This is a genomic window from Priestia sp. TRM10 (genome assembly GCF_057808375.1).
Window position 1 is genome coordinate 1 of record NZ_JBJZOT010000007.1, and the last position, 114,913, is coordinate 114,913.

Genomic DNA, 114,913 nt, shown 5'->3' on the forward strand with positions numbered 1-114,913 from the left:
GCGCTAGCTTCGGTGGAGGCGCTGGTGGGATACTGCCCCCGCTGTATTGAAATTCTAACCCGCTGCCCTTATCGGGCAGGGAGACAGTGTCAGGTGGACAGTTTGACTGGGGCGGTCGCCTCCTAAAAGGTAACGGAGGCGCCCAAAGGTTCCCTCAGAATGGTTGGAAATCATTCGTAGAGTGTAAAGGCACAAGGGAGCTTGACTGCGAGACCTACAAGTCGAGCAGGGACGAAAGTCGGGCTTAGTGATCCGGTGGTTCCGCATGGAAGGGCCATCGCTCAACGGATAAAAGCTACCCCGGGGATAACAGGCTTATCTCCCCCAAGAGTCCACATCGACGGGGAGGTTTGGCACCTCGATGTCGGCTCATCGCATCCTGGGGCTGTAGTCGGTCCCAAGGGTTGGGCTGTTCGCCCATTAAAGCGGTACGCGAGCTGGGTTCAGAACGTCGTGAGACAGTTCGGTCCCTATCCGTCGTGGGCGTAGGAAGTTTGAGAGGAGCTGTCCTTAGTACGAGAGGACCGGGATGGACGCACCGCTGGTGTACCAGTTGTCTTGCCAAAGGCATCGCTGGGTAGCTACGTGCGGACGGGATAAGTGCTGAAAGCATCTAAGCATGAAGCCCCCCTCAAGATGAGACTTCCCATTCTTCGGAAGTAAGATCCCTGAGAGACGATCAGGTAGATAGGTTAGAGGTGGAAGCATGGCGACATGTGGAGCTGACTAATACTAATCGATCGAGGACTTAACCTAAGAATTGATCATAATCGGATATGTTTTTCCTTGCCTTGTTATTTAGTTTTGAGTGAGCAATTTTTTTAAAAAAACACTTGATTTGTTCTAAAAAATCATGTATAATACAAGATGTTGCGTTACTTAATGATACTTGTCTGGTAACCATAGCCAAGAGGTCACACCTGTTCCCATGCCGAACACAGAAGTTAAGCTCTTGAGCGCCGATGGTAGTTGGGACTTTGTCCCTGTGAGAGTAGGACGTTGCCAGGCTAACTATATTCCACAGTAGCTCAGTGGTAGAGCTATCGGCTGTTAACCGATCGGTCGTAGGTTCGAATCCTACCTGTGGAGCCATTTGGAGAGCTGTCCGAGTGGTCGAAGGAGCACGATTGGAAATCGTGTAGGCGGCTAACGTTGTCTCAAGGGTTCGAATCCCTTGCTCTCCGCCACTACTCAACTTATGGCCCGTTGGTCAAGCGGTTAAGACACCGCCCTTTCACGGCGGTAACACGGGTTCGAATCCCGTACGGGTCACCATTACTATTATATATACATAGACTACTGTTTTTGTGGAGGATTAGCTCAGCTGGGAGAGCATCTGCCTTACAAGCAGAGGGTCGGCGGTTCGAGCCCGTCATCCTCCACCATTTAAACAATATATCGCGGGGTGGAGCAGTCTGGTAGCTCGTCGGGCTCATAACCCGAAGGTCGTAGGTTCAAATCCTGCCCCCGCAACCAAAAGGTCCCGTGGTGTAGCGGTTAACATGCCTGCCTGTCACGCAGGAGATCGCGGGTTCGATTCCCGTCGGGACCGCCATTATTTTAAAATTCAAAATTGTATACGGCTCAGTAGCTCAGTTGGTAGAGCAATGGACTGAAAATCCATGTGTCGGCGGTTCGATTCCGTCCTGAGCCACCATTTATCATGTTTGACAATGAAGATGGAGGGGTAGCGAAGTGGCTAAACGCGGCAGACTGTAAATCTGCTCCCTCTGGGTTCGGCGGTTCGAATCCGTCCCCCTCCACCATTTCTTACAGGGGCATAGTTTAAAGGTAGAACAGAGGTCTCCAAAACCTCCGGTGTGGGTTCGATTCCTACTGCCCCTGCCAAATTAAAATGGCGGTTGTGGCGAAGTGGTTAACGCACCAGATTGTGGCTCTGGCACTCGTGGGTTCGATTCCCATCAATCGCCCCATTTAGTTTACATATAAAATACATATTATGCTTTCAAGCATCATATAAATGGGCTATAGCCAAGCGGTAAGGCAACGGACTTTGACTCCGTCATGCGTTGGTTCGAATCCAGCTAGCCCAGCCAATATGCGGAAGTAGTTCAGTGGTAGAACACCACCTTGCCAAGGTGGGGGTCGCGGGTTCGAATCCCGTCTTCCGCTCCATCTACTTTAAGACGGCGGCATAGCCAAGTGGTAAGGCAGAGGTCTGCAAAACCTTTATCACCGGTTCAAATCCGGTTGCCGCCTTTTTTTGTATCTGCTATTTCTAGCAGATTTGTTTTTTTATATGCCGGTGTGGCGGAATTGGCAGACGCGCACGACTCAAAATCGTGTTCCTCTGGAGTGTCGGTTCGAACCCGACCACCGGTATCAAATACTGTAGTGAGACTAAGACTTCAACGGTTATGTTGAGGTCTTTTTTTGTTTAACATGATAAAATAAGCTTGAATTGTGTACTTTGAATGGTATCAATGATAGGAAGTAGAAAATTCACATAGAAATTAGTCAGAGTAGATTTTTGCAAAAGGAAGTCTTTGAAGCATTTTTCAAAAATCCATAATTTAAATATCATACATATAAAGGAGAAGAGTGGAAATTATAAAAGTGGTTAAAAAACACTTTTGTAAATGTTTCAAATAAGGGATTTTTCTCGTATAGTGGTGGATATGAAAGACATATCAATATGTAAATGGAGTGGAGTATTATGTCCTTTAATGGAAGGATTGTTGTTGTAACAGGAGCGGCAAATGGAATTGGGAAAGAAGTATCAAAGCAATATGCAGCAAAAGGAGCAAACGTTATAATAGCTGATTTTGATGAAGAAGCAGGAAGAGAGCATGAAAAACAAATTCGTCAAGCCGGAGGCGAAGCAACGTTTATTAAGGCAGATGTAAGAAATGAAAAGGACATTATCAACTTAATGACAGAAGCTGTTCGTACATATGGCAATATTGATATTTTAATAAATAACGCTGGCGTTACGAGATGGAAATCTCCTTATGAGTTATCTATTGAAGAATGGGATGACATAATTAATACAAATTTACGAAGCGTATTTTTATGTTCTAGAGAAGCAGCAAAGGAAATGAAGAAAAATGAAATGGGTGGCTCTATTGTGAATATGGCTTCAACACGAGCGACAATGTCAGAACCACATACAGAAGGATATGCGGCAACAAAAGGGGGGATTGTAGCCTTAACGCATGCATTAGCTATTTCCTTTAGTGAGGATAAAATTACTGTTAATGCCATTTCACCAGGATGGATTGAAACAGATGATTATGAATCACTGCGCGATATTGATCATACTCAACATCCATCGCAACGAGTAGGAAAACCAAGTGATATTGCAAAAGCTTGTTTATATCTAACACACCCTGACAATGATTTCGTAACAGGGACAAACCTTGTTGTAGACGGTGGAATGACACGAAAAATGATTTATGAACATTGAAAGCAGGAGCAATTCCTGCTTTTTTGGTAAGGAAAAGTGAGGAGCCGAGAAACATTTGGTGAGGTATTCAACCTTTTAATAGATTTCCTCTTATTCATAAACCTTCTTTAACAGATTTTCTTTGATAACTTACTTGTATCTATATTTATTATCAAAATGATAAGAGACGTTAAAGTAAAACATTTATCATTTACAATAAAGCGTATTCACTCTAACATGAAAAGTAACAAAGGGAATAAAGATGGAATCTACGTATACTCATCTCAAGCATTAATTCTTGAAACTACATAAGGAATAGGATAAGGAGGAAAATGAAGTGAAGAAAATCATTAACAATCCTGAAGATGTTGTTATGGAAATGTGCAATGGAATTGTAATGGCTCATCCAGAGCTTGAGCTTCTAAAGAAATATAAAGTGATTAAGAAAAAAGAAATGAACAACAACAAAGTGACGTTAATTAGCGGTGGTGGAAGCGGTCATGAACCATCACATGCGGGACTGGTTGGAAAAGGTATGTTAGATGCAGCGGTATTTGGAGATATGTTTGCTTCTCCTTCTCAAATTCAAGTCTATCAAGGTATTAAAGCAACAGAGGGTAAAAAAGGCACACTACTAATCATTAAGAACTATAGCGGAGATATTATGAACTTTAAGAACGGAGCTCACTTAGCTTCAGAAGACGGCATTAATGTTGAATATGTTCGTGTTGATGATGATATTGCGGTAGAAGACAGTCTATATACAGTTGGTCGCCGTGGCGTAGCTGGTGTTGTGCTTGTACATAAAATTGCTGGTGCTGCAGCCGAAGAAGGGAAAGACTTGTTAGAAGTGAAGGCCATTGCGGAAAAGGCAGTGAAAAATGTGCGTAGTATAGGAGTTGCTCTTACATCTTGTACATTACCTGCAAGTGGTTCTCCAACGTTTGAGATTGATGAGGATGAAATGGAGTATGGTGTAGGGATTCATGGAGAGCCAGGTATTAAACGAGAAAAAATTACAAGTGCTGATGAATTAGCAGAACGTATGGTGCGTGATTTACTAAAAGATTTAAACGTAGAAGGTGAAGAGATAGCAGTATTAGTAAATGGATTCGGTGGAACGCCATTGCAGGAGCTTTATCTTTTTAACAATGCAGTAGCAAGAGAGTTCTCTAATCGAAATATAAAAGTTAACCGAACTTTTGTTGGAAATTACATGACAAGCATTGATATGGCTGGTGTGTCGCTATCTATTATGAAATTAGACGATGAATTAAAAACATTGCTTTCTAATAAATCAGATGCACCAGCCTTTAAAGTAGATGGACCTGTTCAGCAAGTAGAGTATGCGAGTGTTAAGGAAGAAGAAACAGAGGGACCAGTCCATTTTGAAGTAGAGACAGAAGAAGAGTATCGTGTTGTGAAAGAAGATGTAATTTCGTTAGGAAATATGATTTATCTTGTTGATAAAATGAGTGAAGTAATTATTAAAAACGAGTTAGCTTTTTGTAAGTTAGATTCTCATGCAGGTGACGGTGATTTTGGGACAAGTGTTGCTAAAGGGTTTAGACAGTTAAAGCTTGAGTGGAAAACAATTATCAACGAAGAGTCATTAAACATAGGTAGTTTTTTAGATAGCAGTTCAATGGTTATTATGGAACATTGTGGAGGAGCTTCTGGTCCAATCTGGGGTGGTGCTTTTAGAGCGGCAGGTAAGGCTGCAGGAGAGAAACGTGAATTAACAGTGCAAGAGTTTTCTAACATGCTTCAAGCTGTTGTAGAGGGAATACAAGACATTGGAGAGCGTTCATTTGGTAGAGGAGCAGAAGTTGGCGATAAAACGCTCATAGATGCGCTTATACCATGTGCCGATGCTTGGAAAGAGTGTGCAGAGCATGGTGAGGATATGAAGACAGCCTTCCATAAAGGAGCAGAAGCGGCTGTAAACGGAGCTGAGAAGACAAAAGAAATCGTGGCTCGAATGGGACGGGCTGGTACTGTTGGCGAAAGAAGCTTAGGTCATCCTGATGCAGGAGCACATGCTTTAGGCATTATTTTTACAGAACTTGCGGAGGCACTAAAATAAATGAATAAAAATCAAGAGACGGAAGAGCATAGCTCTTCCGTCTCTTGATTTTATTCTTAATCTTCCAAAACTAAAACATCTAGCTGCTGTGCTGCTTTACAATCATATAGAGAGATAAGATCGATAAGAAGATAAGCATCATGTTCTCTGATTGCTTCTGCAACAGCCCCTAGGTCATCAAGTAGGTATAAGGTATTCTCTTTACAGCATAGCTCTTCCATATATTTGAAAAGAAGCGTATTTTCTTTGAGTGGATGTATATTAAAGCCTTTTGCTAATACTTCAACGGCGCTTTTTACAAAATTGTTCCCCAACGATTTGACCCCTTTATAAGATGATAAATGATGGTTATTCTTTTAAAAGTTTTCTTTCATTAATACTTTTTCTAATTGAAGTTGAAAAAGTTCTGTTTGGAGAGGATCTTTTAATACTTCTTCAATATTCGTTCTTTCAATAAAATTTTTCACTTCTGTATTCTTTTGAAATAGTGTTCCATATCTGTTCACTATTTCTTGAAACCATTTCTCTTTTTGTAGCCTTTTAAATTTAGTATTAATAAGCTTACTTCTGCGTGACGGGACAGAGGTTAAGACTCCTTCAAGAATACTAAACAATAGGTTAGCCATTGTTGTTCCTCCTTTTGTTTCCTCAATATCTGTACTAATAAGACGGAGATGGTAATTGGAAGTTTCACTACAATTAGGAAAAGATACGGTTTTTATTTTATAAGATGCGTCGTTTTAACTTAAACTAGAGGTTATAAAAGAAAGGGGTTTATAATGAAAGAGAACATTCGAGAATATACGTTAAAAAATGAGAAGCTAACGGTTAAGTTTATGAACTATGGTGCTTATATTACGCACATATTATTGGAAAACGGTCAAAATGTTGTGATGAACTACGCTGATATTGATAGTTATTTTGATGATAAGCACTGTTTGAATTGCTTTGTTGGTCCTATTATTGGACGAATTGCAAATGCTGAATTTACGCTCGAAGGAAAAGAATATAAGCTTGAAAAAAATGATGGAGAACATAATTTGCATAGCGGATCTGCTAACTTAGCGACGAAGTTTTGGGATGTAGATATAAGCGAAGAAAACACTCTTGCTGTTCTTACATATCGAATAAAAGACGGAGAAGGTGGATTTCCTGGTAATGTTAACGTTTCTGTCACTTATAAATTAGAAGGAGAGACGCTAGTTGTTAAAACAGAAGCAGAAACAGACAAACCCACTCTTTTTGCGCCATCCCTTCATTTTCATTTCAATCTTGAACATTTTGAAGAAGGCATTGAGAATCACCTGCTGAAAATTTCTTCGCAAAAGTTTACACAATTAACAGAGGAAGTTATACCAACAGGAACATTACTCAATGTAGAAGATACACCATTTGATTTTCGGGAGGATGTTAAGATAGGAAGCTTCATCACGAAAGATGACCCCCAGCTTCATATTGAAGGCGGATATGATCATGGATTTTTACTCCAAGACAAAGAAGTTGTGCTGAAAAATAAAAATAAGACAGTTGAACTTTATGCAACAACAACTGAGCCAGCTGTTGTAATTTATACAAACAATGGATTAACCGAAAAAGAGAAAATCAATGAAGGAAGGGCTGGCTTTAAACATGGGGCTATTTGCATTGAACTGCAGAAGTTACCTGATGCGATTCATCATGAGAATTTCCCTAGTGCTGTTCTTTATCCCGAAAAGCCATTTCAAGAGGAAAGCCGTTATACATTTCGACTAAAACAGTAAAAAGAAGCACTTTAAAGTGCTTCTTTTTAAATTTTAACGGATTCATTTTGAGCATTCCACGTTCTTTTCCATGTTTGCTGGGCAACAACAAGAACGGTTAAAGCAACGAGAATAATGGCCGAAAAGGCGATAAAACCTGTTGCATACGTATTTGTTGTGCTTTTTAAAGTACCGAGTAAGTTTGGAACAAAAAAACCTCCAATTCCGCCCGCAGCACCAACAATTCCGGTAATCATACCAATTTGCTTTTGAAAACGTTGTGGAACGAGTTGGAATACAGCGCCATTTCCCATGCCAAGACAGGCCATAGCAACGAATAAAATGGCAATCGCAAGCCCAAGCCCTGGAAGTTGTGCAACTCCAAACATACAAAGAGCAGCTCCAATATATAAACACATAAGAATACGAGCTCCACCAAATTTATCAGAAAGAAAACCACCGATTGGGCGAACGAAGCTTCCTGCGGCAACGCAAAGTGTGAGAAAGTCTCCTGCTGCAACTTTACTTAACCCATACTGATCAACGAAGAAAATGCTTAAGAAGCTTGTAAGGCCCACAAATCCACCAAATGTTACGCTATAGAGAAGACAGAAAAACCATGTATCTCGATATTTAAAAACTTTAAGATATTCTTTTAAAGGTTGTGGAGCAGGCTGTGAAGGAGCGTCTTTTGCTGTAAAGATAAAGATTAAGAATACAAGTAAAAGAGGGATAATAGCCATTCCCATTACACCGTGCCATCCATATATTTCAGCAAGGCGAGGGCCAAACAATGTAGCTAGAAGGGTTCCGCTATTTCCTGCTCCTGCAATCCCCATTGCAAGTCCTTGAAGATGTGGTGGATACCAACGACTTGCCATTGGTAAAGCAACAGAGAAGCTTGCACCTGCAACACCAAGCAAAATCCCGATTATGTACAGCTCTCCCATTGTATTTCCAAACTGCCATCCAAGCACAAGCGGAACTAGTGTTGCACACATGCCGATAATTGCTGTTTTCCTTGGGCCAATTCGGTCTGTTAACATTCCTAAAAGAATACGGAAAATAGATCCTCCCAAAATAGGAATAGCGACAATTAAGCCTTTTTCACTTGGAGAAAGTCCAAAATCATTTGTAATATAAACGCCTAATGCACCGAGCATTACCCAAATCATAAAACTAACGTCAAAGTATAAAAAAGCTGAAAATAATGATGGAGCATGACCACTTGTTCTCAATTGAGATAATTTCATTATTGTTCCTCCTTCTAGTGATAAGTTTTAGATGACCTTCAAACTTAATAAAGATGTACGAAAAGGATATCTTTTTTTATTTATACTATCTGTGAAAAAATTAATAAATTGATATGTAAGGAAATGTAACGTGAAATAGGCGTTTTTTCGTAGTGACTAGAAATATCGCTAGTTAATTTAACTAATGAGGAGAAGATTTTTTGGATAAGAAGTACAGTTGGTTGACTCGGTATTTAAAAATTTCGTACACTGACGAGTAGATAAGAAAAAGAAGGTGTTGGGCTATGTTAGAACAATTTGGCGTTTCTGAGCTTGTGTCACAAATGAAAGCGAAAAAACTTTCTCCAGTTGAAGTAACAGATTACTTTTTAAAACGAATTGAAGATTATAACGATAAAATTAATGCATTTGTAACACTAAATGAAAATGTAAGAGAAGAAGCAAAGAAAGCGGAAGAAAGATTAATGAAAGAAGAAAATGTAGGGGATTTTTACGGCATTCCAATTGCTATAAAAGATTTAACTTTAACAAATGGAATTCGTACAACGTTTGGTTCACCTGCTTTTCAAAACCATATTCCAGATCGAGATGCTGTAATTGTTGAACGATTGAAAAGGGCCGGAGCTATTGTGATTGGAAAAACAAACACGCCTGAGTTCGGTCATATTGGCACAACAGACAACCTATTATTTGGAGCAACCAAAAATCCATGGGACGTTTCTAAAACATCAGGAGGATCGAGCGGTGGCTCCGCTGCAGCTGTTGGAGCTGGGCTTGTACCAATTGCAGAAGGAAATGACGGGGGAGGATCTATTCGTATTCCAGCCAGCTTTTGCGGAGTATACGGATTCAAGCCTACATACGGAGCTATTCCAAATACAAACAGCACAGCAAATGCTTTTGGTTCAACAGCGCCATTTGCCAATCATGGTGTTTTGAGTCATTCACCATTGGATGCTGCCTTGTTTTTAGAAAATACACAAGGACCTTCCACAAGAGACCCTTTTTCGTTGCCTGTGTATAATAAAGAAATAAGTCAAAAACTTAAAGGGAATTTAAAAGGAGTTAGAATTGCTTATACCGAAAACTTTGGTCTTTATGAAGTGGACAAGGAAGTTGCTCATATTGTTGAAAATACGTTGTCAAAGTGGGAAGAGCTTGGTTGTACAGTTGAGAAAATTGATATGGATTTCGGCATGAACCTTGAGGAGTTTAGCATCTTTTTCACAAGTATGTGGTATTCATCAGCAGCTGCTGGAAGCGGGCCTCTTTTAAATGAAAATCCAGAGTGGGTGTCAGATTCCTATAAAGCGATGATTGAGGAAGGCACAAAATTAAATGCTGTGCAATATAAAAATCTTGATCCAATCCGGACCTCTATTTGGAACAAAATGCAAGACTTTTTTGGCTCGTATGATTTAATTTTATCTCCAACGCTTGCTGTTCCAGCTTTTGATTACAGATTGCTTGGCCCTGATAAAATTAACGGTAAGAAAATCAGTTCTGTTTCAGACTGGTTGTTAACGCATTTATATAATACAACAGGATTTCCAGCAGCATCACTTCCTATTGGTTTTTCCGCCTCAGGGTTACCAATTGGTCTTCAAATTGCCGGAAACCGATTTCAAGATGAGTTAGTGCTGCGTGCTTCTTATGCTTATGATGAGGAATATAGTAAACAAAAGCGATTTCCGTTTTAATTAAAAAAGGTTAGGAGAAAATCCTAACCTTTTTTAGATAAGAGCCAATAGCTCAATTTATGAATAACTTCTTGTATATTTAGCTCTTTTTGATGAAAGGCAACATATCCATCAGGGCGAAGAAGGAGGACGTCCTTATGACTCATATGGATGTTCTTTCGTAATGTTTGATCATGATCAACTAAACAGGGGAGTGAACATAATTCAGGTGCTTTTCCTAAAACAACAAAAGGATTTATTGCTTTAGGGTAATGCACGTTAAGTACTTTATGAAAGCGGTCAATAAGAACTTTATCACTTTCTTGTAAACTATCTAAGTAGAAGAGACTGATAAATGTTTGTGTTCTTAAAAGTTCGTACAGGCGCCACTCCCCTTCATGATTGTAAAAAGTGAAATCTTGTATTCTTTCTCCACTTTTTAAGCCTGTTGTCTGTAAGTATTGGCTTTGCATCTTTTTAGAGAGATGGGATTTTTTATAATGAAAACCAATGTTGCTTAGCCTTTCTAAAATTTTTGTAGCAATAAAGTCTTTCTCTATCAACTTAGGAGCAAGTGTATTTCTTAAAGATGAAAAAAACTTATTCTGGCTTGTAACGCTTTTTATGAGAAATGATGTAGATTGCAGAACGCTTTTGCCAATGGGCCTTCTTTCTTCATCATAGCTTCGCAGAAGAGATGGAGGGGAAAAGCCTCTTAATACGAAAGATAGCTTCCAAGATATATTCATAGCATCCTGAAGTCCAATGTTCATTCCTCGTCCACCTGCAGGGTTATGGATGTGAACAGCATCTCCTACAAAAAAGACATGGTCCTGTTGATAGGAAGGAACTTGCTTATGAGAGGTTCCAAAACGACTGAGCCAAACTGGATTGTGTAATGATAAAGGGGTAGAAATGAGACGATTTACGCTTTCCTTTAGCTCATCAAGTGAAAGCTCTCTTGTATGTGATTCGTTTTGCTTTAAGAAATCAGCAACAATCACTCTTGTTACATTTCTAGAGATAGGAACAATAAAAGCGATTCCTCGCTCATTCACATAAAGGTTTGCTCGTTTCTCTTCTTTCATTCCTTCTAATGTTACATCACCTAAAAAAAACGTAATTCCCTCGTTTTCTCCGCGGAAAGGAACGCCGAGAAAACGCCTTACTGAGCTGTGGGCTCCATCACAGGCAAGGACGTATCGGGCTTTCACAGATGTAGCTTCAGAGCCCTGCAGTAAACATGACACGTAATTGTAGTGTTGTTTTATGGAAATCAATTCTGTTCCTCTCGCTACCTTATAAGGAAGCTCACGTTCTAAAATTTTTTCTGTTTCAGCTTGTGGAAGAACAAAGATGTAGGGAAAAGCCGACTTTAAAGAAGAAAAGTGCACAGTAAAAGGCTCTTTGTTTCCTAAATGAATATGAGCTCCGGTTGCTTTGCATCCTTTTTCGAGAAAGGGGTCTACAATACCTAATAAATCAAATGTTTCCATCGTTCTTGCATGAATGGCAAGTGCTTTTGAAAGAGGAGAGGGTGTTTGTTTTTTTCGATGATTATTACATTTATGTTTTGCTTTGTAAGAGCGTGTGCTGCAAGAAGACCTGTTGGACCACTTCCGACAATTAAAACATCTACTTCTTTTTCCATCATTCAACCTCACTTCAAATGTCATTTGTAAAGTTTTTTAAAAAAATCTGTAAAAAACTCTTGCAATCTTAACAAAAAGTTAATATAATATTAATTGTCAGGTAGTTAAGAAACAAAATAAAGGACATGCGGGTGTAGTTTAGTGGTAAAACCTCAGCCTTCCAAGCTGATGTCGTGAGTTCGATTCTCATCACCCGCTCCAATAATACATAACCTAACCATCAATTACGTGTGCAACGCAGTGTTTCGTTTGATAATCAACGAAGCATTGCGTTTTTTATTATTTTTAAAAGAAAAGCGCTGGTTTTTAAGCGATAACCAGCGCTTTTCCTTCTCCACCGTGGATTTGATTAAACATTTGCTGAAGAGAAGAAAGTAATCGTTCTGCATTATCAAGGTCTGTTGAAGGTTTTAGATAGACGATTTGTAGAGCATTTTTTGTTGTTTCCGTAACTTTTGTTCGTACAGAATCAACATAAGGACTGCCAAAAGCACCTTGGTTATCAAGCGAAACAATACTGTTTGAAAACGTCACATTCCGTCCATTCAGCCCTTCGTAATGAGCATTTTCATCGCCAATTGTAATAAGAATATCGCCTTCTAAGGCATCGAGATCATAGAGACCTATTGGTACTTGATATTCTAAGGAGAAGAAATTATTTAAGTCTACTCCAGAATGGACAGGCTGTAGGTATGTATGTTTTTTGATACGTCTGTACAATGCCTCGATTGAAGGACGGTAGCGGCTCGGATCAGTTCCAACCGTTTTAAACACTTGGCGCCATTCTTTAATTCCATCGAAGTCTGTGACATTTTTATCTTGTAAATCAAAATGAATTGATTCTTGGAATAACTGAAGTCTTCCACGCAGCATTTGGGGTGACTCCCCAATTTCGATGTTGTTGTATTGGATAACACCTACTTTAAAACCAGGAACTTTCTCAATAAGTGTATTAGAAAGTTTGATTTCCATTGGATTCCATCTCCTTTTTCAGTTCATTTCCTTTAGTATAAAGGGTAGAAAAGAAAACTACCAAAATTAAGTCTTAAACAGAAAGGAGGATTGGGATGGATATTAATCAATTTAAAGAAGAAGTTATTGCTTATAGTAAAGAAATTGGTATCGATAAAATCGGCTTTGCGAATGCTTCGACATTTCAAACGTTAAAGAACCGGCTTGAACGTCACAGAGAGCTTGGCTATGAATCTGGATTTGAAGAGAAGGATTTAGAAAAAAGAACAAATCCAGACCTTTTATTAGAAGAAGCAAAGTCTATTATTGCAATTGCCATTGCTTATCCATCGAAAATGAAAGACGCTCCGCGCGGAACGAAGGAAGATCGTCGCGGTATTTTTTGTCGTGCTTCATGGGGGCATGATTATCATAATGTACTTCGCGATCGTCTTAATAAATTAGAAGCGTTTATTACAGAAAAAGTACCGACTGCACGGTTGAAATCAATGGTTGATACAGGAGAGCTTTCAGATCGCGCTGTTGCTGAGAGAGCGGGGATTGGCTGGAGCGGAAAGAACTGCGCTATTATTACCCCTGAATTTGGTTCCTATGTTTATCTTGGAGAGATGATTACAACTCTTCCATTTGAAACAGATCAGCCTGTTGAAGATGGCTGTGGCACGTGTAATAAATGTATTGATGTTTGTCCAACAGGTGCTCTTGTGCAAGGTGGACAGTTGAATTCAAATCGCTGTATTGCGTTCCTTACCCAAACAAAAGGATTTTTACCAGATGAATTTCGGACGAAAATTGGCAATCGCTTGTATGGGTGTGATACATGCCAGACGGTTTGTCCTGAAAATAAGGGAAAAGATTTTCATCTTCATGCTGAATTAGAACCAGATCCTGAAATTGCTAAACCAAAGTTAAAACCACTTCTTCAAATGAGCAATCGCGAATTTAAAGAGAAATATGGGCATGTTTCAGGTTCATGGAGAGGAAAGAAACCAATCCAACGTAATGCCATTATTGCACTTGCTCATTTTAAAGACGAAACAGCAGTCCCAGAGTTAATAAAGCTTTTAAAGGCAGATGTGCGTCCTGTTATTAGAGGAACGGCAGCATGGGCATTAGGGAAAATCGGAACGAATGAAGCAGTAAGTGAATTAGAAAAGGCTCTTTTAAAAGAAAAAGAGGAAGAAGTTATTGAAGAAATTAAGAAAGGGTTACGCCTTGTAAATAGTTAGCCTTTTTCCATCATAAGCTTTTAAGGGGTGATAAAGCTTATGAAAACCAAACGATATATTCTTCAGCTCTTAACAGAAGCAAGGGCGGCAAGTTATGCAAATGGAGAGATACGTAATGATTTCTGGACCCTTATTGAAGACCAATGTGAACGGAAGAAGGCTTCCCTAGAAAAAAGGGGAGCAATGATTGTTAAGTGTCAGGCAAAAGGGGCAGTTTCTTCTTATCGAGAAGAAGGAGAAGAAACGTTTGTCGAATACAAGGTTCATTTGAAGTCTTTTATTAAGCAAGGCGACTTTTTTTACATGGAAGAAAATGTGGAAAAACGCAGTGCTCAGTTTTTTAAAGATACGCTTGTAAAAGATGAAGAGCATAATCCATTTATTAAAGAAACGAAAAGCAAAGCAGACTTGAAGTTTGAAGAAGTTGATACCCGCGGAACATATAATCGTTTGCAGGCTATTCAATATGCTGAGCTTTGGTGGCAGGAGCGAAATCCGAAGTATCATACATTTGAAGTAAACTGCACAAACTATATTTCGCAATGCCTTCACGAAGGTGGAATCTCGATGAGAGGGTATCCAAACCGTTCTAAAGGCTGGTGGATGCAAAATGATTCATGGAGCTACAGCTGGTCTGTTGCTAATGCCTTTCATCGCTTGCTGAAAAGTGGAGGACTTGGCGCGAAAGAAGTAGGAAGTGCCGAACAACTTATTCCAGGTGACGTTATTTGCTATGATTTTGAAGGCGATCGGAAGTGGAATCATACAACAATTGTTGTAAACCGGGATTTAAATGGTATGCCACTTGTGAATGCTAACACGTATGACAGCAGAATGCGTTATTGGGATTATACAGACTCAACGGCTTATACGCCAAATATTAAATACGCTTTTTTTCATATTAATTCATAACCTTTAGTGGTATAATGATGGATAGATTTTTTTGTAGAGGTGACAATTGTGGGATTAAACGTTGTTTTATATCAACCAGAAATTCCGGCTAACACTGGAAACATTGCTCGTACATGCGCAGCAACAGATACAACATTACACTTAATTCGTCCATTAGGATTTTCAACAGACGATAAAATGCTAAAAAGAGCAGGACTTGATTATTGGCAGCATGTAAAAGTTGTTTATTATGATTCACTTGACGAACTATTTGAGAAAAATAAAGACGGCGATTTTTATTTTATTACAAAGTTCGGTGACCAAAACTATATGAAGTACGGGTTTGATCAACCTGACAAAGACTATTTCTTTGTATTTGGTCGTGAAACAAATGGTCTGCCAGACTATATTCAAGAAAAATATGCTGACAAATGCTTACGCTTGCCAATGAATGATAAAGTTCGAGCATTGAACTTATCAAATACGGCAGCTATTCTTGTGTATGAAGCGCTTCGTCAACAAAATTTTGCTCATTTAAAATAAAAATAACCCTAGCCTCTAGCTAGGGTTATTTTTTTAGCTTTTCTACAACGTTTTGAATAAGCTGAATAATGGCTTCAGGCTGATCAATATGAAGGCCATGCCCTGCATTTTGGATAATCCTTCTTTCACTCTTTACAGAAAGGCGGGTAAGGTCTCGCTGAAACAAATCCCATGCTGCAAAAGAGGCTTCTGTATGGTAGGAAGGTAAGCTTGCACTTGCTACAATGAGTGGGGTATCTTCTAAAGAATGGCAATTGCGAATTTGTTCTAGACTTTCTTCGAATTCTTTTAAAGAGGCTTCACTTCCTTCTGCAGAGAACTGTCCAAAATATCCTTCTTGTACTTCTTCACTAAACAAAGGAGCCATTACTCTATTTTGATCTTCATGACAAGAATCTAAGAGAATTACTGCTTCTATTTCTTTGGGATATGTATGAGAAAATAATCTCACATTTGCTCCTCCGAAAGAATGACCAATAAGAATATAGGGAGGTTGGATATTAGCTTTTTGTAGAAGAAGGCGCAGATTTTCTACGCATTGTTTGCTGTGCTGTGGACGTCCATCATACGTGCTTTCTCCAATTCCTGCACGGTCATAGAAAAAGCAATTTGCAAATTCACTTACTTTATCTTTAATAGAATCCCAATAGACTGAAGGACATCCATAACCAGATTCAAATATAAGTGTTGGCTGTTTTTCTTTTATATAAGAATGTTCATAATATAATTCAATTCCGCCAATATCTCTTTTTTGGATTTGTCTTACTTGCATTCTTTACACACTCCTATTCTGTAGTTGGTATAAATACAGTTGCTAACGTAAGTTTTGTTCGATCTTCATGAGGTGCTTTAGAAGAGAATTCTTCCATTAAAGCTTTATAACGGACGAAAAAATCTTTTTTCTCTTCTTTTGTTAAATGAAAAGGTGTAAATCCGTAGCCAAAATCTGTCGTTTTGTTTTCATTTAATAAATAATTTTGTACTTCTGTTAAAAGATGTGTATGATATGTCAAAAAGAAACGCAGATGTTCTTCATTTGAATAAGCTTGGAATTCTTCTTTAGAAATATTAACAGCACTTTTTACTGCCCCATATACTTTTTCAACAGATCCTTTAACCATTTTTTCTTCAATCACTTGAATGAGCTCTTCTTTGAGCAAAGTCTGGAGCTGTCGGTACATTGTAGCTTGTGGAACGTCTTTTAGTTTATAAATTAGCCCATAAGCTGTCATGTTTTCTTCAACAAGAGCTTGAACAATTCTCATCCTTACAGGGTGAAGCAGTAAGTCTGCTTTTTTCTTCATGAGTACTATCTCCTTTACCATTATCATTATTGATAATGGTAGTATAAAAGAAAGTAAAAGTAAAGATTTGAATAATATCTACATATGTGAATGGTTTTCATCTTTATGTAGCTTTATATAACATGAACAAAAATATTTTGCTTTTATAGTTATCTTATCTGACATAAATGGTGAATCCCTTAGTGTCTACTTTTATAATGTCATTAATTATAGTAAACAGTAAACAAAAAAAAGGAGAGATTTTATTGAAAATTAACAAAAAATTCAGAAATAAATCATTGGCTTTTGTTTTGCCTTTTATGCTTCTTGTTGGATGTGGTACAACAGCGCAAGAGAAAGGCCAAGAAGATAGCAGTGTAAAGGCATCTGCTTCAGAATCGAATGAAGAGGTAAAAGATACAAAGGCTGGAGAAAATAACGGACTTCCAAACGTTCAAATTTTAGCAACTGGGGGTACTATTGCAGGGGGAGGAGAGTCAAATACTTCTACAACAGACTATAAAGCTGGGGAAGTTGGAGTTGATGAACTTATTAAAGCCGTTCCTGAAATGAAGGAGATTGCTAATGTGGATGGTGAACAAGTTGTCAATATAGGCAGTACTGATGTAACAAATGAGATTCTTTTAAAATTAGGAAAACGGGTAAACGAGCTTCTTGCTTCAGATAATGTAGATGGAATTGTTATTACCCATGGTACAGATACATTGGAGGAAACGGCCTACTTTTTAAATCTTGTTGTAAAAAGTGACAAGCCTGTCGTTGTAGTAGGAGCAATGCGACCTGCAACAGCCATAAGTGCAGACGGACCTTTAAATTTATACAATGCTGTGAAGGTAGCTTCAAGTAAAGAAGCACAAGGAAAAGGGACAATGGTTGTTTTGAACGACCGTATTGCTTCTGCTCGCTATGTGACAAAAACAAATACTACGGCTCCAGATACGTTTAAAGCTGAAGAAATGGGCTATTTAGGTACAATTGCTGATGATGTTTACTTTAATAATACGATTACGCGTAAGCATACAACTGAAACAGACTTTGATATTTCAACAATCGAAAAGCTTCCGCAAGTTGATATTTTGTATGGGCACCAAAATGAAGGAAATTATTTATTCAAAGCAGCGGTTGATGCAGGTTCAAAAGGAATAGTTTATGCAGGTTCAGGAAATGGATCAATGTCAGAAGTAGCAGACGAATCAGCAAAGGAAGCGGAAGATGCTGGAGTAGAGGTTGTTAGATCTTCTCGCACAGGAAATGGAGTTGTAACACCTAAAGACTATATTTCTGCTAATTCCTTAAATCCTCAGAAGGCACGAATTTTACTTATGCTCTCTTTAACAAAAACGGAGAATAAAGAGAAAGTTCAAAAATACTTTAATGAATATTAATCAGTAGACTAGAGAAAGCAAAATCTTAGTTTTAAAGATTTTGCTTTCTTTTTTAATTTGGGCAACTTCCGCTGGTGATTAATCACAAAAAAAGAAAAAGACAAGGGAATGTTTTTCCTTGTCTCTCATATGTTAAAAACACGCTTCTATTTTCGTTTAACAGTCTGTTTGTCGTTATAACCTGCTGTAAAGATAGCTGATAAGAAAGCTAAGCTGACACCAATCATAATCAATGTATGCATTGTTTGACATCTCCTTTCTTAAGCCCATTATAACGAATGAAGCGCTTTCTGTGAATGTAGTTATGGACAAAATTTAGCAATTATGTATTTAAAGAGCATGTTCAAGATTTTTGGTGCATAGAGTGTATTAATCTCGTTTTCTAGCATTGACGGTAGGAGGAGGTCCTGTTAATGGATATATTAAAAAAGGTGGAACAGTATAGAGAAGAAGAACAGCGCTTAAAGTGGGAAGGTACGTTTGGTGAGTATTTAGAGATGGTAAAGGAAAACCCTTGGATTGCTCAATCAGCACATGCTCGCGTTTATAACATGATTAAAAGCGCAGGAACAGAAAAAGTGAATGGAAAGAAGAAATATAACTTTTTTAGTGAAAGTTTATTTGGTCTTGAGGATTCGCTTGAGCGTTTAGTTGAAGAATACTTTCATCCAGCGGCAAAACGTCTTGACGTAAGAAAGCGTATTTTACTTCTCATGGGACCTGTTAGTGGCGGTAAATCAACGCTTGTAACAATGCTTAAAAGAGGACTTGAGCAATATTCTTTAACAGATGAAGGTGCAGTGTATGCGATCAAAGGATGCCCGATGCACGAAGATCCGCTTCATTTAATTCCACATCACCTTCGTGACGATTTCTTCAGTGAGTATGGCATTCGTATCGAAGGAAACTTATCACCGTTAAATACAATGCGCGTTGAACAAGACTATGATGGACGCATTGAAGACGTAATTGTTGAACGTATTTTCTTCTCGGAAGATAAGCGAACAGGAATTGGAACATTCAGTCCATCAGATCCGAAATCTCAGGACATTGCAGATTTAACAGGAAGCATTGATTTTTCAACTATCGCAGAGTATGGATCTGAATCAGATCCACGTGCATACCGATTTGATGGAGAATTAAATAAAGCAAACCGAGGGATGATGGAGTTTCAGGAGATGTTAAAGTGTGATGAGAAGTTCCTTTGGCATCTTTTATCATTAACGCAAGAAGGAAACTTCAAAGCAGGGCGCTTTGCATTAATTAGCGCTGATGAACTTATTGTGGCTCATACAAATGAAACAGAGTATCGCTCATTTATTGCAAATAAGAAGAATGAAGCATTGCATTCTCGAATTATCGTTATGCCTGTTCCATATAATCTCAAGGCAACAGAAGAAGAGAAAATTTATGAAAAAATGATTAGCGAAAGTGATGTATCTGACATTCACATTGCTCCCCATACATTAAAAGTTGCTTCCATGTTTACGATTCTAACGCGCTTAAAAGAGCCGAAAAAAGGTGATATTGATCTAGTGAAGAAGATGCGCCTTTATGATGGCCAATCGGTTGAAGGCTATAATGAAGCTGATGTAGAGGAGTTAAAAGCAGAGCATGCTGATGAAGGCATGAGCGGTATTGATCCACGTTATGTTATTAACCGCATATCTTCTACAATTATTCGAAAAGAGATGTCTACAATTAATGCTCTTGATGTACTTCGTTCATTAAAAGAAGGGCTTGCACAGCATGCCTCAATCACCAATGAAGATAGAGAGCGTTACTTAAACTATATTTCACTTGCTCGTAAAGAGTATGACAACATCGCAAAAAAAGAAGTTCAAAAAGCTTTTGTCTACTCTTATGAAGAATCTGCAAAAACGTTAATGGATAACTATCTTGATAATGTTGAAGCTTACTGCAATAAAAATAAGCTTCGTGATCCGTTAACAGGAGAAGAAATGAGTCCAGATGAAAAGCTTATGCGCTCGATTGAAGAACAAATTGGAATTTCAGAAAATGCGAAAAAAGCGTTCCGTGAAGAGATTCTCATTCGTATTTCTGCCTATGCTCGCAAAGGGAAACGTTTTGACTACAATTCTCATGAACGTCTTCGTGAAGCAATTCAAAAGAAACTTTTTGCAGATTTAAAAGACGTGGTGAAAATTACAACTTCATCGAAAACTCCTGATGAGCAGCAGTTGAAGAAAATTAATGAAGTTGTCGCACGCTTAATTGATGAGCATGGATACAATTCGACGTCAGCAAATGATCTACTCCGTTACGTTGGTAGCCTTTTGAACAGGTAGTACGCTTATACCCCCACTGTTTAGCGATAAGTGGGGGTTTTCTTTTCATCGCAAAAAGGTTGTCCAAATAGAAAGATAATTATCTAAAAAGTTTGTCAATTTTAGGGTGGCTTTGCATAGTATAGAGTAATAAACACTTTAAGAGAGAGGAAGTCAGCATATTATATGCTGTTGAACTAGAAATTGTGAATATTGTGATCAATGGCTAACCAGATATTTTTCTGAGTTAGCCAAGTTTTTCTAAACATGTAAGGAGGGTACAAAATGAAAAAAGAAGATAAGCAAAGTTTTGCGATCTCACAGGAAAACTGGTCCCTCCACCGAAAAGGCTACGACGACCAAAAAAGACATCAGGAAAAGATTCAAGAAGCTATCAAAAACAATCTTCCAGACTTAATCTCAGAGGAAAACATTATTATGTCTAATGGTCGTGACGTTGTGAAAATCCCGATTCGTTCTCTTGACGAATATCGTATTCGCTATAACTACGATAAGAACAAACACGTTGGTCAAGGAAATGGCAAAAGCAAAGTCGGAGATGTAGTAGCAAGAGATGGCTCAGGTGGGCAAGGGCAAAAAGGTGCAGGAAAAGGGCAAGGAGCAGGAGATCAAGCAGGAAATGACTATTATGAAGCAGAAGTATCCATTTTAGAGCTTGAAGAGGCATTGTTTTCACAGCTTGAGCTCCCGAACTTAAAGCGTAAAGAAAATGACGAAGTTACAATTGAACATATTGAATTTAATGATATCCGTCGAACGGGTCTTATGGGCAACATTGATAAAAAAAGAACAATGCTTTCTGCTTATAAGCGAAATGCAATGACAGGAAAGCCAAAATTCCATCCGATTTATCCAGAAGACTTAAAATTCAAAACGTGGAATGAGGTTCAAAAACGAGAATCCAAAGCAGTTGTACTTGCAATGATGGATACAAGTGGTTCGATGGGAATATGGGAGAAATATATGGCCCGAAGCTTTTTCTTTTGGATGGCTCGTTTCTTACGTACAAAGTATGAAACTGTAGATATTGAATTTATTGCTCATCATACAGAAGCTAAAGTTGTTACAGAAGAAGAATTCTTCTCAAAAGGAGAAAGCGGTGGAACGATTTGTTCTAGTGCTTACCGAAAAGCTCTTGAGCTTGTAAATGGTAAATACTCGCCAGAGCGATATAACATTTATCCGTTTCATTTCTCAGATGGAGATAATTTAACATCTGATAACGCTCGCTGTGTGAAACTTGTTGAAGAGCTTATGAAAGTGTCTAACATGTTTGGGTATGGAGAAGTGAATCAATATAACCGTCATTCAACGCTTATGAGTGCTTACCGAAACATGAATGATCCAAAGTTCCGCCACTTTATTTTAAAACAAAAAGCAGACGTTTTTCATGCAATGAAAAGCTTTTTCCGAAAAGAAGAAGATGGAACGAAATACGCATAGAAGCAGGCAATTTGCCTGTTTCTTTTTTTGGGAGAAAAACATTAAGAAAAAATTGGAATTGAAATACCTGTTTAGTTTTGGTCCATGGCGTGTACATAACCTATAAATCACTTTAGTTAAGGAGTGATAAACAAGTTGATTACGAGAAAGACGCTGTGGATTAGCAGTTTAATTTCTGGATTAGGAATTACCACAGCCTTTGCACTAAGAAAAAGAAAAATGAAAAAACGTAAAACTTTGAACCGAAGAAGAACAAAGTATTTAAAAATGAATGAAGATAAGGCTTATGGTAATGAAACATATCAATACTATAGAAAACGTTTCCAGGGAGGGAAAGCACATGACTAAACAAGCAAAAAGTCAAACAGAAAAGAAAAGTGGAACTCGAAAAGGAACGACAAAACAAAGCAAATCTTCACAAGAAAAAAATGAATTAACGCTAGATTCATTGAAAGACGTTTTATCTGAGGTAGAACAAGAAGATGCGAAAGAAATTCTTCAATCTCTTATCGGAGAGTTATCAAAAGAAGATCGTCAAGAAATCCGAAGCATGTTTCAAGATGAAGAAAGTGAAGAGAGCAAGGAAAGCGACGACTCTGTACAAGAAGGGCTATCTTCTCTCGATGAGAAGCTTTCACAAGTGTTAGACAATATTGAAAAATTAAGCGATGATTTCTCTTCTTCACAACAATCAGGCGGAGAAAAAACAGAGAAAGACGGCCTTATCGACAAAATTATTACGCTTCTAAATGGGGAATCAAAAGAAAGTGGAAGTATCGATGAAGTGAAAGACCTTGTTGGTCAACTTGATAGTGAAGGAAAAGACGGATTAATTGATAAGCTTATTACACTTTTAAATGGAGAATCAAAAGAAAGCGGAGGCAGTGATGATGTAAAGAAGCTGCTGAGTCAGCTTGACGGAGGAGAGGAAATCGCAGATCAATTAAGCGATGAGCAACTTCAGTCTTTGCAAGATAAGCTTTCAGACGGAAAAGAAGAAAGTGGAGAGGACGATTCAGACGACTCAGATAATGAAGATCAAGAGACAAGCGGAATTAGCAAGGAAGATCTTCAGAAAATGCTACAAGATTCAGATTCACAAGACAGCGGCGAGCTGCTCGGTCAGCTAACAGATCAGCTTAGCGATGATCAAATTAATGCTTTAACAGAGAAATTGTCGGCTGGAGGAGATGAGGCGAAAAACCTTCTAAAGCAGCTGACATCTGGAGATGTACAGAACGTTGCTCAAGGATTAACAGGAAATCTGCTTGGCGGTAATGATAGCGATGATGGCGGTGATCCGGTTGAACAGTTAACAGCACAGCTTCAAAACTTAGGGAACGATACAAGCGAAGTGAAGACAAGCTCTGACATTAAAGGGGCAAATGATATTAAAAACGTTACATCTTCTAAAGGAAAAAAACAGTAAAAATAAAGGAGTGATGCAAAATGGCTGCCATTCAGAAAAGTACTGATGGCTCAAGTCTTGCAGAAGTGGTTGACCGTATTCTTGATAAAGGGGTAGTAATTGATGCTTATGCAAAAATTTCTCTTGTTGGAATTGAGCTTATTACAGTAGAAGCCCGAGTTGTTATTGCAAGTGTTGACACATGGTTACGATATGCTGAAGCCGTTGGTTTAATCCGGGATGATTTAATGGATGAAGGAGAATTCCAACTTCAGCAACCAAGCAATGCTAGAGAAAGAGGATAAGAAAACAAAAGCCAGGGCGGTTTTCTGCCTTGGCTACTCCATTCATTAAGGGGACCTATAAAGATGAGTATGAGAAAGATTTTAGATGAAATTCATGTATTTTTTGAGGAATATATTAATCCTCCACACAAAGTAATTTCAGTTAAACCAAATGATGAAGGATGGGAAGCTTTTGTAGAAGTGCTTGAAGAGCGAGAGTATATGAAAGCATACGCAAAAGATGAGCTCATTGGGGTCTATCATACCCAAGTAAATGAGGAAATGGAAGTCGTTTCTTTTGAACGAAGAAGTCTTAGACCACGCAGTGAAGTAATTGTTCCTGATTAGTCTTCTTCGCGTATTTGAGAAAGGAGAAGAATGATGAAAAATGGAAAAACTACAAGAACGACTCAACAACGAATTTATTCTTTATCCAGAGTTAGAAGACCTAGCAGATCGTGCTGTTGACTATTTATCCGCACGTTTTCCAGTTCATTTTACAGGACCATCTGGAGTCGGAAAAACATCGCTTGCTCTTTATGTAGCAAGCCGAATGAATCGTCCACTAACTTTTTTGCAAGGAAACTATGAAATGAGAAATGAAGATTTACTTGGCGGAATGAGCGGTTATACGAGTAATAAGACAGTAGATAATTTCGTTCGCTCTGTACGGAAACAAGAAGAGAAACTAACGGAAAATAGAGTTGATGGTCGCTTAGTAAAAGCTGTGAAAAATGGTCATACCGTTGTATACGATGAATTCACGAGATCAAAACCTGAAACAAACAATTTGTTTCTATCCGTTGTTGAAGAAGGAATTCTTCCCTTATACGGTATAAAAGGTGAAGAATCACATATTCCAGTTCATCCCGATTTCTCCATCATTTTCACGAGCAATCCTGAAGAATATGTTGGTACTTATCGAACACAGGATGCGCTTCAAGACCGAATGATTACAATTGATGTAGATACAGTAGATGAGCGAACAGAGGCTTACATTTTAAAAGACCGCACAGAAGTTAGTGATAGAGAAGCAGCTTTTATTATCACATTCATGAAAAAGATTCGTTCAAAATGTATGGAAAATGGGGAAGGTGGTCCTGGGCTGCGTTCATCTATTATGATTGGCTCTATTGCCCAAAAAGCAAAAATTGAGATTAACCCAGACAATGAACGATTTCAAAAACTGATCTTTGACATTATTGAATTTACCATTCATAGAAACTTGGGGTATAAAAGCAAAGAGCAAACTCGCAATTATCTTGTAAGAGAAATGAAAAAACTATGGGGAGGAAACTAGGATGAGTGAAGAATTAGGGAAATATCCATTTTGTATTATTAAAAAAGATAGTGTAGATGATTTAGGAAGGACTGTACTTGACGGAGAAGAACGTCAGCTTCTAGCTATCCCTTATAAAGAGTTTGCAATGGTTGTAGCGGAGGCACCTATTAAAATTTATCACCCTAAAAAAGAAAACGTGATGAACCATCAAAATACGATTTCAGCTGTTATGGAGCAAACAGATGTGATTCCAATGAGTTTTGGTAACGTATTTCAATCAGAAGAAGATATTGAGCTTTTACTCCAAAATTTATATGAAAACCTTCAAGAGCTCTTTCCACAAATCGAAGGTCGATTTGAAGTTGGGTTAAAAGTTATTGCGAAAAAAGAATGGTTGCAGGAAGAGATGAACAATCAGTCAAAAGCACAGAAGCTAAAGAAAAAAATCGAAAATAAATCAAAAGAAGCATCTTACTATGACAGAATTGAGCTTGGAGATTTTGCAAGAACCTTTATGAAAAGCAAAGGGGAAGAAGCCGCGCAAGCGATTTTCCTACCGTTAGCTGAGATTGCAGCTTCGGCTAAACAAACACAAACACTAGGAGAAAAAATGCTTCTTAATACATCATTCCTTGTTGACGCCAGGAAAGAAGAAGAATTTGATGCTAAAGTAAACGAGCTTTATGAACAGTGGGAAGATAAAGTAGAGTTTAAATATACAGGACCTTGGCCTGCTTACAACTTTATTGATATCAAACTAGAGGCAAGGAAAGTTCAATGATTCAAAAAATCGTTACAGGGCCAATTGATCTTGTTGTAAAGCTCGGAGAAAAAATTAAAGAGGAAGCAGACAGACAGCTCTACGATATTAACCACATCCAGCAACAGCTCATGAATCTGCAAATGATGCACGAAATGGAAGAGATATCAGAGCGTGATTATGAAGAAAAGGAACAGGAGCTTCTAGAACGATACGAAGTTGCAAAGCGACGTGAGCAAGAGCAATGGGAAGAGATGAAAAACTCAAAGTAAGGAGGAGACACATTGAAAACTGCGACAAGTACAAAATTAATTTACGTATATGGATTTGTTCCTTCATCTGAAGTTACAGAAGGTAATTTGGAATCCTTTGTAGGATTTGATGAGGAACATCTTATATATACTCTAGAACACCAAGGAATCACTGCTATTGCCTGTAAATTAAATGATGAGCATTATAGTGAAGACACATTAGAAAAGAAAACAGAAGACATGAAATGGCTTCATGAAAAAGCTCTGCATCACCATGAGACGCTTAAAAAGCTGAATAAAGAATATACACTTTTACCGCTTCATTTTTGCACAGTTTTCAAAAGTGAAGAAAATGTGAAAGAGAAGATGAGTTCAGTGAACAAAGAACTTTCTAAGCTTTTTAAGGAGCTTGTAGGAAAAGAAGAGTGGACGCTAAAAATATATAGCGATGAAAAACAGTTAAAGCCGTATGTTGAAGAAAATAATAAAGATATAAAAACAAAAAGTGAGGAAATTAAATCACTACCAAAAGGAAGACAGTATTTTGAACGTAAGAAGTTAGATCGTTTATTACAAGAGAAAATCAGCGAAGAGAAAAAGAGGCTTTCAAAAGAAATTCATGAAGAGCTAAGTGCTTTAACAAGTAAGTCAGGAATTAAAAAGAATTGGAATAAAAAGGTAACAGGGCGACAAGAGGAGATGAGCTGGAACAGTGTTTATCTTATTAAAGAAGGCGATGTAAAACGCTTTTTAGATGAAGTCGAAAAATTAGGAGAAAAATATACGACGTACGGATTACAGCTTGAAGCAACAGGACCATGGCCTTGCTACTATTTCGCTAAAGTAGAAGGAGAGTGATGGGAAGTGAATGAAGAAGTAACTGTTGAAGATAGACATCAGGAAGTAACATTACTTGATATTCTTGACGTTATTTTAGATAAAGGAATCGCACTCCGAGGTGAGCTCGTTATTTCGATTGCCGATATTGATCTTGTGTATTTAGATTTACGTGTCCTCGTTGTAGCCGTTGAAAAAATGATGACTTTATCAACAAATACGATTGAAGGGAGTGCAGAAGAATATGGGAGCACTTAAGCAAGACAAGGGGCGGATTGAGCTTGATCCTGAAAATGCCGAGCAAGGTTTAGCACAGCTTGTTCTTACATTAGTAGAGCTCATTAGGCAGCTTGTTGAACGACATGCGATGCGTCGTGTTGAAGGGGGGGCTTTGACAGATGAGGAAATTGAGAAGCTTGGAACAGCCCTTATGAACTTAGAAATGAAAATGGAAGAACTAAGAGAGATATTTGATCTTGATGAAGAAGATCTAAATATTAATTTAGGCCCTCTTGGTAACTTAATGTAGCAAAGGAGTGTGAACAATGGAACATTCATCAAATTCAGCTACAATTGTAGATGTATTAGAAACAATTCTAGATAAAGGAGTTGTAATCGCAGGAGACATTAAAGTTGGTTTGGCAGATGTTGAACTTTTAACAATTAAAATTAGGCTTGTAGTTGCTTCAGTTGATAAAGCGAAAGAAATGGGAATGGACTGGTGGGAAACTGATTCGTATTTTTCTTCAAAAGCAACAGAACAGCTTGAGCATCAAAATTTAAAATTAAATGAACGAATTGAGCAGTTAGAGAAAAAATTAGAAACAAAAGAAATTGAGGGTGAGAAAAAATGAGGGAAATAAAATTATACCATTGGAAAGGAAAAGAGAAAATGGTTCGCTCTTATCCTTTTCAATGGTATAAACAGGTTATTCATTTAGATGAAGAATATATCCTTTACCACGGATAACTTCAATCGTGAAATCACTATGAAGTTTTCTCCTCATTCGATAAACAAGGGCATTTAGCTCTTCTGCATGAACATCAGGGACTCCGTCCTCTAAAAGTTCACGCTCAGGCCATACCTCTTTTTTTATATCTGTTTTTAAAACAAACTCATTTAAAGAATGAGCAAGCTTATGGAAGAAAAGAAATTCCTTGTCGGAAAGTGTACATGTTTGTTTTTTATATGTGACAGTTTGTTTGATTTCATCCATTGTAAAAGGTAAAGAAGGACCATTACATTGAATCATTTCATGCGAAATAGGTTGGAAATCAAGCGTTTGATCAAGATCTAATGAAGAAAAATGTAAAACTACTGTTTCATTTGCAGCTGAAACGATATCACCATGCTTTAATGTAAAAGGTAAGTGTGGAGTTAAAGAACGACCATTTACCTTTGTTCCATGCTTGCTGTTCAAATCAACGATGGAAGCTTGTCCATTGCTATACTGAATAGCGAAATGTCTTCTTGAAACGAAAGCATTCGAAAAAGCAATATCAGGTTTTGAGTTTGCTCCAACTCTACCAAATAAAATTTCAAACTGATCTACATATATATATGCTCCTTGTGTGAAAGGTTCTCCACATTCAACGAACAATTTTGGATAAGTATCCATTGGGACGACAGGCTCCTTTTTGGTATCTGTTTTTTCAGACAATTATCATCTTATTTTCAGTTTTCTTTCATTGTCACATCATTGCTTACTCGCTATGATAACATTAGACAATGTTAGCAAGGAGGGAAAACAATGAAAAGGACTGTTAGCCTTGTTATTGTTTTACTAATTGCTTTTGTGGTCATTTACCTTGTAGAACATACAAAAGCACAATCGGGTTTTCCAAAAGAACTAAGCGTTGAAAAAATGGACGTGCAAGATGAGTTTAATGGAAAGAAAGGCACATTCATCTTACGAGACTTAGAGAATAATAAGACATTAATATATAATAAAAAAAGAGCTTCGAGTCGTCAAGCACCTATTGGAACTTTTCAAATTCCTAGTTCTTTAATTGCTCTCGAAACGAAAACAGTTAAAGATGAATATGAAGTAAAAAGATGGAATGGAAGTGATCAAGGTGTGGACGAGTGGAACAAAGATCTTACCCTTGCTTCATCATTACGTAGCTCAGCTCCTTGGTATGAAAAGGAGATTGTCCAAGATATTGGGATAGATAACATAAATAAATGGCTTCAACGCTTAAACTATGGAAATGAAAAAACAGAGCAAAATCACTTGTTCTGGGAAGATAATAGTTTACAGATATCTCCGCTTGAACAAGCTAATTTTTTAGAGTCTCTGTATCATGAAGATTTACCTTTTTCTTCATCTTCCATGAAAAAAGTGAAGAGAATAATGATTGAAAAAGAAACAGGAACATATACTCTTCATAGTGTAAAAGGTTCAAAAGGAGAGCACAAGAGTGGATGGTACATAGGGTTTGTGACTGTAAAAGGACATCCATATGTATTTGTTACAAATATCGAAGGTAGAGGTAAGAGTGATGAGAGTGCACAAGCGAAAAAAATCACGGAAAAAATCTTTAAAAAATATGATGTATTAAAAGGTGCGTCTCTTTAAATAGAGACGCATTTTTATATTTATAGGATAGGAGTTAATTTTTAATTTTTAGTTGACAGGTCGGAATTGTATGAATTAAAATAAAGACAAGAAAATAACGAGTCGGAATCAAAGCTAAACATTGAAAAAGGGAGGCAAAACATGATGAAAGAACAGTACAAAGTAATGGACGGCGCTGAGTCATTTTTTATAAAAGGAAATGAAGTTGGTATTTTAATTTCACATGGATTTATGGGAACTCCACAAAGTATGGAATATGTTGCACATCGTTTAGCAGAACAAGGCTACACGGTATATGCTGCAAGATTAAAAGGTCACGGTACACATCATTATGACCTTGAAAAATGCACGTATAAGGATTGGGTAGCAAGCATTGAAGAAGGCTATAAAAAATTGAAAGCTCAGTGTAGCAAAGTATTTATGCTTGGTCAGTCAATGGGTGGAACATTAACAGCGAACTTAGCATTAACACATAAAGATATCGACGGTATTATGCTTATTAATCCTGCTATAAATTCAATTCCTGAAATGGAGCATTTAGATCAAACCGTAAATGATCGTTTTGTTGAAGAAGGAAGACCCGATATTCATAATGAAGAAGCGGTAGAGATTACGTATACGCATGCACCGATGAAATCTATTAGGGAGCTTCTCTCATTTATGAAAGTTGTTTCATTTAAATTATCAGCTATTGAAGCACCGCTATTATGCTTAACATCACCTGAAGATCATGTTGTGCCTGCTTCAAATAGTACGTATTTGTTGAACCATGTATCTTCCCAAGATAAGAAACAGGTGATGCTCCCTAACTCTTACCATGTTGCTTCAATGGACTTTGATCAAGATACAATTGTAAAACAGTGTACTTCTTTTATTGAAAGCAACCTTCAAAAGTTTAACAATGTCATTCAACTAAGAGCAGCAAAATAAGGACCGATCAATAATGATCGGTCCTTATTTATTATTGTAGAGAGTTAGATGCGTAATAATCTTCAAATACCTTTTTTACTTTCGGTACGACAGAGTGGCTTCCTCCGTCCGCATTGCTTACCATCATTGTTACAAGAAGAGAAGGGTTGTCAACATCTGTCATCACAAACCAACCGTTTTCAGCTCCTTGTTCGCCTTGAGACTTTTTAAGTTCTGCTGTTCCTGTTTTACCTGCAAGCGTTACTCCAGGAATTTTTGCGGCACGAGCTGTTCCGTGAGTATCTTCAATAACTCCGATTAATCCTTTTCGTACTTCTTCAGTTGTTTTTTCAGACATTACATATTCTTTCCAAACTTGACTGCTTTTTTCACTTTTCAATAAAACAGGAGTTATCATATTCCCATTGTTTACAATAGACGTATAGATTGAAGCTAAATGGATTGGATTCACTTGTACTTCACCTTGTCCGTATGCTGTATTAGCTAATAAAAGATCCGATTCCATTTTGCCGTCTTTCGAAATAGTTGATTTAGCCACATCGTATCCTTTAAGCGGAAGTTTCTCTCCAAAACCGTAATTGTTCGCTCCTTCGAGGAACTTTTCAGCGCCTAACTTTACAGCTCCTTGTGCAAAGTAAATATTGTCTGATGTAACAAGGGCATCATAAAGGTTAACGTTTGGTGAGCTCCCAACACGATTTACATGAAAGCTTCCCCAGCTTTTATCTTTTTGCCATGGCCCGCTTATTGCAAGTTTTTGATCTGGAGACCATACATTGTTTTCTAGAAGCATGCCTGCTGTTAGAAGTTTAAATGTAGACCCAGGTGAAAAAGTAGCTTTAAAACGGTTTAGAAGTGGTTTATGCTCATTGTTAGAAAGGGCTTCATACTCGTCTGCACTTATCCCTAATACAAAATCAGCTGGATTATAAGAAGGAGCGCTAACAAGAGCTAAAATTTCTCCTGTTTTAGGTTGAAGAGCTACCCCAACGCCTTCTCCGTCTTTTAACTGATTATAAATAGATTCTTGCACGTTTGAGTCAATTGTTAGCTGTATGTCTTGTCCATTTTCTGCATTCTTTTTCAAGAGTTCTTTTCGTTTATTTCCCTCTTGATCTGCAATATAAATGACTGCTCCGTCCTTGGCGCGAAGCTTTGATTCATAGAGAGATTCCAAACCTGTCTTACCAATGACAGAACTTGCTGTATATCCTTCATCTTTTTTCTTTTCTAGCATTTCAGCTGTGATGTCTCCAACATATCCAATAAGATGTGCACAAGATTCTCCGCATTGGTAAACTCGTGAAGGTACATCTTGTGTGCCGACACCTTGGAGTTCTTTTGCCTTAGTAATAATTTCTTCATCTGTTGAGCTTACGGTCTTTAATGGTACAAACAAGTTTTCTTTTACCCAAGACTGATTAAGTTTTTTATCAATCTCTTCTATACTCATATTTAAAATAGCTGCAAGTTTTTCTTTTGAACCACTTGTGTTTCCAAGCTCACCTGGAATAACACCAATTTGCGTAGCTGTCCCATTGAAAGCAAGCGGTGTTCCATTTCGGTCTGTAATACTTCCACGCTCAGCTTTGATAGTAGAAACACGTACTTTTTCTTTGTCCTTCAAATCAGGAACAATAAGAGAAGGTGACCAGTTTACATACCAACTTTTATCTTTTGATTGTTCCTCTTCAACAGCTTTAATCGTTTCATTCCATTGAAGTTTGCCAGCCATTGTATCCATCTTCATTGTTACTTTAAAACGGTTATCTTTTTCTTTTTTAACACTTACTTTTAAATTCTTTGTTTCAATTCCACTATAAATATTTTGATATTTTGATACAAAGTCTTTTTCTGTAATAGAACTCTTAGACGTTTCATCAAGGTAGGTGTACATTTTCTTAAAATCTTGCTTGTTCCATGAAGTAACAAATTCTTTGACCCGTTCTTCAGCAGTTGGTTGATTTGAACAGGAGACAAGTGCTGTTATACATAAGCATAAAAAAGCGATAAAATATATTTTTTTCTTCAACGTCGTGCTCTCCCCCTTGTAGTATAAAACTATGTTATGTTTTCATCATAATGGAAAACATAGTAAAAGTAACCTAACAATTGGATGATAACAGATAAATAATATTAGTACAATTGATTGAGAAGAGACAGAGTGGAGAGAGACGTTCGATTTATTTTGGCTTATTCAACTGGAGCTTTGCTTGCTGAATTAGTTCTTTTACCATCTTGCTTCCAATTTGTCCGCCGATTTTCCCAGCATTTTCAGATGTTAATTCTCGATTTCTTCCTTTGTTTAAAGGGATATTCAATTCTTGTGCTATTTCATACTTTACATCTTCTCCGTCAGTACGATATCCCGCTTTTTTCATAACTTCTTTTTTAAATGCAATCATTTCAGGCTTTTTTTGTTTGCTCATTATACTTCCTCCTTTTTTATTTAGCGTTTGCTCTTTGCTAAAGAACTATGTAAAAAATGAAAAAAGCCCTCCTTTTTAAGTTCTAGAACTTAAAAAGGAAAGCTTTTATGAAGAGCTGTACATAGACGATAATAAATTATTAGATTTTTTTAGCATATCATTTGCTTCAGCATAGTTTTGTTGTTCTTCGAGAATTTGGGCTTTAATTGCATAGCAATGTGATAGAATATAGGAAATATTGAATTCCTTACAAAATTTCTCACAGTCATTAATATAAATAAGTGATTCACCAAGAGAATTTTGCTTGAATTTAATACGTGCCATCATTGCCAAAAGTTTAGCTTTTGATTCTTTAAAAGAATGAGAGTAAAGAATACCTTGCTGGCAATATTCTTCTGCTTCTTCTAGGTTTTGCTGTTCATATGCTGTTGCTGCTAACTCATAATAAGTATTAACAACGTGATGTTCCTGATGATGCGTCTTGGCAATCGTTAAGCTTTTCTTCAAATAGTCTTGAGATTTAGAAAGCTCGCCAACTTGGCGGTAAAGGATACCAAGATGTAAAAGACAATCACTATAGTTGGAATCTGGAGAGGATCTATCAATACGGCTTAAAGCATAAAGTGTCGATTGAATTCCTTCTTTAGGTTGTCCAAGGTGAAGCTCTGCTAATCCCTTTAACATATAGAAACGATCTTCTTGATAAAAAACAGAGCTTGTCTCCATAAGAGAGAGAGCTTCTTTAATATGAACAATTCCTCTCATAAATTGATTTGTTTTACAGTATCCATATGCTAAATTATAGAGAACTTTTAAATGCACGATTTTATCAAATTCATGATAGTGTGTTCTCAATAAAATAGACGCATATAAGGCATGGTCAATACAGCTTGAGTAGTTTTCTAACTGTCGATAACATGTTGCAAGAGAAGAGTATACCTCGATATGATAATTTAAATCAAATGGAGTAATATAAACAAGACAGTCATTAAGATAACGAACAGCTTCTTCATATTCTCCTTTATTCATCGAGATTTCAGACAACAGTTTAAGTGCTTTTCCGCGGATTGTAAAATTATTTTCGTCATGTGCTAGTGGCTCTAGAGCTTTATAAGCATTTTCATATTTTTTAGAATTGATTAGTGCAATGCACATACTTATTACGCGTTCTTTGTTGTTTGTCTCAACTTCCACTGAATCATTGCCTTCTGCTTCACCTAAAAGATAGCTTACGGAAACGCCGAGTTTTGAAGCGATATGCTCAAGTGTTTTTAAAGAGGGTTTTGTATGATTACGTTCAATTAAGCTAATCATTGAGTGACTTAAGTTTGGACCAGAAAGGTCACCTTGCGTGAAGCCGAGGCTTTTACGCTGTAGTTTTATTCGTTCTCCAACAGTTCTCATATAATCTCACACTTTCTAAAATAAGATATTGTACCTACAAATGTTTTTTAGTTGTATTTTAAGTATTTTCAATAAATTTTAATTACTATTATAAATAGATCGAGACTTATCCAATATTTGTTTTTTAATATTTGACTAAAAGGGTATTATATACATTTTTTCATTAAGCAATTGATAAGATGTTTTGAAAATTCAGATTAATATTTACTATTAGTCCTCTTATTGCATATTTCAATCATATAGTTGTATACGAATAGAAAGACAATAAAACACATTCAAATCTAAATAAATAACAAAGAGTTAAAATAGAAGAAAATGCATAAATGGCTTAACAGCGCCTTTTATTACCTTTTGTATTACATATAGATATTATTGGAGTAATTCATAAATATTAAAGTGTTAATGGTTATACTTTAGATATTAACATAAATTGTATGTTATATATAGTTTAAAATAATGTAAAACGTAAAAAAACTAGGTATATTATCACTGTAAAATAAAATATTCGAATACGAATATTTTTTAGTAGGTATATTTTTACATAAATATACATTTTCTCACTTTAGAGTGCTGACTATTAGCCTATCAACAGAAAACTAGTAAATAAGAAATAATTTGCCTAAGGGAAAAACAGTTTAGTTTTGTTCAAATTTTTTTCTTTAAGCTATAGTAGTTCATAGAGGCAATTATGTTTCTGTAGACCCACTATGACGCGGTTTGGTAAACTAATTTTGCTGCAAATAATGTCTTTTCTACATACGTTATAAAGTTGGTTAAAAGGAAAGAATGTAAGGAAGACTAAATATTCAGTAGCGCAGTTAGATGAAGGAGCGTGGATATAGTGAGCGCGGAGCGTGGCGCATGGGTTAGTATTTATACTTATCTTATCCTTTCAACGCTTAAACTGTTTATTGGGAACATAGCGAACTCAGAAGCTTTAAGTGCAGATGGATTAAATAACTTTACGGATATTATCGCCTCAGTAGCTGTTTTAATCGGTTTGAAAATTTCAAAGAAACCTCGAGATAAAAACCACCCGTACGGACATTCAAGAGCTGAAAACATTTCTTCTTTACTTGCCTCGTTTATTATGATGGTTATTGGATTCCAAGTTTTATATGAAGCGGTTCAGTCTCTTTGGCATCAGGAAACAACAACTCCAAGTCTTTTAGCCGCTTTTGTGGGAGCAGGAGCAGCCATTGTAATGTTCTGTGTTTTTCTTTACAACAAGCGCCTTGCTGATAAACTGCAAAGTGGAGCATTAAAAGCTGTTGCAAAAGACAATCTTTCAGATGCTCTTGTAAGCGTTGGGGCTGTTGTAGGAATCATTGGAGCATATTTTGGTCTTTCGTGGTTAGATCCACTTGCAGCTCTAGTTGTTGGGCTGATTATTTGTAAAACGGCTTTTGAAATTTTTAAAGAAACGTCGCTTTTATTAACAGATGGATTTGATGAAGACAAAATGGGTGAATATAAGGAAGCCGTCAAGGCTATTACAGGAGTAAATGATGTTAAAGATTTAAGAGCGCGCATGCATGGTAATGATGTTGTGCTTGATGTTACAGTAACCGTTAACCCAGATCTTAGCGTTGTACGCAGTCATGAGATTGCAGATGAGATTGAAGAAGAGCTCGAAACTAAACATCAAATTTCGATGATTCACGTTCATATCGAACCAGATCATTAAGGAAAAGGAAGGAGAAGTTTCTCCTTCCTTTTTTCAGCTTAAAAATAGGATTCTATTGGATTTTATAGAATAAAGTACAAAGCATAAAAAAGGAGGATGAAATATGGAAGAACATGAGTTAAAGAAAGTCATTAGTGAATGTGATACAGCTATTCAAAATGAGGACTTTGATACGTTAATGAACTATTATACGGATGACGCAGTCCTAGTTGTAAAACAAGGAATGATTGCAAAAGGAAAAGAGGAAATCAAAAAAGCTTTTATTGCAATTGCGAAATATTTTAATAATAGCATTGTCCCAACCCAAGGAGAGATGGTGATCTTAGAAGCAGGAGATACAGCTCTTGTTCTTTCGCAAACGTTTCTTGATGCTAATAAAGAAGATTCCAAATATCCAATGGAGAGAAGAGCAACATATGTATTTCGAAAAAATGCAGAAGGAAGATGGCTTTGTGCCATTGATAACTCATATGGTACAGAATTGATTCTAAGCGAAGAGCAGTAGTAAAACGTTCCTTTATTATTCCTTTTTTGTATAGGAACGACTAAGATAGGCAAAATATTTTATGTTAAAAGTGAACTATGAGAAAATGAACATGTTTATAAAAAACAAAAAGGAGGAAGTAAGGTGACAAACTCTTTACAATCTACAACAACTTTACATAATGGAATTGAAATGCCTTGGTTTGGGCTAGGTGTATTCAAAGTTGAGGATGGATCAGAAGTAATTGAATCTGTGAAATCAGCAATTAAAGCAGGTTACATTAGCATTGATACTGCTGCTGTATATGGAAATGAAGAAGGTGTTGGAAAAGGTATCGCTGACTCTGGAGTTGACCGTGAACGCCTCTTTGTAACCTCTAAAGTTTGGAACAGTGATCAAGGGTATGAATCAACATTAAAAGCATTTGACACAACGCTTGAAAAACTTGGTCTTGAATACCTTGATTTATATTTAATTCACTGGCCTGTTGAAGGGAAATATAAAGAAACGTGGAAAGCACTTGAGAAATTGTATAAAGATGGACGCATTCGTGCTATTGGAGTTAGTAACTTCCAAATTCATCATTTAGAAGATTTATTAACAGATGCTGAAATTGTCCCAATGGTAAACCAAGTAGAGTATCATCCCCACCTTACTCAAAAAGAGCTTCATACTTTTTGTAAAGATAAAGGTATTCAGCTTGAAGCATGGTCTCCGCTTAAGCAAGGAGAGCTTTTGCAAGATGGAACAATCACTCGTATTGCTGACAAGTATAACAAATCAGCAGCACAAGTAATTTTACGTTGGGATTTACAAAATGAAGTTGTAACAATTCCAAAATCAACAAAGGAACATCGTATTATTCAAAATGCTGATATTTTTGATTTCCAATTAACAAAAGAAGAAATGAACGAAATTAATGCTCTGAATAAAAATGAGCGAGTTGGTCCAGACCCAGATAATTTCGATTTCTAATAAAAAAGGTTCCCTTCTAAAGAAGGGAACCTTTTTTATTTCCATAATAGTTAATTTATTGAAATTAAAAATGCTATTTCATGTGCGTGAAATAGGTCTAAAAAAACAAAAAAAGGAAATAAAATGTTATTTATCTAGGTTTTACGGCATGTTTTAGAAATAACTACCTCACCTTTTTAACTGGAAAATATGTTAGTATTGTAAGCAGAAGAAAAAGGATAAAAAGAGGTGGAGGTAACGTGAAAGTTTTAAATGCCGCAACACCAGAGATGGAGACATACATAGAAGAAATGAGCGAGCACTTAGTCTACAATATTTTACCCTGCTACTTTTCTCAGGAAGAGATCCAAACATACAAAAATGTTCAGTTTCTTTCGATAAGCTATGCAAAGCAAAAAGCATATAATGGCTTTTTACACGAAGCTTTAAAGGTTATTAGCAGCATGCAAACGATTACTAATCTTATTGAAACTGTCCAAACGAGAGAAATTACAAACCAGGATCGAAAGCTTTTTCATCACAATATTTCTATTTTAGAGAAATATGGGTTTTTATTTCCGTTTGAAATGGATTATTTCTCGAAAGAACGATATCAGATTACACAAGGGCATTATGAATATCGTTTCATTGTGAACTAAATGGCAGTGGGTTTTCCCGCTGTCTTTTTCTAGTTCCCCCCTTTCGCTTTTCCGATTATAATAAAAGTACAGATTTGTAGTGACTCAGCTTAGAAAGTTTTACTTTTACAAAAAAGGGAACAATATAAAGAATGTTGAAAAAGGAGCTACAGATGCATGTCAGAAATCGATTTATCCAAATTTGAGAAGAAAGTTATTATGCGTAATATTGAACATAAAGACATTGAAAAAATTATTGAGCTTCAAGAGCTTTGCTTTCCTGGAATGGACCCGTGGAAAAAAGATCAGCTTCAAAGTCATCTGGATATTTTCCCAGAAGGCCAGATCTGTGTCGAGTTTGATGGAGAAATTATTGGGTCTTGTTCAAGCTTAATTATAAACTTTGATGAGTATGATGATAAACACACGTGGGATGATATAACAGACGAAGGTTATATTACAAATCACAATAGTGACGGCTATAACTTGTATGGAATTGAAGTTATGGTTCACCCTCAATTTCGAGGAATGAAAATTGGGCGGCGTCTTTATGAAGCGCGTAGAGATTTAGCGCGAGCTCACAATTTAAAAAGCATTATTATTGGAGGAAGAATTCCTAATTATCATAAATATGCAGATGAATTTACGCCGCGTGAATATGTAGAAGAAGTGAAAGAACATAAAATTTATGATCCTGTTCTTTCATTCCAGCTTATGAATGGGTTTACCGTTATGCGAATTAATCCAAACTATTTGCCTGATGATGCAGCTTCAAATCAGTATGCAACGCTTATGGAGTGGAACAATATTGATTATGTAGCAAAATCAAAGCGTCACTACAAAACATCTTTTCCAGTAAGGATTTGTGTAGTACAGTATGCAATGAAACAAATTAGCTCATTTGAAGATTTTGCACAGCAAGCTGAATATTATATTGATGTTGCATATGATGCTGGAGCTGATTTCTGCGTATTCCCTGAAATCTTTACAACACAGCTTATGTCATTTTTAAATGAGCATATTCCTAGAAAAGCTGTTCAACGTGTAACAGAGTATACTGAAGAATACATTGAACTTTTTACAGATCTTGCTGTAAAGTACAATGTTAACATCATTGGTGGCTCACATTTTGTCGAAGAAGATGAACACATTTATAACATTGCGTATCTTTTCAGAAGAGATGGAACAATTGAAAAGCAATATAAGCTTCACATTACACCAAATGAGCGGAAATGGTGGGGAATTTCGGCTGGAGAAGAAGTGGAAGTATTTGATACAGACTGTGGGCCAATTGCTATTCAAATTTGCTATGACATTGAATTTCCTGAACTTGCACGTATTGCGACAGAAAAAGGAGCCAAAATTATTTTTACTCCGTTCTGTACAGAGGATCGCCAAGGCTATTTACGTGTGCGCTATTGTGCTCAATCAAGAGCAGTGGAAAACCAGATTTATACTGTTATTGCAGGAACAGTTGGAAACTTACCACAAGTGGAGAATATGGACATTCAATATGCTCAGTCCGCTATTTTTGCTCCTTCTGATTTTGAATTTGCACGCGATGGCATTGTAGGCGAGTGCAATCCTAATATTGAAATGGTCGTTATTGGAGATGTTGATTTAGAAATTCTACGTCGCCAACGCCAGTCAGGAACAGTTCGACAGTTAAAAGATCGTCGTCGTGATATTTACACTGTTCACTATAAGAAGTAATGTTAAAAGGGCATCCTTATTTCCTTTTTCCCTAAGGATGCTTTTTTAATATGAAATAAATTATAATGGAGGAAAAATTGTGAGCTTTGAAGATCAACAAATCATCCCAGCTATTCGTGATATGAAGCAGCTTGAACGTTTTTTACGTTCTCCATATCAATATGGAGTTTTATTGGAATGTTATTTAGGTCATTTAAAGGGAATAGCACGTGCGGCTCAAGAGCACGATAAAAAGCTAATTTTCCATGTTGATTTAATTAGTGGTCTAAAACACGATGAACATGCTGTGGATTTTTTATGTCAGGAAATTAAGCCTGCTGGTATTATTTCAACGCGTTTAAATGTAATTCTAAAAGCCAAACAAAAAGGGGTATATGCCATTCAGCGCGTTTTTCTTTTAGACAGTCAAGCACTTGAAAAAAGCTTCGCTGTTATTAATAAAGGAAAACCAGACTACATAGAGCTCCTTCCTGGAGTTGTTCCACATCTCATTGAGGAAGTAAAGGCAAAAACGAATACCCCTGTCCTTGCAGGAGGACTTATTCGAGCAGAGCATGAAATTAAAAAAGCATTGGAAGCAGGAGCTGCAGCTGTTACAACGTCTAATGAAGAGCTTTGGAAAAAAAAGTAGTAAAAAGGGTTTGACAACGCTTTCACTTTCTAGTACTCTAGTATCAAAGTTAATACACGTGACGGAGACAAGAACCACAGTACATCCCTAATCAACCTTAGGGGTATACTGTGGTTTTTTGCCATTTGTCACATCGCCATTAATAGATTCTTAGAAAAATATGAGCAAAGGGGATGAATTCCCATGGGTACTTTTACAGCGGAAATAGTCGGGACAATGATTTTAATTATATTAGGCGGAGGAGTTTGCGCAGGGGTTAACTTAAAAAAATCACTCGCTCATAAAAGTGACTGGATTGTAATTACTTTTGGCTGGGGATTAGCAGTAACAATGGGAGTTTACGCAGTTGGAAGTGTAAGCGGTGCACATTTGAATCCAGCTGTAACAATTGGAATGGCATTAGCTGGTCAGTTTGCTTGGGGAGATGTTCCACTTTATATTTTAGCTCAAATGATTGGAGCCTTTTTAGGAGCAGTTATTGTTTACTTTCATTATTTACCACACTGGAAAGCAACGGATGACCCAGGAGCAAAGCTTGGCGTATTTTCAACAGGACCAGCCATCTATCACCCGTTTTCAAACTTATTAAGTGAGATGATTGGAACATTCATTCTTGTTCTAGGATTATTAACAATAGGAGCAAATAAGTTTACAGAAGGCTTAAACCCTCTTATCGTTGGGTTCCTTATTTTAAGTATTGGCCTTTCTCTAGGGGGAACAACAGGATATGCCATTAACCCCGCAAGAGACTTAGGACCACGTATTGCACACGCATTACTTCCGATCGCAGGAAAAGGAGATTCAAACTGGAAATATGCATGGATTCCTGTTGTTGGGCCTATTCTTGGTGGAAGTTTAGGGGCAGTATTTTATAAAATAATATTTGAAGGAACAACAAGTGCTGTATATTGGGGAGTAGTAGCCATTGTTGTTGTAATACTAGCATTGGCGTACGGTATGTCTAAGAAACAAGATTATGTAGCAGGAGAAATAAAAAGAGAACTAAACTAATTTAGAGGGGGCAAAAGCTATGAGCACATACATTTTAGCATTAGATCAAGGCACAACAAGCTCAAGAGCTATTTTATTTAACAAAAAAGGCGAAATTGTTCATACATCACAGAAAGAATTTACGCAATATTTTCCAAACCCTGGCTGGGTTGAACACAATGCAAATGAAATTTGGAGCTCCATTTTATCTTGTATTGCCTCATGTTTATCAGAATCAGGAGTAAAAGCAAATCAAGTTGAGGGAATTGGAATTACAAATCAGCGTGAAACAACAGTTGTATGGGATAAAAATACAGGCCAACCTGTTTATAATGCGATTGTTTGGCAATCTCGTCAAACAAGCAGCATTTGTAATGAATTAAAAGAAAAAGGCTATAACGATACGTTCCGTGATAAAACAGGGCTTTTAATTGATGCTTATTTTGCAGGTACAAAAGTAAAATGGATTTTAGATAATGTAGATGGAGCGCGTAAGAAAGCAGAAAATGGTGAGCTGTTATTTGGAACAATTGATACGTGGCTTATTTGGAAGCTATCGGGTGGAAAAGCGCACGTTACAGACTATTCAAATGCATCACGTACGCTTATGTTTAATATCTATGATCTAAAATGGGATAAAGAATTGCTAGAGATTCTAGGTGTTCCAGCATCTATGCTTCCAGAAGTAAAGCCGTCTTCAGAAGTATATGCAGAAACAATTGATTATCACTTTTTTGGTCAGAAAGTACCTATTGCAGGAGCAGCTGGTGACCAGCAGTCAGCACTGTTTGGACAAGCGTGTTTTGAAAAAGGGATGGCTAAAAATACGTATGGCACAGGTTGTTTCATGCTTATGAACACAGGAGAAAAAGCTGTTAAGTCTGAGCACGGTTTGTTAACAACGATTGCATGGGGAATTGATGGAAAAGTAGAGTATGCGCTTGAAGGCAGTATTTTTGTAGCTGGTTCGGCTATTCAATGGCTTCGAGATGGGCTTCGTATGTTTAATAATGCTGCAGACAGTCAAAAATACGCAGAGCGTGTTGAATCAACAGATGGAGTTTATATGGTTCCTGCTTTTGTTGGATTAGGAACACCGTATTGGGATAGCGATGTGCGTGGTGCAATGTTTGGATTGACTCGTGGAACTAAAAAAGAGCATTTTGTTCGAGCAACACTTGAATCACTAGCTTATCAAACACGTGATGTCCTTGATGCTATGAAAGAAGATGCAGGCATGGAAATTAAGCGTTTGCGTGTTGATGGAGGAGCTGTTAAAAATGATTTTCTCATGCAGTTCCAAAGCGATATTTTAGATGTTCCTGTTGAAAGACCTACAATTAATGAAACAACAGCTCTTGGAGCAGCATACCTTGCAGGGCTTGCTGTTGGGTTCTGGGAAAGTCGTGATGAAATAGCAGAGAAATGGGATGTTGAAAAAGCATTTGAATCGAAAATGGAAGACGATCAGCGTACGAAGTTGTATGATGGATGGAAAAAAGCTGTTGAAGCAGCAATGGTGTTCAAATAAAGAAAGAATCTTCTGAAGTGTGAAACAGAAAGATTCACAAAAGGACAAAAGTGTGATATATTAAAAATAAGTTAATAAATGGTTGGAGAATAGGAGAGACCACAGGACCTTATGGGTATATAAATATCATAAGGGACTTGTGGTCTCTTTTTATTTACTCTTAAAAGGAGGAATTATTCATGAGTTTTTCAGGGGAAAATCGTGCTGCGACTTTAAGCGAAATGGAGAAGCAGCAGTTTGATGTATTAGTTATTGGTGGCGGTATTACAGGAAGTGGAATTGCTTTAGACGGGGCAACGCGTGGATTGAAAATAGGACTTGTAGAAATGCAGGATTTCGCAGGAGGAACGTCAAGTCGTTCTACAAAGCTCGTGCACGGTGGACTGCGTTATTTAAAACAGTTTGAAGTGAAAATGGTAGCGGAAGTTGGAAAAGAAAGAGCTATTGTATACGAAAATGCACCGCATGTTACAACACCTGAGTGGATGATGCTTCCTTTCCATAAAGGAGGAACGTTTGGAAGTTTCACAACATCGATCGGTCTTCGCATGTATGACTTTCTTGCAGGTGTTAAACGAAGCGAGCGACGTCAAATGTTCTCAAGAAAAGAAACATTAAGACGTGAGCCACTTGTGAAAGCGGAGAACCTACGAGGTGGCGGCTACTATGTTGAATATAAAACAGATGACGCTCGCCTGACTATCGAAGTAGCGAAGAAAGCAGTTGAAAAAGGAGCTACTCTTGTAAATTATGCTAAAGTAGAAAGCTTTCTTTACGAAGATAACAAAGTTGTGGGAGCGGTTGTTGTAGATCAGACAACTAAAAAAGCGTACCAAATTTATGCTAAAAAGATTATTAATGCTGCAGGACCTTGGGTTGATACACTTCGTGAAGAAGATCGCTCAAAAGAAGGCAAAACGCTTGTTCATACAAAAGGAATTCACTTAGTTATTGATGCAGAACGTTTCCCATTACAGCAAGCTATTTATTTTGATACACCTGACGGCCGCATGGTATTTGCCATTCCACGTGATGGAAAAACTTATGTTGGTACAACTGATACAGTTTATGATGGAGATCTTGTTCATCCGAGAATGACAAAAGCAGACCGTGAATATGTCATTAAATCAATTAACTACATGTTTCCGGCTGTAAACATTACTGAGAAAGATGTAGAATCAAGCTGGACGGGACTTCGCCCACTTATTAATGAACAAGGAAAAGGGGCTTCTGAAATTTCGCGTAAAGATGAAATTTGGGAATCCCAATCAGGCTTAATTACAATTGCAGGTGGCAAGCTAACAGGCTATCGTAAAATGGCTGAAATGGTTTTAGATTCTGTAACGAAAAAAATCGAAGAGGAATACAATGTTTCGTTTCTTTCTTGTCAAACTAAACATCTCTCCCTTTCAGGAGGAGAGTTTGGAGGATCTCAGAAATTTGAAAGCTTTGTAAAACAAAAAGTTGAAGAAGGAACAAAGATTGGTCTTGATCGTAAACAAGCTGAAAAATTAGCAAAACGCTATGGTTCAAATATTGATAAAGTATATGAGTATGTGAAAAATGGTGAACATGCAAATGTGCCTCCCGCTGTTTATGCTCAAGTTATGTACGGACTAGAACATGAGATGGTCGTAAAACCTGTTGACTTTTTCATTCGCCGTACTGGAGCGCTTTTCTTCAATATTTCATGGGTGCATGAATGGAAGATTGAAGTCATTAATCTTATGGCTTCAAAACTAGGCTGGACACGTGAACAAAAAGAATTATATAGACAAGAACTTGAAAAACATCTTCATGATGCAGTTGTTCCTGTTGATGAAGAAGATGACACAGCTCTTGCACAGTAAGAAGAAAATCCCATCTTAAAAAGTGAAACGAGATGGGATTTTTTTTCGTTAAGTTATAAAGAAACATGGTAATATAAATGGAAGAGAATTTTATAAAATGAGATTTAAGATTCATCATTAAGGAGGAGAAAGATGAGCTGGCATCAGCATTTTTTGCGTTGGGATAATGAAATTGAATTAGAAAATGAAATGAGAAAAAGTTTAGATAGTATTAAGCATGATGAGAGATTGCTTGAAGAGCATTTTTATAAAAATCTAGAATTTGGTACAGGGGGAATGAGAGGCGAAATTGGAGTCGGAACGAATCGTATGAATCTCTATACCGTAAGGAAGGCATCAGCTGGATTTGCTCAGTATATTGAAAACGCGGGAGAAGAAGCGAAAAACCGCGGAGTTGTGATTGCGTACGATTCTCGCCATAAGTCCCCACAATTTGCTCTTGAAGCAGCTAAAACTCTTTCTTCATATGGAATTAAAACCTACCTTTTTACAGAACTTAAGCCAACGCCACAGCTTTCATTTGCTGTTCGAGAGTTGCATGCTTTTGGTGGTATTGTTATAACAGCAAGTCATAATCCACCTGAATATAATGGTTACAAAGTATATGGAATGGATGGAGGACAGCTTCCGCCTAAAAGTGCTGATGAGTTAATCTCTTATGTAAACGGTATCGAAAATGAGCTAAAGATTAAAGTGAAAGAAAAAGAAGAGCTAAAGGAAGAAGGTTTGCTTGTTATGCTTGACGATACACTTGATGAAGCATACAACAAGAAACTTCAAGAAGTTAGCGTTTCAAAAGATCTTTCACAGGAAGCTAAAGACAACGTAAGAGTAGTTTTTACACCTTTACATGGAACAGCTTATAAATCAGCAACAAAAGCGCTTGAAACGCTCGGTTATAAACATGTTCACGTTGTAGCAAAGCAAGCAATGCCAGATCCTAATTTTACAACCGTGCTTTCTCCGAATCCTGAAGAAGCTGAGGCTTTTTCATATGCGATTAAAGATGGAAAAGATGTAGAAGCAGACGTTCTTCTTGCAACAGATCCTGATGCAGACCGAGTTGGACTTGCTGTTCGAAAAGACGATGGAGAATATACGCTTCTAACAGGAAATCAAACAGGAGCACTTTTACTAAAATATCTTTTATCACAGCTTGAAAAGAGCGGAAATCTTCCTGAAAATGGAGCTGTTCTAAAAACAATTGTAACTTCTGAGCTTGGGCGCAAGATTGCAGAGGATTATAAGCTTACAGCAATTGACACCCTTACTGGATTTAAATTTATCGGTGAGAAAATTAAACAGTTTGAACAAACAAATGACCACACATTTTTATTCGGTTATGAAGAGAGCTACGGCTATTTAGTTAAAGACTTTTGTCGAGATAAAGATGCGATTCAAGCACTGATCTTAGCTGTAGAAGCGTGTGCATTTTATAAACAACAAGGCAAAACACTTTGGCACGTTATGCATGATATCTATGAAGAATACGGCTATTATAAAGAAAATTTAAAATCACTTACGTTAAAAGGAAAAGAAGGATCTGCTCAGATTGAGCACCTTTTAACATCTTTCCGTGCTACCCCTCCAGGAGAAGTAGCTGGCTTACGAGTTAAAACAATCGAAGATTATCAAGTGCAAAAAAGAGCGCACCTAGAAAGTGGAGAAACAGAAACAATGTCTTTTCCTTCCTCAAATGTTTTAAAGTATTTCTTAGAAGATGGCTCATGGTTTTGTCTTCGCCCGTCTGGTACAGAGCCAAAAGTGAAGTTTTACTTTGGAGTTGTTTCCAACACTAATGAGGAAAGCGTGTTAAAGTTAGAACAGCTTAACAATAGTATTATGGACAAAGTAGCCGCTATTTTAGAAAGTAATGAAGAAGGAATCAAAAAATAAAGAAATGTTTCTCCATTTAAACTGGGGAAACTTTCTTTTAATAATATTAAGATAGCGGAAAAAGGGAAAAATGTGGTACGTTTAATAAATGAAGACTTTTATAGAAAAAGTCCATTGACAACACTATAGTATAGGAGGATTTTATAATGAAGATTGTTGTGATTAATGGAACACCGCGTGAGAGTGGAAGAACGCGTATTTTAAGCCATTTTTTAGCGGAAAAATACAGCTTAGATTTGCTTGATTTAAGTGAAACAGTGTTACCTGTTTTTAACGGAACAAGTGAGCAACACGAATTAGAAAACGTAGTAAAAGTAAAAGAGCTTGTACATAGTGCAGATGCTATTATTTTAACAACGCCAGAGTATCATGGAAGCATGAGTGGAGCGTTGAAGAATATGCTTGATTTCTTAACGTTTGAACAGTTTAAAGGAAAACCAGTTGGACTTCTCGCAGTAGCAGGTGGGGGAAAAGGCGGTATCAACGCATTGAACAGCATGCGTGATGTAATGCGGGCTCTTTATGCCAATGCATTACCAAAACAAATTGTATTTGATCCACCAATGTTTGAAAAAGATAGTGATCTTCTTGTTCCAGAAGCTTCAGAAGCGTTAGAAGGATTTATGGAAGAGCTTAAAAAATATACAAAGCTTTATAAAGAGTTTGCAAAAGCATAAAAAATAAGAGGCAGGATTTTATCCTGCCTCTTATTTTTTTTGAAATCCTGTCTTTTTAAATAAAGCATGAAAACGGGGAGCAATAAGACCACCTAAAAATGTGAAAATCACATCTTTAATAAAAAATCCACCCATGAAAATCCACAGTGCTTTATAAGACATTGGGGTATTAATCCACGTGTTAAGAGCTAAGTACATATAGTTAACGCTAAACAGATAAATAAAAATAATGCCAATATACGACGCAATCATAAATGTACCAAGCGTTGGATTTTCTTTTCGCTCGACAATTTTACCTACAATATAAGCAGCGAAAATATAGGAAATAATAAATCCACCTGTTTGAGTGAATAAAGCGCTAAGACCACTATAAAACTCAGCAAACACTGGAGCTCCAGCAAGCCCTACAACCATGTAAGCGAGCATAGAAAAAGCGCCTAACCGACTACCGAGCAAAGCACCAGCTAGAATAGCAAAGAATGGCTGAAGTGTTGGAGTTACATTTCCAAAATGTAAAAATGGAGCAAAAGAAGCAATGTTAGCTCCAATTGCAGTAAGGGCTACAAAGACACTCGCATATGTAATGTCAATCGCCCGAAATTGTCTTTTGTTCACGTAGTGTTCCTCCTGATGATAGAATACGCTTTTTATCTTAACGAAAGATAGTTATATTAGTCAACAGATAATATTTCTCAGTTTACATTCAAAAAATGAATAAAAATAAAAAAGAAGCAGAAAATAAGTATAAAAGAAAAAAGGCATACCTTTTTAGGGGTATGCGTTAAAAAGTTTGTTTATAAAGATTGTTCCATTGCGCTCAGCTCAGACTGAAGCGCTTGTTCTCCTGCATAGTCAATATAACATAGCAAAGAGTATAAATTTTCTTCCACAATTCGCTCGTTTCGCTCGAAGTTATAGGCGTGTAAAAAGTGTTCAATCCTTTTTGATAACAAATCATCATTTGTTCGTACCATCAAGATCAACAGGTTGTCCCACTGTGATCGATGTGTGTAATAAAGCGCTCTGTCATAGTCCAACATGTTCATTGCTTTTCCTCCCCTTTGAAGGAGTCGATATTATTGTATGACAGTTTAGCTTATTTGTTACTGAACAAATGTTGGACAAAAAAGCAAAATAGTGACAGTGTGATAAGAACAACACTGTTAACTTTTTCTGCTGTATAAAATCGAGTTCAAAAAACAAATAATACGAGCAAGGCCTCTGTGGGGTTACTTTAACAACTTTTTCACATATTTTAAGCTGTTTTTAAACGAAGGATAGCGAACAGGAAGATCAAACTTTGTTGTTTGTTTTAGAATGCCCTTTTCATGTGTAAAAGCATCAAAGCTTCCTTTTCCATGGTATTTGCCCATTCCGCTTTCTCCAACACCTCCAAAAGGAAGGTGTGTGTTCGCTACATGCATAACTGTATCATTTATACAGCCTCCACCAAAGGAGAAAGAGTTAATAATCTTTTCTTGCTTTTTCTCATCTTCTGAAAAGTAATAAAGTGCAAGCGGGTTCGGAGCTTTATTTAGGTGACTTTTAAGGTCTTCAAATTTTGTGAAAGAAAAGAGAGGTAAAATAGGACCGAAAATTTCTTCCTTCATTACGCTATCTTCCCACGTTACATTTTCTAAAAGGGTAGGAGATATGCGATTTTCGACTTCTTCATATTGTCCTCCAAACACAATATCCCCATCTTGTAAAAATGCGAGCAGTCTGGTGAAATGACGTTTGCTCACAATTTTTCCGAACTTTTCACTGTTAAGTGGAGTTTCTCCGTAGAACTCTTTTACAACGGCTTTCAGCTCTTGTACAAATTCCTCTCTTATTTGCTCATGAACAATAACATAGTCAGGAGCAATGCATGTTTGACCGGCATTGGTGAATTTTCCCCAGGCAATTCGTTTTGCGGCAAGCTCTATATTTGCATCTTGATCAACAATGCAAGGACTTTTGCCACCAAGCTCAAGTGTGAACGGTGTTAAATAATTTGCAGCAGCTTTCATTACTTCTTTTCCTATTGCAACGCTTCCTGTAAAGAAAATATAGTCAAAACGTTCATTCAAAAGAGCCTGACTTTCTTCAACTCCTCCTTCAACAACGGCAATATATTCTGAAGGGAAAGTTTCTTGAATAAGCTTAGAAATCCATCTAGAAACGGTAGGCGTGTATTCAGATGGTTTTAAAAGGGCTGTATTTCCTCCTGCAATTGCTCCAATAAGTGGAGAGAACTGAAGCTGAACAGGGTAATTCCAAGGTGCGATAATCAAGGTCACACCATATGGCTCTCTATAAAGATAACTTTTGGATCCGAGATGACTTACAGGTGTTTTTACTTTTTGAGGTTTTGTCCATGAATCAAGATGTTTTAGAACAAAACGAATTTCTTCATATATAAAAGCAATTTCTGTCATATATGCTTCTGTCTCAGATTTATGTAAATCTCTTTGCAAAGCGTCTAGCAGTTGTTGTTCATAGCGTTTTACAGCACTTTTAAGCTTTGTTAAGTTTTCTTTGCGAAAAGCAACATCTTTTGTAGTATCAGTCTCAAAAAAAGCTCGCTGCTTTTCAATAAGAGATAAAATATTGTCTTTCATCAAACCCCTCCTTATAACCCAGCTTTCTCTTAGAATATAAAACGTTTTCCTTTTCTAAACAACAAATAACGTCTTTCTCTCTCTTTTTCTATACAAAAAAGAGAGAAAAAATGTATCTCTTCATCATGAATAAACAAGCATATTCATACTATAGGATATGAAGGTGAAAGGGGAGAGCCTATGAACGACACTCAGCAAAAGCAACTTTATCGTGCAATTGAGGAGATAACGGAGATTGCTGAAGGCTTTGGGTTAGATTTTTATCCAATGCGCTATGAGATTTGTCCGTCTGAAATTATTTATACATTTGGATCATATGGAATGCCTACTCGTTTTTCGCACTGGAGTTTTGGTAAACAGTTTCATAAAATGAAGCTTCACTATGATTTAGGATTAAGTAAAATCTATGAGCTTGTCATCAACTCAAACCCATGCTATGCATTTCTGCTTGATTCTAATTCTCTTATTCAAAATAAGCTTATTGTTGCTCACGTTTTAGCCCACTGCGACTTTTTTAAAAACAATGCGCGCTTTGCCAATACGAACCGAGATATGGTAGATAGTATGGCAGCTACTGCTGAAAGAATTACTCAATATGAAATTTTGCATGGAAAACGTGAAGTTGAAAAGTTTTTGGATGCTGTTTTATCTATCCAGGAGCATATTGATCCATCGCTTATGCGTCCAAAACTTTCTTGGACGATGGATGAAGAAGAGGAAGAAGAAACAACAGTTGAAACACCTTACGATGATCTTTGGGCTCTTGACGGAGATAAAGTGAAAAAAGAGAAGAGAAAAAAGAAGAAAAAGTTACCGCCACAGCCTGAAAAGGATATTCTCTTATTTATCGAACAGTACAGTCGTGAATTAGAAGAATGGCAACGCGATATTTTAACAATGATGAGAGAAGAAATGCTTTATTTTTGGCCTCAGCTTGAGACAAAAGTAATGAACGAGGGATGGGCTTCTTTCTGGCATGCACGTATCATTCGGGAACTGGAGCTAACAAGCAGTGAAGCCATTGAGTTTGCTAAATTAAATGCAGATGTTGTGCAGCCATCACGTACAACGATTAATCCCTACTATTTAGGATTGAAAATCTTTGAAGATATTGAAGAGCGGTATAACAACCCAACGGAGGAAATGAAACGTCTTGGGGTTAAAGAAAATTCAGGTCGAGACAAAATGTTCGAAGTACGTGAAGTTGAATCTGATATTTCATTTATTCGAAATTACTTAACAAAAGATCTTGTTATGCGTGAAGATATGTATCTGTTTGCAAAACAAGGTCGTGATTATAAAATTGTCGATAAACAATGGACGGAAGTGCGTGATCAACTTGTAGGTATGAGAGTAAATGGGGGATTCCCTTATATCACAGTTACAGATGGAGATTATCTGAAAAATGGAGAGCTTTATTTAAAACACTGGTATGAAGATATTGAACTTGATGTGAAGTACTTAGAAAAAGTACTTCCATATACGTATCAGCTATGGGGGCGCACTGTTCATATGGAAACGAGCTTGGAAGGAAAGCAAGTGCTATTTTCATATGATGGAAATGCTGTGCATCGAAAAATCTTGTGAAAACAGGCGAGTGTCATATATGACACTTGCCTTTTAATATTTATAAAAAGTTAATGCTAGATTAACAGTAGATTAATGAAAGGAAGATATCATCTTAGGTGGTAAAGAAAAACTAGCTTAATTCAGGGGAGAGAATCGGAAATGTTCAAAAAAGCAATGAAGAAAAAGTTAATTCCATTTGCAGCAATGTCTACCATTGCCATTAGCGGTTTATTAGGCGGAGGAGCAGGAAGCGTTGATGCGGCAGAGAAGAAAGAGCCAGAAATTAAAAATATCATTTTCCTTGTTGGAGATGGTATGGGAACGTCATATACGACAGCACAGCGTTATATGAAAGATAATAAAGAAACACAAAAGATGGAGCCAACAGCTTTTGATCCGGATCTAGTTGGTTTACAAAGTACATATCCATATGCCCAAAATACCATAACTGATTCAGCTGCGGCAGGTACAGCTTTAGCAACAGGACATAAAACATACAATGGAGCTGTTTCTGTTGATCCTAATAAAAAAGAAGTAAAAACAGTTCTTGAGCAGGCAAAAGAAGAAGGTTTAGCAACAGGCCTTGTTACAACATCAGATATAACAGATGCAACACCAGCTTCATTTGGAGCGCATGATCCAGATCGTAAAAACAAAGATGGAATTGCAGACGATTATTATAATGAAATGATCAATGGAGAACATAAGATTGACGTTATTTTAGGTGGAGGTTTAACAAACTTTAAAAGAGATGATAAAGATTTGACAAAATCCTTCCAAGAAGATGGATATAGCTATGTTTCTAATCGTGAAGATATGTTGAAAGACGAAAATAAACAAGTTTTAGGCCTTTTCTCTGAAGTTGGAATGCCAAAAATGCTTGATCGTTCTGAAGAAGATCCTTCACTAAAAGAAATGACAGATTCTGCGCTAGAGCGTTTAGAACAAGATGAAGATGGATTCTTCCTTATGGTTGAAGGAAGTCAAATTGATTGGGCAGCACATGACCATGATATTGTAGGAGCAATGAGTGAAGTAGAAGACTTTGAAAGAGCATACGAGTCAGCAATTGAATTTGCTAAAAAGGACAAGCATACGCTTGTCGTGGCAACAGCTGATCATTCAACAGGTGGTTTCACATTAGGAGCAAATGATAAGAATGGTGCAGGTGTACAAAAATGGGTTCCAGAAGCTGTAAAAGCTGCGAAACGCACGCCAGACTTTATGGCTCAGCAAATTGCTGATGGGGAGAGCGTTGAATCTGTATTAGGCAAGTACCTTGACCTTGAATTAACAAAAGAAGAAATAAACAGCGTAAAAGAAGCAGCTAAAAATGATCAACAAGTAGATGATGAGACAGGAAATATGAAAAAAGTAGATGAGAGTGCTCTTGTTACAAACATTGACAACGCTATTGAGCGTATCATTGATGCGCATTCATATACAGGGTGGACAACAACAGCACATACTGGTGAAGATGTTCCTGTTTATGCATATGGACCTGGAAAAGAAATGTTTGCAGGTATGAGTGATAACGTTGATCAAGCCAAGCGTATGTTCAAAATTTTAGAAGAGAATCATAAAGGTAATGGAGATAGCGAAAAAATTCAGTTCAGTGATATCAATGAGAAAACATTTGGCTATGAAGCAATTATGGCATTAGCGGAAAAAGGCATTGTAAAAGGAAGCAATGGAAAGTTTAATCCATCACAGCAGTTAACGCGTGTTCAAGCAGCAATTATGCTTCAACGTGCACTAGATTTACCTGTTCCACAAGATTTAAATTCATTTAAAGATGTAGATAAGGATGCTGAATATGCTGAAGCTGTTGCAGCTTTGAAACAAGCAGGCATTTTTAACGGTTATGGAGATGGAACGTTTGGTGTAAATGACAAGCTTTCTCGTGAACAAATGGCAAGTGTGCTTGTTAAAGCATTTGACTTAAAGAAAAACAATAAAGAAGTAAATCTATCAGATCTTGATTCTGTATCTTCTTCTCATAAAGAGAATGTCAAAATTCTTTACCAAAATGGCATCACAACAGGGAAAGAGGATGGCACATATGCTCCATTTGAAAAAATCAAGCGTGATCAGTTCTCTGTCTTCATGCATCGCGTATTAACAAAATAAAACAAGCTAACTTAGCCGCTGCCAACTCGCAGCGGCTTTTCGCGTTTCTTCTTTTTTGAAGTGGGAAAATATAAAAAGAAAGTACAAGATAGAAGGAATGATAAGGAGGAAAAAAGATGAAAGCGGTTGGTCTTTATAAATACTTACCAATAACAAAAGAAGAGAGTTTAGTAGATGTTGAAGTCGAACAAGGACATCCTACAGGTCATGATTTATTAATTCATGTCCAAGCAGTCTCTGTTAATCCTGTTGATACGAAAGTTCGGGCACCAAAAGATAGAGAAGAAGAGAAACCAAAAATTCTTGGCTTTGATGCCTCAGGTGTTGTTGAAGACGTAGGAGAAGAATGTTCACTTTTTAAAAAAGGGGATAAAGTTTACTACGTAGGAAGCATTGGTAGACAAGGCACAAACAGCCAATATCATCTTGTTGATGAACGCATTGTTGGACGAAAACCTGAAAATCTCTCTTTTGCTGAAGCAGCGGCAATGCCTCTCACAACTCTTACTGCTTGGGAAGGATTATTTCAACGTCTTCATGTTCAAGAAGGAGAAAGTATTTTGATTATTAATGGAGGTGGCGGAGTGGGTTCTATTGCTATTCAGCTTGCGAAACAGGCAGGGCTAACTGTTATTGCAACCTCTTCTCGTATTGAAACAAGTGAATGGTGTAAAGGTCTTGGAGCCGATTTCATTATTAATCATTATGAATCAATGGAAGAACAGTTAAAAGATCATGGAATGGAGAGTATTGACAATATCTTCTGTTTGCATAGCACAGATAAACATTAGGAAGAGATGGGGAAAGTAATTCGTCCACAAGGGAAGATTTGCTCCATTGTTGAAAATGAAGAGCCTATCGATTTAAAACTTTTACAAGATAAAAGCGTTTCTTTCTTTTGGGAATTTATGTTTACAAGACCTCTCTATGAAACAGATGATATGATTGAACAGCATCATATTTTAAACAAGGTTGGAGAAGAGTTAGAAAAGGGGAACTTACAGCACACTCTAAAAGAAACAATAAGTCCAATCAATGCTGAAAATATGAGAAAAGCACATGGAAAAGTTGAAGAAGGAAAAATGATTGGAAAAATTGTTGTAGAAGAATGGGGACAATAACATTTTTTTAGTTATAATGGTAGTTGACTTATTCTACAATGTTAGCTACACTCATCACAGACAAAAGAATATACCTCGTTAGGTGAGGCTCCTGTACGGAGAAATGCTGCTGCCCAAAAATGTCCAAAGACGCCAATGGGTCAACAGGAATTATCGACATAAGGTAATTCTTAACGTAGCTGGTTTTAGAACCTATGCCGTACAGTGCTAAAGCTCTACGAATGGAGGGTATGAAGCGTTATTTAGTATGCAAAAAAACAAAAACACACCTTCCTTAAGGTGTGTTTTTTTGTGCATTTGTTGCAGCATAAGAGAGGAGGAATCAATCATGATTCAAGATATGACATACGAAGAAATCGTAGCAAGAATTTCGCATCTTCTGGAGCAAGAAAAAACAAATGGTATTCAAGTAATTCTTGAAGAATTACAGCCTTATGATATTGCTGAAATATATGTGATGCTTTCAGAAGAACAGCGTCCTAAGTTTTTAGATGTACTTGAAACAGAGCAGCAAGCATCACTTATTGAAGAAATTGATCGCGACGAGCAACTTGAGCTTGTTGAACAAATCAATGTTAATGACCTTGGGGAAGTATTAGATTTAATGGACAATGATGATCTTGCACATCTTTTAGATGAAGTAACGCCAGATGTGAAAGAGCAGTATTTATCAGGGATGACAACAGAAGAATCTACAGCAGTTCAGAAACTAATGGAATACGAAGCTGAAACAGCTGGACGGATTATGACCAACCGCTATGTTTGGATTCCTGAACAATACACTGTAAGAGAGACAGTAGACAAAATAAAAATTTTCGCCGAAATTGCCGAATCCATTAACTATATTTACGTGATTAATAATGAAAAGCAACTCATGGGAGTTGTTTCATACAGAGATTTAATCTTAGCTGAAATGGATGAGAAAATTGCAGACATTATGTTTTCACGTGTTATTTCCGTCCCTGTGGAGATGGACCAGGAAGAAGTTGCGAGCATTATTGAAAGATATGATTTTCTAGCTATTCCAGTTGTTGAAGAAAATAATGTGCTTGTTGGGATTATTACGGTTGATGACATTATTGACGTTGTGATTCAAGAAGCGAATGAAGACATTGAAAAGCTTTCAGCAACAGGGAAATCAATCGATTTTGATACAAAAGTATGGGTTGCTTCTTATCGACGCCTTCCATGGCTTGTTTTGCTTTTATTTGTTGGACTTATTTCAGGAAGTATTATTAGTCAGTTTGAAGAAACATTGCAAAAAGTTGTTGCCTTATCGTTTTTTATGCCACTCATTTCTGGAATGACAGGAAATACAGGGACGCAGTCGCTTGCTGTTGTTGTAAGAGGTATTGTTGGTCAAGAAATGAACAAAGCGGTTGTTACTCGTCTTATCCTACGTGAATTTGGAGTAGGAGCTTTAATTGGAATTACTTGTTCTATTTTGCTTTTTATTATTGCTTATGTTTGGCAAGGAAGTCTTGTATTAAGTTTTGTTGTAAGTTCATCTCTTGTTTTTACTTTAATCATTGGAACACTTGCAGGAACTATTATTCCGCTCTTATTATCCAAATTAAAGGTTGACCCTGCAATTGCTTCAGGACCTCTGATTACAACGCTAAACGATATTTTATCACTGCTTATTTATTTTAAAATAGCTACAGTTTTCTTACATCGCTTATTATAAAGATAGGAAAAGAGTAAAAAGAAGAAAATTCTTTTTACTCTTTTTATTTTTCGACACTTTCTTCATTGACAATATGAAGGGAGAGGAATATTATAATGTTAAAAGTTGCATTAGGTAAAAAAATATAGTTGATAGAAAAATAGATAGTTTTGCGACAAATAAATGACTGGAGTAAAAAGGTGATAAAATGAGTGAACAGTTTATGGATAAAATAGATCCTGCTCAACATGTTTTAAGCGGAAAAACAAAAGGAATAAGACGTTTTCTTCCTTTTTTAGGCCCTGCTTTTATTGCCGCTGTTGCTTATATTGATCCAGGCAACTTTGCGACAAATATTTCAGCTGGGTCTCAATATGGATACCTTTTGCTGTGGGTTATTCTGTTTTCCAATATTATGGCATTATTAATTCAAACTTTATCAGCAAAGCTTGGGATTGCAACAGGCAAAAACTTACCTGAAGTAGCAAGTGAGCGTTTTTCTAAATGGGTTTCCATTGGACTGTGGATTCAAGCAGAGCTTGTTATTATGGCAACAGATCTTGCTGAGTTTATTGGTGCTGCTTTAGGGTTTAACTTGCTTTTTCATATTCCCCTTTTACCGTCTGCTTGTATTGCCGCTGTTGGCTCTTTCTTAATTTTAGAGCTACAAAGACGAGGAGTCAGACGCCTTGAGGCGGGGATTACCAGCCTCTTGTTCATGGTGGCCTTGTCATTTGTAATCGAAGTGTTTTATGCAAAACCAGAACCAGGAGCAGTTATGCATGGTCTCTTTGTACCAGGACTAGAAGGAATGAATAGCTTATTGTTAGCCGTTGGAATTCTAGGAGCTACAGTGATGCCACATGCAATTTACTTACACTCAGGTTTAACTCAAAAAAGGGTTGTCGGAAAAAGTGAAGCAGAACGTAAAAAAATCTTTCAGTTTGAGTTTGTAGATATTGTTATTGCAATGGTTATTGCCGGAGCTGTCAATGCAAGTATGCTGATTGTTGCTGCTGCTTTGTTTTTCAAAAATGGTCTTCATGTAGAAGATATTGATGTAGCCTACACTGAATTAGGAAATCTTGTTGGCCCAGCAGCTGCCGTTTTCTTTGGAATTGGTCTTTTGATTGCTGGTCTTTCTAGCTCGTCTGTTGGAACGATGGCAGGGGATATGGTAATGCAAGGCTTTATTAAAAAACGGATTCCGTTATATGTTAGACGTTTTGTAACAATTGTTCCTCCTATTGTTATTATCGCGCTAGGAATTAATCCAACAAAAGCGCTTGTCATTAGCCAAGTGATTTTATCGTTTGGGATTGGTTTTGCGCTTGTTCCTTTAATTATGTTTACAAGCAATAAGAAACTGATGGGAAGCCTTGTGAACCGTCGAATAACAACGATTGTAGCATGGGGAGTAGCAGCACTTGTGATCGGTCTTAATATTTTTCTACTTTTAGATTTTGTATAAAAAAGCTCCCCCTGTATTCAGGGGGAGTTTCTTGTTTATTCTCTGAAAATTTGAGTTTGTCGTCTCTTTTGTAGAGTGTAAGTGACCCAGCAGTAAGAAAGCTAAGTCTAAGACTAACAAGTTGGCCAAAGAACAGATGCCCTAGCTCATGGATAAAAACGGTAATAAACCAAATTAAAAGCCCCGTCCATATAAAAGAGAGTGTGGATGCGAATGATGGAGATACAAAACTAATAAAAAATGAGATAAGCCCTGCTCCTAATAGGAAAAAAAGGTCTTTTTAAAACTAGAATAATGATTAATCTCCCTTATAATAACTGTATTAATTTTCTTTCTTTTCTATAATTAGGATAACATATTGTAGTATATTAGAAGTAGGGAGAAAATGAATAGGGGGAGGAGATACAAATGATTAAAGTATTAGTAAATGAAGATGAAGTTTTATCTGCTTTTCCTGTTATAAATCAGTTGAGACCACATTTAACAATTGATACGTATAAAAAACGGGTTCAGGAAGCGAAGGAAGCTCATCAATATGAGCTAGCGGGAGTTTTTAATGATAAAGGAGAAATTGTTGCTGCAGCAGGATATATGCCTAAACTGACGCTTTATGATGGTCATTCTGTATGGGTTTGTGATCTTGTTGTGAGTGAAAAGGAGCGTTCAAAAGGACATGGTGAAAGACTTCTACGTTTCGTTGAGGAAAGATCGAAAAAGTGGGATTGTGTTAACATGACTCTTTCATCTGGATTACAGAGACACGATGCTCACCGCTTCTATGAAGAAAAAGCAGGCTTTGAAAGAAAAAGTTATACGTTTAAGCGAGAATTTATATAAAAAGCCGCCCACCTTTATTGGTTGGACGACTTTTCATTTTCATCATCTAAAAAATCTTGTAAAGCTTCTTTATTTTTATCAATATCAAGAACAAGAGCAGCGCCAATGCTACCACCTAGGTTTTCTTCAGTAAATCCGTCTTCTATAGGGAGGCGGAAGCTTTCAACTTCGCGGTTATCGCTTGATAGAAACTCTTTACCGATCCATGCAAGTTGACCTGTGCCTAAATTTGTTTCAAGATTTGAATTTACAATTCCTGCAAGCTTCGGAATTTTTAAGATGTTTGTCACTTGAACTGCTTGATCCTTTAGTTTTCCGATGACTTCCTGCTGTCTTTTAACCCGCCCAAAATCGCTTTGGGCATCATGGCGGAATCGTACATATCCAAGAAGTTCCTCACCGTGAAGGGTTTGTTTACCGGGCTTTAAAGTCATATGGATACCGTGTGACATTTCATATGGAATGTCCACTTCAATTCCGTCTGGAGCAATGGTGTCTACAATTTTGGGAAAGCCTTTGAAGTCAACAATAGCATAATAGTGAACATTCACTCCAAAATTCTCTTTAATTGTTTTTCGAAGAAGTTCTGGGCCGCCAATAGCGTATGCTGCATTAATTTTATTTTTGCCGTGACCAGGAATCTTTACATAAGAATCACGCATGATAGAAACTACTTTTGCTTTGTTTGTATCAAAGTTGTAGTGTGCGATCATAATGGTGTCTGTTCTCGGTGTTTCCTCACCTCTGGCGTCTCCACCAAGAATTAAAACATTTGTCCGTGTTGGAAGCTCATCAGCTCCTTTAAAATCTTGAAACTGATTAAGATTAGAATCAGAACGATCAAAGCCTTGTATGTATTGATAAATTGAATAACCTGCTACAACCAAAAATAGAAGCAATAAAATTCTTAAAAAATTCCGAGTTCGTTTCTTGCGATTTTTTCTTCTTTGCCTTCGTGCTTCTTGTCGCATGGATTCGCACCTCTTGCACTCTAAATAATAGTTTCTTTTTGTACATAGTTCTTTTGTACAGTATACCATATGTCGTAAACGTAGGAATATTTATCAATAAAATCAATTTCTTGATTGAATTATCCTGCTAATAAAAGGTCTATTTACCGATTGAGAACAATGTGTTCTTTTATTATTTTAAGAAGAGGAGAGAAATATACTTTATTTCTAACGCAAGACGTGTAATAAGGGGATAAAAAGGACATAAAAATCATTATTTTACATTTTAAGGATATATTTAGGTAAAAAGAATCATTTTCGAATTATCGATACTTTTTTATGTTATACTTTTCCTTCTTTCCCTTAAAATAGAGATAAGTCTGTAGTAGAATAGTAATAGAGTGAGTTCAAGGGGATGAACGTATGAACGAGTATTATATTGGACAGAAGATTAAAAACCTGAGAAAGAAGATAGGCTTAAGACAGTCTGAATTAGCTGAAGGCATTTGTTCTCAATCACAAGTAAGTAAGTTTGAAAAAGGAGAAGGCATCCCCTCTAGTATCATTTTATATCGTCTCTCTCAAAGATTAGGGGCGCCGATGGAATACTTTTTTGAAGAAAATCTAGAAGAGTATATTCAGCCTGTTAAGAAATTAATCCGTTATTATACTGATGAAACCAACTATAAGATGGTTTTTGATATTATTTCAAAAGAGAAAAAAACGGAAATGTATAAAGAAGATTTAGATTATCAGCAATTTCTACTTTGGCATGAAGGGATTTGTAGACAGCATATCTTTAGTGATTTTAAGAAATCCCAGGATTTGTTAAATGGGGCGTTAGAACTTTCAGATTCAGCTAAGCCAAGTTCCTCTAATAGAAGAAGTGAAATATTAAATAGCTTAGCTATCATTCATGCTCATAATGGGGACCTTGATAAAGCAATAACATTTCATAATAAAGCAATAGGGGAATGGAAAAAATTAGATTACGTCCATGATCCTACAATTTATCAAAAACTTTTATTTAACCAATCTAAATCTTTAGGTGACGCAAGAGAATACAAGAAATCGCTAGAAAAAGCTGAAAGAGGACTTAATGTTTGCTTGCAGAATAATTCATTATATCTTTTTGCAGAGCTTTGGTATGAAAAGGCAGAAGTTCTAATGTTTTTAGGAGAAAAAGAGCAAGCCTTAGAGGCATTTCAGCGTTCTGAAAGCTTTTTTAGGCTGCAGTCAAATACCGCTTATGCCGATGTTGTAAGAGAAGATATAGAAGAGTATTTTGGTAATCAATAGGCTTTATTGATTAAATATATTGAACTAAAATCTAAAGTATACAAAGGAGAGAATAAAATTATGAAAAAGAAAATTGCTTTAACAGCTGTCTTTGCAGTAATAGCATCAATTGTAGTTGCAGGAGGGGTTATGGATAATACACTCTTAGAATTAACAAATCATCAAGCAATCCAAACTGCTGCCGAGTATCGTCATTAATAAGTAAGGATAGAAAAGAGAGGAATAATATCCTCTCTTTTTTTTACGAAAGAATACGGAGGAGTCATCATGTCTTTTACCCTAAAACCATTCAACAACCTAACCCCAAAGGAACTTTATGCAATTTTAAAAGCACGTATCGACGTTTTTGTTGTGGAACAGAACTGTTTGTATCATGAAGCAGATGATAAAGATCAAGAGTGTTACCACTTATTTAAAGAAGAAGATGGGACCATTGTTGCCTATGTGCGGATTTTACCGAGAGGCGTCTCCTATAAGGAAGCATCAATTGGACGAGTGCTTGTTCATAAGGATTTTAGGGGAAGTGGCTTAGGCTATGAGGTTATGGAAAGAGCGCTTAGATTTTTAGAAGAAGAGCTTTGTGAAACAACAATAAAAATTCAGGCTCAAGCTCATCTAGAGAAATTCTATGGAAGCTTTGGATTCCAAGCCATTACATTACCATATGACGATGAGGGGATTCCTCATGTTGATATGATTAAAAAGTAGATAAATTTCTACTTCTTTTAAAAAGAGTTTAATTCTTGAACAGTTTGTAAAAAATATTATAAAAGCATTGTCACTAGATAGAAACCTCTATAAAATTAAAATGAACCTAATGTAAAAGTAAAACTTAAGAGAGAGTTGGGGGAGAAAACATGGATTTATGGGAAATCTTTTTCAAAGCACACCAAGGTTCTTGGGGAGTGCTTGTTGTACTTTATCTTATAAGCTATATCTTTAGTAAACAGAAAATCACACATATGATTTTACGTTTATTTTACGTAATCATGCTTGTATCAGGTATTGGAATGCTTGCACTTGGCGCATTACAAACCGTGTTTATCGTAAAACTTGTTATTGCAGTTCTTGCAATTGGACTAATGGAAATGACGATTTTAAGAAAGAGAAGAAACGAACCAACAGGTGCTTTCTTTATTTTATTGATTGTTCTTGTTGCAGTTCTTGTATCAATAGGATATGGATATATTCGCTTCTAAAAAAGCTAGCTTAGCAATTGCTAAGCTAGCTTTTTTATTAAGGCACTTCATGTCCCATTGAGCTTTGTAAGATTTCAAACCATTGCTCAGTTGAAATAGAATAATTTAGAGCATCTACAGCGTTATGAATCCGTTCTTTCTTACCTGAGCCGACAATTGGCATAATGCGGGCAGGATGAGCAAGAAGCCATGAGTAGATAACTTTATCGATCTCTGCGATTCCAAGCTCTTCTCCGACTTTTTTTAGAGTAGCGTGAAGACGGAGTGATTTTTCGTCTTGTTCCGTAAAAATGCTTCCACCACCAAGCGGTGACCATGCCATTGGAGGAATCCGTTTTTCTTGACAAAAATTAAGCGTTCCATCTAGAAAGTTTTCTAAGTTGGAAGGAGACAGTTCAAGCTGGTTTGTGACAAGTGGAAAGTCAAGGTAAGATTCCAGCATACGAAACTGATGATCTTTAAAGTTTGAAACCCCAAAATGACGTACTTTTCCTTCATGATGAAGAGTTGAAAAAGCTTCAGCAACTTCTTCTGGATTCATAAATGGATCTGGTCTATGAATGAGTAACAAGTCAATATAGTCTGTTTTAAGGGCTTTCAATGAGTTGTGAGCAGATAATAAAATGTGCTCATAACTTGTATTATAGTAATGTGAAGTGTGTTGAGGACGTTGCTTTGATGGTAAGACAATACCGCACTTTGTGACAAGCTCTATCTTGTCTCGAAGAGAAGGTTTAAGAGAAAGGGCTTCCCCAAATTTTTCTTCACAAAGGTAACTTCCATAAATGTCTGCATGATCAAACGTTGTAATACCTTCACTTAAGCAATATTCAATGAGTTCGAGTGTTTCTTTTGATGAGTATTTCCAATCTTCTAACCGCCATAATCCATGAATAATACGAGAAAATGATAAATTTTCAGCAATTTGTATCCTCTCCATAGCTATTCCTCCTTAGCAAGACTCTTTTTTTATTATCTCTGAATCCTTGTTTTCTGACAAATGAAAACTTGTGGACAATATGTTTAACGAAAAAGTGAAAAGAATAAATGTGTATGTATCCTTTTCAAGAGAGAGAGAATAGAAACTTGAAGAAGGCAGAAAAAAATGTAACAATTAACATATGAGCATATAATCATATAAGGGGGGAGAGAGAAATATGGGGCATAATCATAGTCATCATCATACAAATAACAAGAAAGCGTTAACGCTATCCTTTTTCCTCATTTCTTTTTATCTAGTAGTAGAAGTGATTGGTGGAATCATGACAAATAGTCTTGCTTTACTTTCTGATGCTGGGCATATGCTAAGTGATGCTGTCTCCTTAGGTCTTAGTTTATTTGCGATTAAGATGGGGGAGAAAAAAGCAACAAATACAAAAACATACGGATATAAACGATTTGACATATTAGTTGCTTTTTTAAATGGCCTTGCTCTTATTTTCATTTCACTTTATATTCTTTTGGAAGCTTTTCATCGTCTTTTAACTTCTCCTGAAGTGATGAGTACAGGAATGATCATCATTTCATCAGTGGGGCTTGTTGTAAACATTGTAGCGGCCTTTCTGTTAATGAAAGGAGATCATCATGATAATTTGAATGTAAGAAGCGCATTTTTGCACGTTTTAGGAGACTTGCTTGGCTCAATTGGAGCGATTGTAGCAGCTGTCCTTATTTTACTATTTGGATGGAACTGGGCAGATTCTGTTGCAAGTATTATCGTTGCTTTCCTTGTTATTGTCAGTGGGATAAGAGTGACGAGAGATTCGTTTCATGTCTTAATGGAAGGAACGCCGTCCAACTTAAATACTGAAAAAATTAAAGAGAAATTGCTAACAATAGATGGAATTAAAGGGGTGCGAGATCTTCATATATGGTCAATTTCTTCAGATTTTCCTGCTTTGAGTTGTCATATTGTAGTAGAAGATTTTAATCGGTATGAGCAAATTATGACAGAAGTTAAACATATATTGAGTCATGCTTTTCATATTGAACATACGACAATTCAAGTTGATAAACACCAGGATATGTGTGGTCACTGCAATTAAAAAAGAGAGGAAGAATGTCCTCTCTTTTTTAATGGTGCTGTGCATGTTCAATTGCTTGTTGTAGCAAATCAATAACATGTTTGTCATCATGTGAATAGTAAAGGGTTGTTCCTTCACGACGAAACTTAACTAAGCGCAAGTTTTTTAAAAATCGAAGCTGATGGGAAACTGTAGATTGAAGCAGCGATAGTTTTGCAGCGATATCTGACACAGAGTGTTCGCCTTGAAAAAGTAGATGTAGTATCCGTAGGCGGGTTGGATCTGATAAAGCCTTGAATGTTTGGGATACGATAAAAAGCGTTTCTTCATCAATATCCAAATGAGTTTGTTCTTGCTCATGTTCGCTCATCGTTTTCGCTCCTTTATTAATCTCTTCTTTATTATAAGAAAAGAATGGCAAAGGAACAAACGAAAAAGAAGAAATGTGGGTGGTTTACAAAGAAAACAAAAAAGAGGACAATAAAAAATGAAATAACAGAAAGAACGTGATACATATTGAAAAATTCTATAGCTGTAGCTGTTGGAGGGGCTTTAGGGGCATATTTGCGGTTTGTTACAACTCTTTGGATTCCACACGGCAGCTTTCCATATCACACACTTTTTCAAAATATAGTTGGAAGTTTTGTATTAGGAGCGCTGACAGCTTATTTTAGTTTGCGAACACGAAGAGAGTGGATTAAGGTAGGGCTTGGCACAGGGGTTTGTGGTGGGTTTACAACATTCTCTACCTTGGCTTTTGATGCCGTCTTTTTAAAAAGTACAGAGGCGTTTCTTCTTTACATTAGTATTTCTCTTGGATTTGGTCTTCTTGCTGTCTTTTTAGGTACTAGGTTTGTAAGAATGTTTGTGAAGGAACGAGGTGTAAGGAAGTGAGTGCCCTTTTTGTTATAGTTGGAGGAAGCATTGGTGCACTTTGTCGCTACTGGCTTGGCCTTATTTTTCTAGCCTGGACTAAAAAATCAAAGATGCCATTATCAATGCTTATCGTGAATGCGGTTGGAGGACTAGGACTTGGTGTATTTTATCATTTTGCTTTTCCTTTATCTTCAACAAGCTCTCTCTATCTTTTGGTAGGCACAGGGTTTTTTGGAGCATTTACGACCTTTTCAACATTTAGTGTTGAGGCAATGGGTCTTCTTCAAAAGAAAGCATACTTTTTGTTTTTTGGTTATATTCTACTTTCTTTTGCAGGAACAATTGGGCTTTTTTATTTAGGATATTACGGTATGTAAAAAGAGCGGGGAAATTCCGCTCTTTTTTAGTGTGAAAGAAATTTATCATATCCATAAAATTCATCTTCTTTTCCTTCAAAATACATTTCTCCAACCTTTTGAAAGCCTTTGCGCTCAAAGAGCTTTTGCGCTGGCTTATTTAAAGAAGATGTATCTGTTTTTAAATAGGAAATGTCTTGTTCTCCTGCAAGATGTTCGAAGAAGTCCATAAAAGCAGAAGCAACGCCTTTTCCTCTTACTTCCGGATTTACAAGAAGACGGTGCAAGACAAGTGCCTTTTCATCTGAGCGCCACTTTATTTGTTTGTACGGTTTTCCCTCAACCATATCAATCGTCGCTGAACCAGCAATTTTCCCTTGTTCTTCTTGAACATATAGGGTGCCGCTACGAATATCTTCTCTAAAAGATTCTTCCGTTGGGTAGGTTTCATCCCACTGGTTGTTTCCTTGAGCATTCATCATTTTAATGGATTGCTTTGCTAATGCTGCAATCTCAGGGATATCTGTTAGTTGTCCTTTCCGCACTTATCATCACCTCCGATATTAGGATAACCAAATAAGGAAGGAAACAAAAAAGATTTGCTTAATGATTTAATTTACAATTATATACAAAAGTGATATCATAATGATATAAATTAAATATTAATAAAAAGGAGTGTTGAAATGAAGGAAAAGAAAGCATTTTATATGAATGGATATCTAGGGGTAGTTGTCATTCTTCTTCTTTTAGCTTTTGCTGTTGTTTCATTTGCTGAAGAAAATGTAATTCTTGCTGTTCTTCTTGTTATTGTAGGGGCAGTACTAGCTACAGGCATTACGATTGTGCAGCCAAATCAGTCAAAAGTGATTATCTTTTTTGGAGATTATTTGGGTTCGATTCGTGATAGTGGATTATTCATGACGATCCCTTTTAGTACGAGAAGAACCGTTTCTCTGCGCGTACGCAACTTTAATAGCAAGCGTTTAAAAGTAAATGATGTAGAAGGAAATCCAATTGAAATTGCTGCTGTTATCGTATTTAAAGTTGTTGATGCAGCTAAAGCAGTATTCGATGTTGATCAATATGAAGAATTTGTTGAAATTCAAAGTGAAACCGCAATACGTCATGTTGCCACAAAATATCCGTATGATACATTTACAACAGAAGAAATTACTCTTCGAGGAAATGCTGATGAAGTGTCAAAAGAAATGGCGCGGGAGCTTCAGGAGCGTTTAGCTGTTGCAGGTGTTGAAGTAATTGAAACAAGATTAACTCACCTTGCTTATTCAACGGAAATTGCTAGTGCAATGTTACAGCGTCAGCAAGCTTCAGCTATTTTATCAGCTCGTAAGAAAATTGTTGAAGGTGCTGTTTCGATGGCTCAAATGGCTGTTGAACAGCTTGATCGTGATCACGTTTTAGAGCTTGACGAAGAGCGGAAAGTTAACATGGTCAATAATTTAATGGTGGCGATTATCTCGGATAGAGGAACGCAGCCAGTCATTAATACAGGTAGTCTTTACTAGTTTTATGGCTAAGAAAAAAAACTTTCCGCTGCGAATTGACCCAGAACTTCATAAAATCCTTGAGCGCTGGGCGCAAGATGAGTTTCGAAGCGTGAATGGCCACATTGAATTTTTGTTACGTGAAGCAGTAAAACGCGCTGGAAGATTAAAAAATAATGAACACAAAAAAGAATAGGCTTGTCATTTCTTAGTAGTTTGTTATAATGAAGGAAAATTATATAAAACATCATCACTAGGGGTGCTATTGTGAATAGCTGAGACGGAAATATATTTCTGAACTCTTTGAACCGGATCTGGTTTGTACCAGCGTAGGGAAGTGTGGCAAACGTTTTTTAATAATCTAAAAATGTTTATTCAAACCACCCTTACGCTTGTATGGGTGGTTTTTAGTTTTTTAAAGAGGTGAAATTGTGGCATTTTTATATGCGGTAACATCTGGAGAACAACCTTTTGAGAAGATAATTCGAAATATTAAATCTATTGATCCGTACGTAGAACTTATTCAAATTAGAGAAAAGAAAAAGACAGCTCATGAGCTTAATAATCTTATTGATTCCATACTAAAGCAAGGAATATCTCCAGCTAAATTAATTGTGAATGATCGCGTTGATATAGCTTTAGTAAGAGGATTAAGGGGAGTTCATCTTGCTTATCATAGCTTAAGCGTTAAAGATGTGAAGAAAGCTTTTCCACATCTTTATGTTGGAAAGTCTGTTCATTCGTTAGAAGAAGCAAAGCAAAGTGAACAGGATGGAGCTGATTACGTTGTTTTCGGTCATTTATATGAAACCTCTTCAAAACAAGGAAAAAAGCCTCGCGGTGTACAGGAACTAGCTCAGATTGTTGAAGAACTATCTATCCCTGTTATTGGAATTGGAGGCATTAATATAAGTAACATAGGAAAAGTGAAAGAAACGAATGCTGCAGGCATTGCACTTATGTCCGGTTTGTTTCAAACAGAAGCTCCAGGTGAAACAGCTAGAGCTTGCTGGAATTTATTAAATGGGAGCGAACACTGTGAAAGAGTATGATGTAATAGTCATTGGAGGCGGTGTGATAGGCTGTTCCATTGCATATGAGCTTGCCAAACAACATAAAAAGGTCGCTGTTGTGGAGCAAGGAGAAATAAGCAGTGGTGCCTCACGAGCTGCTGCGGGTATTTTAGGAGCACAAGCTGAAATTGATGAAGAAGGTCCTCTCTTGCAATTTGCGCTAAGTAGCCGAGAACTCTTTAAAAATCGTGTAAACGAACTGAGAGAACTAACGGGAATTGACGCAGAGCTTATCGAAAAAGGAGTATTAAAGGTAGCAACGACAGAGGACGGGTTCGAAGAATTGAAGAGGAAATTTAGCACCTATAAAAAATGGGATCTGTCTGTTGAATGGTTAACAACAAGTGAACTGAAAAAAAGGGAAACAATGCTTTCTTCAACAATTAAAGGGGGGATTTTCTTACCGAATGACGGGCAGCTTAATGCTTTTAAATATACAAAAGCGCTTGCATATGGCACAGCTGTTTATGGAGGAGATCTCTATGAATATTGTCACGTTTCTCAGATTATTGAAGAAAATGGGTATGTTAAAGGAGTTGTTACGTCACAAGGTACTTTTGCAGCTTCATCTGTTGTTGTCACAACAGGAGCATGGACAAGCAAACTACTTCCATATGTAACAGAGAAAAATGTTTATCCTGTTAAAGGAGAGTGTATGCTTCTTAAATCAAACAAACCGATTTTAGAGCATACCATTTATACACGAGAAGCTTTCTACATTGTCCCAAAAGCAGGAGGAAAACTTCTAGTCGGCGCAACAAGAACACCGCATACATTCGATAGAGCTGTTACGTTCGGAGGGATGAGCAAGCTTTTTGAAAAAGCGAAGGAGCTAATTCCTGAACTTTCTCACTCTGTTTTCTTAAAATCTTGGACAGGTCTGCGGCCTCAAACAGATGATGGATGGCCTTACTTAGGAGAAAGTCCTTATATGAAAGGTTGTTTTTTAGCATATGGACATTACCGAAACGGGATTTTACTCAGTGCTAAAACAGGAGAATTGATGAGAGATCTTATTAACGGTACTCAGCCAAAAGAGCATTTTTTTAACGCTTTCTCACCGGAAAGAGCTTACTCTTTGAAAGGAGGATAACAGATGAACTGCAAGATAAACGGTGAAAATATTAAGGTAGAGCCACATATTAGTAATGTTTATGAACTTTTAGCAGCATATGGAATGGAAAACAAAATATTGGTTGTAGAGAAAAATGGAACAATTTTAGAAAAAGAAGATCACATAAACGAAAATATTCAAGATGGAGACACATTTGAAATTGTGTCATTTGTTGGAGGAGGATAATAATGTTAAAGATTGGTTCTTATTCATTTCAATCACGTTTACTATTAGGTACAGGAAAATTTCCAAACTATGAGATTCAGAAAAAAGCAGTTGAGGCTTCAGAGACAGAGATTTTGACGTTTGCAGTTAGAAGAATGAATATCTTTGATCAGGCACAACCGGATTTGCTAGAAGAGCTTAACGTTAAGAATTATACACTATTACCGAACACAGCGGGAGCGAAAACAGCTGAGGAAGCTGTTCGAATTGCTAAACTAGCCAAAGCTTCTGGACTTTGTGATATGGTAAAGGTTGAAGTAATCGGTTGTGATAAAACGCTTCTTCCAGATCCTGTAGAAACATTAAAAGCAAGCGAAGAGCTTTTAAAAGAGGGATTTACTGTGCTACCATACACTTCAGATGATGTTGTATTAGCAAGAAAGTTAGAGGAATTAGGAGTACATGCCATTATGCCAGCAGCAGCTCCAATTGGTTCAGGACAAGGAATCCTTAATGAGCTGAACTTAAGTTTTATTATTGAACAAGCAAATGTACCTGTTATTGTAGATGCAGGGATTGGTACAGCTTCTCATGCAGCACGCGCAATGGAACTAGGTGCAGATGGGGTTCTTTTAAATACGGCTGTATCAGGAGCTAATGATCCAGTTTTGATGGCAGAAGCAATGAGAGATAGTATTATAGCTGGGCACAAAGCATTCAGAGCAGGTCGTATTCCAGCGAAGCGATATGCTACAGCGAGTAGCCCAAAGGAAGGGATGACAGTTAGTTAATGACTCGTTACTCAAGACAAGAGCTTTTTGCTCCAATTGGAAAGAAAGGACAAGGGAATATTGCGAAAAAACATGTGCTTATGATTGGAGCAGGAGCACTTGGTACTGGCAATGCAGAAGCGCTAGTACGAGCAGGCATTCGTAAACTCACCATTGTTGACCGAGATTACGTAGAATGGAGTAATCTTCAGCGTCAACAGCTTTATACAGAGCAGGATGCGAAAGAGCAAACGCCAAAAGCTATTGCTGCTAAAAAGCGATTAGAACAAATTAATAGTGAAGTAGAAATAGAAGCACACACGCTTGATGTTACTTCCCTTGAATTAGAAAGTCTCTTAAAACAAGATTCTGTTGATTTAATTATGGATGCTACAGATAACTTTGATATTCGCTTTATTATTAATGATATGGCACAACGTGAAAATATTCCGTGGATTTATGGAGCATGTGTTGGAAGTTATGGGCTTTCATATACTATTTTACCTGGAAACACTCCTTGTCTACATTGTTTAATGAAGACTGTCCCGCTTGGCGGTGCAACATGTGATACAGTTGGAATTATAGCTCCCGCTGTTATGATGGTTACGGCTTATCAAGTGGCAGAGGCAATGAAGATTCTTGTAGAAGATTTTGAAGCCGTTAATCGTAAACTTGTTTCATTTGATTTATGGAAAAACCAGCAAACAGCTATTTCCGTTGACAAGCTAAAAAGGGATGATTGCCCGTCTTGTGGAATATCCCCCCTCTATCCACATCTAAAATATGAAAATCAGCTTAAAACAGCTGTGCTTTGTGGGAGAGACACAGTTCAGATTCGTGTGCCGAAAAGAGAAGAAGTAGACTTAATGAGAATTGAGAAAGATTTGAGTTCAACACATACCGTAAAGCGAAATCCATTTTTACTTTCTTTTGAAGAGGGAGACATCCGCATTGTCCTTTTTAAAGATGGACGCGTATTTTTACACGGTTTAAAAGATATTAAAGAAGCAAAGAAAGTTTATCACCGTTATTTTGGATAGATTAATTGACTAAAAATTGAAAAAAATCTAGAATGAAGCTATCTTATATTTAGAAAACGATTTTAGTATAGAAGAGATAAAAGCAATCATCTTCTCATACAATAATAAAGTCGTTTTCTTTTGAAAGATAGGTAAGGACATCGCTTTAAAAGACGATGTCTTTTTTTATGGCAGATATTATCCATAAAATAACAGGAAGGAGAGAAGGCATGTTTTCAGTTTTAGGTAAACTATCATGGTTTTTTAAAAAGTATTGGAAAAGGTATACAAGCGTCCTGCTCTTGCTACTTTTAGCAAGTATTTTAGATGTCCTGCCGCCCAAAATACTTGGAGTCGTAATCGATAGCATTGGGGCAGGCACGTTAACCTCTCCCTTTTTAGAAAATAGGATTTTCTTTCTAACAGTGATTGCCATTATCGTTTATATCATTACATACATTTGGATGCGTCAGCTTTTTGGAGGGGCTAATATTCTTGAGCGCGTTTCACGAACTAAGTTGATGAATCATTTTTTAAAGATGTCTCCTCCTTTTTATGAGCGTAACCGAACAGGAGATTTAATGGCGAGAGCAACAAACGATGTGAAAGCAGTTGCTGCAACAGCTGGATATGGAATTTTAACACTTATTGATTCAACCGTTTTTATGCTTACAGTTCTTGTCATGATGAGTGTAACAATTAGTTGGAAGCTTACAATCGCTGCTGTCCTTCCTTTACCAATTATGGCTTTTTGTATTAGCAAACTTGGTACAAAAATTCATCATCGCTTTATTAGAGCACAAGATGCTTTTGGGAAAATGAATGACAAAGTTCTTGAATCTGTAGAAGGAGTACGGGTCGTTCGAGCTTATGTTCAAGAAGAACATGAAATAAAGGAATTTCATGAAATGACAGAGGAAGTTTACAACCGAAATCGCGAAGTAGCTCAAATTGATGCCCTTTTGGCACCGCTTGTGAAAATTTTAGTTGGTGTAAGCTATTTAATTGGGCTTGGATATGGAACATATCTTGTTTTTCATAGAGAATTAACACTAGGGGAGCTTGTTTCGTTCAACGTTTATCTTGGAATGATGATTTGGCCAATGTTTGCCATTGGAGAACTCATTAACATAATGGAGCGCGGAAATGCGTCCGTTGATCGTGTAAATCAAATTCTCCAGCAGAAAGAAGATATAAAAAATAACGCTATTCTTCAGCATGTAGAAGTGCCAACTCCAATTAAATATAAACATTTATCTTTTTCTTACCCTACATCACCAAAACCTGTTTTAAGCAATATCTCATTTACGATCTATAAAGGAGAAACGATTGGGATTGTTGGACGAACCGGAAGTGGAAAAACAGCGCTTATTCAACAGCTTCTTCGTCAATACCCGCTTGGCTCAGGAGAACTTTTAATAGGAGATGTACCAATTCAGCATATTGCTTTAGAACGTTTGCAAAGCTGGATTGGATATGTACCACAGGAGCATGTCCTGTTTTCAAAAACAGTAAAAGAGAACCTTTTACTTAGTAAAGAGACAGCAAGCGATGAAGAGGTAGAAGAAGCAATAAAATTGGCTGCTTTTGATAAAGATATCCCGTTTCTAAGCAAAGGACTTCATACGCTTGTTGGCGAAAAAGGTGTGGCGCTTTCAGGAGGGCAAAAACAGCGTTTATCAATTGCAAGAGCTCTTTTACGTAATCCTCAAATTCTCATTTTAGATGATTCTTTATCTGCTGTTGATGCAAAGACTGAAGAACAAATTATTCGCAATCTAACGAAAAAACGAAAAGGAAAAACAACATTTATCATTACGCATCGTTTATCAGCAGTTGAGCATGCTGATCATATTTTAGTGCTTGAAGATGGGCGTATTATCCAGGAAGGAACACATCAAGAACTGAAACAACGAGAAGGATGGTATAGAGAGCAGCACGTAAGGCAGTATTTAAAAGAAGAAAGTGAGGTGAAAGGATGAAAACAGCAAGTCGTTTATGGAACTATGCGTTAACACAAAAGAAACTTATTATACTTTCTCTCCTCATGCTAATTGTAGCAGTTTCCTGTGAGCTTTGCGGTCCATTTCTAGCTAAACGAATGATTGATTATCATATCTTAGGAATTGAAAATGGATGGGTCGAAGTAGATGAAACAGATGGAGCAGTTCACTATAAGGATGAATGGTATGAAAGGCGAGACAGAGTTCAACAGTACAAAAATAAGGACGTTGCAGAAGTCCTATTAGTTGGGCGCTCTTATTACTTTGTTCCTGAGGAAGTTCAAAAAGGTGGCGTTCGCTCTGTTGAAGATGGAGTCTTAACAGTAAAGAGTGATAAGAAAGAGAGTCAATATAAAGCCGAAAAGTTAACAGGAAGTGAAGTCCTTTCTTTTTATAAGGAAGAAACAAAATCAATTGTTTGGTTAATGAGCGTGTACTTTTTCCTTCTTGTTGTAGCATCTGTACTCCACTTTGGTCAACGTTACTATTTGCAGGTTAGTTCCCATCGCATCATTCAGAAGATGAGAGAAGACGTCTTCTTTCATACTCAGAAGCTTCCTGTATCATATTTTGACCGTTTTCCAGCAGGACAAATCGTTTCACGCATCACAAACGATACAGAAGCAATTAGAGAACTTTATGTGACCGTTCTCGCCACGTTTGTAACAAGTATCGTCTATATTATAGGAGTTTTTGTTGCGCTATTTATTTTAGATCCGAAACTAGCTTTTGCCTGTTTTGTTATCTTTCCTATTCTTTTCATTTGGGTTGTTCTTTATCGTAAGTTTGCCTCTCTCTACAATTACCGAATTCGAACAAGAATTAGTGAACTAAATGGATCTATTAATGAATCAATTAACGGAATGCCTATCATTAGAGCCTTTGGAAAACAAAAGATGTTTCAAAAAGAATTTGAGGATATTAATAGAGATCATTTTACTTATCAAAACAAACTCAACTCTTTAAATGCCTTAACATCATATAATCTTGTGGGCTTTTTACGAAATATTACGTTCGTTCTTATTATCTGGTATTTTGGAGGAGGATCCATTAATGGAGGAAGCATCATAACAATTGGAATTTTATATGCTTTTGTTGATTACATTAATCGTCTCTTCGAACCTCTTACAGATATCGTTAATCAACTTTCTAATTTAGAGCAAGCCCGTGTTTCTGCCTCTCGTGTGTTCGAATTTTTAACAGAAAAAGAGGAGAAATATGAAGTTGGAAAAAGAAAGAAGTATGTAGGAGAAGTAGCTTTTCATAACGTTTCATTTGGTTATAAAGAAGGAGAGGAAGTGCTCCATAACATTACGTTTAAAGCACAGCCAGGAGAAACAGTGGCGCTTGTTGGACACACTGGATCAGGTAAAAGCTCTATGATGAACATCCTTTTCCGCTTTTATGATGTTCAAAAAGGGAAAATTACCATTGATGGAGAGGACATATCAACGATCTCGAAACAAGAACTTCGAAAAAACATGGCTATTGTTTTACAAGACCCCTTTTTATTCAGCGGAACAGTTAAGGAAAATATCACGCTTAATGAACAAAATATTGATGATAAAAAAGCCTTTCTGGCTATTAAAGCTGTAGGGGGAGAAGGCATTATACGAAAGTTAAAAGGTGGAATGAACGCACGCGTCACAGAGAGGGGCACAATGTTTTCAACCGGAGAAAGACAGCTTCTATCATTTGCTCGTGCTCTTGCTTTTAATCCGTCTATCTTAGTTCTCGATGAAGCAACAGCAAATATTGATACTGAAACAGAAAGCGTTATTCAGCATGGACTTGATGTTTTAAAGAAAGGAAGAACAACGTTTATTATTGCTCATAGACTTTCAACAATTAAAGAAGCAGATCAGATTCTTGTTTTAGATAAAGGAAAGATTGTAGAGCATGGAAATCATGAAGAACTGATGAAAAAAAGAGGCATCTATTATGGGATGTATAAAACACAAAAAGGAGAAGCAAGTTAAAAAAGGAAAGCCTATTGGGCTTTCCTTTTTTTAATAGCAAATACCAACACGGCAGTAAGGATAATTGCTTTCTAATAGCTCGTTATAAACAAATTTCGCTGTATCTCCTGCTGTAATGAGCTTTCCGTCTTTTGGTAGCATGTTCTTCTCAGCCCGAATCACTTGGTCTGTTTCGCCTCCATCTGGAAGATATGTTGGACAAACAATAGTCCATTTTAAAGAAGTATCAGCGAGAGCTTTATATACTTTCAGATGTTCTTCAGCTGATCGAGTTGTTTTTCGTTTTGATTCACTTGATTGGAACCGATACAAAGCAGGTTGCAAGCGAGATTGTAATATCCCTGCTGTCCCAACTGTAACAATCTTAGAAATATCATATTCATACATTGCTTCAATAATATGAGGTATTGCAACACTTAATGTTGTAGCACCATCTGTATTAAGCGCACTTAATATAGCATGAGTATCTCTTATTGTATTTTTTACATCTTGACTATTTTTAGCATCGCCTTTCACTATTGTAAGAGACTTATGAGCTTGTTTTATGCGACTTACATCTCGAACAAGTGCAGTAACTTCATGTCCTTCTTCAAGAAGTTTATTGAGCAGGGAAGAACCAACTCGACCAGTTGCTCCGAATAAGGCAACTTTCATTTTATTCACCTCTTTGACTTAAATTTAATGTTTTTCAGCTTATCATACAGCCAAGAAGAATGATGTAAAAGAAAAGGCTCTTTTCTAGAAGTCAAATGTTTATTATGTATACTGATGTCGAATCTACACTAAGATTGTACTACTTTGTTACTTTTTTGTACATTTTTAGGGGGGCTGAAAATTGACGATTAACGGTAAATCCAATATAAGTAAAAATAAAAGAAGCCCTAAGCAACCTTAGGGCTCCATATCCAATATCATTCATTTGTAGAGGGAAATCTTTAAATTTATTTGTAGCTTCCACCAAGTTGTTGCTCAGCCATTTGTACTAAGCGTTTTGTGATTTCGCCACCAACAGATCCGTTAGCACGAGAAGTTGTGTCTGCACCTAATTGTACGCCAAATTCGCTAGCGATTTCATACTTCATTTGTTCAAGAGCTAATTCTGCACCAGGTACAACTAGTTGATTAGTATTGTTGTTACGAGTTTGGTTTTGTGGCATTATTACTCATCTCCTTAAATTTGTTTAAAATGGTTGGGTTCACTGGAATTGAACCAGTCTAATAGAGGAACCATCTTCCTGTAACCCAGTGTGTAAATGTTTGTTTCTGTAAGTTTGTACTCCTATTATGAGAGACTATAAACAATACTATGCATATCTTTTATTTGGTAAATATTACAATAATGAAAAGAGTGGATTTTACTAAGAGTAATGCGAAACATTTTCGAACATATTAGAGGTAAATAAGGAATAGTGAGGGGAAAATGATGTGTCCACTTTGTAATGGATTTAAAGAATGTGATTATATTTGTTCAACATGTGGTCATCTTTTAAAAGATATGGGAAGAACAACAGATTATTTAGATGAATACAGCGCATACGTAGACTTTGATGATACTAAAAATGTCGATGGGAAAGTAAGTCATGCATGCTGTCATCTTCTTTATTGTGAAAATTGTAATCATGAACAAAAGGTGTTTCTTTAGGTTAAAGCATAATTTACATTAAACAAATCATACTTCTGCATAGGAGATAACTTCTTAGTATTGTTTATATTTGGGGGATGATGCTAAGCTTGTCCTTAATAAGATAAGAAATATTTTTTCACTCAGAACATGTCTTGCAAAATAAAAAGAAATGATTTTATCAGTTACAGTATTATTCCATGTTTAGTTATTGCTATATATAGACATAAGAAAGAGGAGTATACTGCTTTCTACAACTTTTATATGTAGGGCATATTGTTTGTAAATATGCTTTGGTTTTAAAGTTGTTATCTATGTATAGGCTAAAAGAGAAAAAAGTCTCTTTTAGCTTTTGTTATCTAGCATAAAAATAAAGAGAAAAAACTACAAAAATGAAAGTTCAATAAATAAATTGTGCAAGTTTTCAGCACCTTTTGTTCGGATATGTTCTTCATCAAAAATCATCGGTTTTGCATTTAGTTCAAGTACATAATACCGATTGTCAGGTGTTTTTAACATATCAATTGAAAATTCTCCAACAAAAGGGTGAAGTTTTATAAGCTGTTCTCCACAGTAGTGAGCAATCTCCTCTACTTGTTTTATGTTAATCTGTTGGTGAATATCTTCCAATGGAATAATTCCTCCCCCCTTTGGAACGTGGGTTGTCAAAGATTGAGTTCCAGCTTGCCTAACACCAATTCCACTTATAAGGAACTTATTAGCCGATCGGTGCATAAGAAGGCGGAGGTCATATCGTTTGTCTTGAAAAGAAGCCGAAGGAAGTGCTTTTTGCAGAATGACTTTGTTATGTTTATGAGCAAGCTCTTTTTCGTAAAAATCGTTAAAAGTTTGATATGTTCGTGTTTCGATAAAGTCTTCAACAATATAGACATTTTCTTTTATCTCTACTACGAAAATTCCTTTTCCCTTTCGGCCGTGGATTGGTTTTACGTAAATTTTCTTATGTGTTTTTAAAAAATGTTGTGCTTCGTGCTTTGACGTAAAGAACAAAGTAGGAGGAATATGACGTTTTAAAAAAGAATGAGAACTTAAAATGTCATGCATATCTTCCTTTGAAAAAAACGCTTTATTGAAGAATGGAATGTTATATTTCTTTAAAGTTTTAAATAAGCGCTGAACCTTTTTTTTCTGCTCATATTTTCTAGAAGAAATACGGTTATATACAACGTCAGGGAGCGGTACTTTTACTTTTTTCCATTTTTCTTGATAGAGAATATAGCCAGAAATAGAGTCGTCTTTAAAAGATTCGGCAGTGAAGAAGAATGGAAATGCACGTCTGTTAGTGAGAAAGGTATGAAGATGAAGAAAATATTCATATGGTACTTCTTTATTTGCTTTAAGTTGGCGAGGCGAGATTAGAATACCGATAAGAGGACCGAGACGATTTTGATACAATTTAACAGAAAAAGAGTAGGAAAAAGGGTCACTATCGTATGCTTTTTGTAAAATCTTTTTACCAAATAAAAGAGAAGAAGCTTCTTTGTGGAAAAAGCATTCTTTCTCTTTATTATAATAGAGGAAAGTCATAGGATTACAGCCTCTGTTCTTTCCAAAGATTCCTTCGTTAAGAAAATTGCGAAAGCGTACAGCATTTGACGTGTTTTTACGTCTTGCTCATGAAGGATAGGATACTTAAAAATAGAGCGCCCTGGTCGCGAATTTGCTTCGAAAAGATATAATTCTTCATTTGCATCCATTCCAAAATCAAACCCAATTTCCCCAATCGTTCCATCTAACGTTTTTTGAAGATTTTGGCTAAGCGTTAAAGCAGCTTCTGTAAGTTTCTTCTCGACCTCTTCAGTGCGATCTTTAAAAACGTCTTCTAGTCTTTTTACATAGCCACCATTTCTAAGATGTGTTGTGATCGTATCTTCTCCACTTACTTTAATTGCTATTGCCGTAACTTCCCACTTTCCATCCTCATTTCGGTTTGTATGAACTCGAAAATCAAAAGGGCTATTATTGTAAGATAATAATGACATTTTCCTCTGAATAATATAAGGTTGTGCTTGTTTGTGATTTTTCAAGAAGTTAATGAGCTTTTGGAAAGAAGAAAAAACTTTGTTTTGACCTAAATCCTTACTTTCACAATGATATCCTTCACTTGTTGCTTCAATAACAAACATTCCTTTTCCTAAGCTGCCATGAATAGGTTTTACATATACATGGCCATAAGAGCTAAGCATTACTTTTAGATCAGAAGAGGTTGAAAAGAGCCTTGTTGGCAAGAGCCATCGACTCTCTAATTTTCCTAGCGATTGATACGTATCCCATTTGTTAAAAAAGGTCGGATTAAACCAAGGAATATCATATTCTTTTTGAAGTTTTTCTTTTACTTTAAGAAGTGTATTGTCTTTTTCAAGTTTACGATTTGGAAGGCGATCATATATAACATTTGGAAATGGAACTTTATGTTTAATCCACCCGTTTCTACCATAGAAGTATCCTGTTACAGTTCCTTCGGTGAAGTCTAAATCAGAATGGCGAAAAATGAAAGCAGAACACCCTTTTTCCTTTGCACTTGTTAAGAGTTTGGCAAAAAATAATGAACGTTGAGCAACTGGACGAAGCATAGAAGAGGTGAATCCAGCTGTGAAAATACCGACGAGAGGACCGATATATAGAACATGATCTTTCACAAAAAGATGAAGCGTTACTTTTGATTTCGGAAAGGACAAAGCTGTTGCAAGATCTTGTGAAATTAATAAAGTAGGTTTTTCATGAAAACGAATTTGACATGATACCATTTTTGTTCCGTATGCAATTCTTTTAATATTGTTCTTTTTAAAACGTATAGGAGCATACACGATTTGTGAGGAAGCTGTTGTAAGATGAATGTCTACTTTTTCAGGCACGCTGCTCAACTCCTTTTCTCTGTTCTAGAAAGCGAATATAAGCAAATGGTCTATCATAAATTTGCTCAAGTTCTTTTTCTGTTAAAATTGAAGAAATTTTTCTGCCTGGTTTTGAATTTATATCAATTACAAAAAGGTGACCATCTTTTGTAAATGCAATATCAATTCCAAGTTCAAAAAGAGGGCCAAAAGCATAATCAAGCGTCTTAGGCAAAGTTTCCACAATATCTTCTAATGCTTTTTGCACACATAGTCTAGTTTTATGATCATAAAGGTAGAGGCTGTCGATGAAAGACGAAATCTTTCCACCTTGGCTTAAGTTTGTTAACAGCGTTCCTTTTTTTCCTTTTCGAATAGCTCTCACACTCTCAATCCAGGCCTCGTTCTTTTTCTGTACGAGAAGGCGTATATCAGATGGTGAACCGCTCCATTGCATATTGAGGTATGGTTGAATAAGATAACTTTCTGTAAGAAGTTTTCTGTATAGCCAACTTATAAACTCGTCATGTGCTGAAAAAGAATGCACGTTCACTTTGCCACTATGTTGTGTATAAACGTGAATTTTCTCTTTGAGTGTGATAAACAAAATCCCTCTTCCGCCGCTTCCACAAAGCGGTTTTAACACAATCTCTCGGTCCGTTTTCAATCTCTCATATACATCAGCCGGTGTGTTGGGGAAGGTTGTATATGGAATATAAAAAGAGAGGCTTTGATGCTGCTGTAAAGCGCTGAAAACCTCCTTTTTATTTGGGAGACCATAGCCAAGAAGTAATATATCATGTTGATTTTTTAGCACTCTCATGTTTCGTTTAGCTCTCATTGAACTTCTGTCATTTTTATAAAAGCATCTGTCATAAAGATAAGAGGGGATAGGGAATACGTCTTCAACAAAATCCTGTTCTAAATTGTCATATCGAAGCCCATGAACATTCTTGTCTTCTATCGAATAGCTGTCAGGCGTAAAGCGATAAAAGGTGATGTTGTGAAGGTGAGCACGTTTAGCAAGCTTATAGGCGTAGTCTTTTTCTTGTTGAAGAGATAATGTGATAAAACCTAATGAAGTCATCGTCTTCACTCCTTTTACTAAAAACCGCTTAACCTGAAGCAGTAGCGCACAAGTGCTTTTGTAGATGGTCTTGTGTGCCCGTTTTCGGTTAGAAAAAAGCGCTTCGAAGGCTTTGTGTTTACTTCAATAAGCCAAAGCGATCCATCTTCATCAAGTGCTAAATCAAGACCGAATTCTCCATACAACCCTTCATTTTGAGCGCAGAGGCAGTGACAAATTTCAAGTGAAAGTTCGCGTAGAAGCTCAAGCAGATGTTTTATTTCATGGTGAGAATAAAAGGTTTGTAAAAGGTCTTTAATCGGCATAAGATCTCCGCCCTGTGAAAGGTTGGAAACGAAGCTGCTTTTTTTAGAAACACGAGCTACCATTGAAGTGATGCCCCATTTATCTTCTTGTTTTCTATGACACAAAATTCGAAAGTCAAATGGTCGGTTATCAAGCTCTTTTAATGAAAGCGTTTCTTGAAGTAAATAGTTTCTTTTTTTGAATTTTGGATATAAATTTTTATATAACTTAGTGAAATTATCATATATTTTTCTTTCACCTGTTTCAGCACAATCAACAAGGTATGTGCCGCTTCTTTCTTGTACTTTAAAAATCTTCTTCCCTTGACTTCCATTAATAGGTTTTAAAAATAGAGATCGATGAGCACTAAGAGCGTTCATCAAATCCTCTTTATCTTTAAGATAATAAGTCATAGGAAGGAAAGGCGTTAAATGTTCATATTGTGATAAATGCTCGTGTACAAACCATTTGTCAAGAAAGCGCTGATTGAAAAAAGGAATGCCTAGGGATAAGATGTCTTCTTCAAATTTTTTAAACGTTGCGCCATTTTCTTTTTTTCGACTATGAACTCTATTGTGTATAACGTTTGGAAGGGGAACATGGTCATATTCAAAATCTTCATCTTTCATTACATATCCAAAGCATTCTTGACTGTGCCAATGTTTCAACGTAGTTACAAAAAACAACCCACCTATTTCACAGCAATAGTCGTGCATTTCTTTACAAAAGTCAGATAGAGAAGGCGGAATAGCTCCTTCCTTTGATAGGTTGGTCACAACTGTAATAACAGGACCAAAGAAAATCTCTTCATTGATAATTTTTATTTGAAGAGAGAGAGAATTAATTGGCAAACGAAGCATTGTAAAAAGGGAAGAAGAGAAATAGACCGTATCTTCTTTGCTTTCAAAAACAGCCACCTGTGCTTTTGCTTTCTGCTTTCCTACGTAAACGTTTGTATAGTTAGATAGCTGCTGTTGTTGTGCAATATGGCTTGGTATCCAAACCGTATCTTGAAGCTCTTTTGTTGATGATAATTGAATCGCTACAGTTATTGGTTTCATTGTCAATCCTCATTTAAAAAGAAATTAGGCGAATGTTGATATATCGTATGAATAAAACAAACTGTCGGTGAGAAGAAGAAAGGAAAAAGGAGCAATTTCCTTTCTTGCTTTCACTGTTTAGGGGGAAAAAAACCTCAAAGGCTGAAATGTATACAATAGTTTGTTATAGTAGAGAAGGTAAACGAAAGCCTAAACTAAGGTAGGAGGATTTTTTTATGACTAATGTATACGATGTAGCGTACGAATTGGAAAAAGCAGTACGTGAGAGTGACGATTACAAAAACCTAAAAAAATTATATGATGAAGTGAACGCAGACGAATCAGCAAAACGTCTTTTCGATAACTTCCGCAACATGCAACTTGAATTGCAACAAAAGCAAATGACTGGCCAAGAAATTTCTGAAGAAGAAGTTCAAAAAGCTCAGCAAACTGTTGCAATCATTCAACAGCATGAAGCAATTTCAAAATTAATGGAAGCAGAACAACGCATGAGCGTTCTTGTTCAAGAGCTAAACAAAGTTATTATGAAGCCACTTGAAGAGCTTTATGGTAATCCAGAAGATTCAAATTCTGTTCAATAATATAAAAGAGGAGTCGCAGAAGCGGCTCCTCTTTTCTTATGAAGCATAAACACGCCATATACATCATATTCATTACTAATCAGTCAGCAAGCAGACACCGAGGAAAGAAGGAGATGTAGTGATGTATCGCTTATTAGCATTGAATATTGATGGAACGATTTTGAACAATCAAGGACGTTTGACAAAGGAAACTAAAGAAGCTATTGATTATGTTAAGGATAAAGGAGTCTACGTAACAGTTGTGACAAATCGTCATTTTTCATCCGCTAAAAAAATCGCTAAAACATTGCGTCTTCATAAAAATCAACTCATAACTCACAGTGGAGCATTCATTGCTTCAAATGTCGATAAACCAACATATGAGCGTAGAATATCCGAAAATAAAACGTTTAACCTTGTTCAAGTGCTTGAAAACTTTGATTGCCATACGAGAATTTTACATGAGAAATTTTCACTCGGAAACAGAGTGAAAATTCACAATCAAGTGATGGCAAAGGCTGTATTAAAAAGTAATGAACCACTTTTTTATCCTATTCAATTTGTGGAATCACTAGGAGAAACACTTCGAGACAATCCAGTTTCTGCACCTAAAATCGAGCTTTATTTTCAAAGTCAGTATGAAAAGGAACAGGCAGAGCGTACGATTGCGTCGGCTTTTGATATTGAATGGATTTCCTATCCAAATGAGCCTCGAGTATATATAGTTGAGAAAGGGACTTCAAAAGAACATGGGGTCTATTATGTTGCAACACAGCTAGGTATCTCACTCGAAGAAGTTGTAGCAATTGGAAACTGCTATGATGATCTTGGTCTTGTAGAGTCTGTTGGCCTTGGAGTAGCAATGGGGAATGCACCAGATAAAGTAAAAAAAGCTGCAGGGTGGATAACGCGTTCAAATAATGAGAATGGAGTTGCTTACATGGTAAAAGAATTGTTCCGTAAGCAACCCCGTATTGGCTATCTAGAGAAAATTGCTTCTCTTGATAAGCATTGACCTTTCATAGCTCTTTCGCTAAACTGAAAGAAGCTTAATAAAGAGAGCAGAAGTGGTGCATATTGTACCACTTTTTTCTATCTATAATGAAAGGTGATTACTTTGAATATTTTAATTAAAGGCCTTGATGATGAGCGTTTTGTGCGTCCTATGCAACTTATTAGCGACTTGTTTTTCGAAGAAAGTTTTGTAACATTTGAAGAAGAAAAAGAAGCTGAGTACAAGATTCTTTTTGCCATTAAAACAGATGACAAAGTGAGCGTAGAAGGAACAATTTCTGAAAGTAGAAATGAAAAAGCTTTTTCTGCTTCTTTTGAAAATAAATTTGAAGAAGAAAGCGAAAAAGAGCGTTTTAAAATTGTAAAACGAACTGTTTCTTACGTATATTTAATGCTTTTGCAGCATGTTACAGAAATTGAACAGCCGTGGGGAATTCTAACAGGGATTCGTCCAACAAAACTTTTACATAACAAGCTTCGAGAAGGGATGACAAAAGAACAGGCACATGAAGAGTTGAGACGAGACTACCTCATCACAGATGAAAAAATTCAGCTTATGCAACGTATTGTTGATCGCCAGCTTTCTATTGTGCCTGATTTATATGAATTAAAAAAGGAAGTAAGCATTTATATCGGTATTCCGTTTTGCCCAACAAAGTGTGCCTACTGTACGTTTCCGGCATATGCGATTAACGGCCGTCAAGGATCTGTTGATTCATTTTTAGGTGGTCTTCATTATGAGATGAGAAAAGTGGGCGCATGGCTTACAGAACAGAATATTCCCATTACAACCATTTATTATGGTGGAGGGACACCAACGAGTATTACCGCTCGTGAAATGGACATGCTTTATGAAGAAATGTACGAAGCATTTCCCAACTTAAAATCCGTTCGTGAAGTAACTGTTGAAGCGGGAAGACCTGATACTATTTCAGAAGATAAGCTTGATGTGTTAAATAAATGGAATATTGATCGAATTAGTATTAATCCACAGTCATATACACAAGAGACGTTGAAAGCAATTGGACGTCATCATACAGTAGAAGAGACAATTGATAAGTTTCACCTTGCTCGCTCATTAGGAATGAAAAATATCAACATGGATTTAATTATTGGGCTTCCTGGAGAAGGTACAGCAGAGTTTCAACATACACTTGAGGAAACTAACAAGCTTTTACCTGAATCTCTTACAGTTCATACACTATCGTTTAAAAGAGCTTCTGAAATGACCAAGAACAAGCAGCGCTATAGAGTAGCTGATCGAGATGAAATTACTGAGATGATGAAAATGGCAGAAAACTGGACAAACGAAAATGGATATGAACCATATTACCTTTATCGTCAAAAAAATATTTTAGGAAATTTAGAAAACGTAGGCTATGCATTTAAAGGACAGGAAAGCATTTATAATATTATGATCATGGAAGAACAGCAGTCTATTATCGGCCTTGGCTGTGGGGCATCAAGTAAACTTGTTGATCCTACTACAGGGAAAATTACAAGGTTTGCAAACCCAAAAGATCCAAAATCATATAATGACAGCTATGAGCATTATACAGATGAAAAAATTCGTTTGCTTCACGAACTCTTTGATAGAAAGTAAGAAAAGTCCCTTCTTTATATAAGGGACTTTTTTAGCGATTAAATAGCACAAGTTTACCAAGAGATGAAACACATCGGTATGTTTTATGCTCATAGTTCAAGTCTTGAAGACGTAGGGCCCCTATTTTCTTCGCTTCTTTTTCATTTTCTGCTTCAAAGGTTTCATCAAGAAGCTTCTCACCAGAAGATTCATAAACGGTTAGTGTATAGGCTTTCATAACATTCCTCCTTTTTTCTTATGTATGTATTTTTACTTCCCGGTATGACGGTGTTGGTAAACTACTTGAAATAAGAGAGAAATGAAAAAGTTGCTTATTTTTATTTTTAAAAAAAGCTTTATTATTATTGTAGAAAATTTTTATTCAACATGAAAGTTTAGAGGAACAATGCTAAAATGAAAGAAGATTTCTATTCGTTACCAGTTTCGATTATAGTAGAAGTGAAGGGAAAAGAATAAAGAAAGAAGGGGAATATTATGCAAACATCTCGCTTATTGGATATTGATAAATCAACAAAAGGATTTGAGGGCTATGCACTTGTAAAAAATGCTTGGGACGCCACAAGTTCAAATGGTTCGCCTTATTTTAATATTACGCTTACGCAAAAAACGAAAACGATGGACTGCAAGCTCTGGGAAAATAAGTTTGCAGGGAAAAGTATTGAAGATCTTAAAGCACTATTTGTACCAGGGAAAATGGTCTATGTAAAAGGAAGCGTCTCTGAATTTAGAGGGAATTTACAGATGGCGATTACGAATTTCAGAAAAGCAGAAGAGACGGAAGTAAACATAGGAGAATTTATTGAAACAGCTCCTGAATCATTGGAAGATCTACAAAATGAATATGAAGCATTTTTAGCAGAAATCCATCATCCTGTGATCCGAACGCTTTGTACAGATCTTTATGAAGAAAATAAACAGCGCTTTCTTAACTTTCCAGCTGCAACGTCTCTTCATCATAGTTTTGTTGGAGGCCTTCTTTATCACACTGTTTCAATGCTTCGTCTTGGAAAAAGCATTGCCTCACAATATCCACAAGTAGATAAAGATATTTTATATGCCGGCATTGCGCTTCATGATTTAGGAAAAGTTGTTGAACTTTCAGATGCTGTTGCTCCGCAGTATACTTTAACAGGTAACTTCCTTGGTCACATTACAATTGTAGCCATCTTGATTGATCGTAAGCTACAGGAGTTAAAGGCTCAAGGAGAAATCACAAAAGAAGATGCTCAAAAAGTAATTGAACTTCAACACGTAGTATTGGCTCACCACGGCAAGCTTGAATATGGTTCACCTGTTCTAGCACATACGTTAGAAGCAGAAATTATTCACCAAATTGATATGATGGATAGCCGGATTAATATGATTATTCATGGTTTGCATGATAAGCAAGAAGGAGAGATACATAAAATACATCCAATTGGTAATTATTATAAACCTTTTTCATCTTAAAACTAATCCTCCTTTGTCATATTTATGGACAATAGTACATATATGACTAGTAGCAGAGATTTTAGAAAAAGAACTGCTAAACAGGGCAGGAGGGATAAGATGATCTCATTACCATTTTGGATTTATATTGTTGTAGCTGGTATTTTCTTTAGTGGCTTTATGGCAATAAGAGCAGCTCGAAAAGATCACGAACAAGAGCAAGGATTTATTGCTCAAGAAGGTGAAGCATATATGGAAAGATTGAAGGAAGAAAAAGAAAGAAGAAAAACAATTTCATCATCAAGCTAAAAAGGATGAGCAATTATGCTCATCCTTTTTTGTAGATAAAATATTATTTTTCACTTTCTTTAGAAGAGCTGTCTTCTAGATTAATGGCATCTTTTAAATCTTTGTCTTTCACTTCGACATTTTCTTCTTTTAGAATTTTATTAACGGCATTTTCCATATCACTTTCATCGATTTTAGAAAGTTTAACCTCTTGTTCAAGTTCATCTTTCATTTTATCGAAAGAAGGCACTTCTTTTTTATCGGTCAATTTAATAATGTGGTAGCCATATTGAGTTTTTACAGGATCACTAATTTCGCCCACTTTTAATTTTTGGGCTGCTTCTTCAAATTCAGCTACCATCTGTCCTGACTTAAAGTAGCCTAGATCACCGCCACTTTGAGCAGAACCATCTTGAGAATATTCTTTTGCAAGCTTAGCAAAATCTTCTCCATCTTTTAGTTTCTTCTCTACTTCTTGTGCTGTTTTTTCATCTTTGACAAGGATATGACTTGCCTTAAGCTCAGGCTTTTTCGCTTTATAAGCTTCTTTTAGTTCCTTATCTGATACTTTAATGTCTGCTGTTGCAGCTTTCTTACGTAGTAAATTAATTTTGACCGCATTTCTAAATGTCTTCTCACCATTTTCAGACATAGCTGTTTCAACTGATTGAGCACCATACGAATCTTTTAACGTCTCAATTTCATTGTCAATTTCTTTTTTCGACACTTTGAATTTTGAACTTAGTACTTTTTCATCGACAAGTTCGCGGATTGCTTGATCTCCAACTTGATCTTTCATCATTTCATAAAGATCGTTTTGTGTTATATTGCCAGCATCTGTTTCAACAATTGTTTTGGAGTCTGCGGAGTTTCCGTCGTTGCTACATGCTGCTAATCCTAAAATTGTGGCTGCTGCTGTGAGCGCAACAAAACTTTTCTTCATAAAATTATACACTCCTACTTTTTGATTTTATTTACAGTATGTCCAAAATATATATCCATTTTCTCATTGTATCGAAAGAAAATAAAAAAGAAAAGAAAAAGTGAAATCTTTTGTAAAGATATCCATTTTTTGGAGGTTGAGTTTATTGGATAAAATGTGTGAAAATAGCTAAAATGCCCATCCCGCTTTTTTTCTTCATGCATAGAATACAGTATTAGCAAGCAAAGGAGGTGCTGTTATGGGTAACGCATATGGAAGTGGTTTTGCGTTAATTGTAGTATTGTTCATCCTTTTAATCATCGTTGGTGCTGCTTGGTTCTAAAATATTATGATGTAATACAATCATTTGTCCTCTCTTATTCGAGAGGACGTTTCTTAAAAGAAGAAAAAACGCATAAAAGGAGCTGCATTTGTGCACCTTCTTTTATGCGTTTTTTCTTGTAAACTATGTGTACAACAGTTCAACATATGACGAGACAAGTAGAATAGTGATCATCACATTAATGAAGCGAAACACTTTAGGCTGACGCTCTGCTGGAATTTCTTTTTGAATACAGAGCGAGTTCGTGAGCGCATTAATGTAGAATAAGATAATCACTGCGAAAACGATAAAAATCGTACCCATTTTCAAACATTCCCCCAAACCAAAGTTAAAAGCCTATATTAAAACTAATAGCATTGTTCGTAAAGCTTTTTTTATATATGATAGCCGTATAATCATCCTTTTCTATCTTAACACTGTTAAGGAGTTTACAAAAGTTATCAGATTACAAAACTAGGATATCTTTGTAATATACCCTCTTTAGAATTGTCTTGAACAGTTAAATCCTTTACTATAAAAGGGAGCACATAAATCGTAAGTTAGCTGGTCCATAAAGCGTTTGAAGATTAAAAGGAATGCTGTAAAATAAAGGTATAAAATAAACGGAGTTAGCTTTACATTCGTCTCAATTTGTCAAAGGAGCAGGGGTATGGAATCTTTGGAAAATCGTCTTGAACGTTTGGAGTTATATTTAGAACTATTGTTAAAAGTAACGGATCTTGAATCACAGCCGTTTTATAAGCTTGTGATAAGCAAAAATCTCAATAAGAAAGAACTTGCGGAAGTTTATTCAATTTGTGAAGAGCTTGCTAAGAAATATGAGGAGCAAAAGAAACAAGGACTTATTGACTTCGTTCCTTTGCTCACACAGTTCGTCGGACAACTACCTTATAAATTAAATCCACATGAGACAATTTATGCTTTACAACAACAAAAGCTGTATCCTGGTCTTATGGACAAACTAGCAAGCTTAGTTAGAAGGGTCTATTGAACAACCGCTTTTTCGATTTCAACAATATTTTCTTTTTTTCTTAACTTTCCATCTTCTTCGTCCATTTCTTCATCAATGTTATGGAAAGAGTGTTCAAAAATTTCCATGAAGTCATCTCCATACACTTTACGTACGATTGTCATAAGTTCAATAAATTCAGGGAATTTTCCGTAACATTCTTGAAGGGGAAGAGCACCTTGGAAAAGAGTACTTTCAGTCGGGTTATAGTTTTCCATTAAATTTGTTAAAATGCCGTTTCCTTCATCTGTTAACTCAATATACGTATTTCTTTTATCATTTTCTCTTTTAGAAAATTGAAGTAATCCTCTTTCTTCTAACTTCTTTGAAAAGTTAAATGCAGTTGATACATGCATAACGCCAAACTTAGCAATCTCTGAGATTGAAGCACCTTTAAGATTGTATGCAATCCACAGGATATGATGCTCGTTAATGTTCAAATCATACGGTTTGATCCATTGCTGCCAATCTTTTTCGACCGCTTTCCATAGAGCTTTGCTAAGCTGTGCCATGCGTTGGCTGAACACTAAAGCTTCCTTCATTGTGAATTCTTTCTCATTTTGTAATTTCATCTCTCCACCCACTTTTCAATCAACTTTTTATTTATATTCTATTATGCCAATAAAATAATAAATTATAAAGATATAAATTTGCAAAAAAACAAAATTTTTTAAAAAAAGGAGTTAAAATTGCTTTAGAGAGGTATGACCTCTATAGGAAGAAGGGATGTAAGCGTAAACAAGGAATGAATATTCATGACATTAAATGAATATTCATTCCTTATTACAATATGTTGAGAAAACTTTTCTAAGCAATGGATAAAAAAATGACAAGCTTGTTAGCTTGTCATAAAAAGATAGTTAACTGCTTTGTGTTTCCTTTTTTTGTTGATTTCCGAGTTTATCTTCTAAGCCTTTTATATTTTGCTCAATTTCAGCTAGGTGGTTCTGAATTGATCGCTGATGTGGGGCAATATCTTCCTGAAAATTTGTAATCGATGCTTTTGCTTCAGGCACAAGCTGTGAAAACGTTTCTTTGCTTTCTTTTACAACATTTTGAATCGCATTTTTTACATTTAAAGCATTTTCCTTAATGTCTTTCAGCTGAACTTTAAGCGTGTCACGAGAATCTGCTACACGCAGCTTCATGTCTTTACTTGAACATGGAGTTGTTAATAACGCAATTGTTCCTGCTGTGACACTTCCAAATAAAATTCCTAACGAAAATGATGCTGCTTTTTTCATTTTTACACGCTCCTTATCCTTGTTCAACATAAGAGAAACATGCCTTGCATACCTTTAGAATAAACGAGTTGTAGTGAAGGGAAGTAGGAGCATGGCATGGATAATCTTTTGTTTATTCTTAACAAGTTTTCTTTTGTTCGCCATTACAGGAAAGAGGTTTATGGATCTGAAGAAATCAGCTTCATATCCTCCCAAACGAGTTCTTAGAAAACGAGTTATTGTTGAGGGAGGAACAGCATTTACAGTTTTCCTGCTGGCACTCTTACTATATTATGTAACCTAAATAAGTCTGTTTAAACATTTACTGGTTTAAAAAGAGCCCAGGTTTTATAAAACCTAGGCTCTTTTCATTAAGACATCTGAGAAGTAATCTTAGAGCGTTTAACAATGGTTTGCACAATTGGATAAATTACAATCATTGCAAACGTATTAACAGCTGTTGCAGGTAGTACAACGGCTGCTACAAGCCCAAAGAACTGTGCTGCTGAGAAAGATCCTAGTGCAAGAGCAGCTGCTAGGAAAATCATTCCTGAAACAATTGTTCCAATAGCTGTTAAAACGGCTGTTGATACGACAGACTGTTTGTAGTGACGAACAGCTAAAAATAATCCTAAAAATAAGAATGCTGTTAAAGGTTTGTCAATCATGTTTGCAACCTGCCCATTTGGAAACGAAGTTGTTAAAGCTGCGATTGCTCCCGTAGCAATTGCAAGAACAAGAACATTTCTTGCTTGTGGAAAAAGCATAATGCCTAAAAACATCATTGTTAACATCATGTCAGGTTTCATACCTAAAAAAATAGGGGGAATAATGGCATGCAGTACAGCACCCATCCCGACTAATAAAGCTAGTGATACTAATACTTTTGTATTCATTTCTCATCTCTCCTCTACTCAACTCTAAAGCTTCTAAACTAAGTACCTAACTATCTTTTATTATAACAAAAACGTGCAAGGTTACAATAAAAGGAACTATTTTACTGATTGAAGGTGTGCTTCACGATAAGACTTCATAAATTGGGCTAATGCTTGGCATGTTTCAATTGGTACTGCATTATAAATAGAAGCGCGACATCCGCCAATAGAGCGATGTCCATTTAGTCCAATGAATCCTTCTGCTTTTGCTTTTTGAAGGAAGTCTTTTGTTAATTCTTCATTAGGCATTGTGAACGTTACATTCATAAGGGAGCGGCTGTCTTTTCGTGCATGAGGTGTATAAAACTCAGGAAACTCATCCATTAAATCGTAAAGAAGAGCAGCTTTTTCTTCGTTCCTTTTTTGGATGCCTTCAACACCGCCGTTTTGCTCAACCCATTCTAGTACAAGAGAAAGCATATAAATACCGAACGTTGGCGGTGTATTGAATAAAGAATTGGCTTTAATGTGTGTTGTATAATCAAGCATTGTTGGAAGTCCTCTATTTTGCTGATTGAGAAGATCTTTGCGTAAGATTACAATTGTTACACCAGAAGGACCAAGGTTTTTCTGAGCTCCTCCATAAATAACAGCGAATTTAGATACGTCAACTTTCTTTGACAGGATGTCGCTTGACATATCAGCAAAAACAGGAACATCTCCAAAGTCAGGGAAATCCTGCCACTGTGTACCATAGATTGTATTGTTCGTTGTAATATGAAGATACCCTGTATTTTCAGGCAACGTGTTTACACTTACTTCTGGAATATGTGTGAAAGAATCATCTTCTGTTGAAGCAACTACGACTGTTTCTCCGAAGTTTTTAGCTTCTTTAAGAGCCTTTTTAGACCATGAGCCTGTCACAACATAAGCTCCAACTTTTCCTTCTTGAAGGAAGTTCATAGGAAGCATAGAAAATTGTAAGCTTGCTCCGCCTTGTAGGAAGAGGATTTCATGTGTATCTGGGATTTCCATTAATTTCTTTAGGCGATCTTTTGCATCTGCTAGAACGTCTTCAAACTCTTTGCTTCGGTGGGAAAGTTCCATAACAGACATGCCTGTTCCTTTAAAATCAATTAATTCTTCTTGAGCTTTCTTTAATACATCAAGCGGTAAAGCAGATGGACCAGCATTAAAATTGTGTGCGCGTACCATAAGTAAACTCTCCTTTATGAAAAATAATAATTTCATCTTATCACAATTTGATGAAGATGGAGGACAATTCTAATAATTATTTCAAATAAAAAATACCCGAACTATATTGACTTTGTTAATCAAATAATTCGGGTATTGAGTCACAAATTGATTTTATCCGCAATGTTTTGAGAGATTTCTTGTAAATCTTCATTAGAGTATTTTTCGCTATGTGTCTTCCATACCGCTCCAAAACCGTCTCCTTTGCCATAGCGAGGAATAAGGTGGAGATGATAATGGAAAACGGTTTGTCCTGCAATTTCTTCATTGTTATTTAAAACATTGAGACCTTCTGCTGAAAAAGCTTCTTTAATACCTGTAGCAATACTAGGGACTGCTTCAAATAGGTTTGATGCCACTTCAGGTGTTAAGTCAAAGATATTTCTTGTATGTACTTTTGGAATAACAAGCGTATGTCCCTTTGTTACTTGACTAAGATCTAAAAAAGCATAAACATGTTCATTTTCGAATACTTTCGCACTTGGAATGTCTCCGTTGATAATTTTACAGAAGATACATTGATCATCATGCTTCATTCCTAAACAACACCTTTCTGACTGTTTTATACGATTATTTTATCATAAGAAAGTCAAAAAGAGAAAAAAACAAAGGGCAGGACCAACGGTTGAAGGTCCTGCCACTTTTGAAGAAGGAAAAGGTTTTAATACGTCAAATTCTTAGGGATACAAGCTACTTGGTAATCCGGTACTTGTCGTTCACAAACACCTCATTTAGCAAGTTCTTTTTAACGTAGGTTAATTTCTTACCTGGCCCTTGATAAACACCTCATTTACAAAATAAATGTGTATATAAGTTAGAATCATGGATTCTGTTTCTATATACGGTTATCTTGTTCATGTGTTAATCTTAACGATTATGCTCCATCACGACCATCCCCTTGTTTTATATCCGTATCTTTAAATACCTTATAGAACAAGTAAATTGTCCTTGATAAACACCTCATTCACCAGTGTGATGAAAAAACTGTTTGTTTCCCTTCCTCGTTATATAGAATGTGCAGTTTAAAAAAATATATGCAATCCATTCTTTTTTTTTTCAAAAAGGGAGATGAAATGTGCAAAAGAGTAAAATTTGATACTATAAAGAAGAAAGTATGAGCTATACTGTTTAGGGAAGGGAGCGAGTCTAATTATGACTGCACTGTTAAAACTTTCGAATGTAACAGGAGGATATACGAGGAATCCTGTATTAAAGGATATTTCTTTTGAGGTGAAAAAGGGAGAGCTCGTTGGATTAATCGGATTAAACGGAGCTGGGAAAAGTACAACAATCAAACATGTGATTGGTACAATGGAGCCGCGTGAAGGAACGATTTCTATTAATGGAAAAACATTAAAACAGGATATGGAAACATACAGATCACAGTTTACCTTTATCCCTGAGACACCTGTTTTATATGAAGAGTTAACGCTAGAAGAACATCTACGTTTAACAGCTATGGCTTATAACATCGATGAAAATACATATGAAAAGCGCTTGCCAGTTTTATTAAAAGAGTTCCGTATGGACAAAAAACTAAAGTGGTTTCCGGCTCATTTCTCAAAAGGAATGAAGCAAAAGGTTATGATCATGTGCGCTTTCTTAGTGCAGCCTTCACTTTATATTATTGATGAGCCTTTCTTGGGGCTTGATCCACTTGGTATTCAATCCCTCTTAGATTTAATGGTGGAAATGAAAGACCAAGGGGCAGCTATTTTAATGTCAACCCATATCTTAGCAACTGCTGAAAAGTATTGTGATCGTTTTATTATTTTACATAATGGAAAAGTACACGCATCAGGAACAATCGAAGAGCTTAGAATGCAATTTAGCATGCCAAAGGCAAGCCTTGATGAAATTTACGTAGCGCTTACGAAGGAAGATGGCTATGAATGACATAAATGCGCTATGGAGACAAAGATTCAAAGAAAATGCTAAAGAAATTCGGCGCTATGGACGCTATATTTTAAACGATCATTTAAAGTATATTTTAATCTTTTTTATTTTGATTGGAGCTTACTACTATCAGCAATTTCTTGAAGGTTTGCCAGAAAATTTTAATGGAGCCCCGTTTATTGCAATTGTTGTTGCTTTCTTTTTAACAAGAGGCACAGTATATACGTTTTTTAAACATGGAGATTTAGTATTCTTGTTACCGATGGAAAAGCGGCTTTCGTCATATATAAGAAATTCTTTTTGGTTAACATATATGATTCAGTTTTACGTTTTATTAATTGTTGTCGGAGTGCTTGCTCCTCTTTACTTGGCAATGGGAAACAATACATTTAAAAACGTGCTGTTTATTTTGTTTATTCTCACGGTTGTGAAAGGCCTTAATTTATTTATGGCATGGGCTATTTCACGCTATCCAGAGAAAGGGATTCATGTCTATAGCATAGTGTTCCGCTATATTTTGAATGCTTTAGTCTCTTACTTTTTGTTTGTTGACGCCCATCCGCTTTTTTGGATTGCTACATTCTTCATTTTGCTCGTTTTAACAGTATACTTTTATAGTGATACAAAAAAGCGTCCTTTTTATTGGGAAGGTTTGATCTCTCTTGAAGAGAAGCGAATGATGCTTTTTTATAGGCTAGCTAATTCATTTACAGATATCCCGAATGTTGGAGATGAACCAAAACGTCGTCGCTATTTAGATGTTTTAGTACAGTTTATTCCTTATAAACAAAATGAAACGTATCACCATCTTTATGCGCGAACTTTCCTTAGAGCTGGAGGCTATTTAGGGCTCGTCATTCGATTAACGTTTGTTGGAGCCTTCTGTTTATATTTCTTGCCATTTACGCTTGGAAATATTGTGACAGTTCTCCTTTTTGTATATATGACAGCTATTCAGCTTATGCCTTTATGGAAGCATCATCACTATAAAATTTGGATAAATCTTTATCCAATTAGTGAGACGGTTAAGGAAGCAACGTTTTTGCGTTTCTTCTTCGTTATTCTTGCTGGGCAAGCTTTTGCACTAAGTGTTTTACTTGGAGTTTTTCATACTCCATTAGCAGGAATACTTGCTTTTATTTCCTCTCTAATTGTGTTTTATTTGTTCACGTATCAGTATGTGAGAGCGAAGATGAGAAAAAAGCGCTAAAACAATTGTTTTAGCGCTTTTTTTAAAAGTAATGTGCTACTTACTGTCTTTTGAGTCGTATAGTAAACAAGGGGGGAGAAAAAGATGACTTATGAACAAGACGTTCTTTATATGGCAGAAATGTGGAAACATGAACTGAATAAAAAACCTTCGATGTTTGAAAGAGCGGCTAAAAGAGCACAAATAGGAATTGCTAATAAAATTCCAGAGCGCTTTCATCTTGTTGTTACAGAAGCAATGAAAAAGATGGTGAGTGCTGTTTTGACAGGTTCTGATTATACAACAAAGTTAAAAGAGCCGCTCCCAGCGTCTTTCCAAGAGCGAGAGGAGAAAGTAAAAGAAGCAATTAAGCGATATCAAAAAACAGCGTCGCTTGAAGGAGCGGGAACAGGAGCAGGGGGAATATTTTTAGGAATGGCAGATTTCCCACTTTTCTTATCCATCAAAATGAAGTGCTTGTTTCAAATTGCGCTTCTTTACGGACTTGATCTTAAAAAATATGAAGAACGAATTTATCTTCTTCACATCTTTCATCTTGCTTTTTGTCGTGATGATCATAAGAACAGTGTTTTACAAAATATTAAAGAGTGGGAAGAAAATCCTAAAAAAGAGATTGATTGGCGCACTTTTCAACAGGAGTATCGAGATTATTTAGATTTAGCCAAACTACTCCAACTTGCTCCAGGAGTAGGAGCCGTTGTTGGAGCTGTTGTAAACTACCGCCTTGTCGAACATTTAGGAGAGACAGCAATGAATGTATATCGTTTGCGCTTGCTACCTTCAGGAAGGGAAGAAAAGATCTAGCATAAATGCTAGATCTTTTTTACATAAGAATAATTGCAACAATTGTTGTCACAACTAAGCCAATTCCAACAGGAAGAAGGTTACGACGAGCAAGCTCAAAAGGGCTTACATTACAAATTGCCGCTGCAGGAATAAGAGCCCAAGGAATGATTGTGCCTCCGCCAACCCAGATTCCAGCTATTTGGCCAAGTGCAGTCAAAGTAGCAATGCTCCCATCAATAGAAGCTGCAAAAATCTTAGCAATAGATCCAACAAGAGAAATACCTGAAAATCCAGATCCATCGAGCCCTGTAATAGCTCCTACTGCTGTTAAAGTAACTGCTGCAACTTCTTTCGTAAGCGGTACAGAAGCGGAGAGAGCAGCTCCAAGGTCATTAACAATTCCATTGGAGTCCTGTGGTAAGTAATTCCCTACAATCGTAGTAAATCCAGCATCTCCAAGATAGAAGAAGGCTGCAATTGGAATAACAGGACCGAATACTTTAAAACCGAACTGAAAACCATCAACAAGATAAGATGTGGTTTTCTCAAGTCCTTTTCTTTTATGACCCAAAAGGGCAATGGCTAGAAGGATAAAAAGTGCAGTACCACCGACTAATGCTGTCGCATCACTTCCTTGAAGATTTAGATTAAACATAAGAAAGATATCCATTATAAAGAGGAGTGGAATGATAGTGGCCATTATGATATTGGTTTTCTTTGAGAGAAGCTGTTTGTACGTTTGCGCATTATTAGCTGAAGGGGGTTCAACGGAAATCCTCCCTAATTTCAAATCACGCTTAAGCAGAAAAAAAGCAGTAAAAGTTGTTACAACACCCATGGTAATTACAAGTGGAACACTTGCTTGGATAACTTCGTGAACAGGAATACCTGCAGCATCACCCGTAAGTTTTGGTGCTGCTTGAATCCCGAAATCACCTGAAAGGGCAATACCGTGGCCAAAAAGGTTCATTGCAACAGCAACACCCATTGCGGGTAAACCAACTCGAAGTGCTACAGGAAGCAAAATAGCTCCAATTAAGGCAACAGCAGGAGAGGGCCAGAAAAAGTAAGAAATGCTCATCATGAGAATTCCCGTGATCCAATAGGCGAGCGAGGGAGTTCTGATGAGTTTTGCAAAAGGAGAAATCATGGTATCGTGAATTCCTGTTGCAGTAAGCGATTTACTCATCGCAACAATAATGCAAATAATTAAAATAGTAGGTAAAAGCTCTGTAATGGCGTAAATAAAGCTATTAAATACATTACTAATAGCGTTTGGTAAAGAAGGATGAGCAATAAAAGAAACGAGAAATATTCCTACAATACATAAAATGGTTGTATCAAGTCTTTTGATCATAAATCCGATAATAAGAAAAATGAAGAGCACATATGTCCAGTGAATAAGCGTCAATCCCATATCCATCGTTATGCCTCCTACATCCTAACGTAATATAGCATATGTGATAGAGAAATTTTTGTGATAAACACCTACAAAAGAAGCCTTCCGAAAATTCGGAAGGCTTCTTTTATGCTTCTTTTACTCTGAATGATGTTATATAAGATGGTCTTGGAAAGACTTGTTTTTGCTGATCAAGTCCTTCAGATGTTCCTCGTTTCTTATGAGCAGTCTTAAAAGAATTGGATTCTTTCCAATCAAGAAAGCTTTTTTCATCTTCCCAGAGAGTAAAAATCACATATGTGTCGCTATTTGTTGGACGCAGTACGCGTAAAGCTAAAAATCCAGGTTCTGTCTCAATTTTCCCTGCTCGGTTTTTGAAGCGGTGTTCAAAAAGAGGGCGCCCTTCCTCTGTAACCGGAATGTTGTTAAAAACAGCAAACCCATTTTTGACAATTTCTCCAACAGAATCTAGTACTTCGTAATTTCTTCCTTCTTTAAAAAAAGTGTCTCCTTCTGTTTCATGAAGAAGAGCAGCATTGTCAGGAGAAACAAGTAAAAGCGTATTTTCCTGAAGATGTTCATTTGCAAGTTTACCTAAATAATTTTCAGTTCCATTTGTAATATAAACTTTCTTCATCAAATCATCTCTCCCTATTGGTTTGCTTGGTTATGGAAAAAAATACAAAACTATGCATATGAAAGCTTTTCCAAACTCATATTAAAAGTATAGAATGTTTTCTCTTGGGGAGCAAAGAAAAAGGTTAACCTTATATGGCTGGAGATTTCCAACACTTTCTATTATCATGAAGGAAGTGTTTTAGAACCCCCTAATTGGTTTTGGCACAAAGAAGAGGTGAAAATAATGTATAAGAAAGGAATTGTTGCAGGTGGAATCGTTGTTGGACTCCTGTTAGTAGGTGTTATAGGCTACTTTATTATTATTCTTTTAGGAGATTACATTATCGACGAGAAAAAGCTTGTTTTAAATTCTGCCACAACACTTGTGGATCAAAACGGCAAGGAAATTACGAAACTATACGTAGAAAACCGAGATCCTGTTCCAATTGAAGACATTCCAGACCATGTAAAGGAAGCATTTATTGCAACAGAAGATGTTCGTTTTTACGAACATAATGGAATAGATTTAAAATCGATTTCACGAGCGGTATATAAAAATATTTTAGCAGGAGGAAAAGCGGAAGGGGCAAGCACCATTACCCAGCAACTTGCTAAAAATGTGTTTCTATCAAATGAAAAAACATTCTTGCGTAAAGGAAAAGAAGCCATTATTGCCATGAATCTCGAAAATCGCTACAGCAAAGATAAGATTCTAGAAATGTATTTAAATCAAGTGTACTTAGGACAAGGAGCATATGGAGTGCAAGCAGCTTCACATGTTTACTTTAATAAAGACGTTTCAGAATTAACAGCAGATCAAAGTGCAGTTTTAGCTGCTATGCTTAAAGCACCAACAACATACTCTCCAATTCTAAATCCTGATAAAAGTTTAGAAAGACGCAATGTCGTTCTTGGACTTATGGAGAAGTCAGGATATTTATCAGCGAAAGAAACGGTACGACTTCAGGGAAAAACGCTCGGAACAGATGTTGTGACACGTGCAAAAGAGCCTAGCTATTTTACGTATTTTGATATGGTGATGGAAGAAGCCAAAGATAGGTATTCTTTATCAAATGAAGAACTTCTAAGAGGTGGCTATAAAATTACAGTACCGTTAAATACGAGCGTGCAAAAGAAAGCATATGAACTGTTTCAAGAAGGAAGCTATTTTCCAGGAACAGATGATAGCGTACAAGGCGCTTTTGTCCTTCTTGATAACAAAACAGGTGGAGTCACCGCTGCTATTGGGGGAAGAGATTATGTTCAAAAAGGCCTTAATCGTCTCAATATTAAGCGCCAACCAGGATCTACTTTTAAGCCGTTAGCGGTTTATGGACCTACTCTTGAAGAGAAAAAATTTAAGCCATATTCACTTTTAAGAGATGAAGTTGTTTCATATAACGGCTATGAACCACATAATGCCCATGAAGAGTACCGAGGGAAAATCACTATGTATGATGCATTAAAAGATTCAGTTAATACATCTGCTGTGTGGACATTAAACAAACTTGGGGTCCCCAAAAGTAAGGAATATTTAGAGAAACTCCATATGCCTATTGAAGATAATGGTCTCGCTATTGCGCTTGGTGGTTTAAGAGAGGGAGTAACACCTCTACAAATTGCTTCAGCATATCAAACATTTGCTAATGGAGGTGTTCACGTTGAGCCTCATTTTATTACTAAAATTCAAACAGCAGACGGAGAAGCGGTGAAAAAAACTGAAAAAGTAAAAAAAGAAAGAGTATTTTCCAAACAAACATCGTGGTATATGACAAAAATGTTACAAGCAGTTGTGGAAGATGGAACAGCAACAGCCGGGACGTTCTCAGGAGCTCTTGCAGGAAAAACAGGTACAACAACCTTTCCAAATGTCAAGGGAGCCAATAAAGATGTTTGGTTTGCAGGATATACGCCACAGTATACAGGGACAGTGTGGATGGGATATGACAAGACAAACTCTTCTCATTATTTAACAGGAGGAAGCTCAAAGCCAACCATTCTTTTTAAAGACATTCTGTCGCAATCTTCTATTGAAACGAAAGAGTCATTTAAAAAACCTAAGAAGACAAAAGATTTAAAAGATCCGATTCGGTTAGAGAAAATCGATGACTTAACAGGTGATAAAGGCGTGTTTTCTTTAACACTAGAATGGACTCCTTCAGAAGATAAACGCGTTGTTTACTATATTTATGAAGAAAAAGAAGGCGAAACAAAGCTTGTTGGCAAAGTAAAAGGAAAGGGCAAATATGAAGTGGAAGGAGCTAATGTTTTTAGTTCTTCAACATTCTATGTTATTCCTTATAACACACAAACGAAAGAACGTGGAGAGAAGTCAAATAAAGTATCTCCGTCTCTTTTTGGATTTCAAGCTTCCTGAATCGCACATCTTTTTGACAACTGAAGCTTCTAAGTATACAACTGTTGTAAAAATCGGTATAGTGGCAAAAGGAGAAGAAAATTAGCCTCTTACGAATAAGAGGCTAATATACATACCGGATTATGGATAGGGAAGGTGAAGGAATTTATGAATGAAACATTTTTAAAAGCATGTCGAGGGGAAAAAACAGATCATGTTCCTGTATGGTATATGAGACAGGCGGGACGTTCACAGCCTGAATATCGAAAACTGAAAGAAAAGTACTCTCTCTTTGAAATTACACATCAACCAGAACTCGGTGCATATGTCACACGACTGCCTGTTGAACAATACGGAGTAGACGCTGCAATCCTTTATAAAGATATTATGTCACCGCTTCCATCGATTGGTGTTGACGTTGATATTAAAACAGGTATTGGTCCTGTTATTAGTAATCCAATTCGTGCCTTACAGGACGTTGAAAACCTTGGAGAAATTCATCCAGAGGAAGATGTTCCTTATGTTTTAGAAACAATTAAGTTACTCACAACAGAACAGCTCGATGTTCCGCTTATTGGTTTTGCTGGAGCTCCTTTTACATTAGCAAGTTATATGATCGAAGGAGGCCCTTCTAAAAACTACAATAAAACAAAAGCAATGATGTATGCCGAACCAAAGATATGGTTTTCTTTAATGGATAAGCTTGCTAATATGACGATTACATATGTGAAGTCACAGATTAAGGCAGGAGCTAAAGCTATTCAAATTTTTGACTCATGGGTTGGAGCCTTAAACGTCCAAGATTACCGGACATTTATTAAACCAACAATGGAGAAGATTTTTAGTTCGCTACGAAATGAAGGTGTTCCACTTATTATGTTTGGTGTTGGAGCAAGTCATCTTGTTCACGAGTGGAATGATTTGCCGCTTGATGTTGTTGGTCTAGACTGGCGTTTATCTATTAACGAAGCTCGTGCACTTGGAGTAAATAAAACAGTACAAGGAAACTTAGATCCAGCGATTTTACTTGCTCCATGGCCTGTTATTGAAGAGCGTGTAAAAGAAATCTTAGATCAAGGAATGTTAACGCCAAACTATATTTTCAATTTAGGACACGGTGTATTCCCAGATGTAAACCCTGATACGCTTAAGCGACTAACTTCGTTTATTCATGAGTACTCGAGCCAAAAATAATGAAAAAAGCCACCTTATCTTTTGAAATTATGTCGTATTCATGGGAGAATAGATAATAGTTATTATTAAAAAATAATTATTTTAAAATATAGTGTTTTAATGAGGTGCAGAAAAATGGCAAAAAAAATGGGTTTACTTGTAATGGCTTACGGAACGCCATACAAAGAGGAAGATATTGAACGTTACTATACTCACATTCGCAGAGGACGAAAACCAACTCCTGAAATGCTACAGGATCTTACTGATCGCTATAAAGCAATCGGTGGAATCTCCCCACTTGCTCGCATTACAGAAGAACAAGCGAAAAAGCTTGAAGAGCATTTAAATAGCATTCAAAAAGAAGTTGAGTTTACATCATATCTTGGTTTAAAACATATCGAACCTTTTGTTGAAGATGCAGTAGCTAAAATGCATGAAGATGGAATTGAAGAAGCAATCAGTCTTGTGCTCGCTCCTCACTACTCAAGTTATAGTGTGAAATCTTACAATGGACGGGCAGTAGAAGAAGCAGAAAAACTAGGAGGACCTAAAATTCACCCAGTTGAAAGCTGGTATGATGAGCCAAAATTCATCAATTATTGGGCGAAACGCATTAAAAATATTTTCAATAATATGAGCGAGGAAGAACGAGAAAAAGCTGTATTAATTGTTTCGGCTCATAGCTTGCCAGAGAAAATTATCGCTGCAGGTGATCCTTATCCTGATCAACTTCGAAGAACAGCTGATCTCATCGTAACAGAAGCGGGAATTAAAAACTATGAGATTGGCTGGCAAAGCGAAGGAAACACACCAGATCCTTGGCTTGGACCAGATGTGCAAGATTTAACTCGGGCGCTTCATGAAGAGAAAGGATATACATCTTTTGTTTATGCTCCTGTTGGATTTATAGCGGATCACCTTGAAGTTCTATATGATAATGATTATGAATGTAAAGTTGTGACAGATGAAATTGGTGCGAAATACTACAGACCAGCTATGCCAAACGCTCAAGATGAGTTTATTGATAGCTTAGCAACAGTTGTTTTAAACAAAGTAAAGCAACCAAAATAATTAAAAACCACAAACGGAGCTACGCATATATTTGCGTAGTTTCTTTTTGGGTGTCACGAAACTGTCATAACTGTCCGGTTACAGAAGTTCGCAAATATGTTAGAAATAATTTAGACTACAAATAATAGAATAACAATAAAAAAGAAAGCAGATGATACAATTGAGCGAAAAACGCCAAAAAGTTGTAATTATCGGTGGCGGAATTACCGGCATTACAGCTGCTTATTATTTGCAGAAAGAGATTAAAGATAAAAAACTACCGATAGATTATCGTTTAATAGAGGCAAGTCATCGCCTAGGCGGAAAAATCCAGACGATGAAGCGAGATGGTTTCACGATTGAAAGAGGTCCTGATTCCTTTTTAGCGAGAAAGCAAAGTGCAGCAAGACTTGTAAAAGAAGTAGGTCTTGGAGAAGAACTTACAAATAACTCTACAGGTCAATCTTACGTTTTAGCAAGGGAGAAGCTGCACCCTATTCCACAGGGAGCTGTAATGGGCATTCCAACTGAAATTTCTCCATTTCTTACAACAGGATTATTCAGTCCAATGGGAAAAGTAAGAGCTGCAGCAGATTTCATTCTGCCTAAAACAAAAGAAAAAGGAGATCAGTCGCTTGGTCACTTTTTTAGACGTCGTTTAGGAAACGAAGTTGTGGAAAATTTAATTGAACCGCTTTTATCTGGTATATATGCAGGAGATATTGATCGACTAAGCCTTATGTCGACTTTTCCTCAGTTTTATCATGCAGAGCAAGAGCACCGAAGCCTTATTTTTGGAATGAAAAAAATCAAAGATCTCCGTCAAAAGCCATCTTCCCATGGTGGAAAAGCAAAAGGGCAGTTCTTAACATTAAAAACCGGTTTGCAATCTCTTGTGGATGCAGTCGAAGAACATTTAGAGCCTACTGCTGTTCAAAAAGGAGTCCGAGTAGATTCCATGCATGAGTCAGATGGTAAATTTCATCTTTCATTAAGTAACGGAGATAAAATTATCGCAGATAGCGTTATTGTGACAACACCTCACTATGCTGCTCAATCACTTCTTCCTCAATGTTCTCTTTTACAGCCATTAAAGGACATGCCTGCCACAAGCGTTGCAACAGTTGCAATGGCTTTTCCAAAAGAAGCTGTCAAACAAGACATTAATGGAACAGGGTTTGTTGTAGCTCGAAATGGTGACTATACTATAACAGCATGCACATGGACACATAAGAAATGGCCGCACACAACTCCAGAAGGTAAAGTATTGCTTCGTTGCTATGTTGGAAAAGCAGGTGATGAAGCTGTTGTAGATTTATCTGATGAAGAAATTGTGCGGATTGTACTGGAAGATTTAAATCGAATTATGGATGTTGAAGGTCTTCCTGAATTTTCTATTGTCTCACGCTGGAAACGAGCAATGCCCCAATATACAGTTGGCCATAAAAACACAATTGAAACAATTTATGATCAGCTTGAACATACAATGCCAGGATTATTTTTAGCAGGCAGTTCTTATGAAGGACTAGGTTTGCCAGACTGTATTGATCAAGGTGAAGCAGCTGTTCAAAAGGTGCTTAATCTACTACAGAAACAACAAATTTCTTAAATATCAAATAAAAAAGGAAGGCTCTAAGCCTTCCTTTTTTATTTGATATTTAAACAGTTATTACACGTATTTCCATAGCATTCATGTTGCTCTTCTATTGCATTTCCACAATCACGGCATTTTTTAGGTGGTAAATTTCTGAAAAATTCAGTAATCTTTTCGATCATTTTAACTCCCCCTAACACGAATTTTGTTAATATCATTGTATTATAACAGAAAATAAAATGTCAACTGTTTTATAACAATATGTAAAAATGATAAAATGGCCTAGCCTGTAAATGAAGAAGCTTCTGAATAGGTAGAGCATGATTTTTCGGGTATAATAGAATGGAAAATTTCTATTCCGTGTAACCTTTCAATACAGAAAATGAACAGGGGGCTTTAACGCAATGAAGGTAACAACAGTTGGATATTGGGGTGGTTATCCTGCTAAAGGAGAAGCAACAACTTCTTATTTATTTGAACACGATGGCTTTAATCTTCTTGTAGACTGCGGAAGCGGAGCATTAGCACAGCTTCAAAACTACATAGAACCATTTGAGCTTAATGCTGTTATCATTTCACACTATCATCATGATCATGTTGCAGATGTTGGTGTTTTACAATATGCCTTAAAGATTCAAGGGAGTCTTGGAAACAAACGCAATCCATTGCCGATTTATGGACATACTTATAATATGGATGGCTTTCATTCTTTAACAAGTGAAGGAGATACAGTTGGAAAAGAATATAATCCAGAAGAAGAATTAAAAATTGGACCTTTTCACATTGAGTTTTTAAAAACAAAACATCCTGTTCCATGCTTTGCGATGAAAATTCAAACGGGAGAAAAAACAGTGGTGTTTACAGCTGATTCAAGCTATCAAGACGAGTTTATTCCCTTTTCAACAAATGCTGACTTGCTTATTTGTGAATGTAACTTTTATAAGGGGCAAAATGGAGAAGGTCCTGGTCATATGACAAGTGAAGAAGCTGGATTTATCGCAAGAGAAGCGAACGTTAAACATCTACTGCTCTCTCATCTCCCTCATTTTGGAGATATTAACTGTTTGAAAGAAGAAGCTCAAGAAGTATTTGAAGGAAATGTAGAGCTTGCTTATAGCGGATTCACATGGAATACATAAAAGGAGAAGATATTTGTATGCTTTATATTGACAATAACAATATTACAGATCCAAGAATTAACTTAGCTATTGAAGAGTACATTTTAAAACATTTAGATATCGAAGAAACGTACCTTCTATTTTACATTAATGAGCCATCTATCATCATCGGGAAAAACCAGAACACAATTGAGGAGATTAATACTAAATATGTGGAGGAACAAGGCTTACACGTTGTTCGTCGTTTATCTGGTGGCGGTGCTGTATATCATGATTTAGGAAACTTAAACTTTAGTTTTATTACAAAAGATGATGGAGAGAGCTTTCATAACTTTAAGAAGTTTACAGAGCCTGTTATTCAAGCCTTAGAAAAATTAGGTGTAGATGCAGAGCTTAGCGGTCGTAATGATATCATTGCCAAGGGACGAAAGATTTCTGGGAATGCACAATTCTCAACAAAAGGGCGTATGTTTAGTCATGGTACGCTTCTTTTAGATTCAGAGATTGAAAACGTTGTTTCTGCATTAAAAGTGAAAAAAGATAAAATTGAATCAAAAGGAATCAAATCCATTAGAAGCAGAGTAGCGAATATCAGTGAATTTTTAGAGCAAAAGTTAACAACGGAAGAATTTAAACAGCTTATTCTAAACTATATTTTCGATGGAGAAGAGAACATACAGCGCTATGAACTTACTGAAGAAGATTGGAAAAAAATTAACGAAATATCAAAAGAACGTTACCAAAATTGGGATTGGAACTACGGCAAATCACCAAAGTTCAACCTTCAACATTCAAACCGTTTTCCCGTTGGACAAATTGATGTTCGTCTTGAAGTGAAAAAAGGACAAGTTGAGCAATGTAAAATCTTTGGAGATTTCTTTGGAGTTGGAAATGTAGAGGAAATTGAAGAGAAGCTCACAGGGATCCGTTATGAGCGTCAGGAGGTTGCCAAAGCGCTCGATGATGTTGATATTAAACATTATTTTGGAAATGTCACAAAAGAAGAATTTATTGATCTTGTGTACTAAAAAGCCCTGAAGAAACATTTTGTTTCTTCTAGGCTTTTTTTATTTTGAAAATTGAGAAAATTAATTATAAAATAAAAAAAGTGGGGGATGAATAACAGGGGGAGAGACCAAGAGGTAAGAATACTTATTTTAAGGGAGGGAGAAAATGAACATATTACGAAATTTAACGATGAAAGCACAAGAAGATGGTGAGAAAATAGCTTACAAATATAAAGATTACATTGTTTCGTATAAGATGTTAGATGAACAAGCAACAAAGTTTGCTTCAGGCCTTCAAACGCTTGGAGTTCAAAAAGGTGACCATGTAGCACTTCTTTTAAATAATTCATATCATTTTATTGTGTCACTATATGGAGTACTTCGGGCAGGGGCTGTTGCTGTGCCTATTAATCCACTTTATACGAAAAGTGAAATTCAATATATCTTACAAGACAGTGATGTAAAAACAGTGATTTCAATCGATAGTTTACTGAACTCCTTAGAGCGAGAACCTTACTTGAAGAATATTATTGTTTGTCCAACAGAAAAACTTGCAGAAGCTGACTCTTTTCATGTATCTAAACGGCTTAAAGGAAAGGTACATACGTTCACAGAAGTTCTGCATCTGCTTGAATGTACATTGCTGCCTGTTCCAATCGATGGAGAAGATGTAGCAATGATTTTGTATACATCTGGAACAACTGGGAAACCAAAAGGAGCGATGCTCACCCATACTAATATCTACAGCAATGCGAGAGATACGTCCACATACTTAAATATAGGGAAGTCTGATCGTATTATCGCCGTTTTACCAATGTTCCATGTTTTCTGTTTAACAGTTTGTATTAATGCACCACTTATAGCAGGTGCTACAATTTTGATTCTTCCAAAATTCAGTCCCTCTCAAGTCTTTTCGTATGTTAGTACAGAAAAAGCAACCATCTTTGCAGGAGTACCAACAATGTATAACTTTCTTTGTCAATATGAAAATGGCACAAGAGAAGCATTAGAAAGTCTACGTCTCTGTGTTTCTGGAGGATCGTCAATGCCTGGTGCTTTGCTACGTGAATTTGAAGAGAAGTTTCAAATATCGATTAGAGAAGGATATGGACTTTCAGAAGCTTCACCTGTAACTTGTTTTAACCCTCCTAGGAGCAACATACAAAAGGAAGGATCTGTGGGAGTTAGTATTGTAAATGTGAAAAATAAAGTTGTAGATGGACAAGGTGAAGAAGTACCATTTGGGGAAATAGGCGAGCTTATTGTGAAAGGACCCAATGTCATGAAAGGTTATTATAAGCTTGAAGAAGAAACAAGGCATATTATAAAAGATGGCTGGCTATATACAGGTGACTTAGCCCGTATGGATGAAGACGGATATATTTATATTGTTGATCGTAAAAAAGATTTAATTATTGTTGGTGGATATAATGTTTATCCAAGAGAAGTTGAAGAACGATTGTACGAACATGAAGCTGTTGTTGAAGCCGCTGCTATAGGGGAAAAAGATGAAACGTATGGCGAAGTTGTAAAAGCGTATGTTGTAACGAAAAAGGTCGTTTCAGAAGAAGAGATTCTAGGGTTTTGCAAAACACATCTTGCTCCATATAAAGTTCCACGAAATATTGTATTTTTAGATGAACTGCCTAAGAATACGACAGGAAAGATTTTGCGAAGAGCTTTAAAAAAGAAGCTTTCAGAAGAGGAAGCAACTCATTTATAATTCTACCCTTCAGCCTTCTCCACTTGGTGAAGGCTTTTTTTATGGAAAAAGACAGAAAGGAGTTGTAGTTCTAAAATAGAAAAAAAAACTTAAACTAAATAATAGAAAGTTGGACAGGAAGGAGCATATTTGTGAAAAAAAAGTTTATTATTGTTTTTCTTTTTTTTATTGTTTACGGACTTGCTCTGTGGGGGTATCTGTATGGAGCAAGTGCAGAAATTCCACGTGAGCTACAAGGAACAAGCGTTGATCCTCAAACATTTATGACATCAAAAGAACTGCTGTTAAGCGAGGAATATTCAACAATCCGTAATTTCTTATCACTTTTATCAGCACCATATGAATGGCTCATTTTGCTCTTTTTGCTCATGTGTGGGTGGTCAAAGACGTTCAATGTTTGGGCGAAAAAAATAAGTAAACACAATTTTATGCAAACGGTTATTTATCTCTTCTGGCTGTCACTTACAACACTTATTCTAAGTGCTCCATTACAATGGGTTCGCTATAAACTGTCATTAAAATACGGAATTTCTGTTCAATCTTTGCATGATTGGATCAAAGAACAAGTTATTGATTTTTGGTTTAATTATATTCTGATGATTATCATTATTCACGTCATCTATATGCTTATTCGTTATACGAAAAAACGATGGTGGTTCTACACATGGATTTTATCAATTCCATTTACATTATTTTTAACTTTTATTCAACCTGTTGTTATTGCTCCTCTTTATGATGATTTTTCTCCACTTCAAAATAAACAATTAGAAGAAAAGATTCTCCGATTAGCAGACAAAGCAAATATTCCAGCAGACCATGTCTATGAGGTGGATAAATCTGAGGAAACAAATGCTCTTAATGCATATGTCACAGGAATTGGCTCTAACTCAAGAATTGTGTTATGGGACACAACGCTAGAACGTTTAACAGACAATGAAATTTTATTTATTATGGCACATGAAATGGGTCATTACACAATGAAGCATGTTTATTACGGGTTGCTTGGATCGCTCGTTTTATCGCTTGTTGGATTGTATCTTGTACACAAAATAATCGGGCGTTTATACGTGCGCTATAAGAAGAAAGCAGAGATTTCTTCTCTTGGTTCGCTTGCAACCGTTCCTTTACTGCTTCTCATTATTTCGATGCTTAGTTTCGCTGCAAGTCCGTTAACAAACTATGTATCACGAGTTCACGAGAAGAAAGCAGATGAGTATGCTATTGAACTTGTTGGAGATAAAGAAGCGGCCGTAAGCTCGTTTCAAAAGCTTTCAAAAGCAGGTCTTAGTCAAGTTAATCCACCATCTCTTGTGAAGTTTTTTCAGTACACACATCCTCCAATGTTAGAGAGGATGCAATATATTCAACAACACAAATAAGTATGATAAATTTTGAAAAATAAAAGAAGCTATAGACAGTAAAAAATTTCAAAAAAGTAGTTCCGTTTTTTAATCTGTTGTTATATAATAATTAACGTAAATACAAACTGTAGTATAACAGAAGATGAACAGCTTTTTGTTTTGGAATGTCGCCGATGCTTTTATGAAAAATTCATCAATAAGGGGATGGAGAAATGAAAGATTTACGCGTACAAAAATTAGAACAAAGCTGGAAAAACGATAAAAGATGGGAAGGTATTACACGCCCATATTCAGCAGAAGATGTTATTAAGCTTAGAGGATCAATTGATATTGAATATACGCTTGCAAAGAACGGAGCCGAAAAGCTTTGGAAAGGTCTTCATGAAGAACAATTTATTAATGCTTTAGGAGCTTTGACAGGAAATCAAGCTGTACAGCAAGTAAAAGCAGGATTGAAAGCTATTTACTTAAGCGGCTGGCAAGTTGCCGCTGATGCAAACCTTTCAGGACATATGTATCCAGATCAGAGTTTATATCCAGCAAACAGTGTACCAAGTGTTGTGAAAAGAATTAACCAAGCTCTTCAGCGTGCAGATCAAATCCAGCATCTTGAAGGAGAAGGGGAAATTGATTACTTTGCTCCTATCGTAGCAGATGCAGAAGCAGGATTTGGTGGCCAGTTAAATGTTTTTGAATTGATGAAAGGAATGATTGAGTCTGGAGCAGCAGGTGTTCATTTTGAAGATCAACTTTCATCAGAAAAGAAATGTGGCCACCTTGGTGGAAAAGTACTCCTTCCAACTCAAACAGCTGTGAAAAATTTAATATCAGCTCGTTTAGCAGCAGATGTAATGGGAGTACCAACGCTTGTTATTGCACGAACAGATGCAGATGCAGCTGATTTAATTACGAGTGATATTGACCCTGTTGATCAGAAATTTATTGCGAGCGAAGAAAGAACACCAGAAGGTTTCTATCGCACAAAAGCAGGCATTGATCAAGCAATTGCTAGGGGCTTAGCATATGCTCCATATGCTGACTTAGTATGGTGTGAAACATCTGAACCAAGTTTAGAACAAGCAGAAAAATTTGCAAAAGCAATACATGAGGAATTCCCAGGTAAGATGCTTGCTTACAATTGTTCGCCATCTTTCAACTGGAAGAAGAAATTAGATCCAGAAACAATTGAAGAGTTTCAGCGTGAAATCGCAAAAATGGGCTACAAGTTCCAATTTGTTACTCTTGCAGGATTCCATTCTTTGAATCACAGCATGTTTGAGCTAGCTCGCAAATATAAAACGCGCGGTATGGGAGCATATTCAGAGCTTCAACAAGCAGAATTTGCAAGTGAAAAACATGGCTATAGTGCAACAAGACATCAGCGCGAAGTTGGCACAGGGTATTTTGATAAAGTATCTCAGGTTGTTACAGGTGGTACGTCTTCAACAACAGCTTTAAAAGGCTCAACAGAGGAATCACAGTTTACTGAAGCATAAAAAAAGAGGAGAAGCGTTTACGCTTCTCCTCTTTTTTATTTGAAAATAGATATAAAAAAACCCTTCAAGAACTGAAGGGTTTTATACGTTATGTTGTGCTTTTCATAAGGGCTGCATATTTCTCGGCTAACTTGTGGAACGTTTGCTGATCACCTGTGTCTAAAGCGTTATTAATCTCTGTTTCCAAAATCTCTTTTTTGCGTTTGAAAAGGGAATCATCAATAACCATTTGAATGTACATCTGTAACAGGTTTTCGTCCTTTCTGTTTCTCCGTGAATGGGCTAGCGACTTCATCATCTCAGTGTAAGAATTTTCGTTTTTAATGAGAATCACCCCTGCGCCTTTTTTTTAGTATATAAACGAAAAAGCGAAAATACAACTAGAATTTATAATTTTAAAAAAATTTATTTGTTCTGTACTGTAACAGAGCAACCAAGCCTTTTATTTTGATAATCTTTACCCCATTAAAAAAGAATTAAAACAGGCTTATATTCTTAAAAGAGGACAAACTGTACAAGAAAATCTATAATGGGATAAAATAAGAACAAGGATGAAAGTTAAGAAGAGATGGAGGAAGCTTGGGCATTGAATGAAGTAGAGCATTTTTTTACACTAGAGAACATTTTGGACTTGCTTAATAAGTATCAGTCATTTGGTCTTTTACCTGGTATTTTGCTACCCTTCCTTGAAGCTTTTATTCCAATCTTGCCGCTGTTTGTTTTTGTTGTAGCTAACTCTGCGGCATTTGGGCTGTGGCTAGGGTTTCTTATATCATGGCTTGGAGCAGTAGGAGGAGCGCTTTGCGTGTTCTTACTTGTCAGGAAATATGGACAGCGACGCATTTTCAATTTTCTACATCGCCATCAGCAAGTGCGCCGTGTCATGGATTGGCTCGAGCGTCACGGCTTTGGTCCTTTGTTTATTATGCTATGCTTTCCTTTTACTCCTTCAGCAGCCATCAATGTCGTTGCAGGGCTATCTCGCGTTAGTATGGCTCAGTTTGCCTTAGCCGTTATGGCGGGAAAAATGGTTATGATTTTTGCGATAAGCTATATTGGAGAAGATATCGGATCATTTTTTAGAGAGCCTCTTAAAACAGTTATTGTACTTGCTGTTATCGTCATACTATGGATTGTAGGAAAGCGGATTGAAATTCATCTAAATACAAAAACAGGCTATAAGCAACGAAAGCGAGAAAGAGGATAAAATACTTGTAAAATATTAAGCATTGAAGGAACTGTCCTATGACAGTTCTTTTTTGTTTGAAAAATAAATTAAATTAATCTTGCAATCATGAAAAGGAAGAATATTGAATAATGTAAAAGTAGAAGGTCTTCTGCAGAAAAAATGAAGCTTTAGCTATTAAAACTAGTTCAAATGGCGAGGGAAAGGGTAAATAAAAGTATAAACCTATTAACTATATGGGAATATAGGGGGATGCTTATGAAGAAAGTGCTACTGAAAAAGACAACGCTTTCGAATGGAGAAACATTAGGATACCGAGAGCGGGAAGGAGGATCGGTTCCTTTATTACTCATCCATGGAAATATGACATCATCGAAGCATTTTGATACCTTTTTAGAAAAAGCGGATGAGAAATATAAGATTTACGCGCTTGATCTAAGAGGGTTTGGTGAATCCACTTATAATACACGAGTTGAAGCTATGCGTGACTTTGCGGAAGATGTAAAACTTTTTGTTGATCAAATTCATCTAAAAGATTTTGCACTTCTTGGGTGGTCACTTGGTGGAGGAGTTTGTTTGCAGTATGCGGCACTTTATCCAGATGACTGTCATCATCTTATTTTAATATCATCTGTCTCGACTCGAGGATATCCACTTTACGAGATGGACGAGTTAGGAAGGCCTAATGTAAATCACCGTCTTTCAACTAGAGAAGAAGTTGAGGGAGATAATCGGATTGCTCCAGTGGTAACAGCTTATGAGACGAAAAACTATCCCTTTCTCCGAGCTGTATGGGATTCGCTTGTTTATGTATATGAGAAACCGAAAGAAGAACGATATCAATCCTATTTAGAAGATATGACAACACAGCGCAATTTAGCAGACGTTTATTATAGCTTAAATTCCTTCAATTTAAGTAACGATCATAACGGGCTTAAGGAAGGAAGTAATGAAGTTCAAAACATTCGAATACCTGTTTTAATCCTTTATGGAGACAAGGATTATGTCATCACACAAAAAATGACAAGGGAAATTGCTGTTGACCTAGGTGAATTTGGCACATATGTGGAATTAAATAAGTGTGGACATTCTCCACTTGTCGATGCACTTGATCAAGTTCTCCATGAAATGAATCACTTTCTAAATGAAAAAGAGGGGTGAATAAGAATGAGATTAGAAAACAAAGTAGCGATCATTACAGGAGCAGCAAGTGGGTTAGGATTTGAAGCAGCCAAGCGTTTTATGGAAGAAGGAGCAAAGGTAGCACTCGCTGATTTTGATGAAAAAATTGGGCAGGAGAGTGTTGAAGCACTTCGAGGAAAAGGCGGTACTGTCGAGTTTTTTAAAGTAGACGTCGCAAACCGTGATTCCGTAGACTCCATGGTAAAAAACGTAGTCGACAAGTTTGGAACAGTGGACATTTTGATTAATAATGCAGGTATTACAAGAGACGCTATGTTAACAAAGATGTCTGTGGAAAATTTTCAAAAAGTTATTGATGTGAACTTAACAGGTGTTTTCCATTGTACTCAAGCTGTTGTGCCTTACATGATTGAAAAAGGAAAAGGAAAAATCATTAGCACTTCATCTGTATCAGGGGTATATGGAAACATTGGGCAAACAAACTACGCTGCATCAAAAGCAGCTGTTGTTGGAATGACCAAAACATGGGCAAAAGAACTTGCTCGAAAAGGAATTAACGTGAATGCTGTTGTGCCTGGATTTATCGCAACAAATATGGTCAAGAGCATGCCCGAAAAGGTCATTAATAATCTTGTGAAAACAATTCCAGCGCAAGAGCTTGGAAAACCTGAAGACATTGCAAATGCGTATCTTTATCTTGCTTCTGATGAAGCAAGATATGTTCACGGAACAGCCCTGCACGTTGATGGTGGGATTATGATGTAGTAGAATTGAAGAATTTTGGTTGAGGAAGTGCCTTTTTTAAGGCACTTTTTTTTGTTTTAAAATGAAAACAGAAGAAATTGCTAAAGAAAAAAATTCATTCATTAGCAAAAACCGAACGGATGTTTTGTAATGGCTTCGATGTTATAATAAAGAAAAAGAGCCGGTTACAAATTACATAATCAGCTTAGATGAAGATAGGAGGAGAACAATGGCACTTCAATTTATAATTGGTCGGTCTGGAAGTGGAAAAACATCGTACTGTTTGGATCAAATTCGTTCAGAGCTCCGTTCAGATCCACTTGGAGATCCTATTATTTACTTAGTTCCGGAACAAATGACGTTTCAATCAGATTACAATCTTATTTCAACTAAAGGATTAGCTGGAATGATTAGAGCGCAAGTATTAAGTTTTACACGTCTCTCATGGAAAGTATTACAAGAAGTAGGAGGCATGACTCGTTTACACCTTGATGATACAGGAATTCATATGTTGCTTCGTCGGATTATCGAAGAAAAGAGAGATGAGCTGTCTATTTTTAAAAATGCTGCTGAGAAGCAAGGGTTTGTAGATAAGCTTGAAAGTATGATTATTGAACTTAAAAGATATTGCTTAGAACCAGAAGCATTAACAGAATTAGTCCAGGAAACAAAAGAGGACGAAGGGGCACTAAGCGAGAAACTTCAAGACTTGCTTGTCATTTATAAGAGCTTTGAAGAATACTTGTTCACAAAATACGTAGATTCGGAAGATTATTTACAACTTTTAACA

At 36.6% G+C, this 114,913-nt stretch carries 115 protein-coding genes, 15 tRNA genes, 2 rRNA genes, 2 pseudogenes and 2 riboswitches (1 of these 136 cut by a window edge); of the genes and pseudogenes, 98 read left to right on the forward strand and 36 right to left on the reverse strand.

Annotation, left to right across the window (positions count from 1 at the left end; all coding sequences use genetic code 11):
* From ACK3CR_RS05085 to dhaK, 18 genes are all read left to right on the forward strand, one after another.
* Positions 1-756 (forward strand): 23S ribosomal RNA (locus ACK3CR_RS05085); the annotation flags it as partial.
* Positions 757-892: 136 nt separating this feature from the next.
* Positions 893-1,008: ribosomal RNA gene (gene rrf, locus ACK3CR_RS05090) — 5S ribosomal RNA — on the forward strand.
* A 9-nt stretch (positions 1,009-1,017) separates the two neighbouring features.
* Positions 1,018-1,092 (forward strand) — tRNA-Asn (locus ACK3CR_RS05095).
* A 3-nt stretch (positions 1,093-1,095) separates the two neighbouring features.
* A tRNA-Ser gene (locus ACK3CR_RS05100) sits at positions 1,096-1,187 on the forward strand.
* 13 nt (positions 1,188-1,200) lie between these two features.
* Positions 1,201-1,275 (forward strand) — tRNA-Glu (locus tag ACK3CR_RS05105).
* A gap of 34 nt (positions 1,276-1,309) precedes the next feature.
* A tRNA-Val gene (locus tag ACK3CR_RS05110) sits at positions 1,310-1,385 on the forward strand.
* 14 nt (positions 1,386-1,399) lie between these two features.
* Positions 1,400-1,476 (forward strand) — tRNA-Met (locus tag ACK3CR_RS05115).
* Between the two features lie 3 nt (positions 1,477-1,479).
* Positions 1,480-1,555 (forward strand) — tRNA-Asp (locus ACK3CR_RS05120).
* Positions 1,556-1,581: 26 nt separating this feature from the next.
* A tRNA-Phe gene (locus ACK3CR_RS05125) sits at positions 1,582-1,657 on the forward strand.
* Between the two features lie 24 nt (positions 1,658-1,681).
* A tRNA-Tyr gene (locus ACK3CR_RS05130) sits at positions 1,682-1,766 on the forward strand.
* 8 nt (positions 1,767-1,774) lie between these two features.
* Positions 1,775-1,848, forward strand: a tRNA-Trp gene (locus ACK3CR_RS05135).
* A 10-nt stretch (positions 1,849-1,858) separates the two neighbouring features.
* Positions 1,859-1,934: transfer RNA gene (locus ACK3CR_RS05140), tRNA-His, on the forward strand.
* A gap of 48 nt (positions 1,935-1,982) precedes the next feature.
* Positions 1,983-2,057, forward strand: a tRNA-Gln gene (locus ACK3CR_RS05145).
* A 4-nt stretch (positions 2,058-2,061) separates the two neighbouring features.
* Positions 2,062-2,136, forward strand: a tRNA-Gly gene (locus tag ACK3CR_RS05150).
* A gap of 13 nt (positions 2,137-2,149) precedes the next feature.
* A tRNA-Cys gene (locus ACK3CR_RS05155) sits at positions 2,150-2,220 on the forward strand.
* A gap of 42 nt (positions 2,221-2,262) precedes the next feature.
* A tRNA-Leu gene (locus ACK3CR_RS05160) sits at positions 2,263-2,343 on the forward strand.
* A 334-nt stretch (positions 2,344-2,677) separates the two neighbouring features.
* Positions 2,678-3,427 carry a glucose 1-dehydrogenase gene (locus ACK3CR_RS05165; protein WP_243514897.1) on the forward strand — a complete coding sequence of 250 codons (750 nt, stop codon included), beginning with the start codon at positions 2,678-2,680 and terminating at the stop codon, positions 3,425-3,427.
* Positions 3,428-3,743: 316 nt separating this feature from the next.
* Positions 3,744-5,492, forward strand: a complete 1,749-nt coding sequence (gene dhaK / locus ACK3CR_RS05170) for a dihydroxyacetone kinase subunit DhaK (RefSeq protein ID WP_488975005.1) — start codon at positions 3,744-3,746, stop codon at positions 5,490-5,492.
* Positions 5,493-5,548: 56 nt separating this feature from the next.
* Here the strand turns inward: dhaK and ACK3CR_RS05175 are convergent, their stop codons facing one another.
* Together ACK3CR_RS05175 and ACK3CR_RS05180 are read right to left on the reverse strand one after the other, a co-directional pair.
* Positions 5,549-5,806 carry a hypothetical protein gene (locus tag ACK3CR_RS05175; protein ID WP_243514892.1) on the reverse strand — a complete coding sequence of 86 codons (258 nt, stop codon included), beginning with the start codon at positions 5,804-5,806 and terminating at the stop codon, positions 5,549-5,551.
* 42 nt (positions 5,807-5,848) lie between these two features.
* Positions 5,849-6,118: a hypothetical protein gene (locus ACK3CR_RS05180; RefSeq protein WP_243514888.1), complete on the reverse strand. Its 270-nt coding sequence runs from the start codon at positions 6,116-6,118 to the stop codon at positions 5,849-5,851.
* A 153-nt stretch (positions 6,119-6,271) separates the two neighbouring features.
* Between ACK3CR_RS05180 and ACK3CR_RS05185 the strand changes: the two genes are divergently transcribed.
* A complete protein-coding gene (locus ACK3CR_RS05185; protein ID WP_243514885.1) occupies positions 6,272-7,252 on the forward strand; it encodes an aldose epimerase family protein in 981 nt (326 codons plus the stop codon).
* Positions 7,253-7,278: 26 nt separating this feature from the next.
* Here ACK3CR_RS05185 and ACK3CR_RS05190 read toward each other — a convergent pair whose 3' ends face one another.
* Complete coding sequence (locus ACK3CR_RS05190; RefSeq protein ID WP_243514882.1) at positions 7,279-8,484, reverse strand: NarK family nitrate/nitrite MFS transporter; 1,206 nt, start codon at positions 8,482-8,484, stop codon at positions 7,279-7,281.
* A gap of 284 nt (positions 8,485-8,768) precedes the next feature.
* On the opposite strand from ACK3CR_RS05190, the gene ACK3CR_RS05195 reads away from it, so the two are divergent.
* Positions 8,769-10,184, forward strand: coding sequence for an amidase (locus tag ACK3CR_RS05195; protein WP_488975006.1), 1,416 nt, complete (start codon positions 8,769-8,771; stop codon positions 10,182-10,184).
* Between the two features lie 23 nt (positions 10,185-10,207).
* Here the strand turns inward: ACK3CR_RS05195 and ACK3CR_RS05200 are convergent.
* Positions 10,208-11,817 (reverse strand): annotated as a pseudogene (locus ACK3CR_RS05200) (FAD-dependent monooxygenase).
* A gap of 125 nt (positions 11,818-11,942) precedes the next feature.
* Between ACK3CR_RS05200 and ACK3CR_RS05205 the strand changes: the two are divergent.
* Positions 11,943-12,016 (forward strand) — tRNA-Gly (locus tag ACK3CR_RS05205).
* A gap of 105 nt (positions 12,017-12,121) precedes the next feature.
* On the opposite strand, the gene ACK3CR_RS05210 is transcribed toward ACK3CR_RS05205, so the two are convergent.
* Positions 12,122-12,787 (reverse strand): B3/B4 domain-containing protein, encoded by a 666-nt coding sequence (locus ACK3CR_RS05210; RefSeq protein WP_268582236.1) that lies wholly within the window; start codon positions 12,785-12,787, stop codon positions 12,122-12,124.
* Between the two features lie 95 nt (positions 12,788-12,882).
* On the opposite strand from ACK3CR_RS05210, the gene queG reads away from it, so the two are divergent.
* The 3 genes from queG to trmL are packed head-to-tail and all read left to right on the forward strand — an operon-like array spanning position 12,883 to position 15,450.
* Positions 12,883-14,016 (forward strand): tRNA epoxyqueuosine(34) reductase QueG, encoded by a 1,134-nt coding sequence (gene queG / locus ACK3CR_RS05215; protein WP_488975007.1) that lies wholly within the window; start codon positions 12,883-12,885, stop codon positions 14,014-14,016.
* A gap of 39 nt (positions 14,017-14,055) precedes the next feature.
* Positions 14,056-14,928 (forward strand): amidase domain-containing protein, encoded by an 873-nt coding sequence (locus ACK3CR_RS05220; RefSeq protein WP_243514859.1) that lies wholly within the window; start codon positions 14,056-14,058, stop codon positions 14,926-14,928.
* Between the two features lie 48 nt (positions 14,929-14,976).
* Positions 14,977-15,450: a tRNA (uridine(34)/cytosine(34)/5-carboxymethylaminomethyluridine(34)-2'-O)-methyltransferase TrmL gene (trmL, locus tag ACK3CR_RS05225; RefSeq protein ID WP_019393994.1), complete on the forward strand. Its 474-nt coding sequence runs from the start codon at positions 14,977-14,979 to the stop codon at positions 15,448-15,450.
* A 25-nt stretch (positions 15,451-15,475) separates the two neighbouring features.
* On the opposite strand, the gene ACK3CR_RS05230 is transcribed toward trmL, so the two are convergent.
* A complete protein-coding gene (locus ACK3CR_RS05230; protein ID WP_243514857.1) occupies positions 15,476-16,222 on the reverse strand; it encodes an alpha/beta fold hydrolase in 747 nt (248 codons plus the stop codon).
* Positions 16,223-16,235: 13 nt separating this feature from the next.
* Positions 16,236-16,754 (reverse strand): helix-turn-helix domain-containing protein, encoded by a 519-nt coding sequence (locus ACK3CR_RS05235; protein ID WP_243514855.1) that lies wholly within the window; start codon positions 16,752-16,754, stop codon positions 16,236-16,238.
* 245 nt (positions 16,755-16,999) lie between these two features.
* Here ACK3CR_RS05235 and ACK3CR_RS05240 point away from each other — a divergent pair, with 245 nt between their 5' ends.
* The 14 genes from ACK3CR_RS05240 (at position 17,000) to ACK3CR_RS05305 (ending at position 27,567) form a co-directional block, all read left to right on the forward strand.
* On the forward strand, positions 17,000-18,139 hold the full coding sequence (locus ACK3CR_RS05240) for a type II asparaginase (RefSeq protein ID WP_243514853.1): 1,140 nt from the start codon (positions 17,000-17,002) through the stop codon (positions 18,137-18,139).
* Between the two features lie 413 nt (positions 18,140-18,552).
* Entirely contained in the window at positions 18,553-20,448 is a 1,896-nt protein-coding gene (locus ACK3CR_RS05245) for a PrkA family serine protein kinase (protein WP_061803178.1), read from the forward strand.
* Between the two features lie 264 nt (positions 20,449-20,712).
* A complete protein-coding gene (gene yhbH, locus ACK3CR_RS05250; RefSeq protein WP_019393988.1) occupies positions 20,713-21,891 on the forward strand; it encodes a sporulation protein YhbH in 1,179 nt (392 codons plus the stop codon).
* Positions 21,892-22,026: 135 nt separating this feature from the next.
* Complete coding sequence (locus ACK3CR_RS05255) at positions 22,027-22,239, forward strand: hypothetical protein (RefSeq protein ID WP_243514850.1); 213 nt, start codon at positions 22,027-22,029, stop codon at positions 22,237-22,239.
* Positions 22,232-23,320 carry a hypothetical protein gene (locus ACK3CR_RS05260; RefSeq protein ID WP_488975008.1) on the forward strand — a complete coding sequence of 363 codons (1,089 nt, stop codon included), beginning with the start codon at positions 22,232-22,234 and terminating at the stop codon, positions 23,318-23,320. The genes ACK3CR_RS05255 and ACK3CR_RS05260 overlap by 8 nt, the downstream gene beginning before the upstream one ends.
* A 20-nt stretch (positions 23,321-23,340) precedes the next feature.
* Positions 23,341-23,604 (forward strand): gas vesicle structural protein GvpA, encoded by a 264-nt coding sequence (gene gvpA, locus ACK3CR_RS05265; protein WP_061803181.1) that lies wholly within the window; start codon positions 23,341-23,343, stop codon positions 23,602-23,604.
* A 63-nt stretch (positions 23,605-23,667) separates the two neighbouring features.
* Entirely contained in the window at positions 23,668-23,931 is a 264-nt protein-coding gene (gene gvpO / locus ACK3CR_RS05270) for a gas vesicle protein GvpO (RefSeq protein ID WP_019393984.1), read from the forward strand.
* A gap of 40 nt (positions 23,932-23,971) precedes the next feature.
* A complete protein-coding gene (gene gvpN, locus ACK3CR_RS05275) occupies positions 23,972-24,883 on the forward strand; it encodes a gas vesicle protein GvpN (protein ID WP_488975009.1) in 912 nt (303 codons plus the stop codon).
* A 1-nt stretch (position 24,884) separates the two neighbouring features.
* On the forward strand, positions 24,885-25,646 hold the full coding sequence (locus ACK3CR_RS05280) for a GvpL/GvpF family gas vesicle protein (protein ID WP_488975010.1): 762 nt from the start codon (positions 24,885-24,887) through the stop codon (positions 25,644-25,646).
* On the forward strand, positions 25,643-25,897 hold the full coding sequence (locus ACK3CR_RS05285) for a gas vesicle protein GvpG (RefSeq protein WP_019393981.1): 255 nt from the start codon (positions 25,643-25,645) through the stop codon (positions 25,895-25,897). Before ACK3CR_RS05280 ends, ACK3CR_RS05285 begins: the two co-directional genes overlap by 4 nt.
* A gap of 12 nt (positions 25,898-25,909) precedes the next feature.
* Complete coding sequence (locus ACK3CR_RS05290; RefSeq protein WP_243514821.1) at positions 25,910-26,734, forward strand: GvpL/GvpF family gas vesicle protein; 825 nt, start codon at positions 25,910-25,912, stop codon at positions 26,732-26,734.
* A 6-nt stretch (positions 26,735-26,740) separates the two neighbouring features.
* Positions 26,741-26,971, forward strand: coding sequence for a gas vesicle protein (locus ACK3CR_RS05295; protein ID WP_243514819.1), 231 nt, complete (start codon positions 26,741-26,743; stop codon positions 26,969-26,971).
* The gene (locus tag ACK3CR_RS05300; RefSeq protein WP_488975011.1) at positions 26,958-27,242 is read left to right on the forward strand and encodes a gas vesicle protein K; all 285 of its coding nucleotides are present in this window, start codon (positions 26,958-26,960) and stop codon (positions 27,240-27,242) included. The genes ACK3CR_RS05295 and ACK3CR_RS05300 overlap by 14 nt, the downstream gene beginning before the upstream one ends.
* 16 nt (positions 27,243-27,258) lie before the next feature.
* Entirely contained in the window at positions 27,259-27,567 is a 309-nt protein-coding gene (locus ACK3CR_RS05305) for a gas vesicle protein (protein ID WP_019393977.1), read from the forward strand.
* A 75-nt stretch (positions 27,568-27,642) separates the two neighbouring features.
* Here ACK3CR_RS05305 and ACK3CR_RS05310 read toward each other — a convergent pair whose 3' ends face one another.
* Positions 27,643-28,332 (reverse strand): FHA domain-containing protein, encoded by a 690-nt coding sequence (locus ACK3CR_RS05310; protein ID WP_243514817.1) that lies wholly within the window; start codon positions 28,330-28,332, stop codon positions 27,643-27,645.
* A 132-nt stretch (positions 28,333-28,464) separates the two neighbouring features.
* Here ACK3CR_RS05310 and ACK3CR_RS05315 point away from each other — a divergent pair, with 132 nt between their 5' ends.
* Together ACK3CR_RS05315 and ACK3CR_RS05320 are read left to right on the forward strand one after the other, a co-directional pair.
* Complete coding sequence (locus ACK3CR_RS05315) at positions 28,465-29,292, forward strand: penicillin-binding transpeptidase domain-containing protein (protein WP_488975012.1); 828 nt, start codon at positions 28,465-28,467, stop codon at positions 29,290-29,292.
* A 144-nt stretch (positions 29,293-29,436) separates the two neighbouring features.
* Positions 29,437-30,222 carry an alpha/beta hydrolase gene (locus tag ACK3CR_RS05320; protein WP_243520978.1) on the forward strand — a complete coding sequence of 262 codons (786 nt, stop codon included), beginning with the start codon at positions 29,437-29,439 and terminating at the stop codon, positions 30,220-30,222.
* A 31-nt stretch (positions 30,223-30,253) separates the two neighbouring features.
* Here the strand turns inward: ACK3CR_RS05320 and ACK3CR_RS05325 are convergent, their stop codons facing one another.
* The 3 genes from ACK3CR_RS05325 to ACK3CR_RS05335 form a co-directional block, all read right to left on the reverse strand.
* Entirely contained in the window at positions 30,254-32,254 is a 2,001-nt protein-coding gene (locus tag ACK3CR_RS05325) for a penicillin-binding transpeptidase domain-containing protein (RefSeq protein ID WP_488975013.1), read from the reverse strand.
* Positions 32,255-32,405: 151 nt separating this feature from the next.
* Positions 32,406-32,651, reverse strand: coding sequence for an alpha/beta-type small acid-soluble spore protein (locus ACK3CR_RS05330; RefSeq protein WP_019393972.1), 246 nt, complete (start codon positions 32,649-32,651; stop codon positions 32,406-32,408).
* 105 nt (positions 32,652-32,756) lie between these two features.
* Positions 32,757-34,055 (reverse strand): tetratricopeptide repeat protein, encoded by a 1,299-nt coding sequence (locus tag ACK3CR_RS05335; RefSeq protein ID WP_243514810.1) that lies wholly within the window; start codon positions 34,053-34,055, stop codon positions 32,757-32,759.
* An 832-nt stretch (positions 34,056-34,887) separates the two neighbouring features.
* Here ACK3CR_RS05335 and ACK3CR_RS05340 point away from each other — a divergent pair.
* The 11 genes from ACK3CR_RS05340 to ACK3CR_RS05390 all read left to right on the forward strand — a co-directional run bounded on the left by ACK3CR_RS05340 (position 34,888) and on the right by ACK3CR_RS05390 (position 47,106).
* Positions 34,888-35,742 (forward strand): cation diffusion facilitator family transporter, encoded by an 855-nt coding sequence (locus ACK3CR_RS05340; RefSeq protein ID WP_410914596.1) that lies wholly within the window; start codon positions 34,888-34,890, stop codon positions 35,740-35,742.
* A gap of 103 nt (positions 35,743-35,845) precedes the next feature.
* A complete protein-coding gene (locus ACK3CR_RS05345; RefSeq protein WP_488975015.1) occupies positions 35,846-36,247 on the forward strand; it encodes a YybH family protein in 402 nt (133 codons plus the stop codon).
* Positions 36,248-36,418: 171 nt separating this feature from the next.
* The gene (locus ACK3CR_RS05350) at positions 36,419-37,201 is read left to right on the forward strand and encodes an aldo/keto reductase (RefSeq protein ID WP_328123245.1); all 783 of its coding nucleotides are present in this window, start codon (positions 36,419-36,421) and stop codon (positions 37,199-37,201) included.
* Positions 37,202-37,440: 239 nt separating this feature from the next.
* Positions 37,441-37,839, forward strand: coding sequence for a YhcU family protein (locus tag ACK3CR_RS05355; RefSeq protein ID WP_243514804.1), 399 nt, complete (start codon positions 37,441-37,443; stop codon positions 37,837-37,839).
* Between the two features lie 156 nt (positions 37,840-37,995).
* The gene (locus ACK3CR_RS05360; protein ID WP_243514801.1) at positions 37,996-39,531 is read left to right on the forward strand and encodes a bifunctional GNAT family N-acetyltransferase/carbon-nitrogen hydrolase family protein; all 1,536 of its coding nucleotides are present in this window, start codon (positions 37,996-37,998) and stop codon (positions 39,529-39,531) included.
* Positions 39,532-39,610: 79 nt separating this feature from the next.
* Complete coding sequence (locus ACK3CR_RS05365) at positions 39,611-40,162, forward strand: glycerol-3-phosphate responsive antiterminator (RefSeq protein ID WP_410914595.1); 552 nt, start codon at positions 39,611-39,613, stop codon at positions 40,160-40,162.
* Between the two features lie 183 nt (positions 40,163-40,345).
* Positions 40,346-41,173, forward strand: coding sequence for an MIP/aquaporin family protein (locus ACK3CR_RS05370; protein WP_243514798.1), 828 nt, complete (start codon positions 40,346-40,348; stop codon positions 41,171-41,173).
* A gap of 19 nt (positions 41,174-41,192) precedes the next feature.
* Positions 41,193-42,683, forward strand: a complete 1,491-nt coding sequence (gene glpK, locus ACK3CR_RS05375; RefSeq protein WP_243514796.1) for a glycerol kinase GlpK — start codon at positions 41,193-41,195, stop codon at positions 42,681-42,683.
* Between the two features lie 179 nt (positions 42,684-42,862).
* Positions 42,863-44,533: a glycerol-3-phosphate dehydrogenase/oxidase gene (locus tag ACK3CR_RS05380; protein WP_410914593.1), complete on the forward strand. Its 1,671-nt coding sequence runs from the start codon at positions 42,863-42,865 to the stop codon at positions 44,531-44,533.
* A gap of 132 nt (positions 44,534-44,665) precedes the next feature.
* The gene (locus ACK3CR_RS05385) at positions 44,666-46,429 is read left to right on the forward strand and encodes a phospho-sugar mutase (protein WP_488975016.1); all 1,764 of its coding nucleotides are present in this window, start codon (positions 44,666-44,668) and stop codon (positions 46,427-46,429) included.
* A 146-nt stretch (positions 46,430-46,575) separates the two neighbouring features.
* Positions 46,576-47,106 carry an NADPH-dependent FMN reductase gene (locus ACK3CR_RS05390; protein ID WP_488975017.1) on the forward strand — a complete coding sequence of 177 codons (531 nt, stop codon included), beginning with the start codon at positions 46,576-46,578 and terminating at the stop codon, positions 47,104-47,106.
* A 30-nt stretch (positions 47,107-47,136) separates the two neighbouring features.
* Here the strand turns inward: ACK3CR_RS05390 and ACK3CR_RS05395 are convergent, their stop codons facing one another.
* The 3 genes from ACK3CR_RS05395 to ACK3CR_RS05405 form a co-directional block, all read right to left on the reverse strand.
* The gene (locus tag ACK3CR_RS05395; protein WP_488975018.1) at positions 47,137-47,721 is read right to left on the reverse strand and encodes a biotin transporter BioY; all 585 of its coding nucleotides are present in this window, start codon (positions 47,719-47,721) and stop codon (positions 47,137-47,139) included.
* Positions 47,722-47,900: 179 nt separating this feature from the next.
* Positions 47,901-48,152, reverse strand: a complete 252-nt coding sequence (locus tag ACK3CR_RS05400; protein WP_243514770.1) for a YhdB family protein — start codon at positions 48,150-48,152, stop codon at positions 47,901-47,903.
* Positions 48,153-48,335: 183 nt separating this feature from the next.
* Entirely contained in the window at positions 48,336-49,709 is a 1,374-nt protein-coding gene (locus tag ACK3CR_RS05405) for an aldehyde dehydrogenase (protein WP_488975019.1), read from the reverse strand.
* A 180-nt stretch (positions 49,710-49,889) separates the two neighbouring features.
* On the opposite strand from ACK3CR_RS05405, the gene ACK3CR_RS05410 reads away from it, so the two are divergent.
* From ACK3CR_RS05410 to ACK3CR_RS05435, 6 genes and pseudogenes are all read left to right on the forward strand, one after another.
* Positions 49,890-51,296: a SpoVR family protein gene (locus tag ACK3CR_RS05410; protein ID WP_243514764.1), complete on the forward strand. Its 1,407-nt coding sequence runs from the start codon at positions 49,890-49,892 to the stop codon at positions 51,294-51,296.
* Positions 51,297-51,437: 141 nt separating this feature from the next.
* On the forward strand, positions 51,438-53,408 hold the full coding sequence (locus ACK3CR_RS05415; protein ID WP_328123192.1) for an alkaline phosphatase: 1,971 nt from the start codon (positions 51,438-51,440) through the stop codon (positions 53,406-53,408).
* Positions 53,409-53,524: 116 nt separating this feature from the next.
* Positions 53,525-54,529: pseudogene (locus ACK3CR_RS05420) on the forward strand (zinc-binding alcohol dehydrogenase family protein).
* 67 nt (positions 54,530-54,596) lie between these two features.
* A riboswitch (M-box (ykoK) riboswitch) is annotated at positions 54,597-54,763 on the forward strand.
* Between the two features lie 94 nt (positions 54,764-54,857).
* Complete coding sequence (gene mgtE / locus ACK3CR_RS05425; RefSeq protein WP_488975020.1) at positions 54,858-56,216, forward strand: magnesium transporter; 1,359 nt, start codon at positions 54,858-54,860, stop codon at positions 56,214-56,216.
* Positions 56,217-56,403: 187 nt separating this feature from the next.
* On the forward strand, positions 56,404-57,666 hold the full coding sequence (locus tag ACK3CR_RS05430) for an Nramp family divalent metal transporter (RefSeq protein ID WP_268582260.1): 1,263 nt from the start codon (positions 56,404-56,406) through the stop codon (positions 57,664-57,666).
* Between the two features lie 408 nt (positions 57,667-58,074).
* Positions 58,075-58,503 carry a GNAT family N-acetyltransferase gene (locus tag ACK3CR_RS05435; RefSeq protein ID WP_488975021.1) on the forward strand — a complete coding sequence of 143 codons (429 nt, stop codon included), beginning with the start codon at positions 58,075-58,077 and terminating at the stop codon, positions 58,501-58,503.
* Between the two features lie 14 nt (positions 58,504-58,517).
* Here the strand turns inward: ACK3CR_RS05435 and ACK3CR_RS05440 are convergent, their stop codons facing one another.
* Positions 58,518-59,543, reverse strand: coding sequence for an LCP family protein (locus ACK3CR_RS05440; protein WP_480380971.1), 1,026 nt, complete (start codon positions 59,541-59,543; stop codon positions 58,518-58,520).
* A gap of 333 nt (positions 59,544-59,876) precedes the next feature.
* On the opposite strand from ACK3CR_RS05440, the gene ACK3CR_RS05445 reads away from it, so the two are divergent.
* From ACK3CR_RS05445 to ACK3CR_RS05460, 4 genes are all read left to right on the forward strand, one after another.
* Positions 59,877-60,752 carry a helix-turn-helix domain-containing protein gene (locus ACK3CR_RS05445; protein ID WP_243514737.1) on the forward strand — a complete coding sequence of 292 codons (876 nt, stop codon included), beginning with the start codon at positions 59,877-59,879 and terminating at the stop codon, positions 60,750-60,752.
* A gap of 60 nt (positions 60,753-60,812) precedes the next feature.
* A complete protein-coding gene (locus ACK3CR_RS05450; RefSeq protein WP_172460265.1) occupies positions 60,813-60,950 on the forward strand; it encodes a hypothetical protein in 138 nt (45 codons plus the stop codon).
* A gap of 69 nt (positions 60,951-61,019) precedes the next feature.
* Positions 61,020-61,460: a GNAT family N-acetyltransferase gene (locus tag ACK3CR_RS05455; RefSeq protein WP_243514735.1), complete on the forward strand. Its 441-nt coding sequence runs from the start codon at positions 61,020-61,022 to the stop codon at positions 61,458-61,460.
* 149 nt (positions 61,461-61,609) lie between these two features.
* A complete protein-coding gene (locus ACK3CR_RS05460; RefSeq protein WP_019393946.1) occupies positions 61,610-61,951 on the forward strand; it encodes a DUF1516 family protein in 342 nt (113 codons plus the stop codon).
* Between the two features lie 37 nt (positions 61,952-61,988).
* Here the strand turns inward: ACK3CR_RS05460 and ACK3CR_RS05465 are convergent, their stop codons facing one another.
* The gene (locus ACK3CR_RS05465; RefSeq protein ID WP_488975022.1) at positions 61,989-62,891 is read right to left on the reverse strand and encodes an aldo/keto reductase; all 903 of its coding nucleotides are present in this window, start codon (positions 62,889-62,891) and stop codon (positions 61,989-61,991) included.
* Positions 62,892-63,108: 217 nt separating this feature from the next.
* Between ACK3CR_RS05465 and ACK3CR_RS05470 the strand changes: the two genes are divergently transcribed.
* On the forward strand, positions 63,109-63,996 hold the full coding sequence (locus ACK3CR_RS05470) for a cation diffusion facilitator family transporter (RefSeq protein ID WP_488975023.1): 888 nt from the start codon (positions 63,109-63,111) through the stop codon (positions 63,994-63,996).
* 28 nt (positions 63,997-64,024) lie between these two features.
* Here the strand turns inward: ACK3CR_RS05470 and ACK3CR_RS05475 are convergent, their stop codons facing one another.
* The gene (locus tag ACK3CR_RS05475) at positions 64,025-64,345 is read right to left on the reverse strand and encodes an ArsR/SmtB family transcription factor (RefSeq protein ID WP_019393943.1); all 321 of its coding nucleotides are present in this window, start codon (positions 64,343-64,345) and stop codon (positions 64,025-64,027) included.
* Between the two features lie 146 nt (positions 64,346-64,491).
* Between ACK3CR_RS05475 and ACK3CR_RS05480 the strand changes: the two genes are divergently transcribed.
* Together ACK3CR_RS05480 and crcB are read left to right on the forward strand one after the other, a co-directional pair.
* A complete protein-coding gene (locus ACK3CR_RS05480; RefSeq protein ID WP_243514729.1) occupies positions 64,492-64,869 on the forward strand; it encodes a fluoride efflux transporter FluC in 378 nt (125 codons plus the stop codon).
* Positions 64,866-65,228 (forward strand): fluoride efflux transporter CrcB, encoded by a 363-nt coding sequence (crcB, locus tag ACK3CR_RS05485; RefSeq protein WP_243514727.1) that lies wholly within the window; start codon positions 64,866-64,868, stop codon positions 65,226-65,228. The genes ACK3CR_RS05480 and crcB overlap by 4 nt, the downstream gene beginning before the upstream one ends.
* Positions 65,229-65,254: 26 nt before the next feature.
* Here crcB and ACK3CR_RS05490 read toward each other — a convergent pair whose 3' ends face one another.
* On the reverse strand, positions 65,255-65,752 hold the full coding sequence (locus tag ACK3CR_RS05490) for a GNAT family N-acetyltransferase (protein WP_243514706.1): 498 nt from the start codon (positions 65,750-65,752) through the stop codon (positions 65,255-65,257).
* A 138-nt stretch (positions 65,753-65,890) separates the two neighbouring features.
* Between ACK3CR_RS05490 and ACK3CR_RS05495 the strand changes: the two genes are divergently transcribed.
* The 9 genes from ACK3CR_RS05495 (at position 65,891) to ACK3CR_RS05535 (ending at position 74,835) form a co-directional block, all read left to right on the forward strand.
* The gene (locus ACK3CR_RS05495; protein ID WP_243514703.1) at positions 65,891-66,733 is read left to right on the forward strand and encodes an SPFH domain-containing protein; all 843 of its coding nucleotides are present in this window, start codon (positions 65,891-65,893) and stop codon (positions 66,731-66,733) included.
* 4 nt (positions 66,734-66,737) lie between these two features.
* Positions 66,738-66,908: a type II toxin-antitoxin system antitoxin gene (locus ACK3CR_RS05500; RefSeq protein WP_019393938.1), complete on the forward strand. Its 171-nt coding sequence runs from the start codon at positions 66,738-66,740 to the stop codon at positions 66,906-66,908.
* Between the two features lie 49 nt (positions 66,909-66,957).
* A riboswitch (TPP riboswitch) is annotated at positions 66,958-67,065 on the forward strand.
* Positions 67,066-67,143: 78 nt separating this feature from the next.
* Positions 67,144-67,764 carry a thiazole tautomerase TenI gene (gene tenI / locus ACK3CR_RS05505; RefSeq protein WP_328123180.1) on the forward strand — a complete coding sequence of 207 codons (621 nt, stop codon included), beginning with the start codon at positions 67,144-67,146 and terminating at the stop codon, positions 67,762-67,764.
* Positions 67,751-68,878 (forward strand): glycine oxidase ThiO, encoded by a 1,128-nt coding sequence (gene thiO, locus ACK3CR_RS05510; protein ID WP_328123178.1) that lies wholly within the window; start codon positions 67,751-67,753, stop codon positions 68,876-68,878. Before tenI ends, thiO begins: the two co-directional genes overlap by 14 nt.
* Before the next feature lie 3 nt (positions 68,879-68,881).
* On the forward strand, positions 68,882-69,085 hold the full coding sequence (gene thiS / locus ACK3CR_RS05515) for a sulfur carrier protein ThiS (RefSeq protein ID WP_243514698.1): 204 nt from the start codon (positions 68,882-68,884) through the stop codon (positions 69,083-69,085).
* Between the two features lie 2 nt (positions 69,086-69,087).
* Positions 69,088-69,855 (forward strand): thiazole synthase, encoded by a 768-nt coding sequence (locus ACK3CR_RS05520; protein ID WP_243514697.1) that lies wholly within the window; start codon positions 69,088-69,090, stop codon positions 69,853-69,855.
* A complete protein-coding gene (locus ACK3CR_RS05525) occupies positions 69,855-70,874 on the forward strand; it encodes a thiazole biosynthesis adenylyltransferase ThiF (protein WP_243514696.1) in 1,020 nt (339 codons plus the stop codon). Before ACK3CR_RS05520 ends, ACK3CR_RS05525 begins: the two co-directional genes overlap by 1 nt.
* A 209-nt stretch (positions 70,875-71,083) precedes the next feature.
* Positions 71,084-72,835, forward strand: coding sequence for an ABC transporter ATP-binding protein (locus ACK3CR_RS05530; protein ID WP_430239726.1), 1,752 nt, complete (start codon positions 71,084-71,086; stop codon positions 72,833-72,835).
* The gene (locus ACK3CR_RS05535; RefSeq protein WP_328123169.1) at positions 72,832-74,835 is read left to right on the forward strand and encodes an ABC transporter ATP-binding protein; all 2,004 of its coding nucleotides are present in this window, start codon (positions 72,832-72,834) and stop codon (positions 74,833-74,835) included. The genes ACK3CR_RS05530 and ACK3CR_RS05535 overlap by 4 nt, the downstream gene beginning before the upstream one ends.
* Before the next feature lie 30 nt (positions 74,836-74,865).
* Here the strand turns inward: ACK3CR_RS05535 and ACK3CR_RS05540 are convergent, their stop codons facing one another.
* Both ACK3CR_RS05540 and ACK3CR_RS05545 read right to left on the reverse strand, forming a co-directional pair.
* Positions 74,866-75,489, reverse strand: a complete 624-nt coding sequence (locus ACK3CR_RS05540) for an NAD(P)-dependent oxidoreductase (protein ID WP_243514689.1) — start codon at positions 75,487-75,489, stop codon at positions 74,866-74,868.
* A 287-nt stretch (positions 75,490-75,776) separates the two neighbouring features.
* Positions 75,777-75,992: an alpha/beta-type small acid-soluble spore protein gene (locus ACK3CR_RS05545; RefSeq protein WP_019393929.1), complete on the reverse strand. Its 216-nt coding sequence runs from the start codon at positions 75,990-75,992 to the stop codon at positions 75,777-75,779.
* A 263-nt stretch (positions 75,993-76,255) separates the two neighbouring features.
* On the opposite strand from ACK3CR_RS05545, the gene ACK3CR_RS05550 reads away from it, so the two are divergent.
* A complete protein-coding gene (locus tag ACK3CR_RS05550) occupies positions 76,256-76,477 on the forward strand; it encodes a hypothetical protein (protein ID WP_225985076.1) in 222 nt (73 codons plus the stop codon).
* Between the two features lie 363 nt (positions 76,478-76,840).
* On the opposite strand, the gene ACK3CR_RS05555 is transcribed toward ACK3CR_RS05550, so the two are convergent.
* The 4 genes from ACK3CR_RS05555 to ACK3CR_RS05570 are packed head-to-tail and all read right to left on the reverse strand — an operon-like array spanning position 76,841 to position 81,744.
* Positions 76,841-78,004 (reverse strand): YheC/YheD family endospore coat-associated protein, encoded by a 1,164-nt coding sequence (locus ACK3CR_RS05555; RefSeq protein WP_243514677.1) that lies wholly within the window; start codon positions 78,002-78,004, stop codon positions 76,841-76,843.
* The gene (locus tag ACK3CR_RS05560; RefSeq protein WP_243514675.1) at positions 78,001-79,332 is read right to left on the reverse strand and encodes a YheC/YheD family endospore coat-associated protein; all 1,332 of its coding nucleotides are present in this window, start codon (positions 79,330-79,332) and stop codon (positions 78,001-78,003) included. The genes ACK3CR_RS05555 and ACK3CR_RS05560 overlap by 4 nt, the downstream gene beginning before the upstream one ends.
* Positions 79,325-80,398, reverse strand: a complete 1,074-nt coding sequence (locus tag ACK3CR_RS05565; protein ID WP_488975024.1) for a YheC/YheD family endospore coat-associated protein — start codon at positions 80,396-80,398, stop codon at positions 79,325-79,327. Before ACK3CR_RS05565 ends, ACK3CR_RS05560 begins: the two co-directional genes overlap by 8 nt.
* A gap of 17 nt (positions 80,399-80,415) precedes the next feature.
* Positions 80,416-81,744 carry a YheC/YheD family endospore coat-associated protein gene (locus ACK3CR_RS05570; RefSeq protein ID WP_488975025.1) on the reverse strand — a complete coding sequence of 443 codons (1,329 nt, stop codon included), beginning with the start codon at positions 81,742-81,744 and terminating at the stop codon, positions 80,416-80,418.
* A 215-nt stretch (positions 81,745-81,959) separates the two neighbouring features.
* Between ACK3CR_RS05570 and ACK3CR_RS05575 the strand changes: the two genes are divergently transcribed.
* The 3 genes from ACK3CR_RS05575 (at position 81,960) to ACK3CR_RS05585 (ending at position 84,921) form a co-directional block, all read left to right on the forward strand.
* Complete coding sequence (locus ACK3CR_RS05575) at positions 81,960-82,325, forward strand: YlbF/YmcA family competence regulator (protein WP_019393923.1); 366 nt, start codon at positions 81,960-81,962, stop codon at positions 82,323-82,325.
* 118 nt (positions 82,326-82,443) lie between these two features.
* Positions 82,444-83,319, forward strand: a complete 876-nt coding sequence (locus ACK3CR_RS05580) for a Cof-type HAD-IIB family hydrolase (RefSeq protein WP_488975026.1) — start codon at positions 82,444-82,446, stop codon at positions 83,317-83,319.
* Positions 83,320-83,421: 102 nt separating this feature from the next.
* Positions 83,422-84,921, forward strand: a complete 1,500-nt coding sequence (locus ACK3CR_RS05585; protein WP_243514658.1) for a coproporphyrinogen III oxidase — start codon at positions 83,422-83,424, stop codon at positions 84,919-84,921.
* A gap of 31 nt (positions 84,922-84,952) precedes the next feature.
* Here ACK3CR_RS05585 and ACK3CR_RS05590 read toward each other — a convergent pair whose 3' ends face one another.
* Positions 84,953-85,138: a YhzD family protein gene (locus tag ACK3CR_RS05590; RefSeq protein WP_019393920.1), complete on the reverse strand. Its 186-nt coding sequence runs from the start codon at positions 85,136-85,138 to the stop codon at positions 84,953-84,955.
* A gap of 257 nt (positions 85,139-85,395) precedes the next feature.
* Here ACK3CR_RS05590 and ACK3CR_RS05595 point away from each other — a divergent pair, with 257 nt between their 5' ends.
* Together ACK3CR_RS05595 and ACK3CR_RS05600 are read left to right on the forward strand one after the other, a co-directional pair.
* Positions 85,396-86,370 carry a 3'-5' exoribonuclease YhaM family protein gene (locus ACK3CR_RS05595; RefSeq protein WP_243514655.1) on the forward strand — a complete coding sequence of 325 codons (975 nt, stop codon included), beginning with the start codon at positions 85,396-85,398 and terminating at the stop codon, positions 86,368-86,370.
* A 99-nt stretch (positions 86,371-86,469) separates the two neighbouring features.
* Entirely contained in the window at positions 86,470-86,658 is a 189-nt protein-coding gene (locus ACK3CR_RS05600; RefSeq protein ID WP_019393918.1) for a sporulation YhaL family protein, read from the forward strand.
* Between the two features lie 43 nt (positions 86,659-86,701).
* On the opposite strand, the gene ACK3CR_RS05605 is transcribed toward ACK3CR_RS05600, so the two are convergent.
* Positions 86,702-87,580 carry a peptidylprolyl isomerase gene (locus ACK3CR_RS05605; RefSeq protein ID WP_243514652.1) on the reverse strand — a complete coding sequence of 293 codons (879 nt, stop codon included), beginning with the start codon at positions 87,578-87,580 and terminating at the stop codon, positions 86,702-86,704.
* Positions 87,581-87,818: 238 nt separating this feature from the next.
* On the opposite strand from ACK3CR_RS05605, the gene ACK3CR_RS05610 reads away from it, so the two are divergent.
* Positions 87,819-87,902, forward strand: a complete 84-nt coding sequence (locus ACK3CR_RS05610) for a YjcZ family sporulation protein (RefSeq protein ID WP_019393916.1) — start codon at positions 87,819-87,821, stop codon at positions 87,900-87,902.
* 123 nt (positions 87,903-88,025) lie between these two features.
* On the opposite strand, the gene ACK3CR_RS05615 is transcribed toward ACK3CR_RS05610, so the two are convergent.
* A complete protein-coding gene (locus ACK3CR_RS05615; protein WP_040057191.1) occupies positions 88,026-88,205 on the reverse strand; it encodes a hypothetical protein in 180 nt (59 codons plus the stop codon).
* 346 nt (positions 88,206-88,551) lie between these two features.
* Here ACK3CR_RS05615 and ACK3CR_RS05620 point away from each other — a divergent pair, with 346 nt between their 5' ends.
* Positions 88,552-88,893, forward strand: coding sequence for a DUF1878 family protein (locus ACK3CR_RS05620; protein WP_243514649.1), 342 nt, complete (start codon positions 88,552-88,554; stop codon positions 88,891-88,893).
* Here the strand turns inward: ACK3CR_RS05620 and ACK3CR_RS05625 are convergent.
* Positions 88,887-89,483 (reverse strand): HTH-type transcriptional regulator Hpr, encoded by a 597-nt coding sequence (locus ACK3CR_RS05625; protein ID WP_061803238.1) that lies wholly within the window; start codon positions 89,481-89,483, stop codon positions 88,887-88,889. The two genes, ACK3CR_RS05620 and ACK3CR_RS05625, sit on opposite strands and share 7 nt — an antisense overlap.
* Positions 89,484-89,771: 288 nt before the next feature.
* Entirely contained in the window at positions 89,772-90,155 is a 384-nt protein-coding gene (locus tag ACK3CR_RS05630) for a YtxH domain-containing protein (RefSeq protein WP_243514646.1), read from the reverse strand.
* Positions 90,156-90,246: 91 nt separating this feature from the next.
* On the opposite strand from ACK3CR_RS05630, the gene yhzF reads away from it, so the two are divergent.
* Positions 90,247-90,438 carry a membrane protein YhzF gene (gene yhzF / locus ACK3CR_RS05635; RefSeq protein WP_488975027.1) on the forward strand — a complete coding sequence of 64 codons (192 nt, stop codon included), beginning with the start codon at positions 90,247-90,249 and terminating at the stop codon, positions 90,436-90,438.
* A gap of 67 nt (positions 90,439-90,505) precedes the next feature.
* Here the strand turns inward: yhzF and ACK3CR_RS05640 are convergent, their stop codons facing one another.
* The 3 genes from ACK3CR_RS05640 to ACK3CR_RS05650 all read right to left on the reverse strand — a co-directional run bounded on the left by ACK3CR_RS05640 (position 90,506) and on the right by ACK3CR_RS05650 (position 92,799).
* A complete protein-coding gene (locus ACK3CR_RS05640) occupies positions 90,506-91,030 on the reverse strand; it encodes a tryptophan transporter (RefSeq protein WP_243514643.1) in 525 nt (174 codons plus the stop codon).
* Positions 91,031-91,126: 96 nt separating this feature from the next.
* Positions 91,127-92,224 (reverse strand): 3-phosphoserine/phosphohydroxythreonine transaminase, encoded by a 1,098-nt coding sequence (gene serC / locus ACK3CR_RS05645; RefSeq protein WP_488975028.1) that lies wholly within the window; start codon positions 92,222-92,224, stop codon positions 91,127-91,129.
* Between the two features lie 140 nt (positions 92,225-92,364).
* Complete coding sequence (locus tag ACK3CR_RS05650) at positions 92,365-92,799, reverse strand: HIT family protein (RefSeq protein ID WP_243514637.1); 435 nt, start codon at positions 92,797-92,799, stop codon at positions 92,365-92,367.
* A 616-nt stretch (positions 92,800-93,415) separates the two neighbouring features.
* Here ACK3CR_RS05650 and ACK3CR_RS05655 point away from each other — a divergent pair.
* The 3 genes from ACK3CR_RS05655 to ACK3CR_RS05665 all read left to right on the forward strand — a co-directional run bounded on the left by ACK3CR_RS05655 (position 93,416) and on the right by ACK3CR_RS05665 (position 96,173).
* The gene (locus ACK3CR_RS05655) at positions 93,416-94,159 is read left to right on the forward strand and encodes an ABC transporter ATP-binding protein (RefSeq protein WP_061803244.1); all 744 of its coding nucleotides are present in this window, start codon (positions 93,416-93,418) and stop codon (positions 94,157-94,159) included.
* Positions 94,152-95,369, forward strand: coding sequence for an ABC transporter permease (locus ACK3CR_RS05660; RefSeq protein ID WP_488975029.1), 1,218 nt, complete (start codon positions 94,152-94,154; stop codon positions 95,367-95,369). Before ACK3CR_RS05655 ends, ACK3CR_RS05660 begins: the two co-directional genes overlap by 8 nt.
* 84 nt (positions 95,370-95,453) lie before the next feature.
* A complete protein-coding gene (locus ACK3CR_RS05665; protein WP_243514632.1) occupies positions 95,454-96,173 on the forward strand; it encodes an EcsC family protein in 720 nt (239 codons plus the stop codon).
* Between the two features lie 19 nt (positions 96,174-96,192).
* On the opposite strand, the gene ACK3CR_RS05670 is transcribed toward ACK3CR_RS05665, so the two are convergent.
* Positions 96,193-97,578 carry a hypothetical protein gene (locus tag ACK3CR_RS05670; protein ID WP_488975030.1) on the reverse strand — a complete coding sequence of 462 codons (1,386 nt, stop codon included), beginning with the start codon at positions 97,576-97,578 and terminating at the stop codon, positions 96,193-96,195.
* A gap of 103 nt (positions 97,579-97,681) precedes the next feature.
* Entirely contained in the window at positions 97,682-98,191 is a 510-nt protein-coding gene (locus ACK3CR_RS05675; protein ID WP_243514627.1) for an antibiotic biosynthesis monooxygenase family protein, read from the reverse strand.
* Between the two features lie 225 nt (positions 98,192-98,416).
* Between ACK3CR_RS05675 and ACK3CR_RS05680 the strand changes: the two genes are divergently transcribed.
* From ACK3CR_RS05680 to hemY, 4 genes are all read left to right on the forward strand, one after another.
* Positions 98,417-100,549: a transglycosylase domain-containing protein gene (locus ACK3CR_RS05680; RefSeq protein WP_328123153.1), complete on the forward strand. Its 2,133-nt coding sequence runs from the start codon at positions 98,417-98,419 to the stop codon at positions 100,547-100,549.
* Between the two features lie 147 nt (positions 100,550-100,696).
* On the forward strand, positions 100,697-101,722 hold the full coding sequence (hemE, locus tag ACK3CR_RS05685; RefSeq protein WP_488975031.1) for a uroporphyrinogen decarboxylase: 1,026 nt from the start codon (positions 100,697-100,699) through the stop codon (positions 101,720-101,722).
* Between the two features lie 114 nt (positions 101,723-101,836).
* Complete coding sequence (hemH, locus tag ACK3CR_RS05690) at positions 101,837-102,772, forward strand: ferrochelatase (RefSeq protein ID WP_243514620.1); 936 nt, start codon at positions 101,837-101,839, stop codon at positions 102,770-102,772.
* 151 nt (positions 102,773-102,923) lie between these two features.
* On the forward strand, positions 102,924-104,360 hold the full coding sequence (gene hemY, locus ACK3CR_RS05695) for a protoporphyrinogen oxidase (protein WP_328123149.1): 1,437 nt from the start codon (positions 102,924-102,926) through the stop codon (positions 104,358-104,360).
* 38 nt (positions 104,361-104,398) lie between these two features.
* Here hemY and yhfH read toward each other — a convergent pair whose 3' ends face one another.
* Positions 104,399-104,527, reverse strand: coding sequence for a protein YhfH (gene yhfH, locus ACK3CR_RS05700; protein ID WP_019393898.1), 129 nt, complete (start codon positions 104,525-104,527; stop codon positions 104,399-104,401).
* Positions 104,528-104,749: 222 nt separating this feature from the next.
* On the opposite strand from yhfH, the gene ACK3CR_RS05705 reads away from it, so the two are divergent.
* The 5 genes from ACK3CR_RS05705 (at position 104,750) to aceA (ending at position 111,050) form a co-directional block, all read left to right on the forward strand.
* Positions 104,750-105,484: an MBL fold metallo-hydrolase gene (locus ACK3CR_RS05705; RefSeq protein ID WP_488975032.1), complete on the forward strand. Its 735-nt coding sequence runs from the start codon at positions 104,750-104,752 to the stop codon at positions 105,482-105,484.
* A gap of 17 nt (positions 105,485-105,501) precedes the next feature.
* Positions 105,502-106,491, forward strand: a complete 990-nt coding sequence (lplA, locus tag ACK3CR_RS05710; RefSeq protein WP_328123146.1) for a lipoate--protein ligase — start codon at positions 105,502-105,504, stop codon at positions 106,489-106,491.
* Positions 106,492-106,636: 145 nt separating this feature from the next.
* Positions 106,637-108,193, forward strand: coding sequence for a long-chain-fatty-acid--CoA ligase (locus ACK3CR_RS05715; protein ID WP_488975033.1), 1,557 nt, complete (start codon positions 106,637-106,639; stop codon positions 108,191-108,193).
* Positions 108,194-108,324: 131 nt separating this feature from the next.
* A complete protein-coding gene (locus ACK3CR_RS05720) occupies positions 108,325-109,572 on the forward strand; it encodes a M48 family metallopeptidase (RefSeq protein ID WP_488975034.1) in 1,248 nt (415 codons plus the stop codon).
* A gap of 194 nt (positions 109,573-109,766) precedes the next feature.
* Positions 109,767-111,050, forward strand: a complete 1,284-nt coding sequence (gene aceA / locus ACK3CR_RS05725; RefSeq protein WP_488975035.1) for an isocitrate lyase — start codon at positions 109,767-109,769, stop codon at positions 111,048-111,050.
* 88 nt (positions 111,051-111,138) lie between these two features.
* On the opposite strand, the gene ACK3CR_RS05730 is transcribed toward aceA, so the two are convergent.
* Positions 111,139-111,291: an IDEAL domain-containing protein gene (locus tag ACK3CR_RS05730; RefSeq protein ID WP_243514605.1), complete on the reverse strand. Its 153-nt coding sequence runs from the start codon at positions 111,289-111,291 to the stop codon at positions 111,139-111,141.
* A 327-nt stretch (positions 111,292-111,618) separates the two neighbouring features.
* On the opposite strand from ACK3CR_RS05730, the gene ACK3CR_RS05735 reads away from it, so the two are divergent.
* The 4 genes from ACK3CR_RS05735 to addB all read left to right on the forward strand — a co-directional run.
* The gene (locus ACK3CR_RS05735) at positions 111,619-112,257 is read left to right on the forward strand and encodes a TVP38/TMEM64 family protein (RefSeq protein WP_019393891.1); all 639 of its coding nucleotides are present in this window, start codon (positions 111,619-111,621) and stop codon (positions 112,255-112,257) included.
* A gap of 237 nt (positions 112,258-112,494) precedes the next feature.
* Complete coding sequence (phaZ, locus tag ACK3CR_RS05740) at positions 112,495-113,397, forward strand: intracellular short-chain-length polyhydroxyalkanoate depolymerase (protein WP_430239699.1); 903 nt, start codon at positions 112,495-112,497, stop codon at positions 113,395-113,397.
* A gap of 6 nt (positions 113,398-113,403) precedes the next feature.
* Positions 113,404-114,144 carry a 3-oxoacyl-ACP reductase FabG gene (gene fabG, locus ACK3CR_RS05745; RefSeq protein ID WP_243514598.1) on the forward strand — a complete coding sequence of 247 codons (741 nt, stop codon included), beginning with the start codon at positions 113,404-113,406 and terminating at the stop codon, positions 114,142-114,144.
* Positions 114,145-114,352: 208 nt separating this feature from the next.
* On the forward strand, positions 114,353-114,913 hold the 5' portion of the coding sequence (gene addB / locus ACK3CR_RS05750; RefSeq protein WP_488975036.1) for a helicase-exonuclease AddAB subunit AddB. The gene runs 2,907 nt beyond the window's last position; the window shows 561 of its 3,468 coding nt (coding positions 1-561); it begins with the start codon at positions 114,353-114,355; its stop codon lies off the right edge, out of view.

Coding starts and splice junctions, on each gene's coding strand:
- ACK3CR_RS05300 (WP_488975011.1), top strand. CDS start 26,958: ATGGGAGCACTTAAGCAAGACAAGGGGCGGATTGAGCTTGATCCTGAA.
- ACK3CR_RS05675 (WP_243514627.1), bottom strand. CDS start 98,191: ATGAAGAAAGTTTATATTACAAATGGAACTGAAAATTATTTAGGTAAA.
- ACK3CR_RS05715 (WP_488975033.1), top strand. CDS start 106,637: ATGAACATATTACGAAATTTAACGATGAAAGCACAAGAAGATGGTGAG.
- ACK3CR_RS05650 (WP_243514637.1), bottom strand. CDS start 92,799: ATGAAGCATGATGATCAATGTATCTTCTGTAAAATTATCAACGGAGAC.
- ACK3CR_RS05310 (WP_243514817.1), bottom strand. CDS start 28,332: ATGGATACTTATCCAAAATTGTTCGTTGAATGTGGAGAACCTTTCACA.
- ACK3CR_RS05195 (WP_488975006.1), top strand. CDS start 8,769: ATGTTAGAACAATTTGGCGTTTCTGAGCTTGTGTCACAAATGAAAGCG.
- ACK3CR_RS05430 (WP_268582260.1), top strand. CDS start 56,404: ATGAGTGAACAGTTTATGGATAAAATAGATCCTGCTCAACATGTTTTA.
- ACK3CR_RS05260 (WP_488975008.1), top strand. CDS start 22,232: ATGACTAAACAAGCAAAAAGTCAAACAGAAAAGAAAAGTGGAACTCGA.
- gvpA (WP_061803181.1), top strand. CDS start 23,341: ATGGCTGCCATTCAGAAAAGTACTGATGGCTCAAGTCTTGCAGAAGTG.
- ACK3CR_RS05500 (WP_019393938.1), top strand. CDS start 66,738: ATGGCTAAGAAAAAAAACTTTCCGCTGCGAATTGACCCAGAACTTCAT.
- hemH (WP_243514620.1), top strand. CDS start 101,837: ATGGCAAAAAAAATGGGTTTACTTGTAATGGCTTACGGAACGCCATAC.
- ACK3CR_RS05390 (WP_488975017.1), top strand. CDS start 46,576: ATGAAGATTGTTGTGATTAATGGAACACCGCGTGAGAGTGGAAGAACG.
- gvpN (WP_488975009.1), top strand. CDS start 23,972: ATGGAAAAACTACAAGAACGACTCAACAACGAATTTATTCTTTATCCA.
- ACK3CR_RS05335 (WP_243514810.1), bottom strand. CDS start 34,055: ATGAGAACTGTTGGAGAACGAATAAAACTACAGCGTAAAAGCCTCGGC.
- thiS (WP_243514698.1), top strand. CDS start 68,882: ATGAACTGCAAGATAAACGGTGAAAATATTAAGGTAGAGCCACATATT.
- ACK3CR_RS05730 (WP_243514605.1), bottom strand. CDS start 111,291: ATGTACATTCAAATGGTTATTGATGATTCCCTTTTCAAACGCAAAAAA.
- ACK3CR_RS05540 (WP_243514689.1), bottom strand. CDS start 75,489: ATGAAAGTTGCCTTATTCGGAGCAACTGGTCGAGTTGGTTCTTCCCTG.
- ACK3CR_RS05460 (WP_019393946.1), top strand. CDS start 61,610: ATGGATTTATGGGAAATCTTTTTCAAAGCACACCAAGGTTCTTGGGGA.
- ACK3CR_RS05665 (WP_243514632.1), top strand. CDS start 95,454: ATGACTTATGAACAAGACGTTCTTTATATGGCAGAAATGTGGAAACAT.
- ACK3CR_RS05470 (WP_488975023.1), top strand. CDS start 63,109: ATGGGGCATAATCATAGTCATCATCATACAAATAACAAGAAAGCGTTA.
- ACK3CR_RS05735 (WP_019393891.1), top strand. CDS start 111,619: ATGGAGGAAGCTTGGGCATTGAATGAAGTAGAGCATTTTTTTACACTA.
- ACK3CR_RS05210 (WP_268582236.1), bottom strand. CDS start 12,787: ATGGAAATCAAACTTTCTAATACACTTATTGAGAAAGTTCCTGGTTTT.
- ACK3CR_RS05165 (WP_243514897.1), top strand. CDS start 2,678: ATGTCCTTTAATGGAAGGATTGTTGTTGTAACAGGAGCGGCAAATGGA.
- ACK3CR_RS05285 (WP_019393981.1), top strand. CDS start 25,643: ATGATTCAAAAAATCGTTACAGGGCCAATTGATCTTGTTGTAAAGCTC.
- ACK3CR_RS05385 (WP_488975016.1), top strand. CDS start 44,666: ATGAGCTGGCATCAGCATTTTTTGCGTTGGGATAATGAAATTGAATTA.
- ACK3CR_RS05315 (WP_488975012.1), top strand. CDS start 28,465: ATGAAAAGGACTGTTAGCCTTGTTATTGTTTTACTAATTGCTTTTGTG.
- ACK3CR_RS05705 (WP_488975032.1), top strand. CDS start 104,750: ATGAAGGTAACAACAGTTGGATATTGGGGTGGTTATCCTGCTAAAGGA.
- ACK3CR_RS05185 (WP_243514885.1), top strand. CDS start 6,272: ATGAAAGAGAACATTCGAGAATATACGTTAAAAAATGAGAAGCTAACG.
- ACK3CR_RS05450 (WP_172460265.1), top strand. CDS start 60,813: ATGAAAAAGAAAATTGCTTTAACAGCTGTCTTTGCAGTAATAGCATCA.
- ACK3CR_RS05655 (WP_061803244.1), top strand. CDS start 93,416: ATGACTGCACTGTTAAAACTTTCGAATGTAACAGGAGGATATACGAGG.
- aceA (WP_488975035.1), top strand. CDS start 109,767: ATGAAAGATTTACGCGTACAAAAATTAGAACAAAGCTGGAAAAACGAT.
- ACK3CR_RS05405 (WP_488975019.1), bottom strand. CDS start 49,709: ATGAAAGACAATATTTTATCTCTTATTGAAAAGCAGCGAGCTTTTTTT.
- ACK3CR_RS05330 (WP_019393972.1), bottom strand. CDS start 32,651: ATGAGCAAACAAAAAAAGCCTGAAATGATTGCATTTAAAAAAGAAGTT.
- ACK3CR_RS05600 (WP_019393918.1), top strand. CDS start 86,470: ATGATCTCATTACCATTTTGGATTTATATTGTTGTAGCTGGTATTTTC.
- ACK3CR_RS05380 (WP_410914593.1), top strand. CDS start 42,863: ATGAGTTTTTCAGGGGAAAATCGTGCTGCGACTTTAAGCGAAATGGAG.
- ACK3CR_RS05370 (WP_243514798.1), top strand. CDS start 40,346: ATGGGTACTTTTACAGCGGAAATAGTCGGGACAATGATTTTAATTATA.
- ACK3CR_RS05610 (WP_019393916.1), top strand. CDS start 87,819: ATGGGTAACGCATATGGAAGTGGTTTTGCGTTAATTGTAGTATTGTTC.
- mgtE (WP_488975020.1), top strand. CDS start 54,858: ATGATTCAAGATATGACATACGAAGAAATCGTAGCAAGAATTTCGCAT.
- ACK3CR_RS05245 (WP_061803178.1), top strand. CDS start 18,553: ATGGATATATTAAAAAAGGTGGAACAGTATAGAGAAGAAGAACAGCGC.
- ACK3CR_RS05180 (WP_243514888.1), bottom strand. CDS start 6,118: ATGGCTAACCTATTGTTTAGTATTCTTGAAGGAGTCTTAACCTCTGTC.
- ACK3CR_RS05620 (WP_243514649.1), top strand. CDS start 88,552: ATGGAATCTTTGGAAAATCGTCTTGAACGTTTGGAGTTATATTTAGAA.
- ACK3CR_RS05670 (WP_488975030.1), bottom strand. CDS start 97,578: ATGGATATGGGATTGACGCTTATTCACTGGACATATGTGCTCTTCATT.
- queG (WP_488975007.1), top strand. CDS start 12,883: ATGGATATTAATCAATTTAAAGAAGAAGTTATTGCTTATAGTAAAGAA.
- ACK3CR_RS05545 (WP_019393929.1), bottom strand. CDS start 75,992: ATGCCACAAAACCAAACTCGTAACAACAATACTAATCAACTAGTTGTA.
- ACK3CR_RS05565 (WP_488975024.1), bottom strand. CDS start 80,398: ATGACTTCATTAGGTTTTATCACATTATCTCTTCAACAAGAAAAAGAC.
- fabG (WP_243514598.1), top strand. CDS start 113,404: ATGAGATTAGAAAACAAAGTAGCGATCATTACAGGAGCAGCAAGTGGG.
- phaZ (WP_430239699.1), top strand. CDS start 112,495: ATGAAGAAAGTGCTACTGAAAAAGACAACGCTTTCGAATGGAGAAACA.
- ACK3CR_RS05525 (WP_243514696.1), top strand. CDS start 69,855: ATGACTCGTTACTCAAGACAAGAGCTTTTTGCTCCAATTGGAAAGAAA.
- yhfH (WP_019393898.1), bottom strand. CDS start 104,527: ATGATCGAAAAGATTACTGAATTTTTCAGAAATTTACCACCTAAAAAA.
- hemE (WP_488975031.1), top strand. CDS start 100,697: ATGAATGAAACATTTTTAAAAGCATGTCGAGGGGAAAAAACAGATCAT.
- ACK3CR_RS05440 (WP_480380971.1), bottom strand. CDS start 59,543: ATGGTATACTGTACAAAAGAACTATGTACAAAAAGAAACTATTATTTA.
- ACK3CR_RS05305 (WP_019393977.1), top strand. CDS start 27,259: ATGGAACATTCATCAAATTCAGCTACAATTGTAGATGTATTAGAAACA.
- ACK3CR_RS05590 (WP_019393920.1), bottom strand. CDS start 85,138: ATGAAAGCCTATACACTAACCGTTTATGAATCTTCTGGTGAGAAGCTT.
- ACK3CR_RS05350 (WP_328123245.1), top strand. CDS start 36,419: ATGCCTTGGTTTGGGCTAGGTGTATTCAAAGTTGAGGATGGATCAGAA.
- ACK3CR_RS05550 (WP_225985076.1), top strand. CDS start 76,256: ATGATGTGTCCACTTTGTAATGGATTTAAAGAATGTGATTATATTTGT.
- ACK3CR_RS05455 (WP_243514735.1), top strand. CDS start 61,020: ATGTCTTTTACCCTAAAACCATTCAACAACCTAACCCCAAAGGAACTT.
- lplA (WP_328123146.1), top strand. CDS start 105,502: ATGCTTTATATTGACAATAACAATATTACAGATCCAAGAATTAACTTA.
- ACK3CR_RS05640 (WP_243514643.1), bottom strand. CDS start 91,030: ATGAATACAAAAGTATTAGTATCACTAGCTTTATTAGTCGGGATGGGT.
- hemY (WP_328123149.1), top strand. CDS start 102,924: ATGATACAATTGAGCGAAAAACGCCAAAAAGTTGTAATTATCGGTGGC.
- ACK3CR_RS05520 (WP_243514697.1), top strand. CDS start 69,088: ATGTTAAAGATTGGTTCTTATTCATTTCAATCACGTTTACTATTAGGT.
- ACK3CR_RS05465 (WP_488975022.1), bottom strand. CDS start 62,891: ATGGAGAGGATACAAATTGCTGAAAATTTATCATTTTCTCGTATTATT.
- ACK3CR_RS05445 (WP_243514737.1), top strand. CDS start 59,877: ATGAACGAGTATTATATTGGACAGAAGATTAAAAACCTGAGAAAGAAG.
- ACK3CR_RS05630 (WP_243514646.1), bottom strand. CDS start 90,155: ATGAAAAAAGCAGCATCATTTTCGTTAGGAATTTTATTTGGAAGTGTC.
- ACK3CR_RS05595 (WP_243514655.1), top strand. CDS start 85,396: ATGCAAACATCTCGCTTATTGGATATTGATAAATCAACAAAAGGATTT.
- ACK3CR_RS05535 (WP_328123169.1), top strand. CDS start 72,832: ATGAAAACAGCAAGTCGTTTATGGAACTATGCGTTAACACAAAAGAAA.
- ACK3CR_RS05410 (WP_243514764.1), top strand. CDS start 49,890: ATGAACGACACTCAGCAAAAGCAACTTTATCGTGCAATTGAGGAGATA.
- ACK3CR_RS05575 (WP_019393923.1), top strand. CDS start 81,960: ATGACTAATGTATACGATGTAGCGTACGAATTGGAAAAAGCAGTACGT.
- glpK (WP_243514796.1), top strand. CDS start 41,193: ATGAGCACATACATTTTAGCATTAGATCAAGGCACAACAAGCTCAAGA.
- ACK3CR_RS05435 (WP_488975021.1), top strand. CDS start 58,075: ATGATTAAAGTATTAGTAAATGAAGATGAAGTTTTATCTGCTTTTCCT.
- ACK3CR_RS05190 (WP_243514882.1), bottom strand. CDS start 8,484: ATGAAATTATCTCAATTGAGAACAAGTGGTCATGCTCCATCATTATTT.
- ACK3CR_RS05360 (WP_243514801.1), top strand. CDS start 37,996: ATGTCAGAAATCGATTTATCCAAATTTGAGAAGAAAGTTATTATGCGT.
- ACK3CR_RS05400 (WP_243514770.1), bottom strand. CDS start 48,152: ATGAACATGTTGGACTATGACAGAGCGCTTTATTACACACATCGATCA.
- serC (WP_488975028.1), bottom strand. CDS start 92,224: ATGGTACGCGCACACAATTTTAATGCTGGTCCATCTGCTTTACCGCTT.
- ACK3CR_RS05555 (WP_243514677.1), bottom strand. CDS start 78,004: ATGACTTTCCTCTATTATAATAAAGAGAAAGAATGCTTTTTCCACAAA.
- yhzF (WP_488975027.1), top strand. CDS start 90,247: ATGGCATGGATAATCTTTTGTTTATTCTTAACAAGTTTTCTTTTGTTC.
- ACK3CR_RS05415 (WP_328123192.1), top strand. CDS start 51,438: ATGTTCAAAAAAGCAATGAAGAAAAAGTTAATTCCATTTGCAGCAATG.
- ACK3CR_RS05605 (WP_243514652.1), bottom strand. CDS start 87,580: ATGAAGAAAAGTTTTGTTGCGCTCACAGCAGCAGCCACAATTTTAGGA.
- ACK3CR_RS05320 (WP_243520978.1), top strand. CDS start 29,437: ATGAAAGAACAGTACAAAGTAATGGACGGCGCTGAGTCATTTTTTATA.
- ACK3CR_RS05235 (WP_243514855.1), bottom strand. CDS start 16,754: ATGAAGAAAAAAGCAGACTTACTGCTTCACCCTGTAAGGATGAGAATT.
- ACK3CR_RS05615 (WP_040057191.1), bottom strand. CDS start 88,205: ATGGGTACGATTTTTATCGTTTTCGCAGTGATTATCTTATTCTACATT.
- yhbH (WP_019393988.1), top strand. CDS start 20,713: ATGAAAAAAGAAGATAAGCAAAGTTTTGCGATCTCACAGGAAAACTGG.
- ACK3CR_RS05680 (WP_328123153.1), top strand. CDS start 98,417: ATGTATAAGAAAGGAATTGTTGCAGGTGGAATCGTTGTTGGACTCCTG.
- ACK3CR_RS05570 (WP_488975025.1), bottom strand. CDS start 81,744: ATGAAACCAATAACTGTAGCGATTCAATTATCATCAACAAAAGAGCTT.
- gvpO (WP_019393984.1), top strand. CDS start 23,668: ATGAGTATGAGAAAGATTTTAGATGAAATTCATGTATTTTTTGAGGAA.
- ACK3CR_RS05280 (WP_488975010.1), top strand. CDS start 24,885: ATGAGTGAAGAATTAGGGAAATATCCATTTTGTATTATTAAAAAAGAT.
- ACK3CR_RS05625 (WP_061803238.1), bottom strand. CDS start 89,483: ATGAAATTACAAAATGAGAAAGAATTCACAATGAAGGAAGCTTTAGTG.
- ACK3CR_RS05230 (WP_243514857.1), bottom strand. CDS start 16,222: ATGCAAGTAAGACAAATCCAAAAAAGAGATATTGGCGGAATTGAATTA.
- ACK3CR_RS05660 (WP_488975029.1), top strand. CDS start 94,152: ATGAATGACATAAATGCGCTATGGAGACAAAGATTCAAAGAAAATGCT.
- ACK3CR_RS05220 (WP_243514859.1), top strand. CDS start 14,056: ATGAAAACCAAACGATATATTCTTCAGCTCTTAACAGAAGCAAGGGCG.
- ACK3CR_RS05345 (WP_488975015.1), top strand. CDS start 35,846: ATGGAAGAACATGAGTTAAAGAAAGTCATTAGTGAATGTGATACAGCT.
- ACK3CR_RS05530 (WP_430239726.1), top strand. CDS start 71,084: ATGTTTTCAGTTTTAGGTAAACTATCATGGTTTTTTAAAAAGTATTGG.
- ACK3CR_RS05475 (WP_019393943.1), bottom strand. CDS start 64,345: ATGAGCGAACATGAGCAAGAACAAACTCATTTGGATATTGATGAAGAA.
- ACK3CR_RS05495 (WP_243514703.1), top strand. CDS start 65,891: ATGAAGGAAAAGAAAGCATTTTATATGAATGGATATCTAGGGGTAGTT.